Below are 112,250 nucleotides of genomic sequence, written 5' to 3'. Positions count from 1 at the left end.
GTGACCTTCGCCGGCCGCAGCCAGCAATGCGTCTGCAGCGGCGCGGCTGTGCACGTCCTCGGTCTGGATAGTCGGCATGTCCATGGACGCTCCCCCGTGATGACTGTCTTGCCTCGACTCTCGCTCGATCAAATGAACAGCTGCAGTATGACGAAGGGATGTTCTATGCTGAAATTAAATAGAAACATGACTTCCAGTGGAAATCAGAATGCTTGATCCCAACCTGCTGCGCAGCTTCGTGATGGTGGTGGACGCCGGCAACTTCACCCGCGCCGCGGAACTGCTGCACCTGACCCAATCCACGGTGAGCCAGCAGATCCTGCGCCTGGAGCAGAGCCTGGACTGCCGTCTACTGGACCGCAGTCAGCGCCAGGTGCTGCCCACCGAGCAGGGCGAACGGCTGCTGGGTTATGCGCGACGCATCCTCGAACTGGGCTCGGAAGCGCGCGAGGCACTGAGCAGCGAGCACAGCGAGGGCGTGCTGCGCCTGGGGATGCCGGAAGATTTTGCCGGCGAACGAATGATGCCGCTGCTCGCGGCCTTCAGCGCCGAACGTCCGAGGCTGCGCCTGGAGGTATCCAGCGGCCTCAGCCAGGAACTGTTGCGCCAGTACCGCAGCGGCGAGCTGGACCTGGCGCTGGTCAAGCAATGGGGCGCGGACAGCGACTGCCTCGCCCACTGGCCCGAACCGCTGGCTTGGCAGGACAGCGCCACCACCCCCGCCGCCGCCCGCGACCCGCTGCCGCTGGTGGTGTTCCCGCTGGGAGCGCTGTATCGCCAGGAGATGATCCACGCCCTGGAGGCCAGCGGTCGGCGCTGGCGCATCAGCTACAGCAGCGCCAGCCTGGCAAGCCTGTCGGCGGCGGTGGCGGCGGGCATGGGCGTCAGCCTGCTGCCCCTGCGCGGTCGTCACGAAGGCCACCGTGTGCTGACCGTCGAGGACGGTTTTGCCCCCATCGAGGGACTGGAACTGGCGCTCTACGCCCGTCCGGAGCTGGGCAGCGCCGGACGCAGCCTGTGTGAGCAACTGCGCGAGCTGTGCGCGCAGCTGGCCGCGACTACACCGGCACGCTGAGACGTTCGAGGAATTGCTCGGCCGGCACCGGCTTGCCTAACAGGAAGCCTTGCAGCGAATCGCACCCCAGGCGGGTGAGGAAGTTCTGCTGTCCGGAGGTTTCTACCCCCTCGGCAACGATCCGCAGGTCCAGCGCCTGGCCCAGGGCAACGATGGCCGAGACGATGGCGGCGTCGTCGCTGTCCTGCTCCAGGTCGCGGACGAACCCGCGGTCGATCTTCAGCTCGTTGGCCGGCAGGCGCTTGAGGTACAGCAGGCTGGAGTAGCCGGTGCCGAAGTCGTCGATGGACAGGTCCACGCCCATGTCCGACAGTTTGCCGAGGATCTCCAGGCTGGAATCGGCATCGCGCATCGCCGTGGTCTCGGTGATCTCCAGGGTCAGGCAGCGCGCCGGCAACTGGTGGCGCTGCAGCGCGTCGGCCACCGACTGCACCAGGGCGGCATGGCAGAACTGCAGCGCCGAGAGGTTCACCGCTACCCGCCAACTTTCGTGGCCCTGCAGGTACCACTCGCGCATCTGCCGGCAGGCCTCATCCAGCACCCAGTCGCCGATGGGGATGATCAGCCCGGTTCGCTCGGCCAAAGCGATGAAGGTGTCAGGCATCATCAGCCCGCGCTGCGGGTGCTGCCAGCGCAGGAGCGCCTCGGCGCCGATGGGCTCGCCGCTGGCGGCGAACTTGGGCTGGTAATGCAGGGTGAACTCGCGGCGATCCAGCGCCGCGCGCAGGTCGTGCAGCAACTGCAGGTGGTTGCGCGCGTTGGTGTTCATCGACTGCTCGAAGAAGCTGTAGCCGTTCTTGCCGTTGCCCTTGGCGTGGTACATCGCCGCGTCGGCGTTGCGCAGCAGTTCCTGCTGGGTGGAACCGTCGCCCGGATACAGCGTGATGCCGATACTGGCGGCGATGCGCAGCTCCTGCCCGGCCACCTGGAACGGCTGCGCCAGCAGGTTGACCTGCTGGCTGGCGACGGTCACCGCATCCTCGGCTTCGGCCAGTTCGGCGAGTACCACGAACTCGTCGCCGCCGATGCGTGCCACCGTGTCTTCGCTGCGCAGGCTGTCGCGCAGGCGCTGGGCCACGGCCTTGAGCAACAGGTCGCCAACATGGTGGCCGAAAGCGTCGTTGACCGGCTTGAAGCCGTCGAGGTCGAGGAACATCAGCGCGAAATGCCCGCCGCTACGCTGCACCTTGCCGATCATCTGCTCGATGCGATCCTCCAGCAGGACGCGGTTGGGCAGGCGCGTGAGGTTGTCGTGCAGGGCAAGCTGGGTCAGCTCCTGGTTGGCCTGCGCCAGCGACGAGGTGAGCTGCGCCGTGCGCGACTCCAGGCGTGCGTCCAGTACCGAGGTGAGCAGCGCGATGCCGATCACCGCCAGGGTGACGATGATGATCAGTAGCGCCAGCCAGTCACTGTCCAGGCCACTGGGTGACGCGCCGCAGAAGCTGCCCTCGGGGAAACGCGCGGCGGCCATGCCGGTGTAATGCATGCCGACGATGGCCACGCCCATCACCAGCGCTGCGCCGGCCCGGGCCAGGCGCACATAGGGCGTGTTGTGACGCAGCTGGAAGGCAATCCATAACGCGGCGCCGGAAGCCGCCACGGCAATCACCAGGGAAAGCCCGAACAACGTCGGGTCATAGTCGATGCCCGGCTGCATGAGCATCGCGTACATGCCCAGGTAGTGCATGCAGCTGATCCCGGCCCCCATGGCCAGCGCGCCACAGAGCAGATGCCAGAGCGGCAGACGGTCCTGGCTGACCAGCGCCAGGGCGAACCCTGAACTGAGCACGGCGATGGCCAGCGACAACAGGGTCAGGGTGAGGTCATAACCCAGCGGGATCGGCAGGCTGAAGGCGAGCATGCCGATGAAGTGCATCGACCACACGCCGATGCCCATGGCCACCCCGCCGCCGCCGATCCACAGCAGCACCGGCCAGCCGCGGGTGGTCGCGATGCGCCCGGCCAGGTCCAGCGCGGTGTAGGACGCCAGCATGGCGACGCACAGCGAAATCAGGACAAGGGCGGGATCGTAACTACCGGCAAGCATGGGGGCTCTCTGATGCACTCGGGCGCTGATGGGCGCACGCGGTCCCTGCGCGCAAAAGTCCGGGATTCTAGCGAAGATCGATGAAGCGGAACCAGCGCTTCCGGTGGATTTTCTATCGGCGTGCCCGCAGCCGCCTTGAGGCCGTTCAGCGGGACGCGGGCATGATCCACCACAGGTCCATTCCGGCCGAAACGGCTACCCTTTCCCTGACCATCACCATCGGAGCCACCCTTGGCGAAGCAACCCTCGATCCTCAGCCTGCCCTTCCGCCGCCTGGCCAATCCTTATACCCGCTATCGCTACGCCGCCTGGATCCACTGCGTACGAGTCGGCCTCGCCCTCCTCGCCTCGATGCTGATCACCAGCGCGCTCAAGCTGCCCCACGGTCTGTGGGCCTCGGTGACAGTGCTGGTGGTCATGGGTGGCCTGGTCCACCAGGGAACGATTCGCGGCAAATCCTACGAGCGGGTGATCGGCACCCTGGTGGGGGCGGTTCTGGGGCTCTGTGTGATCGCGGTTTACGACGGTACCCGCTCGCTCACGCTGACTTTTCTGGTGATGTCGGTACTGGGCGCGGCCTCGGCGTTCTATGCGATTCGCCGACCCGGCTACGTCGCGCTGCTGGCGGGGATCACCATGTGCATTGTCGCCGGCCCCGGCGAGACGGGGTTCACCGAAGGACTATGGCGCTCGGCCAATGTGCTGATCGGCGTCGCGGTGGCACTGCTGTTCTCGCAGATCTACCCGTTGCGGGCAGTCTATGTCTGGCGCTACCTGCTCTCCGACAACCTGCGCGCCTGCGCACGGATGTATGGGCAGTTGTCGTCCAACCACGACTTCACGCCCGAACACTTCGCCCGCCAGCTGGAGGAACTGGACCATCGCCTCGTGGCTTCGCGAGCCCATCTGGGGCCAGTGTCGCGGGAGACGGGCATGCCGCTGCGTGAGCTGGAAATGCTCCAGCGCATCCACCGCGCCATCATGGGCACCCTGGAATCACTGATTGCCTCACGGCAGTTCGCCGCCGAGGCCGGGGAGATAGAACCGGTGCCGACCAGCCTCGACACGCACCGGCAGATCATCGGCCGCCTGCTGCTGCAATCGGCCCACGCCTTGAAGTTCAGTCGTACCAGCAAGCTGGTGCAGGCCTGCCAGGGCCTGGAGAACCTGCCCGCACGGCCACACAACCTGACCGACTCCTTCGAGAAACAGGGCTTCTACTGGCTCACCCTGCGTCTCTATGAACAAGTGGAGATGCTGTCGGAAAAGCTCGCCAGCACCTCCGAACACTGGAACATCCAGAGCCGCGACCGAGCCTGAACCCGATCGCGCTGCGGTCATCTAGAACCCATCAGGCGCCGAAGCCACCGTCGATGGTCAGGCTGGCGCCGGTGATGTAGCCGGCTTCCGGGCCCGCCAGGTAGGCGACGAAAGCGGCGACTTCTTCCGCACGGCCGTAACGACCGACCGCCATCAGGTCCATCAGGGAAGCCGCGAAGTCGCTGTCGGCCGGGTTCATGTCGGTATCCACCGGGCCGGGCTGCACGTTGTTCACGGTGATCCCGCGCGGGCCGAGGTCGCGGGCCAGGCCCTTGGTCAGGCCGACGATGGCCGACTTGCTCATGGCGTAGACGGCGCCACCGCCAAAGGGCATGCGATCGGCGTTGGTGCTGCCGATGGTGATGATGCGCCCGCCCTGCCCCATGTGCCGCGCAGCGGCCTGGGTGGCGACGAAGACGCTGCGCACGTTCACCGCCAGGGTGCGGTCGAGGTCTTCCAGGCTGAACTCTTCCACCGGGGCGATGGCCAGCACGCCGGCGTTGTTGACCAGGATATCGATGCCGCCGAAGCGTTGTGCGGCGGTATCGATGGCTTGCTGCACCGAGGCTGCGTCGCCGCTATCGGCCTTCAGCGCCAGGGCGCGGCCGCCGGCGGCTTCGATGCTGGCGGCGAGGTCTTCGGCCTTCTGTGCCGAGCTGACGTAGGTGAAGGCCACGGCGGCACCTTCCTGAGCCAGGCGCTGCACGATGGCAGCGCCGATGCCGCGGGAGCCGCCCTGTACGAAAGCGACTTTGCCGGCGAGGGATTGAGTGGTTTGCGTGGTGGTCATTTCGTGTCTCCAGGAATCGAGTGGGGGAGTAAGTTCGACGGGGCCAGTTTCGCGCTTGCACTCCTGACCCGGTAGCTGGTAATCGCTATATTCAGTCGATACCAAACGTCCGGAATAAAACCCATGGAAAGCCTGATCAGTATCGAATGCTTCGTCCGCAGCGCCGAGGCGGGCAGCTTCGCCGCCGCCGCACGCCGCCTGGGCCTGACGCCGGCGGCGGTGAGCAAGAACGTGGCGCGGCTGGAGAACAACCTGGGCGTGCGGCTGTTCCAGCGTAGTACCCGCAGCCTGGCCCTGACCGAATCCGGTGAGCGATTTCTCGATGAAGCCGGCGGCGGCCTCGCCAGCCTGCAGAGCGCCATCGCCAACCTGGCCAGCGCCGATGGCCAGCCCAGCGGCATGTTGAAGGTGAGCATGGGGCTGGTGTTCGGTCGCGACTACATCCTGCCGCTGCTGGGGGACTTCCTCGATCGCTATCCGGCGATCCGTCCGGACTGGCACTTCGACAACCACCAGGTCGACCTCATCGCCGAAGGCTTCGACGCCGCCATCGGCGGCGGCTTCGAGCTGCCGCCCGGCGTGGTGGCGCGCAAGCTGTGCCCGGCGCATCTGGTACTGCTGGCTTCGCCGGCCTACCTCGAAGCACGGCCGGCGCTCCGCTATCCGTCGGACCTGCCCAGCCACGACGGCATCCGCATCCGCTCGCCGCAAACCGGCCGTGTGCGTCCCTGGCCGCTGACCAACCGCCAGCAGGCCCAGGCGCCGATCGCGCTGAAGGAGCGCATGACCTTCAGCGACCCCGAAGCCGCCTGCGTCGCCGCACTGATGGGACTGGGCGTGACCCTGGTGAGCATGCAGCACGCCGTCCCGTACCTAGAGAGCGGCCGCCTGGTGCGTGTGCTGCCGGACTGGTACGTGGACGCTGGCAACACCGCGCTCTACTACGCCGCGCAGAAACTGCTGCCGGCCAAGACGCGGGTATTCATCGAGTACGTCATCGAGCACTTTCGCAGCCAGGGCCTGGAGCGAAAGTTCAGCGCCATCTGACCAGCGACACGGCGGATCGGGGTTTTCCTGACTAGCGTCAGAACTGAAATGAATTCGCGGGACATTCGCTTGTCGGTAGTTAGCAAGCTAACGTAATTTCGAACTTCTTCGATTCGGCATTCGAGATGCAAGGAGAACCTGCATGAAAAAGTACGCCCTGCTCCTGGCCATGGTGTTTTCCGTACCGGCTTTCGCTGACAGCGCGCTGTGCGACGGCAACCTGCAGCAGATCAACGACTTCCTCAAGACCGCCAACCCGAACGCCACCGGCGTGAAGGTCAACGCAGTCCACGAGTACCTCGCCAAGGCCGAGGAAGCGAAGAAGGCCGGCAATTACGAGGAGTGCGTCAACCAGTCGAGCCAGGCGCTGCGTGTGATCAAGAAGCCCGCCAATCGCTGATCCGCACTGGAGATGAAAAAGCCCCGCCTAGGCGGGGCTTTTTCATGGGCGCAGTCGGGCGAAAGACTCAGCCGCAGGAGACCTGCTTCACCACCTGGCTGTCATCGACGTCGATGTTCAGGCGCTGCGAGTTGTACTCCATGGTCACTGGCTGGTGCGGGGTGAGCACGCGGGCAACGCTGGCGCCAGCATCGCGGCGAGCTTCTTCGGTCAGGGTCGGGGTGACGACCTTGCCGATGATCGACTGCACCGCCTTGGCGTTGCAGGTGCCGGTCATGGCCGGCGAACTGTCCGCAGCCGGCTGGGCCGCATCGGACGAGGAATCCTTGGAACTGCAACCGGCAAGGGCGGCGACAGCGAGAAGCGACAAGAGAGTCACTCGGTTGAAGGGCATGGAAGGTCTCCCTGATTCTTCATGGATAAAACGCGAAAGGCGCAACCTTACCAGCCCGAAGGCTGCGGCAGCGCGATGGATGTATTGCAGGCTGATACATGCCAGGCCCGTCGCAGAGCCGTACGGCGCCATTTACACAACCTTTACACCGGCGGCGTTACGATTCTTTCGAGGCCGATGTCTCATAGATACCTGGTTCCTCGCCGGGTTCCTCAGGAGGTGCATCATGCTTCACCGTCTCCCCCAGATCGCCCTGCTCTGCGCCGGCCTTGCCCTCGCCGGCCAGGCCGCGGCCAACAGCAATACCGATGCCGCCGCGATCGGCGCAGTGGTTGGCGCCGTTGTCGGGGGTGCAGTGGTCGCCGGCTCGCAACCCGCGCCGGCGCCCTATTACGCTCCGCCGCCCCCGGTGGCCTATTACCCGCCGCAACCGGTGTACTACCAGCCTGCGCCGGTCTACCAGCCCGTGTATCAACCGGTGTACCGACCGGTCGTGGTGGTGCCAGGCCCGCGTTACTACGGGCCGCCCCGCTACTATGGTCCGCCGCGTTATTACGGCCCAGGCTACTATGGCCCGCCGGGACACTACCGTCACTGGTAGTGGCTGTGACAGACGAAAGACCCCGCTTCCCGGCGGGGTCTTTTCATTCAGGCTGGCAAACGAATGCTCCCGGCCAACTCCTCGAACAGCGTCACTACCGCCCGCAGCGCCCGGCAATCCGGTCGCGTCAGCAGCCAGAGATGGATGCTGCAGCCGGGAAGCTCCGGCTCCAGTATCTGCAGCCCGTCGTCCGGGCGCAGCAGGAACGCTGGCAGCGCAGCCAGCCCCAGCCCCGCGCGGCAAAGGTCGAGCACCGAGAGCATGCTGTTGCAGCGATAGGCCGGGAGCACCGTCGGGAACGCCTGGCGGCGCCAGGCGACGCTGGAGTGATCGGGCAGAAAGTCGTCCGGGGCGATCCAGCTCATATCCTGCCAGGGACGCTCGCCTTGCTCGGCCAGGTAGTCGCGGTGGGCACAGAGGACGTAGTGCACCTCGCCCAGCTTGCGTCCCACCAGATGCTCCGGCGGCGCATTGGTCAGGCGCAGGGCAATGTCGGCGTCGCGGCGGCTGAGGTTGGCGAAGGCGTTGGAGGTGGTCAGTTCCAGATTCAGCGCCGGGTAGCGCTTCATGAAGCGCGCCAGGGCCGGCAGCAAAAGGCCCTGCAGCACGGTGTCGGAACAGGTCAGGCGCACGGTGCCGCTGAGCACGTCGTGGCCCTGCTCCAGGCCCAGTCGCGCCGCTTCCAGCGCCTGCTCGGCCAGTTCTGCCTGGGTCGCCAGTTGCTGCGCGGTGGCCGTGGCGAGGTAGCCGTTGCGGCCCTTCTCGAACAGCGCGGTGCCCAGCGCCTTCTCCAGCCGGCGCACGGCACGAAACACGGTGGAGACGTCTACTTCGAGCAATTCCGAGGCACGCGCAAGGCTGCCCCCTCGCACCAGCGCCAGCACCAGGGCCAGATCGGCGTACTCCAGACGGTATTGCATCGACGCACTCCAAGGTTGCGCAACCGCCCATTTCGATTGCGCCTGCGCAACTATAAATTGCCTCCCATGGGCCCGCCAATGGGCCACGACGCCAGGGGGAAAAAGGATGGGAAAACGTCGTAAAGCACTGCGGATCGGCCTGATCGGAGACCGCGACAGCCGCGTCACCGCCCACTGGGCGATTCCCCTGGCCCTGCAGCAATCGCTGCTGCCGCACTCGGGCACGCTGCGCGTGGACTGGCTGGACACTCCGCGCCTCGCCCAGGGCCTGGACCTGGAGCCGTACTCCGGCTTCTGGTGCATCCCTGGCAGCCCTTACCTCGACACCGAAGGCGCCCTGCGGGCGATCACCTTCGCCCGCGAAAACGACGTACCCTTCCTCGGCACCTGCGGGGGCTTCCAGCATGCCCTGCTGGAGCGCGCGCGCCATGTCCTCGGCTGGAGCGACGCGGCACACGCCGAGACGGACCCGGATGCAATGCGCACGGTGGTCCATGCCCTGCCCTGTTCACTGGTTGAGGTCAGCGAAACCATCCGCCTCACCGCCGGCTCGCACCTGGCCGCCATCTACGGTCTGCCGGAGATTCGCGAGGGCTACCGGTGCAGCTACGGGGTGAATCCGGCGTTCCAGGACGAGCTGTTCGGCGGCTCGCTACGCGCCTGCGCCCACGGAGAGGACGGCAGCATCCGCGCGCTGGAAGCGACCGACCATCCCTTCTTCGTCGCCACCCTGTTCCAGCCGGAGCGCAGGGCGCTGGCCGGTATCGCTGTGCCACTGGCCGAGGCGCTCCTGTCCGCCGCCTTCCGCCATCAATCCAGCCAAGCGCCCATCCAGTCATCCAGCCAAGAAGCCGTCCACGCCGGGAGCGCCGCATGATCGCCAGCACACCGCAACCGCCCTACTACGCCGTGACGTTCACCTCCTACCGCACCGAGCTGGACGAAGGCTACGGCGCCACTGCCGAGCGCATGCTGGAACTGGCCGCACAGCAGGACGGCTTCCTCGGCGTCGAGTCGGCCCGTGGCGCCGACGGTCTGGGCATCACTGTCTCCTACTGGCGTGACGAAGCCGCCATCCGCCAGTGGAAGCAACAGGCCGAACACCGCATGGCCCAGCAGGCAGGCCGCCGCGACTGGTACAGCGCCTTCCGCGTGCGTATCAGCCGGGTCGAGCGCGAATACGGTTTCGAACGCTGAGCGACCCGTTCTGGCCCAGACACGACATGCCGGGTTCGATGCCCGGCGCACATCGTCTAGGCTGGTCCCCATTCAGCAAAGGGGGACCGACGCATGCACCGACAAGCCAGTGAACTGCAGGCCGCCTACCTGGGCGAAGTCCGCGGTGAGAACTTCTTCCTCGGCCTGGCCGAGCAACTGCCGGAGGGGGCGTCCTCGATGCTCCTGCTGGCGCGACTGGAGCGCCAGACCGGCCTGCGCATGGCGCGGCTGCTGCAACGCCATGGCCTACCGCTGGGCGACACCGCCCACGCCGCCGCCCAGGGCCGCCAGCGTGCCGCCGACTGGCTCGGGCTTGACTGGCCGCAGACCCTGGAAAGGCTCGAAGTGCTGGTGGAGCCCTACGTCCAGCGCTACGACAGCCTTGCCAACCAGGGCGACGACGATGACCGCGACATCCTCGACGACCTGGCCGAGCACGAGCATGCCCTGCTGGAGTTCACCCGCCTCGCCCGCGAGGGGCAGATGAACGCGGCCAAGGCCACCATCAGCCGCCTGCTGGCCGCACCAGCCTGAACCTGACAGGGAGCACATCCATGGCGCTATCGCCTTTCCACCTGGCCATTCCCGTCTACGACCTCGCCCTGGCCCGGCACTTCTACGGCGAGGTATTCGGCCTCGCCGAAGGGCGCAGCAGCGCCCAGTGGGTAGACTTCGACTTCTTCGGCCACCAGCTGGTGATCCACGAGCACCCACGCACCGCCAGCCAGGAGGCGGCGCACACCAATGCCGTCGATGGGCATGACGTGCCGGTACCGCACTTCGGCGTGGTGCTGCCGTGGGAGGACTGGGAGCGTCTGGCGCAAAGGCTGAGCGAGCGCGGCACGCGGTTCGTCATCGAACCCCATGTGCGCTTCCAGGGTCAGGTGGGCGAACAGGCAACGTTGTTCCTCTTCGATCCCTGCGGCAATGCCCTGGAGTTCAAGGCCTTCAAGGACATCGGCCAGCTGTTCGCACGCTGAGTGGTGACCGACCATCCTCCGTGGAATCCGCCTTCAAATCTACTAGAGGTTTCCTACATCGATCTTCCCTAGCCGTTTCTAGGATGGCGCCCGTCCCCACCGTTCACCTCGAGGTGACCCGACGTGCGCCCACTCCGCTGGCTGACCCTTTATCTCTTCTGCATCCTGGGCGCGCCGTTCGCCCTCGCCGATGACTACGACACACCCAATTGGCGTCGCTACGACAACGCTGCCATCGAGCGGACCTACCAGAGCGCGGGATTTTCCGCCCGCGCTATCGAACTGCGCGCACAGATCCGAAGCGCGCGACGGAACCTGAAGGTATCGAGCTCCGCCCGGGAACCGCTCCTGGCGCCCTACCCACAGGCGGAGGAGCACAGGTCGCTGAGCCCACGGGTTACCTCACGCATCATCGAGCGTGCCCATGAACTGATCGGTACGCCTTACCGCTGGGGTGGTGAAAGCGAAGCGTCCGGCTTCGATTGCAGTGGCCTGCTCGTCTACCTGTACAGCACCATCGCCAACCGCAAGCTACCGCGCACCACCACCTCGATGATCGCGCAAAAGCGCAATGCCGTGGATCAGGATGAGCTGCAACCGGGCGATGCGGTGTTCTTCAATCATGACGGCACGGGGCGCGCCAGCCACGTGGGCCTGTACATCGGTGGCGGCCGCTTCATCCACGCACCGCGCACCGGCAAGACCATCCGCATCGACTCGCTGGACAACCACTATTGGCAACGCAGCTATACGACCGCCCGACGCTTCAGCGGGGAATCCGGCTAACCGTCGAATGCAAGTCACCACCTGATCTCTTAATCGGAAAATGCCTACAGGGTTTTGCAGTTTCCCCACGTTAACTCAACGCGGGAGATTTCTAAGATAGCGCCCCGTTCCACTACCTAGTCACACGATGTACCCAAGATGCGCTTCCTCACCTTGATGAGCACGATCCTGCTGCTCGCCCTGACCGTTCCCCTCGCCGAAGCCCGCGAAGCAAAGCGCGCAACGCCGCACAAGGCGACGTCGAGCCTGTCCCGTGCCAGCCATGGGAAAGTCGTCAATCGCAACAACGTGCGGCCGCATCGCGACCTGAAGCGCCCACAGCAGTCGGGCGTGCACCCGGCCCAGCCGACCACCAACACACGTGTGGTGGCTCGTGCCCGCCAGCTGATCGGAGTGCCCTACCGCCATGGCGGCACCAGCGTGGCCAACGGCTTCGATTGCAGCGGGCTGTTGGTCTACCTGTTCCGCACCGAGGCCGGCATGAAGCTGCCGCGCACCACCGGTGAGATGATCGAAAGCGGCAGCAAGCGTGTCGGTCGCACCGAACTCAAACCCGGCGACGCCGTGTTCTTCAATCGCAACGGGCGCGGCAACGTCAGCCATGTCGGCCTGTATATCGGCAACAACCAGTTCATCCACGCGCCCAGCACCGGTGGCCGAATTCGCCAGGACTCCCTGGACGACCGCTACTGGGAACGCAGTTTCACCACCGCACGCCGCTTCAACGGCTGACTCCCCTTCCACCACCGGACGCCCCCTGACGATGCCCAGCCTGCTGGTCGAGATTGTGCGTTACACCGATGAGTGCTTCGCGGGCTGGGCCGAGTGCCGCCTGATCGACGCTGGCGGGCGCGATTGGCGCTTCCTCAAGCCGCGCGCACTGCTGCGTACCGCCAGCCTGGACGACCGCCTGCCCGCCATCGGGCACATCGCTTGCGAAGTGCTCGAGCGACTGGACGGCACCGTGCTGGTCAGCACCGAATTGCCGCGAGGCGTCCGCTCGCTGGACGGCGAGAGCCGCTTCCGGATCCCCCTCAGCGCCCTGCGCGAGGACTGACGCGGGCTCAGTCCCGCGTCGCCTGCCCTTCCTCGGCGATCTTCGCCGCATCCCAGCCGCCGCCCAGCGCGGCGATCAGCTGCACGCTGGCAGTCAAACGACTGCCGGTGAGGGTCAGCAATGTGCGCTCGTTGGATAGTGCGGTTGTCTGGGTGGTGACCACGTCGCTGTAGTCGATGGTGCCGGCCTTGTACTGGTTGGTGGTCAGGCGCAGCGCCTCGCGCGCGGAATCCAGCGCTTCCTGCTGCACACCGCTCTCCTCTTCCAGCACCTTGAGCTGGACCATGTAGTCCTCGACCTCGCGGAAGCTGTCCAGCACGGTCTGCCGGTAGCTGGCCACGGTCTGGTCGTAGCTCGCCTCGGCCTGCTCCACCTGGGAGGCGATCAGCCCGCCGTCGAACAGCGTCATGGCGAACTGCGGGCCGATGGACCAGTAGCGGTTGGGCGTCTCGATCCAGTTCTGGAAGCTGCCGCTTCGGTAGCCGCCAGCGGCTGTAAGGGTCAGGTCGGGGAACCAGGCGGCCTTGGCTACACCGATCTTGGCGTTGGCGGAAATCACCTGGCGCTCGGCGGAAGCCACGTCAGGGCGACGTTGCAGCAGTTCGGATGGCAGCAGCGCCGGCACATTCGGCAGGCTCGGCACGCCCTCTACGGCGGCCAGGGAGAACTGCGCCGGCGGCAGGCCGACCAGCACCGCGATGGCGTGCTCAAGCTGCGCACGCTGGTACTTCAGGTCGATGGCCTGGGCCTCGGTGCTTTTCAGCTGGGTCCGTGCCTGGGCGACGTCGGCCTTGGTGACGATGCCCGCGTTGTACTGGTTCTCGGTGAGCTTGAGCGAACGCTGGTACGCCGTGACCGTGTCGTTGAGCAGTTTGATCTGCTGGTCCATCACGCGCAGTTGCAGGTAGTCCTGGGTCAGTTCCGACTGCAGCGACAGGCGCGAGGCGGCGAGGTCCGCAGCGCTGGCGTCCATGCTGGCGGTGTCGGCCTCCAGCTGTCGACGCAGCTTGCCCCACAGGTCCAGCTCCCAGCTCACGCCAAGGCTCGCCGAATAGCTGTTGCTGATCGAACTGCTGCCACCCCCGCTGCTGACGGTGGAGCCGTCAGGCAGGCGCACGCTGCCGCCACTGCCGGTACCTTGCCCGGAGCGGGTCTTGCCGACGTCGGCGCTGATGGTGGGGAAGAACGAGGAGCGCGCGCCCTTGGCCAGCGCCTGGGCCTGGCGATAGGACGCGACCGACTGTGCCAGGGTCTGGTTGGCGGCAACCAGGCGGGTCTGCAGGTCGTTCAGCTTGGTGTCGCCATACAGTTCCCACCAGGCACCGTGGTTGAAGCCGTCCTGCGGCTTCGCCAACTGCCAGCCCTCGCCCTCCTTGAAGCTGGCGGGCACCGTCAGCTCGGGGCGCTGGTAATCCGGGCCGATGGCGCAACCAGCCAGGGCCACGGTCAGCGCCAGGGGAAGAAGTGAACGGGAACGGATCATACGGGTGTCTCCAGGGCGCCGTCGGTGCGCACGCCGCGCTTCTTGTTGACCCAATGGCGCAGGCGGTCGAGGTAGAGGTAGACGACGGGGGTGGTGTACAGGGTCAGCAACTGGCTGCCGATCAGGCCGCCGACAATGGTCATGCCCAGTGGGCGGCGCAGCGCGGCGTCGCCACCGATGCCGAAGATCAGCGGCAAGGCGCCAAGAATGGCGGCCAGGGTGGTCATCATGATCGGCCGGAAACGCTTCATCGCCGCTTCGAGGATCGCGTCGCGCGGCGACAGGCCAAGGGTGCGTTCGGCGTCCAGGGCGAAGTCGATCATCATGATCGCGTTCTTCTTCACGATGCCGATCAGCAGGATCACCCCGATCAGCGCGATCAGCGACAGCTCGGTGCGGAACAGCATCAGCGTAAGCAGCGCGCCGACGCCCGCCGAGGGCAGCGTGGAGAGAATGGTCAGCGGGTGCACGTAGCTCTCGTAGAGGATGCCCAGGACGATGTAGACCGAGATCAGCGCCAGCAGGATCAGCCAGGGCATGTCGTTCTGCGTGTCCTGCACCGCCCCGGCGTTGCCTTCGAAGGTGGCCTGGATTTCCATCGGCAGATGGATGGGTTCCACCGCCGCCAGGATCGCATCGCGGGCCGGACCGATCTGCGCGCCCTGGGCCAGATTGAAGGAGAACGTGGTGGCGGCGAACTGGCCCTGGTGATTGACCTCCAGCGGCGCACGGCTCGGCTCGATGTGGGTAAAGGCCGAGAGCGGAATGCGCTCGCCGTCGCTGTTGATCACGTAGACCTGGCGCAGTTCCTCGGGGGTTTCCTGGTACGGCTGGGCGACTTCCATCACCACGTGGTACTGGTTCAGCGGGTTGAAGATGGTCGAGACCTGCCGCTGGCCGTAGGAGTTGTTCAGCACCGCGTCCACCTCAGCGACGTTCACGCCCAGGCTCGCCGCGCGGTCGCGGTCGATCACCAGGCGGCTCTGCACGCCCTTGTCCTGGGCGTCGCTGTTGACGTCGACGATCTGCGGCACCTTGTTCATCGCCGCCTCGACCTTGGGCGCCCACTCGCGCAGCAGGGTGAGGTCATCGCTGCGCAGGGTGAAGTCGTACTGTGCGTTGCCCTGGCGGCCGCCGATGCGCACGTCCTGGCCGGCCACCAGGAACAGGTTGGCACCGGGGACCTGCGCCAGCTGCTTGCGCAGGCGGTTGACGATGGTCTCGGCGGAGTCGCGCTCGGTGATGTCCTTGAGGGTGACGAAGAAGGAGCCGGTGTTGCTCGACTGCCACTTGCCACCGCCGACGAAGCCCACCACGTTCTCCACGCCGGGGTCTTCGGAGAGGATCTTGCGGAACTGCGCCATCTTCTTGTCCAGCGCCTGGAACGAGATGCTCTGGTCGGCCACCGCGAAGCCGCGCAGGCGCCCGGAGTCCTGCTGCGGCAGGAAGCCCTTGGGCACCACCACGAACAGGTACAGGTTCAGCGCGATGCAGCCGAGCATGATGACCACCATCAGCCGCGAGTGCTCCAGCGCCCAGCTCAGGCTGGCGCGATAGCGCTGCATGAAGGCGACGAAATAGCGGTTGCTCTGGCGCTCCACCGAGGCCTTCTTCGGCCCGCGCTCGACAGGCTTGAGCAGGCGCGCGCAAAGCATCGGCGTCAGCGTCAGGGAGACCACCAGCGACACCAGGATGGCCGCTGCCAGGGTGACCGAGAACTCGCGGAACAACCGCCCGGTGATGCCGCCCATGAGCAGCAGCGGGATGAACACCGCCACCAGCGACAGGGTCATCGACAGAACGGTGAAACTCACCTCTCTGGCCCCGCGAATGGCTGCCTGGATCGGCGGGTCGCCCTCTTCGATGCGCCTCGCGATGTTCTCCACCACGACGATGGCATCGTCCACCACGAAGCCGGTGGCGATGATCAGCGCCATCAACGACAGGTTGTTCAGCGAGAAGCCGCACAGGTACATGACCGCGAAGGTGCCCACCAGCGACACCGGCACCGCCAGGCTGGGGATCAGCGTGGCGCGGCCATTGCGCAGGAACAGGTAGACCACCAGGATCACCAGCACCACGGAGATGATCAGGGTCAGCTCGGCTTCTTCCAGCGAGGAACGGATCGACGGGCTGCGGTCGTCCATCACCGACAGCTTCACCTGCGGACCGAGTACGTCCTGGATGACCGGCAACTGCTCGTGGATGGCGTCGGTGGCTTCGATGATGTTGGCGCCGGGCTGGCGGGTGATGATCAGCAGAACCGCCGGCAGGTCGTCGGAGAAACCGGCGTTGCGCACGTCTTCCACCGAGTCGGTGACCGTGGCGACATCCTTCAGGCGCACTGCCGCGCCGGTCTCGGCGTTGTAGTGGACGATCAGCGACGCGTACTCGCTGGCCTTGCGCAGCTGGTCGTTGGAGTCCACCTGCCAGTGACGCTCACCAAACTCTAGCGCGCCCTTGGGCCCGTCCGCGTTGGTGTTGTTGATCGCGGTGCGCACCGTGTCCAGGGAGATGCCGTAGTGGCTGAGCTGGTCCGGGTTCACGTCGACGCGCACTGCCGGCAGCGACGAGCCACCGATGCTCACCTGCCCCACCCCCTTCACCTGTGCGAGCTTGGGCGAAACGATGGTCGAGGCCAGATCGTACATCTCGCCACGGGTGTAGGTATCCGAGGTCAGGGTGAGGATCATGATCGGCATGTCCGACGGGTTCGCCTTGCGGTACGTCGGGTTGTTCGGCATGCCCGAGGGCAGCAGGCTCATGGCCGCGTTGATCGCCGACTGCACCTCGCGCGCGGCGCCGTCGATGTCCTTGGACAGGTCGAACTGGATGATGATGGTGGTGTTACCCAGGGAACTGCTGGAGGTCATGTCGGTGACCCCGGCGATGCGCCCCAGCGAGCGCTCCAACGGTGTCGCCACCGTGGAGGCCATGGTCTCCGGGCTGGCGCCAGGCAGCGCCGCCTGCACCAGGATGGTCGGGAAGTCGACGTTGGGCAGCGGCGCCACCGGCAGCAGGCTGAACGACAGCGCGCCGGCCAGCATCAGCGCCAGGGTCAGCAGGCAGGTGGCGACCGGGCGCAGGATGAACAGGCGCGACAGGCCGCCCATCAGCCGCGCTCCGCCGGATCGATGCTGTTCACGTCCAGGCCATGGCGCTGCCGCCAGTTGGCCCAGCGCGTGGCGAGGCGATCGAAGTACAGGTAGATCACCGGCGTGGTGAACAGGGTGAGCAACTGGCTGACCAGCAGGCCACCGACCATGGTGACGCCCAGCGGCTGGCGCAGCTCGGCACCGGCACCGCCGGCGAGCATCAGCGGCAAGGCGCCCAGCAGCGCGGCCATGGTGGTCATCAGGATCGGCCGGAAGCGCAGCAGGCAGGCCTGGTAGATCGCCTCATGGGGCGGCTTGCCCTCGTTGCGTTCGGCGTCCAGCGCGAAGTCGATCATCATGATCGCGTTTTTCTTCACGATGCCGATCAGCAGGATGATGCCGATGATCGCCACGATGCCGATGTCCTGCCCCGAGAGCATCAACGCCAGCAGCGCGCCCACGCCTGCCGAAGGCAGCGTGGAAAGGATGGTCACCGGGTGGATGAAGCTCTCGTAGAGGATGCCCAGCACGATGTACATGGTGACGATGGAAGCCAGCACCAGCAGCAGGGTGTTGGACAACGAGGCCTCGAACGCCTGCGCCGCACCCCGGAAGCTGCCCTGCAGGCTGACGGGCATTTCCATCTGTGCCTCGACATCGCGGATCGCCTGCACCGCCTCGCCGAGGGCGACGCCCTTGGCCAGGTTGAAGGAGATGGTCGCGGCCGGGAACTGGGCGATGTGGTTGACCGCCAGCAGCGTGTGGCGCTCCTCCACACGGGCCAGGCTCGACAGGCGCACCTGGGTGCCGTCGCTGGACGGCACGTAGAGGTTCTCCAGCGACTGCGGGCCGATCTGGAATTCCGGCGCCACCTCCAGCACCACGCGGTATTGCGTGGCCTGGGTGAAGATGGTGGAGATCAGCCGCTGGCCGAAGGCGTTGTAGAGCACGCTGTCGATGCTCGACAGGCTCACGCCCAGGCGCGAAGCGGTGTCACGGTCGATGTTGATGTAGGCCTGCAGGCCTTTGTCCTGCCAGTCGGTGGCCACGTCGGCCAGCTCCGGCAACTGCTGCAGGCGGTCCACCAGGCGCGGTACCCAGTCGGCAAGGACATCCGGGTCGGCGTCCTGCAGGGTGAACTGGTACTGCGTGCGGGCAATGCGGTCCTCGATAGTCAGGTCCTGCACCGGCTGCATGTACAACTTGATGCCGGCGATCTGGTCCAGCTCCGGCTGCAGGCGGTGGATCACCTCGCTGGCGGTCACGTCGCGGTCCGCGTGGGGCTTGAGGTTGATCAGCAGGCGGCCGGTGTTGAGCGTGGCGTTGGTGCCATCGACGCCAATGAACGAGGACAGGCTCTCTACCGCCGGGTCCTTCAGCACGATCTTCGCCAGGTCCTGCTGCCGATTGGCCATGGCCTGGAAGGAGATCGACTGCGGCGCCTCGGCGATGCCCTGGATCACCCCGGTGTCCTGCACCGGGAAGAAGCCCTTGGGCATGAAGAGGTAGAGCAGCGCGGTGAGCACCACGGTGCCGATGGCGACCAGCAGGGTCAGCGGCTGATGGCGCAGCACCACGCGCAGGGCGGCGGCGTAGCGCTCGATCATGTTGTCGATGAAGCGCCCGGCGGCCCGGGCGAAGCGCCCTTCCTTCTCCGGCTCGATGTGACGCAACAGCTTGGCGCTGAGCATCGGCGTCAGGGTCAGGGAAACGAAGCCCGATATGAGAATCGCCACCGCCAGGGTGATGGCGAATTCGCGGAACAGCCGCCCGGCCACGTCGCCCATGAACAGCAGCGGGATCAGCACGGCGATCAGCGAGAACGTCAGCGAGATGATGGTGAAGCCGATCTGCTTGGAGCCCTTGAGCGCAGCTTCCAGCGGCGGGTCGCCCTTTTCCAGGTAGCGCGCGATGTTCTCCACCATGACGATGGCGTCGTCGACCACGAAACCGGTGGCGATGGTCAGCGCCATCAGTGTCAGGTTGTTGATCGAAAAGCCGGAAAGGTACATCACGCCGAAGGTGCCGATCAGCGACAGCGGCACGGCGAAGCTGGGGATCAGCGTGGCGGAGATATTGCGCAGGAACAGGAAGGTGACCATCACCACCAGGCAGACGGCGAGGAACAGTTCGAACTGCACATCCGCCACCGAGGCGCGGATGGTCGTGGTGCGGTCGGTGAGCACCGTCACTTCCAGGCTGCCGGGCAGGGTCGCCTGCAACTGCGGGAGCATCTTCTTGATGCTGTCGACCACCTCGATGACGTTGGCGCCCGGCTGGCGCTGGATGTTCAGCACCACCGCCGGCGAGGTGTTGGCCCAGGCGGCCAGGCGTACGTTCTCGGCGTCGTCTTCCACGCTCGCCACGTCACGTACGCGCAGCGGCGAGCCGTTCTTGTAGGCAATGATCAGGTCGCGGTAGGCGTCGGCGGACTTGAGCTGGTCGTTGGCGTCCAGGGTCGAGGAACGGGTCGGGCCGTCAAAACTGCCCTTGGGGCCATTGAGGTTATTGTTGGTGACGGTGGTCTGCAGGTCTTCCAGGCTCAGGCCGGCAGCCGCCAGCGCGCCGGGGTTGGCGCGGATTCGCACGGCCGGGCGCTGGCCGCCGCTGATGCTGACCAGGCCGACGCCGGAGATCTGCGAGATTTTCTGCGCAAGGCGCGTGTCCACCAGGTCCTGGATCTGCGGCAGCGGCATGTCCGGGGACATCACCGCCAGCGTCAGGATCGGCGCATCCGCCGGGTTCACCTTGCTGTACACCGGCTGGTTCGGCAGGTCCTTGGGCAACAGGCTCTGCGCGGTGTTTATCGCCGCCTGGACTTCCTGCTCGGCCACGTCGAGGTTGATCTGCAGGCTGAACTGCAAGGTGATCACCGAAGCGCCGCCGGAGCTGGTGGAGGACATCTCGTTCAGGCCCGGGATCTGTCCCAGCTGGTTCTCCAGCGGCGCGGTCACCGAGGAGGTCATGATGTCCGGGCTGGCGCCGGGGTACAGGGTCACCACCTGGATGGTCGGGTAGTCCACTTCCGGCAGGGCCGAGATCGGCAGGAAGCGGTAGGCGATGATCCCCGACAGCAGGATTGCCACCATCAGGAGCGTGGTGGCGACCGGCCGCAGGATGAACAGGCGGGACGGGTTCATTCGCTCTTACCGCTGTCCTGGACCGCAGTGTCCGAGCCGAACGGCTTGGCGGTGGACTTGTCGCCCTCTTCCGTCGCGGCCGCGCGGGCCTTCTCGTCGGAGCTGGCGATGGTCATGCGAGTGCCGTCGCGCAGGCGATCGGTGCCTTCGACGACGACGCGGTCGCCCTCCTTCAGGCCCTCGGTGACCACCACGCGCTCGCTCTCACTGGTGCCCAGGGTAACCAGCTGGCGCTTGGCCTTGTTCTCCTCGCCGACCAGGTAGACGTAGGTACCGTCGTTGCCGCGCTGCACTGCGTTGGCCGGGATGGTCAGCACGCCCGGCAGGGTCTCGGCGAGCAGGCGCACGTTGACGAACTGGTTGGGGAACAGCTTGTGGTCGGCGTTCTCGAAACCGGCCTTGAGCTTGACGGTGCCGGTGGTGGTGTCGATCTGGTTGTCCAGGGTCTTCAGCACGCCAGTGGCCAGGGTCTGGTTCTGGTTGCGGTCCAGCGCCTCGACCGGCACCGGTTTGTTGCTGTACAGCTCGCGGGCGATGGTGCCCAGTTGCTGCTGTGGCAGGCTGAACACCACGGAGATCGGCTTGACCTGGGTGATGACCACCAGCGGCGTGGTGTCGCCGGAGGTGACCAGGTTGCCCACGTCCACCTGGCGCAGGCCGACGCGGCCGGAGATGGGCGCGCGCACCTGGGTGAACTCGAGGTTGAGCTTGGCGTCGGCGACCTGTCCCTGGTTGGTCTTCAGGGTGCCCTCGTACTGGCGGACCTGGGCCTCCTGGGTGTCCAGGGTCTGCTTGGCGATGGAGTCCTCGGCGTACAGGCCCTTGTAGCGGGCGAGGTCGATCTGCGCGTTCTTCAGTTGCGCCTGGTTCTGCAGCAAGGTGCCCTGGGCCTGGTCCAGCGCCGCCTGGAACGGACGCGAGTCGATCACCGCGAGCACGTCGCCGGCCTTCACTTCCTGGCCCTCCTGGAACGGCACCTTGACCAGTTGGCCGCTGACCCGCGCACGAACGTTGACGGTGTTGTAGGCCGTGACCGTACCCAGTGCGTGGTAATGCACCGGCAGGTCACCCTTGGTCACCGGCGCGACGCTGACGGTCACCGCCGTACCGCCCTGCCCCGCGGCCATCTGTCCCGGCCCCGGACGCCCGCCACGCCCACCCTGGGCTGCCGGCGCTCCCGAAGACGTCGAATGCAGCCACATGATCAGCCCCACCACGGCGGCGAACAGCAGCGCAGTGATGAGCCAGGGGCGCAGGGTGCGAAGTTTCGAGGGCGATCCGTTGCTTGCAGTCATGGGGCTCTGTCTTTTGAAAAGGGGGCTTGGCGCAAAGAAGTGAGAATAGCGAGGCTGAACGATAAGCACAGCCAGGCCACAGGCAAAGTCTCTTTACCCGCTATTTACCTTTGATTAACCGTGGCTTACGAAATTCCGGAGCATTGCGACCCGGATTGGCCGGAAGGGTTCCCGGCCTGACGGACCGACCCTGGCGGGTCGGCCCGGCTTTCTCACGAAAGCAGCAGCGTCATCAGGCCAGGGCGGCGATGGCGGCAGCGTAGTTCGGCTCGTCGGCGATTTCACCGACCAGCTCGCTGTGCAGCACCTTGTTCTGCTCGTCCAGCACCACGACAGCACGAGCGGCCAGGCCGGCCAGCGGGCCGTCGGCGATGGCGACGCCGTAGTTGGCGAGGAACTCGCGGCCACGCAGGGTCGACAGGTTCACCACGTTCTCCAGGCCTTCGGCGCCGCAGAAGCGCGCCTGGGCGAACGGCAGGTCAGCGGAGATGCAGAGCACCACGGTGTTGGCCAGCTTGCTCGCCTCAGCGTTGAACTTGCGCACGGAGGTGGCGCAGGTCGGGGTGTCGACGCTGGGGAAGATGTTCAGCACCTTGCGCTTGCCAGCGTAGGTTTCCAGGGTGACGTCGGACAGGTTGCCGGCGACCAGCGACAGGGCCGGAGCCTGCTCGCCTTTCTGCGGCAGCTTGCCATCGACGGAAACCGGGTTGCCCTTGAGGGTGACTTGAGCCATTGCTTGGGTCCTTCTGTGAGGGATGGCGGCGCTGGCGGGTTGCCAGTGCCGCAGGAGGATTCGGGGCCGGAGCAGATGCTAGCACGACTTGCCCGAGCGGATTGCTCGGACATGCATCCTGCCAACCCTCCCCTCAGGCCCGGCTCAAGCGGCAGCCGCTGCGGGAGCGCCGGCAGCAGCGCCCACGAAGGCCTGGTCCTGGAACCCACGCGGCAGGCGCTGGGTGCCGGGCATGGCGGCCAGGCGTTTCTCCCAGAAGCTGCGCCAGTCGTTGTGCACGGCTTCGGCGCGGGCCTTGCGCTGGGCCCGGCGCGCCGCATTGCGGGCCAGACGCCGAGCTTCCTTGTAGACCTCGGTGTTGCGGCAGCTGCGGCATTTCACCCGGTTCAGCTCGCTGGTGGATTCCAGGTGCTTGCCGGCATGACCGCAGGCCAGGTGGCCTTTGACCTTGTAGTGAGTGACCATCGCGGATTCTCCCTGTCCGGCGAGCGCACCCTCGCCGCTTGGCGGTGTCGCAGTCGGGCCAGCGGTGCGTGCCGATTGACTGCGACGCTCAGGGAGTTGGACGGGCCGCTACGCGGCGAGGTTCGAATTTTCTGGCGGGGACGAGCCTCAGTGCGTCGCCACCATCCGCGCACCGAACAGCAGGTAGCAGCAACCGGCGAAGCGATCCAGCGCCCGGCGGAAGCGCCGGTAGACTCCGGCCATGCGCTCGCTGGCGAAGACCAGGACCACGCAGCAGTACCAGCTGAAAGACAGCGTCACCATCAGCGCGATGGCCATGCCCAGCAATGCAGCCGAGGGCGCAGCCGGCATGGCGGTGGCGAACAGGGTGGCGACGAAGAGAGCGGTCTTGGGGTTGGTCAGGTTGCCCAGCAGGCCGAGGCGGAAGGCGGAAAAGGCGCTGCGCTGCCGCGAGACCTCGGCGAGGCTTTCGCCACCGTCGGCTGGCGCCTTGCGCTTGAGCAGTTTGATGCCGAGGTAGATCAGGTAGGCGCCGCCGGCCAGCTTGAAGCCCAGGTACAGCGCGGGTGCTGCGCTGAACAGAGACTTGATCCCCAAGCCTCCGGCGAGCCCCCAGACCACCGTGCCGCAAGCCACACCCAGTGCAGCGATGAAGCCGTGGCGGCGCGAATGCACGGCAGCAATGCGCGCGGTGGTGAAGAAGTTAGGCCCCGGAGTGACCACCGCCACCGCCCACAGCAGGGCGACGGAAAGCAGCGGTGCGAAGGTGCTGGCGGTCATGGGGAGGCCTCGTCTGAATAAATAGCGAGAGCGCATTCTAGCGCCCTCGCACGCACCTCACTCTTCCAGATGACAGACGCAGCACAGCTTGTTGCCATCCAGGTCGCGCACGTAGGCACCGTAATAGGTCGGCGAGTAGTTCAGGCGCAGGCCGGGCGCGCCCTCGTCCACCCCGCCCAGTTGCACGGCGCGAGCATGGAAACAGTCGACCTGATGCCGCGTGCGCGCCTCGAAGGCGATCAGGCTACCGTTGCCGACGCTGGCCGGCGCACCGTCGATGGGCTCGTAGACGCAGAACACTACGTCGCTGTCCGGGTGGGCGAAGATTGCCCGCTCCGGCTGATGGCGATGCGCCTTGAGGACGATCCCCAGCGCGCCCAGTACCTTGCCGTAGAACTCGATGGCGCATGGCAGGTCGTTGGTGCCGACGGTGATATGGCTGAACATGCCTCGCGCCCTGCTTGCTCAGTTGCCGGCGTGGGCGCGCTCGATGGCGGCCATGTCCAGCTTCTTCATGCCCATTACCGCCTGCAGCGTGCGGCTGGCCTTGGCCTTGTCCGGGTCGGCGACCATATCGCCGACATGGCGCGGGCAGATCTGCCAGGACACTCCGTAGCGATCCTTCAGCCAGCCGCAGATTTGCGCTTCCACCGGCCCGCCAGCGCCAAGCTTGTCCCAGAAGTGGTCGATCTCCTTCTGGCTGTCGCACATCACCTGCAGCGACAGCGCCTCGGTGAAGTTGAAGGCCGGGCCGCCGTTCAGGGCGATGAAGGTCTGGCCATCGAGTTCGAACTCCACCGTCAGCACCGAGCCGGGTACCCCGCCATGGCGATCCTTCTCGGCCTCGGGGTAATAGGCGGTCTGGACGATCCGCGAGTTGGGGAATATCCCGGTATAGAACTCGGCCGCTTCCTCGGCCTTGCCGTCGAACCACAGGCAGGGGGTGACGCGTTGCAGGCTGGACATGGTGAATCTCCTGATTCTCGCGCGGTCGGCTTGACCGGCATGCAGCTTGGTCGCCTGGGCGACGACGGAATCGACAAGTCTAGGCGGACTTTCGCGCCTCACCGGACGACCGGTCGAGCGGCATGCCGAGTCCGTGGCCAAGAATCCCTGCAAACGAAAAAGGCACCCGAAGGTGCCCCTTGCATACAGCCCGTAGGATGGGTGGAGCGAAGCGATACCCATGCTGTTCGCGCATCGGAATCGATGGGTATCGCTTCGCTCCACGCCATCCTACGAACACCGCTCGCCCCTATCCCCGGCAGTGGGCGCTGGAACGAGCGGCATGCGCTGTCGGATCAGCGCGCTACTGCCCTGGCCCGTGCCTGGTGCAGCTTCTTGTAGCTCTCGATCAGGCGCAGGTGCTTGTCGAGGCCTTCCAGCTTGGTGCTGGTGGGCGTCAGGCCGTAGAAGCGCACGCTGCCGTCCAGCGAGCCGAGTACTGCGTCCATGCGCTCGTTGCCGAACATGCGACGGAAATTGGCCTCGAAGTCGGCGATCTCCAGCTCTTCGTCCAGGTGCACTTCCAGCGCCGCATTGAGCGCCTGGTAGAACAGCCCGCGTTCGACGGTGTTGTCGTTGTACTGGAGGAACATCTCCACCAGTTCCTTGGCATTCTCGAAACGCTTCACGGCCAGGTTGATCAGCAGCTTGAGCTCGAGAATGGTCAGCTGGCCCCAGACCGTGTTGTCGTCGAACTCGATGCCGATCAGCGTGGTGATGTCGGTGTAGTCGTCGACCTCACAGCTCTCCAGGCGCTTGAGCAGCGACTTGAGACGAACGATGTTGAGGCTGTGCAGGTTGAGGATGTCCGCGCGGAACGCCAGCGCCTTGTTGGTGTTGTCCCAGATGAGGTCTTCCACCGGGTAGATTTCCGAGTAGCCCGGCACCAGGATGCGGCAGGCGGTGGCGCCCAGGTGCTCATACACGGCCATGTAGACCTCCCTGCCCTGCTCTTCGAGGATGCCGAACAGGGTCTGTGCTTCCTGCACGTTGGAGTCGTCGCCGTGCCCGGAGAAGTCCCACTCGACGAACTCGAAGTCGGCCTTGGCGCTGAAGAAGCGCCACGACACCACGCCGCTGGAGTCGATGAAGTGCTCGACGAAGTTGTTCGGCTCGGTCACCGCCTGGCTTTCGAAGGTCGGCTTGGGCAGATCGTTGAGGCCTTCGAAGCTGCGGCCCTGGAGCAGTTCCGTGAGGCTGCGCTCCAGCGCCACTTCCAGGCTGGGGTGGGCGCCGAAGGAGGCGAACACGCCGCCGGTGCGCGGGTTCATCAGGGTCACGCACATCACCGGGAACTCGCCGCCCAGGGACGCATCCTTGACCAGCACCGGGAAACCCTGCTCCTCCAGGCCCTTGATGCCGGCGACGATGCCCGGGTACTTGGCCAGAACTTCCTGCGGCACGTCCGGCAGCGCCAGTTCGCCCTCGAGGATTTCACGCTTCACCGCGCGTTCGAAGATTTCCGACAGACACTGCACCTGCGCCTCGGCCAGGGTGTTGCCGGCGCTCATGCCGTTGGAGAGGTAGAGGTTCTCGATCAGGTTGGACGGGAAGTAAACCGTCTCGCCGTCAGACTGGCGCACGAACGGCAGCGAGCAGATGCCGCGCTCGGTATTGCCCGAGTTAGTGTCATAGAGGTGCGAGCCACGCAGCTCGCCGTCCGGGTTGTAGATCTCCAGGCAATGCTCGTCGAGGATTTCCTCCGGCAGCGCATCCTTCGCGCCCGGCTTGAACCAGCGCTCGTCGGGGTAATGCACGAACGGCGCGTTGGCGATCTCCTCGCCCCAGAACTGGTCGTTGTAGAAGAAGTTGCAGTTCAGTCGCTCGATGAACTCGCCCAGCGCCGAGGCCAGCGCGCTTTCCTTGGTGGCGCCCTTGCCGTTGGTGAAGCACATCGGCGACTGCGCGTCGCGGATGTGCAGCGACCAGACGTTGGGCACGATGTTGCGCCAGGAGGCGATCTCGATCTTCATCCCCAGGCCGGCGAGGATCTCCGACATGTTGGCGATGGTCTGTTCCAGCGGCAGGTCCTTGCCCTGGATGTAGGTGCTGGCGCCGGCGGCGGTGCTCGGCATCAGCAGCGCCTGGGCGTCGGCGTCGAGGTTCTCCACTTCCTCGATGACGAAGTCAGGGCCGGTCTGCACCACCTTCTTCACCGTGCAGCGGTCGATGGAGCGCAGGATGCCCTGGCGGTCCTTCTCGGAGATGTCCGCCGGCAGCTCTACCTGGATCTTGAAGATCTGCTTGTAGCGGTTTTCCGGGTCGACGATGTTGTTCTGCGACAGGCGGATATTGTCCGTGGGGATGTCACGGGTCTGGCAGTAGAGCTTGACGAAGTAAGCCGCGCACAGCGCCGAGGAAGCCAGGAAATAGTCGAACGGACCGGGAGCCGAGCCATCGCCCTTGTAGCGAATGGGCTGGTCGGCAATCACCGTGAAGTCATCGAACTTGGCTTCGAGTCGGAGGTTGTCGAGAAAATTGACCTTGATTTCCATGCGGGCATTACCGTGAAAAAGTAGAAAGCGAACGGGCCGGCATTATCCGGACAAAAGCGCCCCGGGGATATCCCGATATGCCCGGCGCCGGTCGGGAAGCCTGCTCTCACGGCAGCTGCGCAATCGACGCGCGGTCGAGCACAGGCAGCCTGCGGCCCCATGCTTCGGGTAAGATGCGCCGCCTCAAGCGCCCGCTACCCCGTACAGAAGGAATCCACCGTGCTCACATCCCAGGTCATCATCATCGGCGCCGGCGCCGCGGGACTGATGTGCGCCATGAGCGCCGCCGCGCGCGGTCGCCAGGTCCTGCTGATCGACCACGCCAACAAGGCCGGCAAGAAGATCCTCATGTCCGGTGGCGGGCGCTGCAACTTCACCAATATGTACTGCGAGCCGGTCAACTTCCTGTCGCACAACCCGCACTTCTGCAAGTCCGCGCTGGCGCGCTTCACCCAGTGGGACTTCATCGCCCTGGTGGCCAAGCACGGTGTGCCCTACCACGAGAAGAAGCTCGGCCAGCTGTTCTGCGATAACAAGTCCAGCGACATCCTCGGCCTGCTGCTGGACGAGTGCGAACAGGCCGGCGTCGACCTGCGCCTGGATACCTCGGTAAGCGAGATCGCCCGCCTCGACGAAGGCGGCTACCAGTTGCAGACCAGCCTCGGCCCGGCGCGCTGCGAGTCGCTGGTGATCGCCACTGGCGGCCTGTCCATCCCGACCCTGGGCGCCACCGGCTTCGGCTACCTGATCGCCCGCCAGTTCGGCCACAGCGTGCTGCCGACCCGCGCCGGCCTGGTGCCCTTCACGATCACCGACCCGCAGCTCAAGGCGCTCTGTACCGAACTGTCGGGCACCTCGGTGGAGGACTGCCGGGTCAGCTGCAACGGCCAGAGCTTCGTCGAGAACATCCTGTTCACCCACCGCGGCCTCAGCGGCCCGGCGATCCTGCAGATTTCCTCGTACTGGCAGCCGGGCGACACCATCAGCATCGACCTGCTGCCACGTGTCGACCTGCCCGTCTGGCTCGTCGAGCAGCAGCGCGAGCGCCCAAACAGCGAGCTGAAGACGCTGCTGGGCGAGCTGTTCACCAAGAAGATGGCCGGCCTGCTGGCCGAGCAGTGGTTCGTCTCCAAGCCCATGAAGCAGTACACACCGGGCGAGCTGAAGGCGATCGCCGAGCGCCTGGGCGACTGGCAGCTGGTGCCGGCCGGCACCGAAGGCTACCGCACGGCGGAAGTCACCCTGGGCGGCGTCGATTCCCGCGAGGTGTCGTCCAAGACCCTGGAATCGCTGAAATCCCCTGGCCTCTATTTCGTCGGCGAAGTGCTGGACGTCACCGGCCACCTGGGCGGCTTCAACTTCCAGTGGGCCTGGGCTTCGGGCTACGCGGCGGCGCAGTTCGTCTAGGGCATCGATGCAATCGTCGACCGGGCGAGCGGCAGGCCCGGTCGTTCCACATCAAGTGTGACGGCGGCAGAGCCCTAGACTGGGACACCAGACCCGGCCAGTCCGGCGCGGGTATCGAACCCGGAGCCGCCATGCCAACGCTCGCCAGCCGTACACTCGACAACGGACTCGACACTGGCCTGGAACGCCAGGGTCGTATTGACCTCGCCTGCGCCTTCCGCTGGGCTGCGCGCCTGAACCTGCACGAAGCCATCGCCAACCACTTCAGCCTGGCGCTGTCGGCCGATGGCCGGGACTTCCTCATCAACCCCTACGGCCGGCACTTCTCGCAGATGCGCGCCAGCGACCTGCTGCGCCTGCACACCGACGACCCCGAGGCGCTCAATCGCCCCGACGCACCGGACATCACCGCCTGGGCGCTGCACGGCGCGCTGCACCGCAACAACCCGCAGGCACGCTGCATCCTGCATGTGCACTCGAAGTACGCCACCGTCCTCGCGTGCCTGGCCGACTCACGCCTGCCACCCATCGAGCAGAACAGCATGCGCTTCTTCGAGCGAGTGGCCATCGACGAAGGCTTCGACGGCATGGGCCTGGGCGACGAGGCCGAGCGTGTCAGCCGCCTGCTGGGCGACAAGCCGATCCTGCTGATGGGCAACCACGGCTTGCTGGTCGCGGCACCCAGCGTGGCCCAAGCCTTCGATGACCTCTACTACTTCGAGCGGGCCTGCGAGGTCTACCTCAGCGCCCTGGCCAGCGGCCGCCCACTGCGCATCGCCAGCGACGAGGTGGCGCGCAAGACCATGCAGCAATGGCTGGATTATCCGGGCTTCGCCGAGCGGCATTTCTCGGCACTGCGGGAGATGCTGCTGGAGAGCGAGCCCAACTTCGCGGGTTGACAGGCCTCTGTAGGAGCGAGCTTGCTCGCGAACCACTCGACGGCAGTTCGGTGCATCCGGCGGTTCGCGAGCAAGCTCGCTCCTACAAAAGGGCGACCGCGCAGTGCTGGCTATCGCGCCCTACGAGAGTCGCTAGAACGTAGGGCGCATAACGCCACAGGCGTTATCCGCCGTGAATGGCGGATAACCCGCTCCGGGTTATTCGCCCTACGAGGTGCTGACGCCCCAAGTTGCAGACATGCGTGGGAGCGGACTCCGTCCGCGATCGCCCCCGCTTCGCACCAGACACCATCGCGGACAGAGTCCGCTCCTACGAAAAGCCTTTACGCCGTCAGCTATCGCGCCCCAGCGGCTGGCGCATCACCGGTGCGGTATAGGTCTGGGTGCGGTCCGCGCTGGGCGGGCAGCCGAAATGGGCGCGGTAGGCGCGGGAGAAATGCTCCAGCGAACCGAAGCCGGAGCTGGCCGCCACCTGCGCCACGCTCAGGCGTGTCTGTTGCAGCAGGCTGTGCGCACGCCCCAGGCGCAGGACGATGTAGTACTTGAGCGGCGACAATCCCGTGTGCTGCTTGAACTGTCGTTCCAGCTGACGGCGCGAGAGGCCGACCCGTTCGGCAATGGCATCGCACTCCAACGGTTCCTCCAGCGCCTGCTCCATCAGCGCGATGGCGCGGCGTACCTTGCCACCGTGGGCGTGGGCATCGCTCTGCCGGCCCTGCAACTGGTGCGCGCCAGGCTCGCGGGTTTCGCCCAGCAAGAGATGCATGGCGATCTCCCGCGACAGGTCAGCGTCCACCCGCTGGGCGATCCAGCCCAGCATCAGGTCGAGGATGGCGCTGGCCCCGGCGCAGGTCAGGCGCTGACGGTCGAGGGTGTAGAGCTGCGCGCGGGCCTGGACCTTCGGGTAACTCTCCTGGAAACCCTGCAGGTTGTCCCAGTGCACCGCCGCCGGAAAGCCATCCAGCACCCCGGCGGCGGCCAGCAGTTCGGTGCCGGTCTCGATGCCCGCCAGCGTGGTGCCGAACGCCGCCTGCCGGCGCAGCCAGCTTTTCAGTGGACGATTGCGCGCATGCTTGTGCACGTCGAAGCTGGCGATGACGAAACAGGCATCCCAGCTGCGCTCCGGGTCGATGGCCTCGTGCACCACGCTGGTCAGGCCATTGCTGGCCGTGACCGGTTCACCGTCGAGCGACAGCAGCTGCCACTCGAACAGCGCCTCGCCGCCCAACCAGTTGGCAATGGCCAGCGGCTCCACGACCGCCGCCAACCCCAGGCCGGGAAACGACGGCAACAGCAGCAACCCCACCCGCAAGGGCTCGCGGCGAAACCGGGAAGGCGGTGCAACACTGGCCATCGACTCTCCTTAGCGTTGTTGGTACTGCCACTGCGGGTGCAACCAGACCGGCACACTGGCCGCCGGCAGCGGAGGCATTCCCCGGATCATATCGCTGGCCTTCTCGGCGATCATCACCGTTGGCGCATTGGTGTTACCGCTGACGATACTCGGCATGATCGACGCATCCACCACCCGCAACCCCAGCAGCCCATGTACGCGTAGCTGCGGATCGACCACCGCCTCGGGATCGTTGGCCGGCCCCATCTTGCAGGTACCACTGGCGTGGTAGCCGGTCTCGGTGACCCGGCGCGCCCAGGCGTCCAGTTCGTCATCGCTGTGGGCCAGCGGGCCGGGGGTCAGCTCTTGCCCCGCCAGACCGCGCATGGACGGTTGGCGCATCAATTCGCGCACCAGCCTCACGCCGGCCCGCATGTCGGCGCGGTCCCGTTCGGTCTGCAGGTAATTGAAGAGAATGCGCGGCGCCTGCCGTGCCTCGGCACTGCGCAAGGTCACGCTGCCCAGGCTGGTGGGACGCATCAGGTCGATGTGCACCTGGAAGGCATGGTCCGGCACCGGGGCCACGCTGCCCGGCTGCACCGCCAGTGGCATGAAGGTCAGTTGCAGATCAGGGTGTTCGACGCCAGCGCGCGAACGGATGAAGGCTCCCGCCTCGAAATGGTTGCTCGCCGCCAGCCCATCGTGGTTGACGAACCAGCGGGCGCCAATCCACCACTTGCCCGGCGCGCGGGTCCAGGGATAGATCGACACCGGTGCCTTGCACATGAACTGCACGACGCTATCCGGATGATCGTTCAGCCGCCGGCCCACGCCGGGCAGGTCGTGCTTGACCGCGATGCCCAGCTGGCGCAGCTCATCCGCCGGGCCGATGCCGGACAGCAACAGCAGGTGCGGCGAATTGATCGCCCCGGCGGTCAGCAGCACTTCGCGGCTCGCGCGGGCGGTCAGCGCCTGGCCGTTCTGTTCGTATTCCACACCCACCGCGCGATCACCCTCGAAGACAACACGCAGCGCCAGCGCCCCCGTGGCGACGGTGACATTGCCGCGCCCCAGCGCCTCGCTCAGATACCCACGCGAAGTGCTCCAGCGCCGCCCCTGGCGCGTGGTGCGGTCCACCGGGCCGAAGCCTTCCTGGCGGTGGCCGTTGAGATCGCTACTGCGCCCGTAGCCGGCCTCCTCGCCGGCCGCGACGAAAGCCGCGCACAGCGGCGTATCGATGTTGCCCGGCGTGACATGCAGATGCCCCGCCGCGCCGTGGTAGTCATCGGCGCCGTTGGCGTGGTTCTCAGAGCGAATGAAGTACGGCAGCACGCACTGGTAATTCCAGCCATCGCAGCCCTGTTCGGCCCAGCCGTCATAATCCCGCGCATGGCCTCGGATATAGACCATGCCGTTGATCGACGACGACCCACCAAGGGTGCGCCCACGAGGCGTGGCGATGCGACGGCCATCCAGATACGGCTCCGGCTCGCTGCTGTAGCTCCAGTTGTAGCGCGTGCCGCCGACGACGATGCCCACCGCCGAGGGCATGTCGATGGTCCAGCTTTCATCCGCCGGGCCCGCTTCCAGCAGCAGGATGCGCACGGCCGGATCGGCGCCCAGGCGGTTGGCCAACACGCAGCCGGCCGACCCCGCGCCGACGATGACGTAGTCGTAGTCCATGGCTATTCCTCAGCGCTGCGCGCCGTGAATGCCCTGGAACACCAGGCGATGGAAGTGATGTACCAGGTGCTCGCTCTCGTTGCTGCGCTCGGCGTCGATCATGTAGCGGCCCTGGTCGTAGCCCATGGAGTGCAGGCCTTTCTGCACGCTGATGTTCAGGGCGATGTCTTCGGGCCCCAACTCCTCGTTCATCCAGCGCATGCAGGCCTTGCTCACCTCGGCGGTCTGCTCGTTCGCCGAGTAGTAGCCGAAGCGCAGCAGCGAACGCTCGGCGTCCAGCGGAATCATGATGAAGGTGCCGAGGAACTCGGAGAACGGGAAGGTGTAGAAGGTGTTGTTCGGCCACAGGCCGATATTGAAGAAACACTCGCCGGGGTTGAGGTCGCTGCGCAGTTTCACGCCGTAGGCTTCGCCGGCCTCAAGATTCGCCGGGGCGATGTAGGTCCACCAGTTGTCGCGCTTGGTCAGTCGGTAGCCCTTGAAGTCGATCAGCTTGGCGAGGTCGATGTGACACGGCCCGGAGAGCTTGAAGTGATAGCCCTCGATGGAGTTGTCCATGATCACCTTCCAGTTGGCCGGGACGATGACGTCGGCCTCCTCGATCAGACGCATGTTGGCCAGGCTCGGGAATACCCGGTGCATCTCCTCGTCCGCGCCGGGGAACAGCTCGGCCAGCGACGGCGCGTTGGGGTCGAGGTTGAAGTAGAGGAAGCCGCCCAATTCCTCCAGGCGTACCTGCGGAATGGCGAACGCTTCCTTGTCGAAGTTCTTGATCCGCTCGCAGCGCGGCGCACTGCGCAACGTGCCGTCCATCTCGTAGCACCAGGAGTGGTAGGCGCAACGCACGATGCCCCCGGTGTTGCCGCGGCGCTCCTCCAGCAGGCGGTTGCCGCGGTGCTGGCAGACGTTGTGGAAGGCGCGGATGGTCCCGGCGCGGCTGCGGGCGATGACGATACTCTGGCCGAACAGGTCGCAGACCACGTACTGGCCGATCTCGGCGAATTCGCTCAGGTGCCCGGCGACGTGCCAGGAGCGCAGGAAGATGTTGTCGCGCTCGGCCTTGAACAGCGCCTCGTCGAAGAAATAGCGCGACGGCAGGGTGAAGGCCTGCTCCGGGTCCTGGCGGTCCCAGCCGTCGATGGAAGTACGCAGTTTCAGGCTCTCGATGGACGACATGTTCGACTCTCCTCGGCTTCTTCTGGCGTGGCCGGCTCATGGTCCGGCGGCTCGGTTCGAGGACAAATCTAGGGGCACCCCTGCGGTGACTCTTGATGAAAAACGACAAGATTTACGGGGGTTTGATCAAGCGCCCTGCCTTCGCAGGGAGAGGGTTAGGGAGAGGGCAGCAGGGGCACCGACACGAGACCATGACACCCATTGGCAGCAAACGAACGACGGCTGTCCGGATTCGCTCCCTCGCTCTCGTTGTCCGCGCAAGGCCACGGATTTCCAATGGAACCGACCGCGATGCAACCCGCGCCGCGCCTTGCCAATCCAGCCCTGGAGCCCGCCATGAGCCTCGATCTGAACGGTGTCAAAGTTCCCGACAGCAGCCTCGCCAAGGCCATCACCGAGATGGTCCGTGACAACGCCACCCCGCTGCTCTTCCACCACTCTTCCCGCGTCTATTACTGGGGCGCACTGACTGGCGCGCGCAAGGGGCTGAAGTTCGATGCCGAGCTGCTCTACGCCGGTGCGATGTTCCACGACATGGGCCTGATGCCGCGCTATTGCAGCCAGTGCGAGCGTTTCGAAGTGGACGGTGCCGATTGCGCGGCGCAGTTCCTGCGCAGCCACGGCATCGCCGAGAGCGATATCGACACGGTGTGGACCGCCATCGCCCTGCACACCACGCCCGGCATCCCGCAGCACATGAAGCCGGAGATCGCCCTGGTCACCGCCGGGGTGGAAATGGACGTGCTGGGCATCGCCTACGAACAGTTCCCGGACGCCCAGCGTGACGCCGTGGTCGCCGCCCACCCGCGCGGCGGGCAGTTCAAGCAGGACATCCTGCAGGCGTTCTACGACGGTATCAAAGCCAAGCCGGAAACCACCTTCGGCAACGTCAAGGCCGACGTACTGGAAATGAAGGACCCAAGTTTCGTGCGCGGCAACTTCTGCGAGGTGATCCTGAACTCCGACTGGGCCAGCTAAGGCTCTTCGGCCAGGGGCGTGCCCAGCACGCCGGGCTCGCCCAGCAGCTGCGTCAGCCACTGCATGAAGGCGCGTACCCGCTGCGGCAGGCGGCGATGGGCATAAAGCAGGGAGATTTCCATGGGCGGCAGCGCAATGTGCTCCAGCACCGGCACCAGCCGCCCCGCTTCCAGGTCATCCAGCACGCCATGGACAGGCACCTGGATGATCCCCAGCCCGCCCATGGCCGCGCTTTCGTAGGCTTCGGCGTTGTTCACCGACAGCGCACCGCCCATCGGTACGTAGCGCACCTCGCCATGATGCAGGTACTCAAAGCCCGGCGGCCGCGCGCCCAGCACGGTCACGTAGTGGATCAGCTGGTGTCCGGCAAGATCGTCCAGTGATTGCGGCGTACCTTTTTCGGCGAGATAGGACGGGCTGGCGCAGCTCACCTGCGGGAAATGCCCAAGGGTGCGCGCCACCACAGACGGGTCGTTCACCGCGCCGACCCGCACCACACAATCGAAGCCCTCGCGCACCAGGTCGACGCGTCGGTCAGTGCAGCTCACTTCCAGCTCCAGCGCCGGGTGCCGCGCGAGGAATTCGCCCAGGCGCGGCATCACCAGCTTGCGCGCCATCACCGTTGGCATGTCCACCCGCAGGCGGCCGCCGAGGGCTCCATCGTCCTGGCGGAACAGGCCCTGGAGTTCGTCGAGCTGGGCCAGCATGTCCTTGCTGCGCTCGTACAGCACCAGGCCGTCCTGGGTCGCGGTGACGCGCCGCGTGGTGCGTTGCAGCAACCGCGTGCCGAGCAGTTCCTCGAGTGCCTGGATGTGCTCCGAAACCGTGGAGCGCGGCAGGCCGAGCTGCTCTCCGGCCTGGGTGAAGCTGGCCAGCTCGGTGACACGGATGAAGGTGCGAAGGAGGTCGGGGCGGATCATGGTGTGGTCCTCACTGGGGAGCGCCGACAGGTCTATTGTTCGCTATTACCGACCATTCTTTCCGATTTAAGACGATTTATCACAAGAGAATCGAACAATAAGCTTCTTCTCAATCCCACCCGCTCTCCCTCTCAGGAAAGGAGCTTCGCCATGACCCGCAAGATCGCTCTCATCACCGGCGCCAGCCGCGGCCTTGGCCGCAACGCCGCCCTGCACCTCGCCGCTGCCGGCGTCGACATCATCGGCACCTACCGCAGCCAGGCCGACGAAGCCCACGCCGTCGCCGCCGAGATCGAACAGCACGGCGGCCGCGCCGTGATGCTGCCACTGGACGTGGCCGACAGCGCCGGTTTCGCCGCCTTCGCCGAGCAGATCCGTGCCACCCTCGGCGAGACGTTTGGCCGGCAGCACTTCGACTTCCTGGTGAACAACGCCGGCATCGGCCTCTACGCCAGCTTCGCCGAGACCAGCGAGGAGATGTTCGACCAGCTGATGAACATCCAGCTCAAGGGCCCGTTCTTCCTGACCCAGAAGCTACTGCCGCTGATCGCCGATGGCGGCCGCATCCTCAACGTATCCAGCGGCCTGACGCGTTTCTCGCTGCCTGGCTACGCCGCCTACGCGACCATGAAAGGCGCGATGGAAACGCTGACCAAGTACCAGGCGAGGGAGCTGGGCGCGCGTGGCATCGCGGTGAACATCCTGGCCCCCGGCGCCATCGAGACCGATTTCGGCGGCGGCAGGGTGCGCGACGACGCGCAGCTGAACCAGCAGATCGCGGCGAACACCGCGCTGGGCCGCGTCGGCCTGCCGGACGACATCGGCGCGGTGATCGCGGCCCTGCTCTCCGAAGGAGGCCGCTGGATCAACGGCCAGCGCGTGGAAGCCTCGGGGGGCATGTTCCTCTAACCGCCCTGGCGGGTACCTGCTTTTCGTAGGATCGAGCTTGCTCGCGAACATTCCCCGCAGTGAGCGGTTCGCGAGCAAGCTTTCTCCTACAAGCCCCTCGTCTCTGAAAACCGCTCTAGCTCGCGGATTCTCTCAAATTTCGCAATAAATATTTACCGCGAAAATTCCTGCAACATTCTGTTACGGCCTCTAGTCTAAAAACGCGCGTGGAGAAGACGAATCGCAGATTGCGCCTGGGCGAAGGACCCGTTCAGCCGATCTGCACAGCGCCCCGATAGGGCGACTTCGCACCCACGCTCCACTCATCCGGCACGCGCCGGGAGTGCAGATCACCGTGAACTGACCTGGCAACACGCGTCCCCTGCCCCTCGACAACGAGCGGACGTGTGTTGCCTCAGGAGCCGAAATGACCGAATACCCCAAGGGCTTCACCCGGCGCCAGCTGCTGAAGTCTTCCGCCGCGTCCCTGGCCGTCGGCGCCGCCGCCAGCGCCCAGGCCGCCACCGTGATCGGCACGCCGAAATGGCTGCCCTTCGACCATAACGGCCCGCTGCATTACGACAGCCCCGGCTGGCAGTTCTTCACCCCCGAAGAAGCCACCGAAGTGGAAGCAATAGTCGAACAACTGATTCCCGCCGATGAGCTGAGCGTCAGCGGCAAGGATGCCGGCTGCGCGGTGTTCATCGACCGCCAGTTGGTCAGCGACTACGGCGACTTCGGCCGCCTGTACATGCAAGGCCCCTTCACCCCCGGCACGCCGGCGCAGGCCGACCAATCGCCGCTGACGCCCTGCGAGCGCTACCGCATCGGCCTGGCGGCGCTGGGCAAATATTGCCAGGCCACCTTCCAGAAGCCTTTCAGCGCCCTGCCCCCCGAGCAGCGCGACAAGGTGCTCGGTGAGCTGGAAAAAGGCGCCATCCGCCTCGAGGGCATCGAGGCCAAGCTGTTCTTCCAGCAACTGCTGGACAACACCATGGAAGGCTTCTTCGCCGACCCGATCTACGGCGGCAATCGCGACATGGTGTCGTGGAAGATGCTCGGCTTCCCTGGCGCACGCTACGACTACCGCGACTACATCGGCCTGCACAACCAGAAGCTGAACCTCACGCCGCTCTCCATCATCGGCAGCTCCGCCTGGACCAAGAAGGGTTAAGCGCACCATGGCCAAGAAACTACCTTCCACCGACGTCGTGGTTGTCGGGCTCGGCTGGGCGGGCTCGATCATCGCCCATGAGCTGGCCGACGCCGGCCTCAATGTCATCGGCTTCGAACGCGGCCCCTGGCGCGACACCGCCAGCGACTTCAACCTTGCCTCGGCAGCAGACGAACTGCGCTACAACCGCCGCCAGGAACTGATGCTGCGTACCCGGCAGAACACCTGCACCATGCGCAACAAGGAGTCGGAAACGGCGTTGCCCATGCGCGCCTGGGGCTCGTTCCACCCCGGCAACGGCACCGGCGGTGCTGGCAACCACTGGGCCGGCATTACCTTCCGCTTCCAACCCGAGGAATTTCGCCTGGCCAGCCACCTGAAGGAGCGCTACGGCAAGGAAGTGCCTGCCGAGCTGACCCTGCAGGACTGGGGCACCACCTGGGAAGAGATGGAGCCGCACTATGACGCCTTCGAGCGGCTGGCTGGCGTTTCCGGGAAGGCCGGCAACCTGGCCGGCCAGATCGTCGAAGGCGGCAACCCCTTCGAGGGCGCGCGCTCACGCGAGTACCCCAACCCGCCCACCGCGCAGACCTATGCCCCGACGCTGTTCGCCGAGGCCGCACGCAACCTGGGCTACAAACCCTTCCCGGTGCCTTCGGCGCTGGCCTCCCAGGGCTATACCAACCAGTTGGGCGTGACCATGGGGCCCTGCACCTTCTGCGGCTTCTGCACCAACTACGGCTGCGCCAACTATTCCAAGGCCAGCGCCATCGTCAACGTCATGCCCGCGCTGATCCGCAAGCCCAACTTCAGTGCCCGGACCAACTCCGAAGTGCTCAGGGTGACAATGGACAGCACCGGCAGCCGCGCCACCGGCATCGTCTACGTCGATTCCAGCGGAGAACAATGGGAGCAGCCGGCGGACATCGTGGTGGTGGCCGCGTTCATCTTCGAGAACGTACGGCTGATGCTGCTCTCCGGCGTCGGCGAGCCCTACAACCCGATCGCCAACACCGGCACCACCGGGCGTAACTTCGCCTACCAGACGGCCAACAGCGTCAAGCTGTTCTTCAAGGACAAGAACTTCAACCCGTTCATCGGTGGCGGTGCCATCGGCATGGGCATCGACGAATTCAACAACGATAACTTCGACCACTCCGGGCTCGGCTTCGTCGGCGGCGGCAGCACCCGCGTGACACCGATCGGCGCCGCGCCCATCGACTCGCGCCCCACGCCACCCGGCACACCGGCCTGGGGCTCGGCATGGAAGAAGGCCACGGTGGAGAGCTATCTGAGCAACATGTCCATCGGCTGCGAAGCCAGCAGCTATTCCACGCGCGGCAACTACCTGTCGCTGGACCCCAACTACAACGACCCCCATGGCCGACCGCTGCTGCGCATCACCTTCGATTTCCCGGAGAACGACCTGAGGATGGCGCAATACTGCACCGACAAGGTCGCCGAGATCGCCCGCAGCATGAACCCGCAGCAGATAGTCCCGGCGCCGCGCAAAGGCCCCTGGTCCAATACCTCCTACCAGTCCTCGCACATTGTCGGCGGCTTCATCATGGGCGCCGACCCGAAGAACAGTTCGGTGAACAAGCACCTGCAGGTCTGGGGCGTGCCCAACCTGTTCGTGGTCGGCTCCTCGGCCTTCCCGCAGAACCCCGGCTACAACCCCACCGGCACCGTTGGCGCGCTGGCCTTCAAGGCCGCCGATGCGATCCGCCGGCTGTACCTGAAGCGCCCCGGGGAGATGATCAGCGTATGAAGACCCTTCTCTCTCTGGGCACCCTCGCCCTGCTCGGCCTCAACCTGCAGCCAGCCTTCGCCGGAACCGCCGCGGACTCCTACAACCTGGTTGAAAAGGGCCGCTACCTCGCCGTACTCGGCGACTGCACCGCGTGTCACACCGTCCCCGGCCAGGCGCCCTTCTCCGGCGGCGTGGCCATCGAGACACCGTTCGGCAAACTGGTCGGTGCCAACATCACCCCCGACCCGGAAACCGGGCTGGGACGCTGGAGCTTCGAGGACTTCCTGGCCGTCATGTCCACCGGACACAGCCGTGGCGGCAAGCGTCTGTATGGCGCCATGCCATTCACCGCCTATACCAAGGTGCGCCGTGAGGACAACCTGGCGCTCTGGGCCTACCTGCAGACCCTGCAGCCGGTGCACAACCCGGTGGAAACCAACCAGCTGCCCTTCCCCTTCAGCGTACGCACCAGCCTGATCGGCTGGAACTGGCTGAACTTCACCCAGGGCGAATTCGTGCCCGCGCCGGACAAGTCGGCGCAGTGGAACCGTGGCGCCTACCTGGTGGAAGGCCTGGGCCACTGCGGTACCTGCCACACGCCGAAGAACCTGATTGGCGGTGACGACAACGACCACTTCCTCGCCGGCGCCAACCTGCAGGGCTGGGTTGCCCCGGACATCACCGCGAACTCGCACAGCGGCATCGGCCAGTGGAGCACCGAGGACCTCGTGCAGTACCTGAAAACCGGTGCCAACCGCTTCGACATCGCCTCCGGCCCCATGGCCGAAGCGGTGGAGAACTCCACCCAGCACTGGACCGACGAAGACCTGCTGGCGGTGGCGGTGTACCTCAAGGATGGCGCGGCGGGCAAAGCATCACCGGCGCCAGTGGCAGCCACCGACGCAGCGATGGTCGCGGGCAAGGCGATCTACGCCGACCGCTGCTCGGCCTGTCACGTGAGTAGCGGTGCCGGTGTGAAGAACCTGTTCCCGACACTGGCTGCCGCCCCGCTGGTCAACAACGACGACCCGACCTCGCTGATCCGCGTGGTACTGGCCGGCAGTCGCGCCGGCGGTACCGATGCTGCGCCGACGACGCCGGCCATGCCCTCGTTCGCCTGGAACCTCAGCGACGACAACATTGCCGATGTGCTGACCTATGTACGCAATACCTGGGGCAATGCAGCGGCACCGGTCACCACCAGCCAGGTTGCAGATCTGCGCAAGGAACTGGCCCAGTAAGGCGCAAAGAGCGTTGGAGCGGACTTTATCCGCTCCAACGCATCCTGCTGTCTCGTACTCCGCAGGAGCGGGCCCGCGAACCCCTCCCCGGCTTCGCGCTGCCCGGCGCCCCGCCCCTGCGAACGCCCGGCGCCCGGGCGTGGCAATCACTTCAGATGACGCTCGGCGGCGATCTCCGGCAGGTCGGTGCGACGCAGGTAGGTGAGCAGTGCCTCGTTCAGATTCAGGCGATCATGGATGTTCTGCTCGGCGAGGATCTGCAGGCATTCGCGGCTCAGGGTCATCACCAGGCCGTTCTTCTGCGCCCAGACGAACTCGCAGGACGGGCGGATGCTGTCCTCGGCCACATCCATGCCGAAGGAATCCTCGCTGAAACGCACGATGTACTTGCCGGTCTTGAGGTTGAAGCCGACGAAGCCCGACAACCCGTCGGCGGCAGTGCAGATATCGCTGGAAGTGATGGCCATGGTGGTGCCCCTGGATTTTTCCTGTTATGGATTCGCACGCAGGAGGTCCCCGCTTCTATGAGCGGGTGAACGTCGAATTCTGACAGCGTTGCCGGCGCCTGCTCAGGGGCCGGTTGTCGCACCCCGCGCTGTTGCCTGGGCAACAGTTGGCCAGCAGCGTTGCACCAGAAGGAACAGCAGCCGCTGTCCCGGCCAATCACCAAGTGTCTGATCCGCCAGAAATTTCCTCTCGTGGCACGGCTTTCGCTCTGCTCACCCTGCGGCACCTTCGCCGCTGTGCAGCCCCGAGGAGCCCGAGCCATGAGCCAACAACCGATCCGCTTCGCCTACTGGGTCCCCAACGTCAGCGGCGGCCTGGTGGTCAGCAAGATAGAACAGCGCACCCACTGGGACATCGATTACAACCGCCAGCTGGCGCGCATCGCCGAGGATGCGGGGTTCGACTACGCGCTGACACAGATCCGCTTCACCGCCGGCTACGGCGCCGAGTACCAGCACGAGTCGGTCGCTTTCAGCCACGCGCTGCTGGGCGCCACCGAAAAGCTCAAGGTGATCGCCGCCATCCTCCCCGGCCCCTGGACGCCGGCACTGGCGGCCAAGCAACTGGCGACCATCGACCAGCTCACCGCCGGACGCATCGCCGTGAATATCGTCAGCGGCTGGTTCAAGGGCGAGTTCCAGGCCATCGGCGAGCCCTGGCTGGAGCACGACGAGCGCTATCGCCGCTCGGAGGAATTCATCCGCGCCCTGAAGGGCATCTGGACCCAGGACAACTTCACCTTCAAGGGCGACTTCTATCGCTTCCACGATTACAACCTGAAACCCAGGCCCATCCAGCGCCCGCACCCGGAAATCTTCCAGGGCGGCAGCTCGCGGGCTGCCCGTGACATGGCTTCGCGCGTATCCGACTGGTATTTCACCAACGGCAACAGCGTGGAAGGCATCAAGGCCCAGGTGGACGACATCCGCGAAAAAGCCGTCGCCAACGGGCACTCGGTGAAGATCGGGGTAAACGCCTTCGTCATCGCCCGCGACACCGAGGAAGAAGCCCGCGCGGTGCTCGCCGAGATCATCGACAAGGCCGACCCGGAAGCGGTGAACGCCTTTGGCCACGCGGCGAAACAGGCCGGTGCGGCGTCACCGGAGGGCGAAGGCAACTGGGCCAAGTCCAGCTTCGAGGACCTGGTGCAGTACAACGACGGCTTCAAGACCAACCTGATCGGCACGCCGCAGCAGATCGCCGAGCGAATCGTCGCGCTCAAGGCAGTGGGCGTGGACCTGGTGCTGGCGGGCTTTCTGCACTTCCAGGAAGAGGTGCGCTACTTCGGTGAAAAGGTACTGCCGCTGGTGCGCGAGCTGGAGCAGAAGAAAGCGCGGCAGACCGAAGCGGCCTGATAACCAGGGATTCGGCGCACCCGATCGTCTCCAGGCCGGACCACAGGCGGACTTTGGTTCGCGAGCAAGCTCGCTCCTACGAAGAGCACACCGAAAGTCCCAGTGACTGTAGGAGCGAGCTTGCTCGCGAACGCCCTCAGGCGCCCTGTGTCAGGTGCTTCGCAATCGCCGTGCGCAGCGGCGGCAGGTTCTGCGCCAGGCGCAGGCCGGCATTGCGCAGCAGACGAACTGGCGGGCGCGGGTCGGTGTACATGCCGACGATCAATCGGGTGGCCTGGTAAAGCGGCCAGGTCGCCAGGCGGTGAGCCATGGCGTAGCGGCGCAGCGGCCAGGTACCGCCGATATCGCCGCCCCGGCGATGGGTAGCAAGGATTTCATTGGCCAGCCGACGCTGGCTCTGCAGACCGAAGTTGAAGCCGTGCGCGGTGACCGGGTGCATGCCGACGGCGGCATCACCAATCAGCGCACTGCGCGGACCGACGAAACGATCCGAGTACACCCCGACCAACGGGTAACTGTGACGCGGGCCGAGCAGCTCCATGCCGCCCAGACGGCGGTCGAAGCGACGCTCCATCTCACGGGCGAAGGCCTGCTCGTCCAGTTCCAGCAGCGGCGCCATCTCGCGCTGCGGCAAGGTCAGCACTACGGAGGAGCGGTCGCCATTGATCGGCAGCAGCGCCAGGGTCTGTCCGTAGCCGAACCATTCCCAGGCGACGTTGTGGTGCGGTTTCTCATGGGCCATGCGGCAGACCATCATGGTCTTGCCGAAGTCCTCCATGCTCGCACCGATACCCAGCATGCGGCGAGTCTCGGAAAAGCGACTGTCGGCGGCGACCAGCAGGCGCGCATGGACGCGGCTGTCATCGTCCAGGGTCAGCGCCACGCCATCCTGCCGGACCTGCAGCGAACGCAAGGCGCGTCCGCACACCAGCGAGACATCCGCGCACTCGTGCACTGCGTCGAAGGCAGCGCGGCGGATCATCTGGTTGGAGACGAAATACCCCAGTTGCTCGGCGCCGGCCTGCTCGGCCTCGATGCGCAGGGTGAACAGCGAAGGGCCATTGAGCACCTGGGCATCGCGCAGCGGCGAGACTTCCTCGGGATCGATCCGTGACCACATCCCCAGCCGCTGCAGTTCGGCGCGGGAGGCATGGGTCAGGGCGATCTCCCGGCCGTCCTCGGCAGGCTCGGACACGGCGGCCAGCGGCTGGCGGTCGATCAGCAGGATCGACAGGCCGTTGCCCGACAGCGAGCGGGCCAGGCAAAGCCCGGCGGGGCCGGCGCCGACGATGGCGATGTCCACGTGCATGGGTGACTCCTTTCGCTTGGGATGGGCGGTCCCGGAGTCTAGGCTGGCCACTGGCCCGTTTCGTTGCCGTGGATCAGTGGCCCGCGGCGAATACCTCCAAATAGACAGGCCCAAGCAGCAGGCCCTAGATCGACAGCCGCACGCCCCGCTGCGGGTCGATCACCGTCGCCCCCCGGCGCTTGTTCACCACCAGCTCGCCGATTTCGATCAGCCGCGTGCGCGTGACGTTGCGGCTCAGCCCAAGCAAATTGGCGGTGTGCACCTGGTTGCAGTGGCAGAAGCGATAGGCCGCGCGCAGCAAGGCGTCTTCCACGCGGGCATGCAGGTTGCCGCCCTGCTCTTCGAACAAGCGCTGGAAGGCCTGCTGGAGAATCTGCTCGGCACCCAGGGATTCCAACCGTGGTTCTTCGCTGCGCTCGATGCGCAGGTTCGACAGGTGCAGGTCTTCGGCACGCACCACGCCGTCGCGGCAGATCAGCAGCGTGTGGTGGATGACGTTTTCCAGCTCACGGATGTTCCCCGGCCAGGAATAGCTGCGCAGTTTCTGCGCGGCTTCCGCGCTCAGCTGGCTCTGGCCGTAGCCCAGGCGCCGGCTGTACTCGGCGATGAAGTGGCGGGTCAGGGGGAGGATGTCGCCGGGTCGCTCGCGCAGCGGCGACAACTCCAGGCTGACGACATTGAGCCGGTAGTACAGGTCCTCGCGGAAATGCCCGGCGTTGATCGCCTTCTCCAGCTGCACGTTGGTGGCCGCCAGCACCCGCACGTTGATCGGAATGCTCTTGCGCGAACCCAGGCGCACCACCTCGCGCTCCTGCAGGACACGCAGCAGCTTGACCTGGATCGGCATCGGCAAATCGCCGATCTCGTCGAGGAACAGGGTGCCGCCGTCGGCTTCCTCGAACCAGCCGGCCTTGGCCGCCAGCGCGCCGGTGAAGGCCCCCTTCTCGTGGCCGAACAGCTCGGCCTCGACCAGGGATTCGGAGAAGGCCCCGCAGTTCACTGCCACGAACGGCCCGCTGCGTCGTGAGCTGAGGTTGTGAATGTGTCGCGCCACCAGCTCCTTGCCAGTGCCGGTCTCGCCGATGATCAGCACGCTCGCTTCGCTGGGCGCGACCTGCTGCAGGTGGTCGAGCAGCGCCTGGGATTTCGGGTCCTCGAAAACCTGGGCGGTAGCGCGGATGGAAGTGGCCAGCGCGGGGGATTTGGGCAGGGTCAGCAGACCCTCGGGGGTGGTCGCGTTCATGAGTAGAAAGTCGGTTGCGGCAGTTGCTGGTTCAGCGCCCAGTCACCCAGCTCGCGAACCTTGTAGTCCACCGGGTCGTGCAGGGTCTGGGTGCGCAGGTTGCGCCAGTAGCGGTCGATGCGCAGCGCGGCGTGGGTGGAGCGCGCACCGGTGACCTCGAACAGGCGGTTGCAGATTTCCAGGCCGTTGCGAGTAGCGGCGACCTTGGCGGTGGCGATGGCCACGGCCAGCCGCCCGCGTTCGTCGGCATCCAGTGCAGCGCCCTTGCTCCAGGCTTCGTCGAGCAATTGTGCGGCGCGACGGACCAGTAGGCGCGTGCTTTCCAGGCCGACCCAGAACTCGCCGTAATGCGCGAGCACGTAGGGGTCCTCGCCGACCGTGGCGGCACTGGAGCGGAACCACGGACGGGCCTCCTTGAGCGTGTATTGCCGCGCTTCCTCGAAGGCGCCTTCGGCGATGCCAAGGAAGACGTGGGTGAAGATCAGCTGCGCGATCAGCGGGCGCAGACAGGCGAACGGCGTGCTCAGCGGGCCCGGATCGAGCAGCAGCTCGCTCTCCTCCACCCGCACGCGCTCGAAGGTGGCGCTGCCGCTGTCGGTCTGGCGCTGGCCCATGTTGTCCCAGTCGTGGCCCAGGCTGATGCCGCTGCGCGCGGTGGGGATGGCAGCGATCAGCAGCTTGCCGCCCTCGCCGTCGAGTGCCGAAGCGATGAGCATTTCCGAGTCCAGCGCGCCGGAGCAGAAGCTCTTGCGTCCGGAGAACTCGCGCCAGCCGGCGAAGGTGCGCGAAACGGTGCGGGTATCCAGCGGATTCAGCGCGTTGCCCCAGAACCATCGATTGCGCGCGGTCAGCTCGAACCACGGCTGCCACTGCTCCGGGCGGGAGAACAGGCGCACGGTTGCCAGCATCAGGTGCTGGAAGCCGAACACGTGGGCGATGGAGCTGTCGACCACGGCAAACTGGCGCACGACGTCCAGCGTGGTGCTCCAGTCCGCACCCAGGCCGCCGTACTCGGTGGGGATAATCAGCGACAGCAGTCCGCTCTGGCGCAGCGCATCGCGCTCGGCCTTCGGCGTACCGCCACGGATGTCACGCTCGGCGGCGGTTTCGGCGAAACCGGCGGCCAGGCGCTGGGCGATCTGCCCGGGTGTCTGTGCGTCGAGACGCGTATTGGCGTTCACGCTCGCTTCCTCTTCTATCGATTCGGGATGCGCCGGGCCCCTGCCCGGCACATCAGGGGGATCTCAACCGGCCTTGCGTCCGGGCAGCACGTCGTTGGCGATCATCTCGCCGAAGGGCCCGGTGAGATTGGTCACGCCGCGCCCGGCGAGGCTCGCATAGGGCTCGGGCAGCAGCGGGAAGACCAGCTCGGCGAAGCGGTAGGCCTCTTCCAGGTGCGGGTAGCCGGAGAAGATGAAGCTGTCGATCCCCAGGTCCGCGTATTCCCTGATGCGCTCGGCGACCTGCTGCGGATCACCCACCAGTGCGGTACCGGCGCCGCCGCGTACCAGGCCGACACCGGCCCAGAGATTGGGGTAGATCTCCAGTTGGTCACGGCGGCCGCCGTGCAGCGCGGCCATGCGCCGCTGGCCTTCGGAGTCGAAGCGGGCGAAGGACTTCTGCGCGTTGGCGATGGTCTCGTCGGAGATGTTGGCGATCAGCTTGTCGGCGGCCTGCCAGGCTTCCTCGGCGGTCTCGCGGACGATCACGTGCAGGCGAATGCCGAACTTGACGGTGCGGCCCTGTTTTGCGGCTTTCTCGCGCACATCGGCAATCTTCTGCGCGACCGCTTGCGGCGGCTCGCCCCAGGTCAGGTAGACGTCCACCTGCTCGGCGGCCAGATCGTGAGCCTCAGCGGAGGAGCCACCGAAGTACAGCGGCGGATAAGGCTTCTGGATCGGCGGATAGAGCGCCTTGGCGTTCTCCACCTGCAGGTGCTTGCCATTGAAGTCCACGGATTCGCCCTGCAGCACGCGGCGCCAGATACGCAGGAATTCATCGGTGACTTCATAGCGCTCGGCATGGCTGAGGTGGATGCCGTCGCCGCGGTTTTCATCCGGATCGCCGCCGGTGACCACGTTGATCAGCAGGCGTCCGCCGGACAGCCGATCCAGGGTCGCGGCCATGCGCGCGGACACGGTCGGCGAGATGATCCCCGGACGGATCGCCACCAGGTAACGCAGGCGCTCGGTCAGCGGCGCCAGGGCCGAGGCGACGACCCAGGAATCCTCACAGGAACGGCCGGTGGGAATCAGCACGCCGTAATAGCCGAGGGAATCGGCAGCCTGGGCGATCTGTTTCAGGTACGGCAGCGACACCGGGCGCGCGCCCTCGCTGGTGCCGAGGAAATGACCGTCGCCGTGGGTCGGCAGGAACCAGAACACGTTCATCGCGGGCTCCTCAGGCGGTCTTGCGCAGTTGCGGGCGGACGAACAGCGGCGCGGCGCGTTCGGCGGCCAGCTGGATGCGGGCGCGCAGGGTGTCGCTGGCGATCTGGTAGTTGGCGAAGTCCGCTTCGCTGGCGTACACGCCGATGGGCAGCGTGATCGACTGGAAGAAGCTGAACAGCGGGCGCAGCTGGTGGTCGAGGACCAGCGCGTGGCGCTCGCTGCCGCCGGTGGCGGCGAGCAGTACCGGGGTGTCGATCAGGGCGTTCATGTCCACCAGGTCGAACAGGTGCTTGAGCAGGCCCGGATAGGAGCCGCGGTAGACCGGCGACGCAACCACCAGCAGGTCGGCGGTCTCGATCTCGCGCAGGGTGGCTTCCAGCTCGGCGGAGAGCTCCTGGCGCGACAGTGCGGCGCCCAGCGGGCGGGCGATGTCGGCCAGTTCGATGACTCGGGCGTCTACCGGAAGCTGCTCGCCGAGGGCGTCGAGCACGGCCTGGGTGAGCACCAGGGTGCGCGAGGGGCGATAGGTGCCGCCGGAGACGGCGACCACTTTGATGGGGCTGGTCATGGGTTTTCCCTGTTGACTGTTGCGCTAGGTACAGAGGCCTAGAGCAAGGGGCGTACCAACAGGAAAATGTGCGATTTCAGGGCACTTCAGCCGGTTTTCCCGGTGCTTCGTGTCACTGTGGCAACAGCGCTGCTGATCGACTGTTGCCCTGGCAACACCCAAGGATCAGTGCGCGGCCATTTCGCGCAGGCCGTGGGAGATGTTCAATCCTTCCAGCTCGGCCACGTACTCGCCGGTAGTGAGCAGGCCGATGCATGGTGTGGCGCCACGCTGACGCAACTGCCCCGCCGCCAGCTTGCGCGCCAAAGCCACCGCCGCCATACAGGGAATGTTCGGGCCGTGGTCTTGCTGCGCGAGCATTTCCCAGCACAGCGCCAGCGGCTTGCCGTCGCCATCGACGCCCTGCAACTGGACGAACATGCCACTGCGCCCGTCGCCCAAGGGCTCCATCGCCACAGCGATGCGGTGCAGGCCGGCGCCCAGGCGCGCGGCATCCTTCACCAACCCGGCACGCACCAGCCAGGACAGGCCCCAGGTGCCGAACTGGGTAAGGCCCAGGCCAAGGCCGGCGGAGAAACGCACGTCCTGCACGCCGGGGTAGCGCTGCGGGAACAGGTCGAGGTCCGGTACGTCACAGTGGGCCAGCCAGCGTTGCCCCAAGGGAGCCGGAAAACGGTGGCGATTCAGCCCCTGCCAGCCGTGCACGTCCTGCCAGCGACCCTGGCGCCACTGGCGCAACGGCTTGCCACAGTAGCCCAGCACCGCGGATACCGTGGCCTGGCCGGGAATCTTCGCCGAGGAACTGATGCCGTGGTGGATGCTGTCCAGGCGCTGGAAGCGCGGCAGCAAATCGTCGATCACCGAGGCGGCCAGCGCAGGCACCGAACTGGCGCCGCTACAGACCAGCACCCCGGCGCTGCGCGCGGCACGATCGAGTTCGTGGATGCCGCAGACGAACTGGCGAGCGTCGGCCAGGTCGATGTAGTGCGCGCGGGCGCCGATGGCGGCGCGGGCGACGCGGTAATCCTGCCCCTGGAAAGGGCCGGCGGTGGAGATCACCAGGTCGACTTTCAGGTCGTTGAGGCGGCCGGCCAGCGTCGGCTGGTTCATGTCCAGGCAAACCGCCTCGCCGCCTACCTGCGCGGCCAGCTCATTGGCGCGCCGTTGGTCGCGCCCGCCCACCAGCACGCGGATGCCGTCGATGCCGCTGAGGCGGCGCACGATCAGGCTGCCGAAGTTGCCGTAGCCGCCCAACACCAGCACGCGAAATTTCCGTTCCATTGCCACTGACCCTGTTGCTCCCTGACTGCTGCTGGCGGTGCCAGCTCCTTCATCCCGGCTTTGCGCCCCCGTAGCGGGGCAGATTGTCCTCCAGCGGCCACCAGGTGGCGCGGGAATCGACGTAGTAATGTGCTTCGAGCTTTGTCCGCACGGGCTCGTCCAGGGTTCCCGCACGCACCCGCAAAGTTTCCGGCAACGCATCGCGGGCGCTGTAGATCGGCGATCCGCAGGTGCGGCAGAACACGCGTTTCTTCTCTGGCGTAGCGCGGTACTCGGCCAGCTCGGACTCACCGCTGAGCAGGCGAAACGCCACGCGATCCACGGGAAGGTTGGTGGCGAACGGCCCGCCCTGCGCCTTGCGGCACTGGCCGCAATGGCAGACCTGGATTGGCGCCAGCTCGCCGCTGATCTCGTAGCGCACCGCGCCGCACAGACAACCGCCGGTATGCATGGCCCTGCTCCCCGCCCAGTTTCACGAAGCGATGGAGTCTAGATCAGGCCCGGTGACATGCACCACCGTACTGAGGGGTGGTTCGGCTTTCGCGGCTGCCGCCTCACTACAGATGGCCATGGCAGACGCCAGCACCAGCGGTGCCGACGCGGCGGATAACGCGCTACACGGACGGCTGGTCGTCGCTGCCCCAGCCCAGCGGATAGAGCAGTTCTTCCTTGTAGCCGGCCCACACCCTCACGGCCGCCGGGAAGCTCGCGTCCAGTTCGGTATCCCCGCTGTCCACCAGCAGCGGCCGGCCTTCGAGGGTGCCGAGCTTGCGCTTGGTGGCGATCACCCGCAGGCGCTCGATACCGATGGCGCGCAGCACACGCGGGCTGATCTGCTGGTTGCCGCGTCCGAGGATGTGTCCTTGCCCGCCGATGGCGGTGACCAGCAGGAAGGCTGGATGCCCGCTCACCAGCTCGAACAACTGCGCCTCGGTGACATCACGGGCGATCACTTCGCCGTTCTCGATCACGTCGACGCCCAGCAACGTAGTGTCCAGGTGCAGGTCGGCGGCCAGCCCGTGCAGGGTCGAACCGGGCCCGAAGACGTAACGCACGTCGTCTTCCCAGCTGTCTTCCAGCCAGGCGGCAAGATCGGCCAGCACCAGTTCCTCGGTCTCCATGCCGGCCTGCTTCACATGCTGCATGAAGTGACCTTCCTCGGGCACCGTCAGTTCGGCATACCAGCGCGCAGCGACACGACCCTCGCGCAGCGCCGCTTCGTCAAGGTCGCGCACTTCGCCCTGGGTCAGGCGCACCAGCCCGCCGTCCACCAGCCGCCGCGCCAGTTCTCCGGCGGCGCGCGGGCTGATGGTATAGACCCCGGAATGGATTTTCACGCCGGCCGGAATGCCCAGCACGGGCTGGCCTTCGCGGGCCACCTCGGCCACATCCCGCGCGGTGCCATCGCCGCCAGCAAAGAGAATCAGCGCCACGCCGGCCTCCTGCAACGCCTGCACGGCGTGACGGGTATCTGCCGCGCTGGTCTGCGCCTGCTCCAGTTCGCCCACCAGACGATGGGCAAAGCCCATGTCCGCCAGCAGATCAGCCCCCATGGCGCCGGGGAAGGAGAGGAACTCCAGGCGCTCGCACACCGGCAGCAGGTACTCCAGGGCAACACGCGTGCGCTCTGCCGCCCGAGGTTCGGCGCCGCGCGCCAAAGCCAGCTCCGCGACGCCGTCACTGCCCTTGAGCGCGGTCGGGCCGCCGATACCGGCCAGCGGATTGATGATCAACCCTATGCGAATCCTGTCCATACTCATCCTCGAGGGAAACTTCTTCGAACCACCGGTGCAACGCCGGGTCGGACCAAGGAGCGGCAAATCCCGAACCACTATAACGACAAGCAAACGACCGGGGACTTCGCGATTGGCACGCAATCTGCGAGGGCATTACGGTCGTCTGTCTTCGGTGACGGTTCTTCGGCGCTGCCCTGCGCAGCCTCTGTCACCGGGGTTTCATCTGATCTGCCTAGACTGCAATGCACTGATGTAGAGGAGATTGGCCATGAGCCTGCAAACCCACCGTGAATCCACTCCCCGCCCCGCTCCGCGCAATCCGCAGCAACCAGTCGGCGGCTCGATCATCGATGCTCAGGGCCGTGAAGTCCCGATCACCGAAGACATGATCCAGCGTGCCTGCCAGGAACTGGACAAGACCTGCGAGCCGCCGCGCCGCTGAGCGGACTCAAAGCACGGCGACGCGTGCGCCCTACTCCCCGACCCGGTTGGCGCCCAGCGCGGTCAGCAGGCTTTCCAGGCGCGGAGAGTCGCCCTGGATGTCTACCCACAGCCCGGTGATCTCCCGGCGCGGCGGGTAGTGCTTGCGTAACGCGTCAAAGGCTGCCCGCCGGGTCTGGGTGTCCCCTGCCAGGCTACGGCGGAAATTGGCGTCATCGCTGCGCGGGTCGTACACCGCACGGCAGAGCATCGCCAGCGCCCACTCCGGGTCGCATTCTTCCTTCAGGCTCAATTCGGCCAGCCATTGCGTGGGCAGCAGGTCGTCCAGGTCGACGGCCGGTGCGCTTTGCTGCCAGGCGCAGAAAGCCTCGTAGATCTGCGCCGTGCCGCGCAGCTTGCCGTCCAGGCTGTAGCCGGCGATGTGCGGGGTGGCAATGCGGCAGAGTTCGGCCAGACGTACGTTCACTTCCGGTTCGCCTTCCCAGACATCCAGCGCGACGTCGATGTCGGCGCCGGATTCCAGGTGGATGCGCAGCGCCGTGTTGTCGACCACGCCGCCCCGGCTGGCGTTGATCAGCCAGGTGCCGGGACGCAGCGCCTTGAGACGCTGCGCGTCGATCAGGTGGCGCGTCGGGTTTTCACCGTCGCGGGTCAGCGGCGTATGCAGGCTGATGACGTCGCACTCGCGCAGTACTTCTTCCAGGCTGCGGAAATCACCGCCTTCAGCGGCGGCACGCGGCGGGTCGCACACGCGCACGTCCCACCCCAGGCCGCGCAGCACATCCACCAGGCGGCCGCCCACCTGTCCTGCGCCGACCACGCCATAACGGCGTTCGGACAGCTTGGCGCCGTGCACTTCGGCCAGCGCCAGCAGGCTGCCCAGCACCCAGTCCACCACACCGCGCGCATTGCAGCCGGGCGCACTGGACCAGACGATGCCGGCCTTGGCGAAGTAGTCGAGGTCCAGGTGATCGGTACCGATGGTGCAGGTGCCGACGAATTTCACCTGGCTGCCTGCGAGCAGCTCGCGGCTGACATCGGTCACCGAGCGAACCAGCAGGACTTCGGCGTCGCCCAGGGCGGCGCGATCGATGCTGCGTCCGGGCAGGCGACGGATGTCGCCATGGGCGCCGAAGAAGGCTTCGACCAGGGGGATGTTTTCATCGGCAAGGATACGCATGGGCAGGCTCCAGAAATCGGCTGCGGGTACTTTACCAGCGCTGCTGCGCGCGGTCCCGCACAGCCATGCAGGGCGCATAACCTGGAACAGGTTATGCGCCGCTCCCTTCAAGGCGGATAACGCTGGCGCGTTATGCGCCCTACGTCAGCGCCGATCCTTCAGCCCTGCGCGCGGTCCCGCGCGACACAGGCAAGACTTCCTGACTGACGCGTCAGCCCTTAAACTGGCCGGCTTCCCGCCAATTCTTCTTGCCAAGGAAAGCCGTGACCAGCCTCACCCAGCCCGTCTCTCGCGGACGGCGCACCGCCATCGAACTCAAGGAACTGCTGACCCTCGCAGCACCCATCATGATCGCCCAGCTGGCGACCACCGCCATGGGCTTCGTCGATGCGGTGATGGCTGGCAGCGTGGGGCCGCGCGACCTGGCCGCAGTGGCGCTGGGCAACTCGATCTGGATTCCGGTGTTCCTGCTGATGACCGGCACCCTGCTCGCCACCACCGCCAAGGTGGCCCAGCGCTATGGCGCGGGCGACCAGGCCGGCACCGGCCCACTGGTGCGCCAGGCGCTGTGGCTGGCGCTGCTGGTTGGCCCGCTGGCGGGCGCGACATTGTGGCTGCTGTCCGAGCCGATCCTGCGGGCGATGAAGGTCGAGGAAGCCCTGATCGAACCCAGCTGCTTCTACCTGCGCGGCATCGCCTGCGGCCTGCCGGCGGTGGCGCTGTACCATGTGCTGCGCTGCTTCAGCGACGGCCTGGGGCGCACCCGGCCGAGCATGGTGCTGGGCATCTGCGGGCTGATGCTGAACATCCCGATCAACTACGTGCTGATCTACGGCCACCTCGGCTTCCCGGCCCTGGGCGGCCCCGGCTGCGGCTGGGCCACCGGCTCGGTGATGTGGTTCATGCTGCTGGGCATGCTGGTGTGGGTGAACGGGGCCAAGGTCTACAAGCCGAGCCAGCTGTTCAGCCACTGGGAGCTGCCGCAACCGAAGGTGATCGGCAGTCTGGTCGCCGTCGGCCTGCCCATCGGCATTGCAGTGTTTGCCGAGTCCAGCATCTTCTCGGTGATCGCGCTGCTGATCGGCGAACTTGGCGAGAAAGTGGTGGCGGGCCACCAGGTGGCGCTGAACTTCAGTGCACTGGTGTTCATGATCCCCTACTCGCTGGCCATGGCGGTGACCGTGCGCGTGGGCCAGTCCCTCGGCGCCGGCGCACCGCGCGATGCGCGCTTCGCTGCCGGCGTGGGCATGGGAGCCGCGCTGGCGTACGCCTGCGTTTCCGCCAGCGGCATGCTGCTGATGCGCGAACACATCGCCGGGCTCTATACCCAGGATCCTGAGGTACTGGCGCTGGCCGCCACGCTGCTGGTGTTCTCGGCGCTGTTCCAGTTCTCCGACGCGGTGCAGGTCACCGCCGCCGGCGCGCTGCGCGGCTACCAGGACACCCGCGCGACCATGATCATGACCCTGTTCGCCTACTGGGGCATCGGCCTGCCGGTCGGCTACAGCCTCGGCCTCACCGACTGGCTGCAGGAGCCCACCGGGCCGCGGGGTCTCTGGGAAGGCCTGATCGTCGGCCTGACCTGCGCGGCGGTGATGCTGTGCATTCGCCTGTCGCGCAGCGCCAGACGGCAGATCGTGCTGAAGGAAATGCGCACAGCGGGATAACGAACGTCCCATGACGCAAAAAGCCGCCCGAGGGCGGCTTTTACTTGAGGAAATCCTGCAGGAAAAGCAACGGGTAGGATGGCGTGGAGCGCAGCGATACCCATCAATTTCGTGCACGGACAGCATGGGTATCGCTTCGCTCCACCCATCCTACGAACAGCCCCTTTCGCGCTCAGTCGGTGACCAGCGCCGGCTTCGGCCGGCTGCTCAGCGTAGTGCCCACCGAGGCGACAATGATGGCGCCGATGGCGATCCACTGGTGCGACGTCAGTTGCTCGCCGAGGAACACCAGGCCGGACAGCGCGCCGAACGCCGGCTCGATGCTCATCAGGGTGCCGAAGGTGCGCGCCGGCAGACGGGTCAGGGCGACCATCTCGAGGGTATAGGGCAAGGCACTGGAGAGGATCGCCACGCCCAGCAAAGCCGGGAACAGGCTGACATCGAACAGCGCCATGCCACTGTGCACGAGGCCGATCGGCGCCACGCAGATCGCCGCGATGCTGATGCCCAGCGCCGCACCCTGCGCGCCCAGGTCATTACCGGCACGCTGGCCGAAGATGATGTAGAGCCCCCAGCAGACACCCGCACCCAGCGCCAGGGCGGCGCCCTTGGGATCGATGCCGTTGCCGAAGTCGGCGATGGGCAGCAGCAGGCCGAGGCCGACCACGGCGATGGCGATCCACAGGAAATCGATGGGTTTGCGCGAATAGAACAGCGCCACCGCCAGCGGCCCGGTGAACTCCAGCGCCACGGCGACGCCCAGCGGGATGGTCTGCAGCGCCATGTAGAAGGTCAGGTTCATCAGGCCCAGGGTCACGCCATAGATGAACAGCGGCTTGAGCGGCTTGCCACGCAGCGAAGTGCGCCACGGTCGAAGGATCGCCAGCAGGAGGATAGCCGCGAAGATCAGACGCATGGAGGTCACGCCTTCGGCGCCGAGCACCGGGAACAGGCTCTTGGCGACCGACGCGCCGGTCTGGATCGAGGCCATGGACACGATCAGGATGAGAATGGGGAAGGCAGTGGAAATGAAGCGAGAGCGAGGCATGATGCGGACCTGAACAGGCGTTGCAACGGTTGGGATTTCTTGGTTGACTGTTATGCGCAACATAATGCGCAAAAAGGCCAGAATGAGCAATATACTGCCCACTCCTTCCGAACGTCCCAGCGTCCTGGTGCACGTCGCCGATAACGTGAAGACTCACCGCCGTAGCGCCGGCTTCAGCCAGGACGCGCTGGCCAAGGCCTCGGGCGTCAGCCGGCGGATGCTGGTTGGCATCGAGAGCGGCGACACCAATGTCAGCCTCGCCACCCTTGACCGCATCGCCGCCGCCCTGCGCGTGACCTTCGCCGACCTGGTGCGTCCGCCCTCCACCGGCGGCCTGACCCGTGTCGACGCGGTAGCCTGGGGCGGCCAGCAGGCCGACAGCCGCGGCACCCTCCTCGCCAGCACCCCCGCGACCCGCCAGGCCGAGCTGTGGCATTGGTCCCTGGCACCCGGCGACCGCTACAACGCCGAGCCCGATGCCGAAGGCTGGTACGACATGGCCTACGTGATCGAAGGCCGGCTGACCATCGTCCTCGCCGAAGAGACAGTGGACGTCGAGGCCGGTGGCTTCCATGTGTTCAAGAGCAACCAGCCGTTTTCCTACCAGAACCATGGGGATGTCCTGGTGCGGTTTGTGCGGAACGTGGTGAATTGAATGTCGCGATCAATGTTTAAGCGCCGCATCGGCGCGTGCTGGTAGTTCTGGTTTCGCCTCTCGGCGAGTCCCTTTTGTCAAACGCCACAAAAGGAACCAAAAAGTCTTGCCCCTCCATCCGGTTTTTCGCTTGGGGCGAAAAATGCCCTCGTTGATTCGAAGTTTCAGGGGCACGCCGCGAAGGGCCATCCCTGGCCCATCGCGGCTCTCGCGACATCCATGTCGCTCAACCCCTGAAACTCCGAATCAACGAGGCCTCCTGAAAGGGGCAGTTCGGAGTGTGCGGACATTTCTCTGGAAGACCTCTGGAGCCAAAAGAAAAAAGCCCGCATCGAGCGGGCTTTTTGGGCTGGAGCAAACGGTCAGCTGCCCTGTGGCATCTCACCCCGCGCCAGGCGCGCATTGATATCGGCGATCACCGCCGGCAGTTCGACGATGGTGTCGATCAGGTAGTGCGGCCGCGAGCCCTCGAACATCTGCCCGATGCGCCGACGCTCCTGCTCCAGCTTCTCGGCCGGCAGCGCCTTGTACTGCTCGTAGGTCAGGCCCAGGGCGTTGCCCGAGCAGGTCAGCGCCACGGTCCACATGCCGGCGCTGCGGCCTTCGAGGATGCCCGGCCAGGTATCGTCGACCTTCACGCAGGCTGCCACGTCGTTGATGCCCAGGGCGATCACGTTGGCCAGCGCCTGCGCCGGGTGCGGACGGCCGTTGGGCACTTCATCAGTGGCGACCACGTGGTCGGCGACGTAGCCGTTGGTCTTGGCCAGGGCAACGACCTTCTCCATCACCACCGCCGGGTAACCGGAGCAGGAACCGACCTTCAGCCCGCCTTTGCGTACGGCAGCAATGGCATCCAGTGCGCCGGGAATCAGCGCCGAGTGCTCGGCGATCTTCTCGATCTGCAGCGGCATGAAACGCTCGTAGATGGCAGTGACGTCGTCGTCGCTCGGCACACGGCCGAACTTGGCCTTGTAGCGCTCGGCGATGGCCGGGATATCGCACAGGGTACGGATGTGGTCCCACTTGCCCATGCCCATCGGGCCGCGGGCTTCTTCCAGGCTGACCTGCACGCCGAACTCGGCGAAGGCCTCGACGAAGATCTGGGTCGGCGCGAAGGAGCCGAAGTCGACCACGGTGCCGGCCCAGTCGAGGATGACAGCTTGCAGTTGCTTGGGTTGTTCGTAATTCATGGCGTTCAATCCTGTGAGAATTCGGGCGGGCGTCAGATTTCGAAGACTTCCATTTCCTTCAGCGTTTCGGCGATGGCCGCGACTGCAGCGCGCATGCCGCTGGCGTCGACCTGGCCGATGCAACCGACGCGGAAGGTTTCTACCTGGGTCAGCTTGCCCGGGTAGAGGATGAAGCCCTTCTCGCGCACCCGGTTGTAGAACTCGGTGAAGCTGTAGCGAGCATCACTCGGGGCGTGGAAGGTGACGATGATCGGCGCCTGGATTTCCGCCGGCAGGAAGCTGCGGAACCCGAGCTCTGCCATCTCCGCCAGCAGAGTCTGGCAATTGTTTGCGTAACGCTGATGACGGGCCGCGAGACCGCCCTCTTCCTCGTACTGGCTCAGCGCTTCGTGCAGCGCAGCCACCACGTGGGTAGGCGGAGTGAAGCGCCACTGGCCAGTCTTGGCCATGTAGGCGTGCTGGTCCTGCAGGTCCATGGACAGCGAGTGGCAGTTGCCGGTGCTGGCATTCAGGGCGGAGCTGCGGGCGAAGACGAAGCCCATGCCTGGCACGCCTTCCAGGCATTTGCCAGAAGCGGCGATCAGCGCATCGAAGGGAATGTGGCGAGCGTCGATGTCCAGCGCGCCGAAGGAACTCATGGCATCGATGATCAGGCGCTTGCCGTGGGACTCGATGACCCTGGCGATGTCCTGCAGCGGGTTGAGGATGCCGGTGCTGGTCTCGCAGTGGATCAGGGCGACGTGGGTAACACTGGGGTCTTCAGTGAGCAGGCGATCGACGTCGGCGGCGGTGGTCGGCACGTCCTCTTCGGTTTCGAAGGTGCTGAACTCGCGGCCGATCACCTGGCAGATCTTCGCCAGGCGCTTGCCATAGGCGCCGTTGATCAGCACCAGCACCTTGCCGTCACGCGGCACCAGGGTGCCGATGGCGGCTTCGACGGAAAAGGTACCGCTGCCCTGCAGAGGAACGCAGGTGTGGGTCGCTTCGCCGTGAATGATCGCCAGCAGGCGCTTACAGACGTCGGCGGTCAGGTCGTTGAAATCGCGGTCCCAGGAACCCCAGTCGACCATCATGGCGCGACGGGTGCGGGGGGACGTGGTCAGCGGACCGGGAGTCAGCAGGATGGGGGCTCGCTCGGCAGTGCTCATGCTCGATTCCTCTTTCTTGGGAACGTCGTCAGGGCTGAATTCGGTTGGGCCGGGCGGGTTCGCCGTGGCCTGGGCATAACTTGCCGGCCGGGCAGATATCGTTCAAATTGTTTATCACGATGCACTGCATAAGCCGGACATATACCTCATGAACCTCTTCCAGCTCCGCGCCTTCGACGCCGTCGCCCGCGAACGCAGCTTCACCCGCGCCGCCGATCGCCTGTTCATCAGCCAGCCGGCGGTGACCGGGCATGTGAAGGCGCTGGAGGAGCACTACCAGGTCAACCTGTTCCGCCGCACTGCGCGTGGTGTAGAGCTGACAGAAGATGGCGTACGCCTTTCAGCCATCAGTCGCACGCTGTTCGCCCTGGAAGAGGAAGCAGAGGCCATGCTCGACGCCAGCCGCGAGCTGGTGACCGGGCGTATCGAAGTGGCCGCCGACGGCCCACACCTGGTGATGCCGATGCTAGCCCGGTTGCGTGCACGCTACCCCGGCATCACCGTCAACCTGCGCCTGGGCAACGCGCAGGAAACCCTCGCCGCGCTGATGGACGAACACGTCGATATCGCCGTGCTGACCGAGGTGGAGCCGCGCGCCGGGCTGTTCCTGCGCGAGCTGGTGGAGTCACGCATCTGCGCCCTGGTGCCAGCCAGCCATGCCTGGAGCGGGCACGCTGGCGAGCTGCCGCTGGGCGAGCTGGACCAGCAGATCATGGTGCTGCGCGAGCCCGATTCGATTACCCGCCGGACCTTCGATGCAGCCTGCTCGACGGCCTCGGTGGAGCCCCGCGTGCTGCTGGAACTGGACAGTCGCGAGGCGGTCACCGAAGCGGTGGCGGCGGAGCTGGGAATCGGCATCGTGTCATCACTGGAGGTCAGCCCGGACCCGCGGGTAAAGGCGATTCCGCTGAGCGGCGATGGGCTGCTCAACCGCCACGCCATCGGCTGCCTGGAACGGCGCCGGGGGTTGCGGGTGGTGAGTGCGTTCCTGGAGTTGGCGGAGGGCTGATAGTCATCGCCTGTGAATCGACTTTAGGATCGCCGCGCGCCGATATCCCCTGTAGGGCGCATAACGCCTAGGGCGTTATCCGCCGTCCTGGCGGATAACCCGTTCCGGGTTATTCGCCCTACAGGTGCCGACGGAACCTTCGGATGAATGCGAACAGCCGCCCTACTCCGTCGGTAAATCTTCCTTCACCAGATCGAGAAAGGTCGCCACGATCCGCCGCGTGCTCTGCTCACGCAGGCACACCAATGTCTCGCTCATGCGCCAGTGGCAGTCGAGGATCGGCAGCGCATGCACGCGCGCATCCGCGCCCAGTTCAGCAGCCGAAACCACACCCACACCAATCCCCACTGCCACCGCTTCCAGCGATGCCTCGCGACCTTCCACTTCGATGGCTGGACGGATGCGCAGGCCGGCGCGGGCCATTTCCGCTTCGAGCATCTGCCGGGTCACCGAGCCCTGCTCGCGCAACACCAGCGGCGTGTCGTCGAGATCAGCCAGCTCGATGGATGCGCGCCCGGCCCACGGGTGACTGCGGCCGACGAAGGCAACGATGGGATCGCTGCGCAAGGTGAAGGTCAGCAGGCGCTCGTCCTGCACCTCGCGCCCCAGCAACGCCAGGTCCGCCTGGTAGTCGAACAGGCGCTGCAGGGATTCGTCGGTGTTGCCCGTCTCCAGCTTCACGCGGATGCCCGGATGGCGCTGGCAGAAGCGCGCGATCTGCGGCAACACGTGCACCGGTGCATCCACCGCGAGGGTCAGGCTGCCGGTCTGCAGCGCGCTGGATTCCTGCAGCAGCTCTTGCGCCTCAGCCTCGATCACGAAAAGCCGCTGGGTCACCGCCAGCAAGCGTTCGCCCAGTTCGGTCAGGCGCACCGAACGCTTGTTGCGGTGGAACAACAACACGCCGTAGCGCTCCTCCAGCTTGCGCACCTGGTCGGACACCGCCGGCTGGGTGAGGAACAGGCGCTCGGCGGCGCGGGTGAAACTGCCGTGTACCGCGACGGCATGGAAGGCCTTGAGCTGGGCGTGGGAAACGGACATGGGCGCGCCTCTGCGGGAAGGTTCTGACCCGTCATCCGCCATCGGACAGAACACGACTGAAAGGTCATTCGCGCAGAACACTAGCGTCATGGCGCTCTGTCATACAAGCCCAGCTTATTTTTGAAATCTGATAAATCGATTTCAGTTATTTATTCGAAATTGTTTCCATCGCTCCACCGCCGCTTCTCAACACCTGCGAGGAACGGCGGCACAGAACAGCTGCAGCGATTCTGACCCGCACCGCAAAGACGGCGCGACGTGCTTCCAGAACAACAACAAGAAACAGGCGTTACTCACTGACTGCCGGCACAGCACAACAACAACGAGGTCAGACCATGCTCAACCCTCACGGCACCGCTTCGCCGCGCGCCTCCCTGGCGCGCTGGAAATGGCAGATCTTCGCCATCACCTGGCTGGCCTACGCGGCCTTCTACTTCACCCGCAAAGCCTTCTCGGTGGCCAAGCTCGGCATCGCCGAAGACCCGACCTTCCATCTCGACAAGATCGCGATGGCCAACCTCGACGCCATCTACCTCACGGCCTACGCCGTGGGCCAGTTCACCTGGGGCGTCTTCGCCGACCGCTACGGCCCGCGCGTGGTGGTGTTCGGCGGCCTGCTGATCTCCGCCGCTGCCGCCCTGGTGATGGGCAGCTTCGCCACCCTGCCGATCTTCGCCACCTGCATGGTGGTCCAGGGCCTGGCGCAATCCACCGGCTGGTCGGGGCTGTGCAAGAACATCGGCAGCTTCTTCGCCACCCATGAGCGCGGCCGGGTGCTCGGGCTGTGGAGCACCTGTTACGCCTTCGGCGGGCTGGTCGCCTCGCCCTTCGCCGGCTGGTGGGCCTATGAAGTATTCGGCACCTGGCATGCAGCGTTCTACTCCACCGCCGCTGTGGTCGGCGCCGTCGCCATCCTGTTCCTGCTGCTGCAACGCAACCGCCCGCAGGACGTCGGCCTGCCGCCGGTGGAAGCCGATGTGCAGCAGCCCGAGGCGGTGAACTACGCCGGCTTCAAGCACGAGGGCGAGAACGGCAAGTCCCTGCGCATCCTCGGCAAGGTGTTGCGCAATCGCACCGTGCTGACCCTGGGCCTTGCCTACTTCCTGCTCAAGCCGGCGCGCTACGCGATCCTGCTTTGGGGCCCGGTGATCGTCTATGAACGCATGCCGGGGCTGGGCAAGGTCGGCGCGGCAATCCTGCCGTCGGCCTTCGAAGTCGCCGGGTTGCTCGGTCCGATCCTGATCGGCTACGCCTCGGACCGCATCTTCGGCGCGCGGCGCATGCCGGCCTGCGTGATCAGCCTGCTCGGCCTGACGGTGTGCCTGGCGCTGTTCGTCCCGGCCATGCAGACCGGCAGCAGCCTGTTGGTACTGGCCCTGCTGTTCATGATGGGCCTGACCCTGTACGGACCGGACTCCATGATCAGCGGCGCCGCTGCCGTGGACTTCGGCACCGGCGAAGCAGCCGGCACGGCAGCAGGTTTCGTCAACGGCTGCGGTTCCATCGGAGCGATCCTCGGTGGTCTGCTGCCGGGCTACTTCGACACCTACACCGTGTTCATCGGTTTCACCGTCACCGCGCTGATCGCCGCCGGCATCCTCATTCCGCATTGGAACAGCCGTCCGGAAGCGGCCAACCAGGCACACTCCGGCAACGACGAACCCCGCCTGAACGCACGCCCCGTGCGCTCCTGAGTCCCGCTTGCCCCTCACCAGCCGGCTGAGGGAATGGGCGAGGCGCCCCGCGCGCCTCGCCCTTTTTTCATTTCCCCTTACACCAGCGGAACCACGGATGGGCTTGTGCCATCAGTCGCAGCTGAATAACATTGATTATCATTTGAAAATTATTCCTGCTGGACGCCCTTGTGAGCACTTCCAACCTCGACGCGGTCTTTCTGGCCCAGCGCCTGCCTCTGCTGCGCACGCTCGTTCGGATGGTGAAGAACCCGAGCATCGCCGAAGACCTGGTGCAGGAAACCTACCTGCGCGTCGCCCGCACCCTGCTCGAACGCCGCATCGATCACCTGGAACCTTTCCTCTTCCAGACCGGCCGCAACCTTGCCCTGGACCACCTGCGCCACTTGCGCATGCAGTCGCGGACCATGCTCGAGGACGTGCCTTTCGATGTGGTGCAGGCTGTGCCGGCGCCGGGCTCCAGCGCCGAAGACCAGTTGCACGCGGAGAAACTGCTCGAACGCCTGGGTGCCACCCTCGAAGAACTCAGCGAGCGCCAGCAGCGCATCTTCATCCTCAGCCGCCTGCATGGCTGCGGCTACGCGGAGATCGCCGAGCAGCTCGATGTTTCGGCCAGCACGGTGCAGAAGGAACTGAAACTGATCATGGCGATCTGTGTCGGACTGGTCAGCCGCCTTGAGGAAACGGTATGACGGACTACCGTTCGCCGGCCGATTCGACAACAATGCGCGGCTCACCCTCTCAGCACCGCCCCGAGGATCGCCCCTTGCCCCACGCCGCCCCACCCGACGACCAGCAGATGGCCGAAGCCCTCGACTGGCTGATCCTCGAGGACGACATGGACGCCGCCACCCGCGCGCGCTTCGATGCCTGGCTCGCTGCCAGCGAAGGCAACGCACGGGCGTACCAGCGTGTACGTGATGCGTGGCAATCGCCACTGCTGCCGGTCGCTGCCGCGCGCCTGGAGCGCAAGCGGGGGCAGGCCATGGTTCAGCCACTGCGTCGCCAGCACCGCTTCTGGAAGCCGGTCGCCACGGCCGCGGCGCTGGTGCTCGCCATCGGTATCGTGGTTCAGGGCGACCTGCTGACGCGCCTGCGCGCCGACCATCTGACCGCCGTGGGCGAACGGCAGAAAGTCCAGTTGGCCGATGGATCGAACGTGCTGCTCAATACCAACACCGCGTTCTCCAGCCGGGTCGATGACCAGCAGCGCGTCGCCCGCCTCTACCGCGGCGAAGCCTTCTTCGACGTTGCCCACGACCGCAGCCGCCCGTTCGAGGTGGAAGCCGGGCCGGTGCAGGTCACCGTGCGCGGCACGGCGTTCGCCGTGCGCTACCTGGGCAACGAGGCGGAAGTCAGCGTGCAGCGCGGAGAGGTGGACCTGCGCACGCGCCTGGACGACGCCCGCGTCAGCCTTGGCGCTGGCGACAGCATCCGCGTCGGCCCGCAAGGTTTCGGCGAACGCCAGCACGGCACCGAGGCCGAATCCCAACTGGCCTGGGTGAAGGGCCGCATGGTGTTCGAGAACTGCCCGATGAGCCAGGTGTTGGCCGAGTTGCGCCGTTACTACCCCGGCTGGATCGTGAACACCAACGAGCGCCTGGACAACGTCAGCGTCACCGGCAACTGGCGCCTGGACGACCCGCTGGGCGTGGCCCGCTCGCTGGCCCAGATCACCTCCGCCGAGCTGCACGAATACCCGAAATTGCTGATCCTCAACTGATCGCCTTCCAGCACGGAAAATATTTTTACGCGATTCGAAAGGCTCGTTCGTTTAGTCAGAAGCCAATGCAATAGATTCGCATTTACGAATGCGAACAAAGACTGACTAAGAGAGCCCTTCGATGACCATTGCTTCTTCGCGTGCCCCTCTGCGCCGGCTGTCCGCGCCGGCCAGCATCTCGCTGCTCGCCCTGTCCATCGGCCTCGCCAGCCTCCCGGCCACTTCCGCCCTCGCGGCCGAAGCCAGCCAGACCCAGGCCGGCTACAGCTTCGACATCGCCCGTCAGCCGCTGCCCCAGGCACTGAACCAGTTCAGCGCGGTGACAGGCTGGCAGGTAGGCGTTGCCGGCGACCTGGCCGACGGCGTGGTATCTCCGGGTGTCAGCGGCCGCCTACCGGCGGAGCGCGCGTTGAAGACCCTGCTCGGCGGCACCGGCCTCACCGTGCGCCAGCTCGGGCCGCGCAACGTGGTGCTGGAGCGCAACCTGTCCTCGGTCTCCGAGATGCAGCCGCTCACCGTCACCGCTACCCGCCAGGCGCAGAGCGTCACCTCGGTGCCCTCCACGGTGAACGTCGTCGGCCGCGAAGAGCTGGACCGCAAGAACGTCAACACCATCAAGGAACTGGTGCGCGACATGCCCGGCGTCTCCGTCGGCGGCACCGGCAACCGTGCCGGCATCACCGGCTACAACATCCGCGGCATCGACGGCGACCGCGTGCTGACGCAGGTGGACGGCGTCGAGATTCCCAACAGTTTCTTCAATGGCCCGTACGCGCAGACCGAGCGCAACTACGTCGACCCGGAAATCGTCAAGCGCGTGGAAATTCTCCGTGGTCCGGCTTCGGCCCTGTACGGCAGCAACGCCATCGGTGGCGCGGTGAGCTACTTCACCCTCGACCCGGACGACATCATCAAGGACGGCCAGGATGTCGGCGCGCGCCTGAAGACCGGCTACAGCTCCGCGGATGACAGCTGGCTGACTTCCGCCACCGTCGCCGGCCGCCACGACGACTTCGACGGCCTGCTGCACCTGAGCCAACGCAACGGCCATGAGACCGAGTCCTACGGCAGCGACGGCGGCACCGGCCTGTCGCGCACCGAAGCCAACCCGGAAGACGTGCGCACCACCAACGTGCTGGCCAAGCTGGGTTGGAACTACGCCGATGGCAGCCGCTTCGGCCTGGTCTACGAGAAGTACAAGGACGACGTCGATACCGACCAGAAGAGCGCCTACGGCGGCCCGTACTTCAATGGCGCGCCGACCATCCCCGACTCCGTACTGCCCGGCGGCATGTACCAGTGGCGTACCGGCAACGACACCATCACCCGCGAACGCTACGGCCTGGAACACCAGATGCTGCTGGACAGCGCGGTGGCCGATCACCTGAAGTGGACCTTCAACTACCAGATCGCCAAGACCGACCAAAGCACCGACGAGTTCTACTACCCCATCACCCGGCAGATACTGCGCACCCGCGAGACCCAGTACAAGGAACGCCAGTGGGTGCTCGACCTGCAGATGGACAAGGCCTTCGCCCTGGGCGACACCGACCACCTGCTGACCTACGGCACCACCCTCAAGCGCCAGAAAGTCACCGGCTACCGTGAAGGCGGCGCCACCTGCCTGGCCGTCAGCCGCACCTGCCCCACCATTGGCGGCCCGAGCACCGTGGCCAGCGACCAACTGGCGCGCAGCAGCGACTTTCCCGATCCGACCATCGACACCTATGCCCTCTTCGCCCAGGACGAGATCCGCTGGAACGACTGGACCTTCCTGCCCGGCCTGCGCTATGACCACACCCGCCTGAAGCCGCACGTCACCGAAGAATTCCTCAACACCGTCGACCAGAGCGGCGATGGCGAAGTGAGCAGCGAAAGCAAGACCTGGCACCAGCTCTCGCCCAAGCTCGGCGTGACCTACGCGTTCAACGACAACTACCTGTGGTACGGCCAGTACGCCCAGGGCTTCCGCACCCCGACCGCCAAGGCGCTGTACGGCCGCTTCGACAACCCCACCAGCGGCTACCGCGTGGAGCCCAACCCGGACCTGGACCCGGAACGCAGCCAGAGCTACGAGACCGGCCTGCGCGGCAACTTCGAGGAAGGCTCGTTCGACGTCGCGGTCTTCTATAACAAGTACCGCGACTTCATCAACGAAGATGCCATCACCCCCGGCTACGATGAACCGACCTTCACCAGCAACAACATCAAGCACGCCATCATCAAGGGCGTGGAGCTGAAGGGCCGCCTGGAACTGGGTGCCTTCGGCGCACCACAAGGCCTCTACACCAAGGGCTCGGTGGCCTACGCCTACGGCCGCAACAAGGACACCGGCGAGCCGATCAACAGCGTCAACCCGCTCACCGGCGTGTTCGGCCTGGGCTACGACGAGCAGGCCGGCCGCTACGGCGCCCTGCTCGACTGGACCCTCGTCAAGCGCAAGAACCGCGTGGACGACAGCCAGTTCAACGCCCCGGACGGCACCAGCAGCCAGTTCAAGACCCCGGGCTTCGGCATCCTCGACCTGACCGGCTACTACAAGCTGACCGACGACCTGACCCTCAACGCCGGCCTGTACAACCTCACCGACAAGAAGTACTGGCTGTGGGATGACGTGCGCGGCTACGACGGTGTCGGCGAAGCCTCGGTTCTGGCACCGGCCAACCTCGATCGCCTGACCCAGCCGGGCCGCAACTTCGCGATCAACCTGGTGTGGGATATCTGATGCACTGACTGGCCCGGGATTACTGATGAGCCCCGTGCCAGCTCTGTTCGCGAGCAAGGACTAGGCGTCCCCCTCGGGCCTACGAAGAGCATCAAACCCTGTAGGAGCGAGCTTGCTCGCGAACTCGCTTCGCTCCGGCATCACCCATTGAACATCCGACAATCTTTACGCTTTCCCAACGCTGATTCGTCTCGTCTGTAAAGCCCTGTAATTTCAAGGAATTGGACATGACCACCCTGGAACTCCCCGCCCTGCGCTCGCAGCGCCTGAACGCGCTGACCCACGCCCCCCACGAGCGTCTCGACCACGCTGTGAAGGCCCACGAGCCCTTCTCCAGCCGCGAGCGTTTCGCCCGCTTCGTGGTCGCCCAGTACCTGTTCCAGTCCGAGTTGCAGGCCCTGTACCAGGACGCCGAGCTGGGCAAGATCTTCCCTGACCTGCCCCAACGCTGCCGCGCCGAACAGGCCCGCCTGGACCTGGCCGACCTCGACACCGAAGTGCCCGCCCCGGTTGCCGGCGCCGTCGATAAACCGAGCCTGGCCCATGCCCTGGGCTGGCTGTTCGTTTCCGAAGGCTCCAAGCTCGGCGCTGCCTTCCTGATCAAGCGCGTCGCCGCGATGGGCCTGGACGAGAACACTGGCGCGCGCCACCTGGGCGAGCCCGAAGGCGGCCGTGCCGAGGGTTGGAAACGCTTCACCCGTACCCTCGATGCCCTGGAGCTGAGCGAGGCCGAAGAGCGTGAAGCCGAAGCCGGCGCCATCGCTGCTTTCGAGCGCTTCTCCCACCTGCTGCAACACAGCTACGACAGTGCTCCCGCCGCCGTCTGACGCTCTCGAGCGCGCGCCTGCCAATGCGGCGCGCGCCAATCCCTTCGGCCCCGCGCGTTCGCGGCTGGCCCGACTGGCGTTTGCGTTGCTGGCTTATACCAGCCTCGGAGTAGGCATGGTGGGATTGGTGGTGCCGGGGTTGCCGACCACCGAGTTCGTCCTGCTCGCCGCCTGGGCCGCGTCAAAGAGTTCTCCGCGGCTGTCTGCCTGGCTGGAGAACCACCGGCTGTTCGGACCCATCCTGCACAACTGGCGCAACGGCCGCGCCGTCGCCCGCCGCGCCAAGATCAGCGCCAGCCTGGCGATGCTCGCCGCCCTGGCGATCATGCTGATCACCCTGCCCCACGGCCTCTGGCTGTACGCGGTGATCCTCGGCATGGCGGTTGGCAATCTGTGGATCTGGTCGCGCCCGGACATGCCCCGGCCGTAGCCAGCGCGCGGTAGCGGACTTATGCTGAAGGTCCGATTCCGCACCTCTGCCACGAGCCATGAACCAGCCCACCAGTAAAGTCGATGCCGTCCTCGCCGAAGCCCAGCGCCGCCGCGAAACCAGCTACCGCGAAAAAGCCCTGAAGATGTACCCCTGGATCTGCGGCCGCTGCGCTCGCGAGTTCAGCGGCGTGCGCCTGCGCGAACTGACCGTCCACCACCGTGACCACAACCACGACAACAACCCCGAGGATGGCTCCAACTGGGAACTGCTGTGCCTGTTCTGCCACGACAACGAACACCAGCGGCAGGTCGACCTGCATTACCAGAACAGCAACGATGCAGGCGCAAAAGGGCCGAAGGTCACCCACAAGGGGCTGGCCGGGCTGGCGGACCTGCTGAAGAAGAAGGACGACGAGCAGGCCTGAGGCGCTGCCCTTGCGTAGGATGGCTGGAGCCTGCGATAACCATCAGCCGTTTCCGAACGATTGCGATGGGTATCGCTTCGCTCCACACCATCCTACGAAGAACGTCTATCCACGCAGGCCGGCAACGATCTCCAGCGAGCGTAGGCGCAGCTCATGGTCGTAGATGTCGCTGGTGAAGATGATCTCGTCCACGCCGGTCTGCTCCAGCAGGATTTCCAGACGGCTGCGCACCTTTTCCGGACCGCCGATCACCGCCAGGCCGAAGAAATTGCCCACGGCATCCTGCTCATGGGGCAGCCACAGGCCAGCCATGCTCTTCACGGGCGGCTTTTGCTTGAGGCTGTCGCCACGGATCAGCGCCAGCACACGCTGGAAGGCGGTGGTCGCCAGGTATTCGGCTTCCTCGTCGGTCGGCGCGGCTACCAGCGGCACGCCAATCATGGCATAGGGCTTGTCGAGCACCGCCGAGGGCTGGAAGTTCTCGCGGTAGATGCGTAGCGCGTCGTGCAGGTAGCGCGGCGCGAAGTGCGAGGCGAAGGCGTAGGGCAGGCCCTTCTGCGCCGCCAGATGCGCACTGAACAGGCTGGAGCCCAGAAGCCAGATCGGCACGTTGGTGCCCTCCCCCGGAATCGCCAGCAGCGACTGCTGGGAACGGCGCGGGCCGAGGAGCATTTCCAGCTCGTCAACCTGCTCGGGGAAGTCTGCGCCATCGCCCAGTCGATCACGACGCAGCGCGCGCATGGTCGCCTGGTCAGCGCCGGGCGCGCGGCCCAGGCCCAGATCGATGCGGCCAGGATAAAGTGTTTCCAGGGTACCGAAGTTCTCCGCCACCACCAGCGGTGGGTGGTTGGGCAGCATCACCCCACCGGAGCCGACGCGGATGCGCTCGGTCTTGCCGGCGATGTGGCCGATCAGTACGGCGGTGGCCGAACTGGCGATGCCGTCCATGTTGTGGTGCTCCGCCAGCCAGTAGCGGGTAAAGCCCAGGCGCTCGACGTGCCGGGCAACTGCAACGGCATTGTTCAACGCCTCGGCGGCAGTGCCCTGGTCGCGCACGGGCACCAGGTCGAGCATGGAGAAGGCAATATCTGACAGGGACTTCATAGGCACTCCGATTCGGGTCACGCAGGCGCCAGCATGCAACGCCGCGGACATGACTTTGAGCGTGACTCTAGCGAGGCACTCCCCGCCTGACCACTTGTCGGGATCGATAGTGCTCATGCCGCCGAGTGATAAAGGGTTGCCTACCCATTGCCATCACCTGTTCACGAGGCGGTCACCGCTCTGTCATGCGGGGCGGCCAGAATGCCCTTGCGCTGAAGGACCAGCGCCCCATCTCTACAGGAATCCGCCGCCAATCCTCCCCAGGCAACGGCGAATCCTGTGGCCTACAAAGCAAAAAGCCCGCCTCCATGCGGGCTTTTTGCTTTGTCATCGCCGGAAACCTCAGTCGCGGTTCTTCACCATTTCGAAGAGTTTCAGGCGGTCGCTGATTTCCTGCAGGGTGTGGCGGAACGGGTCGTGCTGCTCGCTGTGGGCCGGGTCGACGAAGTTCCACACGATCACCTCGCTGGAAGTCGGCAGCTCGTCGCCCTCGTCGGTGGACTTGTCGCACAGGTCGATCAGGTAATCGAAATGCTGGCCGCGGAATTCGTCGATGGACTTGCTGCGCAGGCCTTCGACGGATATCCCGGCGTGCTCCAGTACGTTGCGCGCGCGGGGGTCGATGGCGGTCGGACGGATACCCGCGCTGAAGGCTTCGAAGTGCTCGCCATCGGTGTGCCGCAGCAGCGCCTCGGCCATCGGCGAGCGGGCGTCATTGGCGACGCAGACGAACAGGACTCGGCGTTTCTCGGTCATCTTTACCTCGGCACGGGGTCGGCAATGCGCCCCTTATACGTCAGGCTTTATGACAGGGCCGTGTCAGTACCATGAAGGCTCACAACACGATGTAGTCGCTGCGCTGCACGATGCCGCGGCTCTCGCCCTCCACCAGGTGCACGTAGCGCCCGCCGACCTGGTCGATGGCGATGCAGTCGTCGACGTCGATCACCGCGTCGGTGTGCGCCTTGTCCCAGCTGCGCGGCATGCGGCGCTTGGCGCGTACCTTCGCGTCGGCGGCGTCGCGCGCGGCCACCAGCACATATTGGTGCGCCTCGCCGAAACTGCCCAGCTCGTAGCCGCCCAGGTTGACGAAGAACAGCCGCTGCTCGCCCGGAGCCGGCATCGCCTCGCTGAACTCGACACGATAGGCCTCGACGCCATCCACCTCCAGCCAGGAGTCGATGTGCAGGCCGTCCGGGCTGCCGAACCAGGCCTCGCGCAGTTGCGCATAAGTGGACTTCAGGTTGTCGCCGATGACGAAGGCCACATCGTGGACTTCGATCCGGGCACGCGGATGGCGTCCGCCCAGCATGACTACGAACAGCATTTCAGGCCCTTCCCAGGTTTCAGACTGGCTCTGACAGATTCGTCATATGGCAGGTTCAATCTACTGGCGGATAAATGGCCATCCGCCAGTGCGTCCAGTGGGTGGGCAATCGCTATATAGAAAGTTATATTCTGATCCTTCGTTTCACTGCCCCGATGTTTTCCCATGCCCCAGACCGCGCCTACCCCGACGCGCCGCCGAAAGCGTCCTGCCCTCAGCATCCGTGACCGCAACCGCCAGCGCATCCTGCTGGCCGCTGGCGAAGAGTTCGCCGAGAAAGGCTTCACCGCCGCCAAGACCCAGGACATCGCCAGCCGCGCCGAGCTGCCCAAGTCCAACGTCTACTACTACTTCCAGAGTAAGGAGAACCTTTACCTGCGCCTGCTGGAGAACGTAGTGGATGCAGTACTGGAGGCCTCAGCCCTGCTGCGCGAGTGCGACGATCCTGCCTGGGCGCTGCCTGCGCACATCCGCGCGCGCCTGCACATCGCCCGCCAATGGCCGCACGCCTACAAGGTATTCGCCAGCGAGATGCTCCACGGGGCGCCGCATCTGCCGTCGGAATGGCTGCAGCGCCTGCGCGCGGAATCGCGCCGCAACGTCGAGTGCATCGCCGCCTGGATCGACCGCGGCCTGCTCGCCCCGGTGGACCCGCAGCACCTGCTGCTGAGTATCTGGGCCGCCACCCGCACCTACGTCGATTTCGATTGGCAGATCGCGATGATCACCGGCAAGGCGCAGCCCGCCGCCGATGACTTCGAAGCAGCGGCGATGACCATCACCCGCCTCGTCCTGCGCGGCACCGAACCGGAGCCGGCCGCACGCCTGCGCCCTCTCCCGCTGTAGCGTACGGCGGCGTCTGCACTAAGCTGTGGGAGTCCGCGCGGCCTTGCACCGCGCTCGTACCCGTCCGGGAGACGCCATGAAACCGCTACTGATCGCTTCGTTGTTGCTGATCGCCGTGCAGCCCGCTGTTGCCGCCATCCCCATGCTCAACTACGACTGCCCGAACGATGTCCAGGTCCACACCGACGAGGGCGGGCCCATCTACATCAATGGCAAGGAAGCCAAGATCAAACAGAAGAACGACAAGTACATCGAGGCCAAGGGCGAAGGCGTAACCGTCTCCATCAGCCTCAATGACGACGGCAGCGCCACCGTTTCCTATACCGGGCCCAAAGGCGCAAACGGCATCTGTCAGCCCGCCGAGGGCGACTGATTCAGTTCTTCGGCGCGCGCCCCAGGCAACGTTGGTAACGCTCGTCCACGCGCTGGGCGAACCAGGCAGTGGTGAGCTGGCGGGTGATCTTCGGGCTGTGCAGCGTGATGCCCGGCAGCATCGCCCGCGGCATCGACTTGCCCGCGGAACGTTCGGCCAGCGCGAAGACCTTGGTGTAGAGCTCCGACTTGGTGAACTCCGGTTTGTCACCCAGTTCCAGGTCACGACGGATTTCCCGCTCGCTCATGCCCAGCTTCGGCCCCAGGGTGCGCACCGCCTTCTCGGTGCTGCCGGCGTCGTAACTGCCGTAAAGGATCACGTCCCCGTCCAGTGCCAGGGTGATGCCGGTGAGATCCGCCACCACACGCTGGAACGCCGCGTTGCGGCTGGCGTACCAGCCGGCGTTGAAGTCGGCGAAGCGGTAGAGCTGGCGCGGGTAGTTCACCGGGTAGCCCAGCAGGTGGGCGATGCCGAAGTACATGCCGCCACGGCGGCTGAACACTTCGCGGCGAATACTGCCGTCCACCGGATACGGATAGCCTTCGGCATGTGCCTGGGCGAACTCGATGCTGACCTGCATCGGCCCACCGGTGTGCACCGGGTTGAAGCGGCCGAACAGCTGCTGCCCCAGCGGTACGCCGCCGATGAAGTCATCGAAGATCGCGCTAAGCTCCCGCTCGGTTTTCGCACTCGCCAGGCGTTGGCTGTAGGTGCGGCCGTTCGGCGATTTCAGTGCCAGCGCGGTATCGATGAGGAAACCCGGCACATGCACCTTGCTTGCACGCCGATCGATCTCGGCGCGGGCGATCTTGCCCAGCCCTGGCACAGACGGATCAGCCTTGAAGTTGGACTCCTGCTCGGTGATCGCCACCACCGAGCAGAGGTTCTCGGTGGTTGCCGGAATGCGCTGGGTGGTGAAGGCGACCTGGATGTCCTTCGCCCAGCCCTGGCGGTCGGACGCGCCAGCGGGAATCAGCTTGGCCAACGTGCCGCGCACCTCGTCCGGCGTCGGCTCCGGCACGCTGGGTGCACGGGTTCCGCAGCCGGCCAGCGCCAGTAGCGCAGCCGCACCCAGCAGCTGAATGAATCGTGATGATGGCCTTTTCAGGCTGAATGAATCCGCCGTCAGGGCAGCCGCAGTCATAGTCCGTTCCTTGCTTGAAGTCCGCCTACAGGACCGGTGCGCAGCGGCACAGGTTCCCCGGCATTGTCAGGCAAGCACGGATTTCAGCGCCAGGCCAGGCGTCGCAGGTTCAGGCTCCAGCCACGCTGCATGCCGGCGGCGGCCAACAGGATGGCGACCACACCCAACCATTGCAACGGGGTCAGGCGGTGGCCGAAGGCGAACCAGTCGACGAAGATCGCGGCGATCGGGTAGATGAACGACAGTGCGCCGGTCAGCGCCGTCGGCAGCTTCTGGATCGCGCCATAGAGCAGCACATACATGATGCCGGTGTGCACGATCCCCAGGGTCGCCAGGCTGGCCCACGCGCTGGTGGCCTGCGGCAACGGCGACAGGTTCGCCCAGGGCGCCAGCAGCAGGACACCGGTCACCGCCTGGATCAGCGCGATCAGGTGCGGCGGCACGCCGGTCAGACGCTTGATGATCAGCGCCGCCAGTGCATACAGGGCAGCCGCACCCAGAGCGAGGGCGATGCCGCCCAGATAGTCGCTACCCACCTGCCCTGCCTCGCCGTGCGCGCTGACGATCGCCAGCATCCCGACGAAGGAAACGCCCAACCAGACGAGTTTCTGCGCCGTCACTTTCTCGCCGAGGAACAGCGCGCCCAGCAACACCAGCAGGAACGGCTGCACGTTGTAGACCGCCGTACCGATGGCAATGGATGCTCGCGAATAGGAGCCGAACAGCAGCACCCAGTTGCCGACGATAGCTGCGCCACTGAGCAGCGCCAGGCCGAACGTGGCGGGGGTGAGAATACCGGGGCGCAGTAAGCCCATGGCCGCGCAGATCGCCAGGAGCGTCGCGGCGCCGAACACACAGCGCCAGAACACCACGTCCAGCACCGGTTGACCCGAGACCACCACCAACCAGCCGATGGTGCCGCAGATCAGCATGGCGCTGATCATCTCCAGGGTGCCGCGTTTGATCTGCTCGTTCATGGCTCACCTCCACTCGTTGGCGACCAGTATGAACAGGCGGATTCGTGCACTCCATCGCCTGGCGCAGGCAAATCTCGGCCATCACCTTTACTATCAAGGCAATTACCCGACTTCACCTTTCGAGGCCAAGATGACCGATGAAATCGACCAGTTGCTGATTGCCGCGCTGATGGATGACTCGCGCCTGTCCCTCAAGGCACTGGCGCAAGTCAGCGGCCTGAGCTCGCCCAGCGTTGCCGAGCGGCTGCGCAAGCTGGAAGAGCGCCAGGTGATTACCGGCTACACGGTAAATGTCGATCCACGCGCCTTTGGCTACCAGTTGCAGGCCATCGTCCGGGTTCGCCCGCTGCCGGGAAAACTGCAGGAAGTAGAGAAACAGATCCTGGCGATCCCCGAGTTCACCGAGTGCGACAAGGTCACCGGTGAGGACTGCTTCTACGCGCGGATGTGCGTGCGCTCCATGGAGCAGTTGGACGAGATACTCGACCACCTCAATGGCTTCGCCGAAACCAACACCGCCATCGTCAAGAAGAGCCCGGTGAAGCGGCGGTTGCCGCCGATGGCGTGAAACGGTTTCTGGGGGCAGGCGGCGGTTCGCGAGCAAGGACTAGGCGTCCCCCTCGCGCCTACAGGTATGCCACTGCGTTTTTCGTAGGAGCGAGCTTGCTCGCGAACCCGGGACAGAAAAAGAAAAGGCCCCTTGCGGGGCCTTTGTCCTATCAGGGCGAACTCAGCGCGATGCCTTGCGGCGCAGCGCCGACGGGCTGAAGTTTGAATCGTCCGGCGCCGGCTGGCTGAAGTCGGCGGTGCCGGGCTCCTCGTTGTCCAGCCACTGGATGCTATAGCGGTGTGCCTGGAGGTCATGGAAGGTGTCCAGCGCGGTCCACACCATCGGCTGCTCGTAGAAGCTCTTCAGGTACGCCAGCGACACACGCCACAGCTCACCACGGCCGTCGTACTGGTCCACCACGGCGGCACCCCAGCTGTCCTCGTCGAGGTACAGGGTACGGCGCGAGTAGATGTGCCGTGCTCCGGGTTTCAGCTTGCCATCCACGACCCACACACGGTGCAGCTCGTAACGGGTGTACTTGGGATTGACGTGGCCGGGCGTGAGCAGGTCCTTGTACTTAACCTCCGGGCTGGTGATCTGGTAGTTGTTGTAAGGAATGTAGATTTCCTTCTTGCCCACCAGGGTCCAGTCGTAGCGGTCCGGCGCACCGTTGTACATGTCGGTGTCGTCGGCGGTGCGCAGGCCATCGGAGTCTTCGATCGGGGTGTCGTACGCCAGCGTAGGGGCGCGGCGCACGCGGCGCTGGCCGGGGTTGTAGCCCCAGGCCTGGCGCGGTTCCTTGACCTGGTCGAGGGTCTCCTGCACCAGTGCTCCGTTACCGGCCAGACGGGCTGGGGCGGTGGTGAAGGTCATGTAGTAGAACATGGTGTTGCCGAGCTTCTCGAAGCTGCCCTTGGGGTCGTAGAAGCGGAACAGCGCCTCGTCCTGGGAGGTCACCAGCGAGTACGCGCCATTGCGCTGCACACCGGCCTGGGACGAGCGGCGCACGATGTAGGTGCCACGGTAGCGGGCGATGTGGTTCCACACCGCCTCCACGCCGCTCTGCGGAATCGGGAACGGTACGCCGCCATAGGCATCGGAGAAGCCGTTGCCGCCCTCCACCAGCTTGGCGCTGGTGGCGTTCTTGTAGATGTTGTCGTAGATCCACTGCGGCGCCGAACCGCTGCGGTGGGTCTCATAGACCGGCATCTGGTAGGTATCGGGGTAAGCGTTGAACAGCGCGATCTGCCCCGGTGTCAGGTTGCCCTTGTACTGGTCAAGGTTGGCCTTGGTGATGACGAACTTGGGCTTCTCGCCGGCATAAGGATCGACGTGGTGCGCGCCCGGTCCCTTGTAGCCGGCAGGCGCCGACGTCAGGCCACCACTCCAGGCAGGAATGCTGCCGGCGGCATTGCCGGCCTTTTCCGCGCCCATGGGGGTGAGGCTGCTCTTCAACTGGGCGGCCTGGTCGGCCGAAACCGCTGCACGCGCATCGGTGACGGCCAGGGCCGCCAGCGTGGCAAGGGCGATCAGGGAACTCTTCTTGTACATGGTTCTCTCCGGATCAGAACGAGTATTTCGCGGTGATCGAGACGTTGTCACGGTCACGCATGGAGTTGCTGGAGCCGGCGCCGTAGTAGTTGGTGTACTGGGTGCCGACCTCGAAGGTGTTCAGGTAGCTGGCGTCGATACCGAGGGTGTAGGCCTTGCGGCCTTCGATGAAGTTGCCGGTGCGGTCGGAGTTGCCGCTGAAGTCCTCCTGGTAGACGGCGTAGGGCGAAAGCTTCACCCCAGCGTAGACGTCGTTCCAGCTACCGGTGAGCAGCAGGGTGTAGCCGTAGCTGTCGCGGCTGATCTGCACATCGTCGTCGTTGCCGCCGACGTAGGCCTTGTCCTGGGCGCCGACGAACTTGCGCTCTGTGCCGTCCCAGGCGGTGTACTTCAGGCTGCTGCCGCGGATGTGCTCGGAGGCCAGTTCCGCCACGCCGGTCATGGAGTCGAAGGTGAGGTGCGGGCCGAAGTTGTAGATGGTCGACAACGAGATGTTGTAGGTCTCGGCGCGCTCATAGTTCTCGAACAGGCTGCCACGGCACAGCTGCTTGCCGGCCACTTCGGCGCAGGCCTGGCCAGCGGCGACATTGCCGTCGTAGAGGTTGGTCTGGCCCAGCACGCCCTGGGTCAGCAGGTCGCCGAGCAGGTCGTCGGTCGCCGAGATGCTGATGGGCATGTTCGGCCGGTAGGCGATCTCGCCGGACACCGAGGCATCGCCCAGGGTGGTGTTGAAGCTGAAGCCGTACATGCGGATGTCTTCGACATAGTCACGACGGGCTTCGGCGTTGCTGGCCATGTCCAGCGTGGCCAGGCCTGGCACCGCTTCGCCCAGGCCCAGCGGACCGAGCAGGTTGTTCAGTGCGTCGACGTCCACGCCCTGGTAGTTGCGCAGATCGACAGCGACCTGGGGCTCCTTGGCGTGGTAGTTGACGAAGTAGAAGCCGAACTCGGTGGAGTTGAGTTCCTCGGCGATGTAGCGGAAGGCGACGCCGAATTGGCCGTCGTCGCGAGCCTCGATGTCCTTGCCGACGTTGGCCACCTTGAAGGTGCCGGTGTTCGGATCGAGGAAGGCATTGGGACCATGGGGACCATTGCCGAGCAGACCGAGGGAAGCGACGGTCGGGTAGCCGGCCAGCAGCTCCTTGATCAGCGGGTCGGTTTCGGTGGTGTAGGCCGTTTCACCGCCGTCGCTGAACAGGTCGGTGTCGGAGAAGTAGGTACCCACCGAGTCCAGGCGGGTTTCCTTCCACTTCCATTGGTAGAAGGCCTCCATGGACAGGTCGTCGGTGAGGCCAAGGTTGAAGCTCAGCGCCTCCACCGGCACCAGCACTTCCTTGAGTTCCGAGCCCGGCAGGTGGAAGCGCGCGGCGTCGACCGGGTTGATGGTGTTGACCCCGCCCCGGTAGAACACGCCCTCGCCCCAGTTCAGCACCTGGCGACCGACGCGGCCGGTCAGCGGATGCTCGTCGACGTCCCAGCTACCGGACAGGTAGGCATCCAGCAGCTCGGCCTTGCGCCCGGCAATGTGGCGGGTGTCGTCGGTGAAATGATCGTCCTGCGGGTACGACTGACTGGGACGCTCCACGCCGTTGGTGGTGCTGTAGTAGTCGTTGCGCTTGTCCATGATCTGCGTGTCGTAATAGGCAGTGCCACGCATGAACAGGCCATAGTTCTGGTACTTGGCCGACAGGTCGGAGGTGAGCTTGAAGACCTGGGAAACCAGGCCGGTATCGAAGTTGCGGTTGCCGTCGTCGGCGTTGATGTCGCTGATGTTGTTCTTGTCGCGGCCCTGTACCCGCCACATGGCGCCGTAGGACAGCGTGCTGTCCAGCGAGCCGGTGATCTCGTTCTCGGCCAGCTTGAACTCCAGGGCCTGGGCCGACCCCGCCACCAACAGCGGCAAGAGTCCCATCAACGCCCCCGCCCGCCGCGGCGCCCAGAAAATGGACGAACGCGCACCCAATCGACTGTTCATAGACAGCATTACCTCCATGGCCAAGATTTATCGCTCCGGTCGTTGCGGCCGGTGCTGTTCTTATTCGTTTCTCGGCTGCCGGTGGCCTCGGACAAGCCGGGCTACCGTGCAGTAACACTCCTGCCAGAGCGCTTGCGGGCGCTTTGGCCCCCTCTCCTCTTCTGCTTGCATGCCGGGAGTTGGGACTATCGTGCAGGCAAAGTAACAAACTGTTTCTCCCCTGCCAATGGAAAGGATGTAATCCGTGCCTTTCAACAGGCAAAGAAAAGCCCGGCACATGGCCGGGCTCTTTCGTATAGCGAGTTCGTACGGGGATTTCTGACCGCGAGACTTACTCGACGGTGAAGGTCTTCTCCGCCAGCAGGCGGTCGCCCTGGAACACCATGAAGCGCCACTGGCCCTGCACCACCTCGTGATTCTCGGTGAACTGATAGGCCATCACGTCGGTGGGCGCGCCCACCACCAGCTTCTGTACGACCTCGAACTTGTCGTGACGCTGGCCGTCCGGGGTTACCACGCCGGGAGTGAAGTACAGCAAGGTCAGCGGGGCGTCGCCTTCCTGCTTGCCGCTGAGCTGGTAGCGCATGCCGAACTTGGTGCCCAGCTTGGCCGGCACACGGGTCGTGGCTTCGATCTCCTGCTCGCTGCGCGTGAGCACGCGCTCGCCCGGCTGATAGTCCTTGTAGTTGCTGACGAAGACGCCGTACTCGACCGGGCCGTTGACGCGCACTTCGGCAAAGGCCGAGGAAGCGAAGGCGGAAGCCAGGGAGAGAGCCAGGACTGCTGGCAGGCGGGAAATGGACATGTCGCGCTCCTTGTTGGGGTCCGCGCGAGGCTATGACATCGCCGTGACAGCCTGATGACAGCTTGACGCCGTGCGGGTCGGCCGGGCGCCAAGCGTCTATCATGCGTGGATCGGACCACTGGACACCATCATGAGCGACAGCCTGCTGACCATCCGCCCACGCGCCGAAGACGTCGAGGGCGTGCCCATCCTGCGCCCCCTGCCCTCGGCACAGCGCCGCAGCGTCGGGCCCTTCGTGTTCTTCGACCATATGCTCGAAAGCCGCTTCGCGCCGGAGCATGGCATGGACATCCGCCAGCATCCGCACATCGGCCTGTCCACCCTCACCTACCTGTTCGAAGGCCAGGTTCAGCACAAGGACAGCCTCGGCTCGGACCAACTCGTGCTGCCCGGCGACGTCAGCTGGATGACCGCCGGGCGTGGCGTCGCCCACGTCGAGCGGACCCCGGCCGATCTGCTGCACAGCGGCTCGCGCCTGCACGGCCTGCAAGTATGGCTGGCGCTGCCGCGCGAGCTGGAAGGCTGCGAGCCCAGCTACAGCCACCACGCCAGCGCCAGCCTGCCGGAAAGCGAAAGCCTGGGCGTGCGTATCCGCATGATCGCCGGCGCCGGCTTCTGCCTGGAGTCGCCGGTGCCGGTTCGCTCGAAGACGCTTTACGCCGACCTGCAACTCAGTGCCGGTGCGACCCTGGCAATCCCGGACGAGCACCCCGAACGCGCGCTATACCTGATCGAAGGCGAAGCGCTGCTGGACGACGAGCCGCTGCCGCTGCACCAACTGGTGGTACTGCCTGAAGGCGAAAACTTCACCCTCTCCGCCTGCGGCGACTGCCATGCAGTGATCATTGGTGGCGACCCGCTCGACGGGCCCCGGCGGATGAACTGGAACTTCGTCGCCAGCGACCCGGGCCTGATCGACAGCGCCCGCGAACGCTGGGCCGCCCGCGACTGGCCAACGGTGCCGGGCGAACTGGAACGTATCGAATTGCCGCGCTAGCCGTACAAAGAAGTCGATCAGAAATCGCCGCCCCGCTGTCGAAACCGGCGAATGCTTGAGGCCCCGTGCAGCGGCTTGCCGCAGCATCGCGTGCCCCGAACCCTTGCCGACGGCAAGCCCGCTACTTCTGGCCCAAGGAGTCCGTGATGGACCAGTCGACCACCAACCGCCACACCAGCGCCCTCACCGTACTGACCCTGCTGTTCTTCATGTGGGGCCTGATCACCTCGCTGAACGACATCCTCGTGCCGCACCTCAAGGCAGTGTTCACGCTGTCCTATGTCCAGGCCTCTCTGGTGCAGTTCTGCTTCTTCGGCGCCTACTTCATCATGTCCTTCCCCGCCGGACGGCTGGTGGAGAAGGTCGGCTACAAGAGCGGCATCATCGTCGGCCTGGCCACCGCGGGTATCGGCTGCCTGTTGTTCTACCCGGCGGCCGGCGCGCAGTCCTACCCGTTCTTCCTCGCCGCGCTGTTCATCCTCGCCTCGGGCATCACCCTCCTGCAGGTCGCAGCCAACCCCTACGTGAACATACTCGGCCCGGCGGCCACCGCCGCCAGCCGGCTGAACCTGACCCAGGCGTTCAACGCCCTGGGCACCACCGTCGGCCCGCTGGTGGGCTCGGTGACCATACTCGCCATTGGCGCCGGTGCCGCCTCGCAGATCGGCAGCTCCGCCGCCAGCGAAGCGGACTCGGTGAAGGCACCCTACCTGGTCCTGGCTGGCCTGCTGTTCGCCATCGCGGTGCTGATCGCCCTGTTCCGCCTGCCAAAGATCCACCACGGCGAACCCACCGACGGTGTGGCCGGACGCCAGTCGATCTTCGCCCACCGCCACCTGATCTTCGGGGTCATCGCGATCTTCTGCTACGTCGGCGCCGAAGTGTCCATCGGCAGCTACCTGGTCAGCCTGATGGGCCAGCCGGACATCGCCGGGCTGCCGGCGGACCAGGCCGGCAAGTACCTGTCGTTCTACTGGGGCGGCGCCATGGTCGGCCGCTTCATCGGCAGCGCCCTGATGCGCGCCATCGCGCCGAACCGCCTGCTGGCCTTCAACGCCGTGGTCATCGCCGTGCTGATCGGCATCGCGCTGAGCGTCGGCGGGCATGTGGCGATGTGGGCGCTGATCCTGATCGGCCTGTTCAACTCGATCATGTTCCCGACCATCTTCTCCCTCGCCCTGGAAGGCCTGGGCAACCTCACCAGCAAGGGCTCCGGCCTGCTCTGCATGGCCATCGTCGGCGGCGCCCTGATGCCGCTGGTGCAGGCCTTCTTCGCCGACCGCATCGGCCTGCTGCCCTCCTTCGCCGTGCCGCTGGTGTGCTACCTGTACATCATCTGGTTCGGCGCACGCGGCTACCGCGCCGACCAACCCGCCACGGCCCCTGCTGGCAGTGTCTGACGCTGAACCCTGACGGGGCGCAGTACCTGCGTCCCTATCACCTGATTCCTACCGCCCTTTCGGCCTGCTCGCCCTAGCTGGCGTCACGCTGCTCCCGAAGACTTCCTTCCTTTTCCCTACACCCGGCCATAGTCAGGGTGTCGGGCATGACACTCTCTGGAAGGAGTCCCCCATGGCTGATCCCCTCTCGCTGGTCGTCAACGGCCAGTCCTGGCCGCTTGCCGTGGCAACCGATACGCCCCTGCTGTACGTCCTGCGCAATGACCTGCAGCTCAACGGCCCCAAGTTCGGCTGCGGCCTGGGAGAGTGCGGCGCCTGCACCGTCCACCTCGATGGCGTCGCTACCCGATCCTGCATCACGCCGGTCTCCGCAGCCCTGGGGCGCCAGGTCACCACCCTGGAGGGCCTCGGCACGCTGGATGCCCCGCACCCGGTCCAGCAGGCCTTCATCGACGAGCAGGCCGCGCAGTGCGGCTACTGCACCAACGGCATGGTCATGACCAGCGCCGCCCTGCTCGCCCGCACCCCCAACCCGAGCGACGACGAGATTCGCCAGGAACTGGCCTACAACCTCTGCCGCTGCGGTACGCATATCGAAATCCTCAACGCCGTGCGCAGGGCTGCCGGCAGAAGCAGTGATGACGCAGAGGGGAATCCGGCATGACTCCACTCAGCCGTCGCAACTTCCTCAAGGCCGGCGGGGTGCTGCTGGTCAGTGTCCAGTTGCCGCGTCCGTTGCTCGCACAGGGCACCGACGCCACGCTGCCGCTCGATCAGGTCGACAGCTTCATCGCCATCGCCGGCAACGGCACCATCACCGCGGCCTGCGGCCATGTCGACCTCGGAACCGGCATCCGCACCGCCCTGAGCCAGATCGTCGCGGAAGAGCTGAATGTCGACATCCGGCAGGTGACCCTGCTGCTCGGCGATACCCGCTACACCCCCAACCAGGGGCCAACCATCGCCAGCTCCAGCATCCAGGTCAGCGCCATTCCCCTGCGCCGTGCTGCGGCCGAAGCGCGGGAGTTCCTGATGCAGCGTGCGGCGCAGGCCCTGAAGATCGACATCCGCCAACTCGACTGCGCCGACGGTGCCATCTTCGTCAAACGCAAACCGGCCCGCCGCATCGGCTATGGCGAGTTGCTGCAAGGGCAACGCTTCGAGCTGAAGATCGATGCCAGCGCGCCGCTCAAACCCCACAGCACATACCAGGTGGTCGGCCATTCGGTGCCGCGCCTGGACATCCCTGCCAAGGTCACCGGAGGGCTGACCTACGTGCACGACATGCGTCTGCCGGGCATGCTCCACGGCCGCGTGGTGCGCCCGCCCTACACCGGCGCCGACGTCAACGCTCCCGTGGGCCGAAGCCTGCTGGAAGTCGACGAACAATCCGTGGCCCATTTGCCCGGCTTCGTCCGCCTGCTGGTGATCGGTGATTTCATCGGCGTGGTGGCCGAGCGCGAGGAGCAGGCGATTCGCATCGCTCGGGCGCTGAAGGTGCGCTGGAAAGGCTGGAGCGACCTGCCGCCCCTGGGCCTCGACGACCTGGCGGCGACCCTGCGCGCCCACCCCAAGCAGCCGCGCATGCTGCAGGACGACACGCAGATGGACGCCGTTCTCAAGCAGCTCGACCGTCCGCTGCAACGCACCTACGTCTGGCCCTACCAGCAGCACGCCTCCATCGGTCCGTCCTGCGCACTCGCGCACCTCGAAGATGGCGTGATGAAGGTCTGGTCCGGCAGCCAGAACCCCCACGACCTGCGCGCCGACCTGATAACACTGTTGGGCATGCCGCCAGAACAGGTCGAAGTCATACGGATGGAAGCCTCCGGTTGCTATGGCCGCAATTGTGCCGACGACGTGGCCGCCGATGCTGCCCTGCTGGCCGTGGCTGTGGGCCAGCCGGTACGAGTGCAGCTGATGCGCGAACAGGAGCATGGCTGGGAACCCAAGGGCTCGGCGCAACTGATCGATGTCCGTGGCGGACTGGACAAGGACGGCAACGTGGCCGCCTACGACTTCGCCACCTGCTACCCCTCCAACAACGGCATCAACCTGGCGTTGCTGCTCACCTCGCGGGTAGATGCGAAGCCCCAGGTGACGCGGATGGGTGATCGCACCGCCGTGCCGCAATACGCCTACCCACACCTGCGCGTGGTATGCAACGACGCAGCTCCCATCGTCCGGGCGTCCTGGATGCGCGGCGTGTCGGCCTTGCCCAACGTCTTCGCCCACGAATCCTATATCGACGAACTGGCGCAGATGGCCGGCGCCGACCCCATCGAGTTCCGCCTGCGCTACCTGCACGATGAGCGCGCCATTGCGCTGATCAAGGCGCTGGCTGCTTCCGCCCACTGGCAGCCGCGCATCTCCCCCAACCCGCAGGCGCGCCAGGGCAACCTGCTGGTCGGCCGCGGCTTCGCCTACGCACGCTATTTCCACAGCGATTTCCCGGGGTTCGGTTCGGCCTGGGCCGCCTGGATAGTGGACGTCGAGGTCGAGCCGCACACCGGCGCGGTCCGCGTGACCGACGTCCACGTAGCGCAAGACTGCGGGCAGATGGTCAACCCCGACGGCGTGCGCCACCAGGTCCACGGCAACGTGATCCAGGCCACCAGCCGGGCTCTGCTGGAGTACGCGACCTTTGATCGCAGCGGCGTCACCAGCCTCGAATGGGGCGGCTACCCGATCCTCGGATTCCCGCAGGTACCGAAGATCACCGCGCTCCTGCTCGACCGTCCCGGCACCCCGCCGCTGGGAGCCGGCGAATCCACCTCGGTGCCCAGCGCCGCCGCCATCGCCAATGCGCTGCACGACGCCACCGGTGTGCGTTTCACTCGCCCGCCGTTCACACCAGAGCGAGTTCGTGCCGCACTGCAGGAGAACCATTCCGCATGAAGAACCTCTCTCTGGCCGTCATCGGTGGGCTGGCCGCTCTCGTTGCAGTGGGCCTTGCCGTCTCCTGGCAACCGCGCATTGCGCCGATCGACCCACCTGACCCCGACAGTTTCAGTGTCGAATCCATCGCCCGCGGGCGACAACTGGCGGCCCTGGGTGATTGTGCGGTCTGCCACACCCGCGAGGGTGGCACGCCGCTGACGGGCGGCCGCGCCATGGTGACGCCGTTCGGCACGCTCTACACCTCCAACCTCACCCCGGATCGCGAGACCGGTCTTGGCGTCTGGTCCTTCGAGGCCTTCAAGCGCGCCATGCGGGAAGGCGTCTCACGCGAGGGCGACTACCTCTACCCCGCCTTCCCCTACACCGCCTTCACCCGAGTCGACGACGAGGACCTGCGCGACCTCTATGCCTACCTGATGAGCCGCCCGGCCGTCGAGGCAGATACCCCGGACGACCGCCTGCCCTTCCCCTACGACCAGCGCCAGATCATGGCGGGATGGAACTTCCTGTTCTTCGACAAGGGCCCTTTCCAGCCCCAGCCGCAGCGTGATGCGGCCTGGAATCGCGGCGCCTATCTGGTGGAAGGGCTGGGCCATTGCAGTGCCTGCCACTCACCTCGCAACGCCTTGGGTGCCGAACGTACCGGCAAGCATCGCTTCGCCGGCGCGACCGTGGACGGCTGGCAGGTCCCGCCGCTCAATGGTGACAGCAAGCCCGCCGTCCCATGGACCCAGGCAACCCTGTACGACTACCTGCGCAACGGTTACTCGCGCTACCACGGCGCCGCCGCCGGCCCGATGGCGCCGGTGGCCACCGGGCTCACCCAGCAACCGGACGCGGACCTGCAGGCCATGGCGCGCTACCTCGCGACCTTCCTTCCGGAACAGGTCGGCGACTTCTCACCAGAGAAACGCGCCGTCGAACTGGAGCAGCGCACCTACGGCACGCTACAACCCGTCAGTGGCAGCGGTGGGCGGATATTCAATGGCGCCTGCATGGTCTGCCACCATGACGGCGACAGCCCGAAGCTCAATGGGGTGCGACCGTCGCTGGCGGTGAGCAACAACCTGTATGCGGCTGCGCCGGACAATCTGCTGCGGGTGATCCTGGACGGCATCGGCCATCCGGCGCGGCCGGAGCTGGGCTACATGCCGGCTTTCCGCAATAGTCTGAACAACGAGCAGATCATCGCGCTGGCACGCTATCTGCGGGAGGACTTTGCCGGCCTGCCAGCCTGGCCGGACCTGGAGTTCAAGGTGGCCAAGCTGCGTTGAGTCCGGCACGGGGGAGCGGCGCGATACCCTCCCCCCCGACCCGCTCAGGCGTCGAAGCGCTCGTCCAGCAGATCGAACATCGCAGCGAAGGCGCGGCGCGCCACCTTGGCGTCGTACTGCATCTTGCCTGGGATCTGCGCATGCGGATCGGTGAAGGAATGCGCGGCGCCGCCGTAGCTGGTCAGGGCCCAGTCAACCTTGGCGTCGATCATTTCCCTGGCGAACTCGGTCAGTTGCTCTCGCGGCACGAAGGGGTCGATGGCGCCGTCGAGGACCAGCACCGAGCCCTTGATGTTCTGCGCATCGGCCGGATTCGGCGTATCCAGGGTGCCATGGAAAGACACGGCGGCGGCCAATGGAGCACCGTCACGGGCCAGCTCCAGGGCACAGCAGCCGCCGAAGCAGAAGCCGAAGGTGGCGAGTTTCGCGGTATCGATCGGCGCCTTGTCGGCCTGGTCAAGCAGGGTCTTGAGCGAAAGCTGCATACGCTTGCGCAGCAACGCACGGTCGTTCTTCAGCGGCATCATGGCGGCGCCGGCCTGCTCCGGGCCATTGGGCCGGACGTCCTTGCCATAGAGATCGGCGACCAGCACCACATAGCCGCGCTCGGCGACCTTGCGGGCGATGTCCACTGCGCCCTGGCTGACGCCCATCCAGTTGGGCGCCATCAGCAGGCCGGGCCGCGAAGCGGTGCTGGCAGCATCGAACACCAGTTGGCCTTCGAAAGCCACGCCATCGAGGCTGTAGGCCACAGGTTGCACGCTGATCTGACTCATTCGGGTATTCCTCTAGTAAATGCCGGAGAAGCCTGTCGAACCGAGAGTAACCTTAACCAACGATCTCGGGATTCGACAGAAAATCCAATCAGGGCCAGCGGAAGACAAGCAACCGCCCCTGCCCCCTTTCAGTAGATGCTGACGAGCACATATCGCTGTGAATTGCCGAGCATCATCGCTGCTCGAACTCCTCCAGCACATCGCGGGCATGTTCGCGGATGAAGGCCCACTTCGACGTCAAACCCTGTTGCGCGGCCTCCACTTCGTCGGCCTCGAGCGTGCAGAAGCCACAGCCGGGCGCCAAGGCCTCGGCGACAGCTGGCGCCATATCCGGGTACTGCGCCAGCACTGCTTCGAGTGGGCGGTAGTCAAGGGGGCGGTGCTTGCCACGATCGCGGAAGGAGCGATAGGGAGCGCTGAGCCCACGCGCAGCCACCTCGCTGGGCAGCTCGCTCAGATGCGCGGCAATCAGGTCCATGCGCTCGAGTCGTGCCAGAGCTGATGCGGCCCAGGCCCGCTCGCTCTCGCTGGCCGCCGCGTTGCACAGGGTAGCCTCAAGCGTGCTGATGACGTCGGGACTCGAGTGGTTGATCTCGGCAAGCAGCATGCTTGCCTGCCATGCTTCGCCAGCGCTGCGCCCGGCAACCACATCGAGCAGGGCCGGTACGGCTGCTTCGCCCAGAACGCGGGCGAGTGCGTCGTACTCGCCAAGCAGCGGTCCAGGCGGAGCGGCCCGCACGGCTTGCGACACCACCTCTGCGATCCGCTCCGTCAGCGGCAATGCAGCGATGCGGGCACGCTCGCGTTCAGCCTCGTCGTACATCGGGAAGTGGCGCAGCAGCTGTGCGCGAGTCAGGCTGAGCGGCACCAGCTCACCGGCTTCATCCGTGGCGACGACGATGAAGTGCTTGTCGACCAGACCTTCCTTGAGCAACTGAGCACGAGCCCGCTTGGCCGCCCGGGGGAAACAGTGCAGGAAGCGTTCATAGACCGCCTCCCAGGCGCTGAAGCTGCCCTTGGCGGTGGCTTGCGCGAACTCGGCGCACTGCGTCGCCCACTGGTCCTGCTCGTCGCCCGGCTCGAAGCCATGGTCATCGGCGTACTGGCCCAGATCCGGGCCGGACCAGCGCAAGTCCTCGCTCTCATCGCCGTAGTCTGTGGCCACCCGGGCCAGGACCTCCTCGGTACCGACCGTCACCATCGGCCAATAGAGCACCGAACCATCGCCGTAGAACTCGTGAAACATCGCGCCGTAGACGGTCTCGTCCGGACAGGTTTGGCGAATCTTCCGCACCGCGTTCACGACCTGGCCCACGGCGACGTCTTCAAGGGCTTTCCAGTCGAACTTCTTCTCTGAGGGCATCCTTACTCTCCGCAGTTGCCGACACGCAGAACATACCGGGTGGCTGTCATGACGGCTCGTCGATCGCCAGCAAGCTACGAACCAGTCGGGCGGCGTAGTGCGCATCGAAGCGGTAACCACCACCGGCGTGAACGATGCTGCCGGCGGCGAGCCGCGCGTCCCACCAGTCACTCAGAAAACCGGGGGCATAGCCGCCCGTGCAGAATCCGTAAGGATCGGTCACATAGCGGGTGGTCAGCATCAGCGTGTAGCACGGGCGCCGGTAGTCGCTCTGCTCCCGGGAGCAGTCATGGAAGTCCTCGTACGACTCGGCGAGCTTGAGATGGGAGAACAGCCAGAACATGGCGTCGTACATCAGATGCGAATCCGCGTCGGCATGCAGGGCGAAGAAGCCCTTGGCGCGCACGATTCGCTCGGCCAGGCGCCGGATGCTCCGCTCGCCATCGGGCAGTTCGGCCGCCGCTGCATCCAGTGCGCGACGCAGGATGGGCGACAGCGTGCCGCGCTGCACCGTGGCGAGGTCGGCTTCAAGGGTTTCCTCGTCGTCGTTGAACTCGTCTTCACTGACCAGCCCGCGAATGAAGGTCGCGAAGTCCGGCGCGACCTCGGTAATCGCGTAGTCGGCTTCCTGGTCGACATGGACGACCCGCGGCTCACCCTGCGGCCCGCAATCGCGGTAGTCGAGCATGACCAGTTCGTGCCCGGCACTGGGGGTATTGGCAATGGCGATGCCGATGTCGGGATAGCCCCACTCGGCACGCATGAACGCGGAGCCGAGATCACCGCACAGCGAATAGGTGGCAGTGCGCCCGATGGCGTAGAGGCCGCTGATCGCGATGTGGTCCTCGGCCCAGCCCGTTGGCTCGGTCATCGGGTAGCAGCAGCGCTCGACGCCCCCACCATTGCGCAGGCGCGCCAGCTCCACGTAGGCATCCGGTAGTCGATAGCCGCACTCCGCCTCGATCTGCGCAATCAGTTCGTCGCTGGGCGCAGGCTCGGTGTAGTGGCTGGTCGAATAGTCGCCATCGTCCCAGAAGCCTTCAAGATCGAAGCCCTCGAAGGCTCCCGTGGTTCTACCGGCAGGTTGCGTCATTCCACTCTCCCTTGGGGCGCAGAAGCTCGTGTCCGCGCCGAGTCAGCTTGCCAAGCAATCCATCGGTTGCATCGGCCTATCCTTGCATGGGGTCTTTGACATGCCTGTGCAATGAAAAACGCCACGACTTCAGCACTGAAATCGTGGCGTTTGTTCAAGCCTTCACAGGACTCAGGCGGAAAGCTCCACCAGCAGCTTGTTCAGGCGGCGCACATAGGCGGCCGGGTCCTTCAGGCTGTCCCCCGCGGCCAGGGCGGCCTGGTCGAAGAGGATGTGGGTCAGCTCGCCGAAGCGGTCTTCGTCGGCTTCCGCGTCGAGCTTCTCGATCAGCGGGTGGGCCGGGTTGAATTCGAAGATCGGCTTGGCTTCCGGCACCTTCTGCCCGCTGGCCTCGAGGATCTGCCGCATCTGCAGGCCCAGGTCCTGTTCGCCGATGGCGAGGATCGCCGGCGAATCGGTCAGGCGATGGGACACGCGCACCTCGGCGACTTCATCGCCCAGCGCGGCCTTCAGGCGCTCGGCCAGGCCCTCTTTGGCCTTGGCGATCTCTTCCTGGGCCTTCTTGTCCTCTTCGGAGTCCAGGCTGCCCAGGTCCAGGTCACCACGGGCGACGTCGACCAGCTGCTTGCCGTCGAACTCCGGCAGGTAGCTCATCAGCCACTCGTCGATGCGGTCGGTGAGCAGCAGCACTTCGATGCCTTTCTTGCGGAAGACTTCCAGGTGCGGGCTGTTCTTCACCTGGGCGAAGCTTTCGCCGGTGAGGTAGTAGATCTTGTCCTGGCCTTCCTTCAGGCGACCGATGTAGTCGGCCAGGGAAACGCTCTGCTCGCCGCTCTCGTCGCTGGTGGAAGAGAAACGCAGCAGGCCGGCGATCTTGTCCTTGTTGGCGAAGTCCTCGGCCGGGCCTTCCTTCAGCACCTGGCCGAAGTTCTTCCAGAAGCCCTTGTAGGCCTCGGCGTCGTTGCTCGCCAGCTTCTCCAGCATGTCCAGGGAGCGCTTGGTCAGCGCGGACTTCATCGAATCGACGATGGGGCCGGACTGCAGGATCTCGCGGGAGACGTTCAGCGACAGGTCGTTGGAGTCCACCACGCCCTTGATGAAGCGCAGGTACAGCGGCAGGAACTGGTCGGCCTGGTCCATGATGAACACGCGCTGCACGTACAGTTTCAGGCCGCGTGGGGCCTCGCGGTGGTACAGGTCGAACGGCGCGCGGGCCGGTACGTAGAGCAGCGAGGTGTACTCGAGCTTGCCCTCGACCTTGTTGTGGCTCCAGGTCAGCGGGTTCTCGAAGTCATGGGCGATGTGCTTGTAGAACTCCTGGTACTCCTCGTCCTTCACCTCGGTGCGCGGACGGGTCCAAAGGGCGCTGGCACGGTTGACCACTTCCCACTCGGTCTCGGCCGGGGCCTCTTCGCCAACCGACTCTTTCGGCAACTCGATGGGCAGCGCGATGTGGTCGGAGTACTTCTTGACGATGTTGCGCAGGCGCCAGCCGTCGGCGAACTCGTCCTCGCCGTCCTTCAGGTGCAGGACGATACGGGTGCCGCGCTCGGCCTTGTCGATGCTCGATACATCGAACTCGCCCTCGCCTTTCGACGACCAGTGCACGCCCTCGCTGGCCGGAGCACCGGCGCGGCGGGTGAACACGTCGACCTTGTCGGCAACGATGAAGGCACTGTAGAAGCCCACGCCGAACTGGCCGATCAGGTGGGAATCCTTCTTCTGGTCACCCGAGAGATTCTTCAGGAAGTCGGCGGTGCCGGACTTGGCGATGGTGCCCAGGTGCGCGATGACTTCCTCGCGGCTCATGCCGATGCCGTTGTCTTCGAGGGTGACGGTCTTGGCGTCCTTGTCGAAGCTCACACGGATTTTCAGCTCGGCGCCGCCTTCGAGCAGCTCCGGCTTGGCCAGGGCTTCGAAACGCAGCTTGTCGGCGGCGTCGGAAGCGTTGGAAATCAGTTCGCGAAGGAAGATTTCCTTGTTCGAATACAGGGAATGAATCATCAGGTGAAGCAGCTGCTTCACTTCGGTCTGGAAGCCCAGTGTTTCTTTTTGAGTCTCCGCGCTCATTGTTTCTCGCTCCGAGGATGACAAATGCCGCGTCATGCGGCCGATGTCAGCGAGATGGGGGCTTCCCGAACCAATTCAAGGGGTTGGAGAAAAATAGCCGGAGCCCAGGCGCCGGAGCACCGGCCAAAGGTCAGTGTGTCGGCAACTCGATCTCGGTGATTTCGCTGGGGCGCAGCGTGTAGCTGGCCTCGCCCGGCCCCTCGATAACCCGACGAATGACAACACGGCCGTCGGCATTCAGCCCGACGAAGACGCCCTCGGCGGTACGCCCGCGCTCGGTGGTCACGCGCATGCTGCGGTTGACGTAGCGCTGGGGGGCGGCCAACAGGCGCTCAAGGGACAGGTGGCCGCTTTCTTTCGCCAGCGGCGCCGAGGTGCTGACCGTGGCAGGAGAAGGAGTCTGAGACGGCACCGCGGAGGCGCTTGCCGCCTTCAATCGCGGATAGTGGTCGCCGTACACACCCCAGCCGCGCGTCGGGCTCTTCTCCAGCTTCACCTGCAGGTCCTGAGCCTGGCCGTCCATCTCGACGGTCAACGGGACCTCCTGGGAGGCTCGCTGGGTATCCAGGGTGGGCAGGCGGGTGATGGCGACGTCGCGCCGGGCGAAGCGGCGCTGCAGGTAGTCCTGCAATACGTAGCGCAGGGTATCACGGGAGTCGAAGCGGGGATCCACCTCGCCGTCACGGTAGCGCAGGCGGTCGGTGAAGACTTCGATGCTGCCCGACAACGTAGTCTGCATCTGGGCCGGCAGGACCAGGTGGAAGGCGCCCTCCATGCGGTTGGGCGCCTTGGGCGTCAGGTCCAGGTGCAGGCTGTAGCCGCGCTGCAGGCGCACGGCCTCGGGCAGATCCTGGCCCGGCGCGAGCCAGCTGACTTCGATTTCCGGCAGGCGGCCCTTGTCGTCGGGCAGCACGTCCAGCCGGACCGGGCCGCTGACCGGCGCGGCCAGGCGTACCTGGACTTCGCGGTGGGCGTAGAAGTCCTGCCCTTCGCGCAGGCTGAGCACACCATCGATGAACTCGGCCTGCTCGGGCACGAAGGGCTTGCCGTTGAGCTCACCGCGCAAGTCGATGGCCAGCTCCGGCTTCACCACCGGCTCCGGCTTGAGCCATTCCAGGCGGAAGATCGCTTCCAGGCGAGCACTGTCCTGGCTGGCCAGCATTGTCAGGCCGACCACCAGCGGAATGCAGCCCAGTCCACCGAGAGCGACGGCACTGCGGGCCTGGCGCCAGTGAATCAGGACGAACAGCAGCGCCAGCGGCGGCAGCAGGCTGGCAATTCCCCAGAACAGGCTGCGCTCGAAGGCGCGGGCGATCAGCCAGACGTACCCGGCGAGGATCAGCAGCAGGCCGAGCAGGATCAGCAGCGTATCCATTCAGGCGCCGTCGACCTTGAAGTGCGCGCGGGCGGTGGCAATGGGCTCTGTACGGGTGGTCTGCCAGGCGGTGATGGCGACGTTGGCCACGCGCCGGCCCTGGCGCCAGACCTGGCACTGCGCGTAGGTATCGCGGAAATGCCCGGCGCGCAGGTAATCGATGGAGAAATCGATGATCTTGGGCATGTGCGGGATGCCCATGAACATCAGCAGGTGCAGCAGCGCCGATTGCTCCATGAAGCCGGCGATCACGCCACCATGCAGGGCCGGCAGTGTTGGGTTGCCGATGTTGTCCGGGTTGGCCGGCAGGTGGAAGATGGCGTCGTCGCCCAGGCGCAGGCAGCGGATGCCCAGTAGCCGGGCGTAGGGAATCATCTCCAGCAGCGGATCGTAGTTCTTGCTCTCGTGCGCTGCACGCACCATCGCCTCGATGCTCACCGCGCTCATCCCTGGCCTCCATCGACGTCACGCTTCACAGTGCCGGCGGAAACCGCCTTGCCCATGCGCATGAAGGTGCCAACCACGTGGGCGATGGGCTCCGCGGGGTCGTCCTGGTAGGCGTAGCCGCGGGTAAAGATGATGTTCGGGGTGACCCGGTAGCACTCGGCGAACCCGTAGACGTCCTTGTGCGGCTGCGCCGGGTGCATGTAGTCGATGCGCAGGTCCAGGGTCGGGCAGATCTCGAATTGCGGCAGCACGCAGACCGTGGAGATGCCGCAAGTGGTATCCATCAGCGTGGTGATGGCGCCGCCGTGGATCACGCCGGTCTCCGGGTTGCCGACGATGGCTTCGCTGTAGGGAAGCCGCAGGGTCAGGCCGGAGGCGTCCGCCGCGTGTGCGCTGATGCCCAGCAACTGGCAGTGGCGCAGCGCCGACAGGAAGCGTTGGGCGCGCTCCAGGAGTGGGTTTTCGGACATGGGAGGGGTCGACCGATTGACTGCACGGGGCCGCATCATACCCCGTGCGTCGTCACTCCTGCAGTGATGGATTACAGGGCCTGCGGAATATTCGTTGAACTAATTCACACAACCCTGGCTCAAAGGGCTAACACCAGGAAAGCCGCACATGGAGGCTCCGCATGAAAAAAACCCTTCCCTTCGCTCTGCTGATCGTTGCCGGTCTCGGCCTTGCCGCCTGCGACAAGAAAGAAGAGCCGAAAGCGCCGGCCGCACCCGCCGCGACCGAGCAGCCGGCAACTCCGGCGCCGACCACCCCGCCGGCACCTGAAGCCTCCCCGGCTACTCCGGCTGCCCCGGCCACCGCGCCGCAGGAGCCCGCCGGCGACGAGCAGAAGCAGCAGTAACAGCGCTTTTGCCGCACAGAACAAGGCCCGCTGATTGCGGGCCTTGTCGTTTCTGTCGTTTGCCGGTCAGCCGCTGGGGGGAATGTCGTTGTCCCGTGGCGCGTCGCCCTGCAGCGTCGGCGTGTAAACCATCACGTGGAGCACGCTGGAGTGGAATTCACGCTGGTACAGCACGCCTACCACCCCCGCCGTCACCAGCATGAAGATCCACGGGTTGATGAACCAGGCCAGCATGGCCAGGGCGAAATAGTACGTCCGCAGGCCCTGGTTGAACTGGTGTGCCGCCAGCGACACCACGCGTGCTGCCCGTTCGGCGAAGGACTTGCGCTCCAGCTCACCGACGTTGCGCTCCCCTACCATGGGTGCGGAGCCGATCAGTACCGCTGCGAAGTTGTATTGGCGCATGCACCAGCTGAAGGTGAAGAAGGCATAGACGAACACCACCGCCAGGCAGAGCAGCTTCAGCTCCGAGAGGCCGCGGGTCGGTGGCGTGACGAAGGGCAGGTCGGCCAGCACGGAGATCGTGCGCTCCGCGGAGCCCAGCAGGGTAAGGATGCCCGCCAGGATGATCAGGGTGCTGGAAGCGAAGAACGAGGCGTTGCGCTCCAGGTTGCCGATCACGCTGGCGTCCGCTACGCGGTTGTCACGCAGCAGCACGCGACGCATCCAGTCCTGGCGATAGAGGTGCAGCACGCTGGCCAGGCACGCCGTGTCGCGGGCCTTGGTCTTGGCGTAGCGGGTGTAGCCGATCCAGCAGAAGACGAACCAGAGGATGGCGAGCAGATTCCAGAAATACTGGATGTCGAACAGGTCGACGACGTCGGTCATGGATTTCCTTGCGATTCGAGACGGAATGAAGTCAGTACGCAGCCGATAGACGCCAGATCCTACCCTCAAGACACGAATTACGCCGTCGAGAGCAGTGCATTCTCCAGCCTTACCCACCGCCCATATTGCCCAACCGGGGCCCGATCAGGCCAGATTGTCTCTGACTAAAAAACCAATATTGACGATAACGTCATTTTTGTTAGATTCCGCCTACCCGGATCAGCAGCATCCGGGCCCACTTTCTGGCTGCGGATCTCCCCCATGCATAACAACAATGAGCTCCTCCCCGAATCGGTCGATGTCCTGGTGATCGGCAATGGCCCGGTCGGCGCGACGCTGGCTTCCCTGCTGGGACGCTATGGCGTGGACGCCCTGGTGATCGACAAGGCCCACGACATCCTGCCCATGCCGCGCGCCATTGCCCTGGACAATGAAGCGCTGCGCATCCTCCAGCTCGCCGGTCTGGAGGAAGACGCGTTCGAAACCGTGGTCATCCCCCAGGTGAAGATGCACTGCCCCATCGTCGGCCAGTTCGGTCAGGCCAACACCAGTGGCCGCATCGATGGCCACCACAAACTGGTGACCTTCTATCAACCGGATCTCGAACAGGCGATGCGCCGGCAGGCCCGGCACTATGCAAACCTGCGCTGCCTGGGAGGCCTGGAGCTGAAGGACTTCACCCAGGACGGCGGCGGCGTCACCGCCACCCTGGTCGATGAAGCCGGCGTACAGCACCCGATACGCTGTCGCTATCTGGTCGGCGCGGACGGCGCGAGTTCGCGGGTGCGCGGGTTGATCGGCCAGGAGTTCAACGGCCAGAGCTACTCGGAGGACTGGCTGATCGTCGATGCCGGATCCCGCCAGGGGAAGGCCATCGACCACGTCGAATTCCTCTGCGACCACCGCCGACCGACGCCGCACATGCCCGCCCCCGGTGGCCGCGAGCGCTGGGAGTTCATGCTCCGCCCCGGCGAAACCCGCGACGAGATGGAAGACCAGGACCGCATCCGCGCCCTGCTCGCACCCTGGATCGAGCCGCAGCAGCTGACGATCGAGCGCCGGGCGGTCTATCGCTTCCACGCCCGCTGCTGCGAGCGCTTCCAGCAGGGACGGGTATTCCTCGTCGGCGACGCCGCGCACATTACCCCGCCCTTCGTCGGCCAGGGGTTGGTGGCCGGTTTGCGCGACGTCGCGAACCTGGCCTGGAAGCTCTCCTGGGTCCTGCAGGGCCGCGCCAAACCGCAGATACTCGACAGCTACGATCAGGAGCGCCGGCCCCACGCACGGGAGATGATCGACCTGGCCAAGCTCATGGGTCGCCTGGTCATGCCCGGCAATGCGCTGGCGGCAACACTGATCCACGGCCTGATGAAAACGCTGCGACTGATCCCGGCAGCACGACGGCACTTCGAGGAGCTGGACATCAAGCCCAAGCACCGCTTCCGCTGCGGCCTGTTCGTGCGCAGCGCGCGGCGTGCGCGGCTGGCCAGCGGCGGGCTGTTCCCCCAGGCCTGGGTACGCAATGCCGGGCGCATCTGCCTGAGCGACCAGTTGCTCGGCGACCGCCTGCAACTGGTCGGCCTGGGCACCGACCCGCGCCGCTGGCTCGACGCTGCGCAACAGCAGCAATGGCTGGAACTGGGCGGCAGCTTCCTGCAGATCGGCCATGCCCGCGACGACAGCCGCGCCGATCTCGCCGAAACCCTCGACGGCTCGTTGCTGGCGCCCTGGCCTGCCCCGACGCTGGCCGTGGTGCGCCCTGACCGCATCATCATGCACCAGGGCAGGCCCGAACAGGCCGCCGACCTGCTGCGCCATTGTCAGGCGCTGCTGCGGGCATGAGCGGGTACCGGTCGGCCATGGGCTTCCCGTATCATCGCCGCAGCTCCGCAGACGAATGACCGCCATGACCGACCGCCAGCCCCGCGAAGACGACAGCGAACCGCTCACCCGCGGCCACAAGAAGCGCGCACGCACCCGCCAGGGGCTGCTCGATGCGGCGCTGCGGGTGTTTGCCCGGCAGGACATCGCGGCCACGGTGTTCCAGGACCTGGCCGCCGAGGCGCAGGTCTCCACCGGCACTATCTACAACTACTTCAAGACGCGGGAGGAGCTGGCCGAGGCCGTGGGCATCTCACTGGCCAGCGACTTCTCCGAGACCATCAGCCAGCTCAGCTCCGGTATTTCCAGCGGTTCCCGGCGACTGGCCATCGGGGTACGCATGTTCGTCCTGCAAGCGCAGTCCGACCCGCAGTGGGCCAGTGCGCTGTTGCGGGTGATCCACTACGACCAGGCCATGCACTCGACGCTGGCCAACCACGTTCGCGAGGACCTGCGCGGCGGGCTGGCCGAGGGCGTGTTCAGCTATGCCAATGAAGACATTGCCCTGGACCTGGTGATCGCCTGCGCCACCGGTGCCATCCGCGCCAGCCTCGAGGGCCGGGCGCCGGAGGGCCAGGACATCCTGCTCGGCGAGATGATCCTTCGCGCCCTCGGCGCCACGCCCGCCAAGGCCGCGAAGATAGCCGCCCTGCCCTTGCCGCAGGGCGACTGAACGCCCATCAGGCCTGCGCGACCCAGCGCCGGTAGCGACGCGACAGCCTGCGCAGCTTCAGCTGATTGCCGATCAGCGCCAGCAGCGGCGACGTGCGAGGATTGGTCGGGCGTCCCTCGCTGAGCAGCGTCAGTTGCTTCTTCACCACCGACTGGGTCGCCACCGCGGCGAAGGCTTTGTTCTTCCAGGCCACGACTATCGGCTCGACCTGCGCACCCTCGCCCGCCTGCCAGCGCCGTGGCAGCGTCGGATCGACCGCCAGCGCCGTGGCCATGCCGATCATCGCCACCGGCCCCTGCAACGCGCGCTCGGCGACCTCACGCCGGCGAATGCCGCCAGTGACCATCAGCGGCATGCGCGCGGTCGCGGCGATGCGTTCGGCAAATTCGAGGAAGTAGGCCTCCCGCGCCAGCGTGCTGCCGTCGCGGGTCTGGCCCTGCATCGCCGGGCTTTCATAGCTGCCACCGGACAGCTCGACCAGGTCCACGCCCCGCTCGTTGAGCAGGCGCACCACGGCTTCGGCATCCTCCGCCGCGAAACCGCCACGCTGGAAGTCGGCGGAATTGAGCTTCACCGCCACGCAGAAGTCCGGCGCCACGCGCTCGCGGATCACCTCCACCGTACGCAACAGGATGCGTGCGCGATTCTCCAGGCTGCCGCCCCAGTCATCGTCGCGCCGGTTGCTCAGCGGCGAGAGGAACTGACTGAACAGATAGCCGTGCGCAGCGTGCACCTGTACGCCGGTGAAACCGGCACGCTCAGCCAGCACGGCGGCGTTCAGGTAGCGCTGGATCAGCCCGTCGATTTCCGCGCCGGACAACGCTCGCGGCTGGGCGAAGACGTTCTTCAGACCGGGAATATCCACGGCGATGGCCGAAGGCCCCAGGGCAGGTTGGCCGAGATCGGCCATCAGTTGGCGACCGGGGTGATTGATCTGCATCCAGGCCTGCGCGCCCTGGCTGCGACAGACCTCGGCCCAACGACGGAAACGCGGCAGCCGGCCGTCGTCCTCCAGCACCACCCCGGCCGGGCCGGTCAGAGCGCGGCGATCGACCATCACGTTACCGGTGATGATCAGCCCGGCGCCGCCTTCAGCCCAACGCTGGTAGAGGCGCAGCAAGGTATCGCCAGGGGCGTGGTCGGCATCGGCAAGGTTCTCTTCCATCGCCGCCTTGGCGATGCGGTTGCGGATCACCTGCCCGTTGGGCAGGCGCAATGGTTCGAACAGAGTGCTCATGAATTCGCTTCTCCGGTAGTGGGCCCTGGCTCAACGGCTGCGCACGCGCTCGACATAGGCGCCGAGAGGGCGGGTGAGGCTGCGTTTGATCCGGCTGGCGAACGACTCGCCGCTGTGGATCGGCGCGGGCACCACCTGCTCGCGGGCGTCCCGGTACTGCGGGAACAGGCTCAGCGCGTGGCCACGGTTGATCCCGTAGCGCTGCGTGTCCGACCACAGGGTGTTCTGCTCCAGCGTCTGGCAGGACAAGGTCGTGACCGGCGCCGGGGCGAAGGGGAAGTCGCTGCCGAAGAGAATCTGCGAGGGCTCCACCAGTTCCTTGAGCGCCGCCATGGAGTAACGCGACGGCGACAGCGCCGTGTCGAAGTAGAAGCGCCTGAGGTAGGTCATCACCCCTTGCGGGGCCTTGTCCTGGAACTGCGGCAGGGCGTTGGCCAAGGACACGCGCCAGGCCACGTAGGGCAGGAAACCGCCACCGTGGGCGAGGATCCAGCGGATGCGCGGGTACTTCTCCAGCGTGCCGGTGAGGATCAGGTTCACCGCCGCGCGGGTGGTGTCGCAGAGAAACTCGACCAGGAATCCCGGCGCGGCGATGCCGAGTTTCTCGCTGCTTTCGTGCATGTTCGGGTGGACGAAGACGATGGCCGCGCGGCGGTCCAGTTCGGCCATCAGTTCGTCGAAACACTCATCACCCAGGAACACGCCATCGGTACTGCCCAGCAGTACCACGCCTTCGGCCTTGAGTTCATCCAGGGCACGGATGGCCTCGCGGCAGGCAGCTTCGGTGAAGGGGGTGGGCAGCACGGCGAAGTTGCCGAAGCGCCCCGGATGATCACTACGCATCTGCGCGGCGAAGTCGTTGCAGCGCATCGCCAGCTCGCGGGCCTGCTCCACTCCCCCGCCGAAGTGCACGCCCGGCGCCGACAGCGAGGTAATGGCCGTCTGGATGCCGTTGAGGTCCATCACCTCGATGGACTTCTGAGGCGACCATTTCGGCAGCGGCGCACCGGCGACCCTATCCAGGCCCTTGTTCGCCATAACCTCGACGAAGGCCGGCGGGATGATGTGGTGGTGCACGTCGATTCGACCTTGTTGGATCGTCATGCTTGTTGTCCTTGTGTGATCCGTGAGGGGCTAGGCCGCCCGGGCGATCTTCATGGCTTCGTTGAACCACAGGGCCACCGCGAAGCGCCCCTGCAGCTGGCACTGCCCGCTTTCGACGGCGCGCAGCATGTCGGTTTCGTCGCGACTGAGCATCACCCGCAGCGCATCCGCACTGCGTTGCCAGTGCTGGATGAAGTCCGGCCGGCGGTGTTCGCCACGATGCAGGCTGAGCACTCCGCCACGCAGCTGGTAATAACCGCCGACCCCATCGGTGGTGCGAATCTGCAGCACGAACGAGTCCTCGTGGAGCAGTTCGCGCAGGCGCGCCGAGCGTCGTTCCGCCCGGCGCAGCAGCGGGATGGAGGCCAGCAGGAGCAGGCGCAGTTTCAGCGAATCGATGAACAGGCTCATGGTCAGCGGGCTCCGCGCAGACGGTTGAACAGCGAATAGCAATCGACCGGCAGGCTGTCGCCGCGCCAGCACACATGTTGGTCAGGCCGAACCAGCACGAAGCGCCGCTCGTAGAGGGTCGCCAGGTACTTCTCGTGGATCGGCAGCACGTTCAGCGGTACGCCGCACTCCTGCGCCGCCTCCTGCAGTGGTGCGCAGGCCTCGGCATCGGTGTCGAATGCCAGCAGGGTGTAGCCACCCAGTACAAGCTGATCGAAGAGCGCCGTGCCATCCTCGCGGAAAGCGCTGGGCAGGCGCGCGCCGGACCAGGTGGTGGGCGTGTAGCGAATTTCCTCATACGCCGGCTCGCTGGCGGTGTCCGCCTCGATCGCCGGCGAGCCGTGGTAGCGGTAGCCGATTTCCACACCCAGCGACTCGTAGAGCCGCGAAACCTTGCGCTCGAACTCGCGCCCGGCGGCCTCGCGCGCCGCCTCACCGGCTGCTCCCTGGGCGAGCAGCCCATCGTCGCGACGCATCTGCGCCTCGAAGGTCGCCGCCGCGCATTTCTTCACGTGGTCGCGGTTGCGCCGGGCCACGGGCAGGCGCTCCGCTTCGTAGCTTTCCAGCAGCCGCGGTCCGCCCCAGCCGGCCAGGCAGGCGGCGAGCTTCCAGGCCAGGTTGTGCGCCTCGGCGACCCCGGTGTTCATCCCCAGCCCGCCGGTAGGCATGAACTGGTGGGTGGCATCGCCGGCGATGAACACCCGCTGCCGGCCGAACGAGCGGGCCACCAGGAACTGCGGGCGCCAGGGGCCAGACTGGACGATCTCGTAGCTAAGCCGGGTACCGAGGGCGGCGTCCACCACGCTTTCCAGCGACTCGCCGGGACGCGGCGCAAAGGGCCGGTGCAGCACGTAGTCGTTGCGGCTGGCATCGGGCGACACCAGCAGGCCGGCGAAACCCGGCCGGGTCAGCCAGGTGTGCCAGTAGGGCTGGTTGTCCGGGAACAGCCTGGCGATCTCGTCGGAGCGCAGGTGGATGATGAACAGCTCGCCAACCAGGTCGCGGGTGCCGTCGTAATCGATATTGAGGAAGTTGCGCACGCGGCTGTTGGGCCCGTCGCAGCCTATCAGGTACTGGGCGAAGAACTGCTGCGCTTCGCCGCTATCCACTTCATGGGCCATCGCCACCACGCCGGTGGAACTCTGCTCGAAGCCATACAGGCGCCAGCCCATGCGCAATTCGATGTTCGGGTCGGCTTCCACCTCGGCCATCAGCACCGGCTCCAGGTGCATCTGCGCGATGCGCTGCATCGACTCCAATGGCAGGCTGCCGTCGCGGCAGGCGCGGATGGCCTGCTCGGCCTGGCTGACCGGCTGGTAGATCAGGTGACGATCGGACATCACGCTGTAGAACGGCCCGCTGGCCGAAGCCGCCATCGCCGAATACTGGTTGGCATCGACCGGGTTGCCCGCCGCGCGGATACGCTCGGCGAGGCCCAGCTGGCGGAAGATTTCCATCGAGCGGCAGTTCACCACGTCCAGCTTTGGGTGCGTGGTGGTCTGCCGACGATCGTTGAGCAGCACAGAGCGAATCCCCAGGCGACTGAGGTTCAGCGCCAGGGTCAGGCCGACCGGGCCGGCGCCGCTGATGAGAACGGGGGTGTCGATCATGCCGCCACTCCTTGGGGTTGATTGCTGTGGCGAACCAGCGAGAGGCCGGCGAGAAAGCGCTCGGCGACGCGACCCAGCTGGTCGGCGCGGCCGGCATCGAAGACATAGCGGTCGGGGCGGATCAGCACGAAGTCCATGTCGGCTTCGTCGAACCAGTCCTGCAACGCACCGGTAGGGTCGCCCAGTACCGGGCCGTCCGGGTCTTCGGCGAACTCCAGCACGCGCAGGCCCACCTGCTGCGCCAGGTGCTCCAGCTGGGCGCGCTGGGTGTCAAGGCAACCGCGTCGGGCGAGCAAGGCGAAGCCGTGGCCCAGCGCCTCGTCGAGCAGCACTCGCTCGCCCTCCTCGTCCCGCAACACTTTCGGCTGCAGGGCCAGGTGACCGGACAACCGGTGCCCCCAGCCACAGAAGCCGGCGGCCAGCGGCTTCTTGCGGTTGGCCTTGTCGGCGAACGCCTTGTTGGCGAATGGCAGCATGCCGGCGATGCGGAACAGCAGCCAGTCGCGCAGGAAGGCCACGCCGCGGTGGCGGGTCTGGATGACGTTGCCCAGGAACATCGCGCCATTGATGATTTCGCGCACGTGGGCCGAGCGCTCGGCCTCGTAGTCGTCGAACAGTTTTTCCCGCGCCGCGCCGCGCAGCACCATGTCCAGGCGCCAGCACAGGCTACTGGCATCGCGCACGCCCGAACACATGCCTTGACCGAGGAATGGCGGCATCTGGTGCGCCGAGTCGCCAGCCAGAATGATCCGGCCATTGCGCCAATCGTTGGCCCACAGGCCGTGGAACTTGTAGTAGGCGATACGGGTGATCTCGATCTTGTCGAGATCGACGAAGTCGCGCAGTTGCTGGCGCACCAGATAGGGGTCGGTGGCCTCGCGTTCGGACTTGCCGCCGGTGACCATGAACTGCCATTCGTAGTACGGGCCGGCCATCGGCACGTAGGTCACCGGCTGTGCCGGGTTGCACACCTGCGAGTGGTTCGCCGGCAGCAACGCATCCTTCTCACCGGAACGGGTTTTCGTGTCGACCACTACCCAGGCCTCGTCGAAATCGGCCGACTCCAGGCGCAGCCCGGCCTCGCGGCGGACGAAGCTCTTGCCGCCATCGCAGCCGATCAGGTAGCGCCCCTGGAACACGCGTGTGCTGCCGTCACGCTGCACGGCGGTGGCACGCACACCTTCGGCGTCCTGCTCGACGCCAGTGACACGGCAGCCATACACCGGGGTGACGTTGGGGTAACGCTTGAGGCCGTCGTGGAAATGTCGCTCCAGGGTCGGCTGGTGGAACCACCAGGCGCCGGGATGGCCGTAGCGGCGGTCCTGGCTGCCGATGCGCGAGCGGGTGACCGGCTTGCGCCCGGGACGCAGGATGATCTCCATGTCGGTGAACGATTCGCTGGTGCGGCCGATGTCGTCGGCCAGGCCGGCGAACTGGAAGATACGCATGATCTCATCGTCGAAGTGCACGGCACGCGGGGCGTAGTACAGGTCCTCGTCGCGCTCCAGGCCGACCACCGACCAGCCGTAGCGGCCCAGCAGATTGGCCAGCACCGCCCCGGTAGGGCCAAGGCCGACAATGATCACGTCACAGGTTGTCGTTGTTGTTGTGGACTCTTGCATTGCTTGCTCCAGGGGAAGACATCGCCGAATTATTTTGAACACCAGTGTTCAATTCAGTCAACTGGAGATCAATCTTGATCGGGTTTCACCCCAGAAACTCCCTGTCCAGAGCCTTTCCAAAGAGCCACCCAAGTACCCAAAAGGCGCGAGGGACGGGAGAAACCGAGGGAAAAGCAGCAGAAATGACGAGCAATAGACCCTGTTGACTTATTTTGAACGCACGTGTTCAATCACTCCACGCTTGACGTTGGAGCCGTCTTTTCATGGAAACCCTCAACCCCGTACAACGCCGCATCCACCAGGCCGCCCTGCGCCTGTTCGCCGAGAAAGGCGCCAGCCAGGTGAACATCAGCGACCTCGCCCAGGAAGCCGGTGTGGCACGGGGCACCATCTACAACAACCTGCAATCCATCGACGACCTCTTCCAGCACGTGGCCAGCCACCTGGCGGCAGAAATGCACCAGCGCGTGGTGAAGAGCTTCGGCGAGACCTCGGACCCGGCCCTGCGCCTGGCCAACGGCATCCGTTTCTTCATCCGCCGGGCCCACGAGGAGCCGCACTGGGGCGCCTTCATCAGCCGCTTCTCGATGAGCGACGAATCACTGCGCGGGATGTGGTTCGGCCCACCCACCGCCGATCTGCTCAGCGGGCTCGCCAACGGCCGCTACAGCTTCCGCCAGGAGCAGCTGCCGTCGGCGATCTCGATGATCGCCGGCGCCGTGCTCAGCTCCATGTTCCTGGTCCTGGAGGGCCACCGGGCCTGGCGTCAGGCCGGCAGCGACGCAGCGGAACTGACCCTGCGCGCGCTCGGCGTGGCGCCGGAGGAAGCACGCAGCCTGTCCACCGGTGAGCTGCCGATGCTGCCACCCGCAGACTGATCCACCCGAACCTGCCAACGCCCCTTTTCAGGGGCGATGGCGAAGCCTTGCCTGACGAAAGCCACGGAGAACAACAAGCATGAGCCGTCAGCCCCCTTCCACAAGTCAGCCCGTCGCCCTGGCCACGCCGCAGCCGGCGCGCCATCCGCAGCCGACGGTCAGGGCTCGGGCGCTCGCCCACCTGATCTTCGAGCGCCCGGACCTGGAGCAGGCCGAACGCTTTCTCGGCGACTTCGGCCTGACCCTGGCGCGCCGCGATGCCGACTGCCTGTACCTGCGCGGCACCGGCCCGGTGCCCTACTGCTATCGGGTGGAACGGGCGGCGCAGGCACGCTTTGTCGGCTTCGGCCTGGCCGTGGCATCACGTGAGGACCTGCAACGGCTGGCACACCTGCCGGGTGCATCAGCGATCCAGAAGCTGGGCACACCCGGCGGCGGCGAAAGCGTGAGCCTGCGTGACCCATCCGGCTTCATCGTCGAGGCGATCCACGGCCAACAGCCAGCCAGCGAATTGGCGCACCGCCCGCCGCTGCCACTGAACCAGGTCGACGAGGCGCCGCGAATCAACGCCACCCAGCGCCCGCCGGTGGCGCCGCCGGACATCATCAAGCTCGGCCACGTGGTACTCGAAGTGGCCGACTACCAGGCCACCTGCGCCTGGTACACCGAGCATTTCGGCTTCATCCCCAGCGACGTGCAGGTGCTGCCCGATGGCTCCCCGGCGGTGGCCTTCCTGCGCCTGGACCTGGGTGATACGCCCGCCGACCACCACACCCTGGCGCTGGCCCAGGGCTTCATGGCCGCCTACAGCCACAGCGCCTACGAAGTGGTGGATGCCGACGCCGTCGGCATGGGCCAGCGGGTACTGCGCGAGCGCGGCTGGAAGCATGCCTGGGGCATGGGCCGGCACATCCTCGGCAGCCAGATCTTCGACTACTGGCAGGACCCATGGGGCGACAAGCACGAGCACTACTGTGACGGCGACCTGTTCACCGCCGAGCGCCCCACCGGGCTGCACGGCGTCAGCCCCGAGGCCATGTCGCAGTGGGGCCAGCGCATGCCCAAGAGCTTCACCAAGCCGGCGATGAACCTGCAGAAGCTGCGCATCCTGCTGCACAACCTGCGGCACAGCCCGGACCTGACGCTGCGCAAGCTCATCACGCTGGCGCGGATGTTCGGCTAGGTCCGCAGTACAACAAAAAGCACAACAACAATCGCCGCCCCGACGCGGCCCACCGCAGTCCCAGGAGTCGCTCCCATGCCCGTGCACGTAGTCCGCTTCGAACACCAGAACGAAACCCGCTGGGGCGTGCTGCGCCAGGGGCGCATCAGCCCCCTGCCCGGCCGCTACGCCAGCACCGGGGAGCTGATCCGCCAGGTTGAGGTCGAGGAACTCACGAACGTGCACGGGGATGAATTGGCGTTGGACTCGGTGAAGCTGCTCTCGCCGATCACCCGCGACCAGCAGTTTGTCTGCCAGGGCGCTAACTACCGCCAGCACATGATCGAGTCGGGCATGGACCCGGACGCCAAGCACTTCAACATGATCTTCACCAAGGCACAGAGCTGCATCGTCGCCGCCGACAGCGACCTGATCAAACCGCGCCAGGTACGCTTCCTCGACTACGAGATCGAACTGGGCCTGGTGCTGCGCCGCGACATCACCGGCAAGGTGGCGGTGACCGACGCCAACCTGCATGAGTTCATCGCCGGCGTGGTGATCGTCAACGACTATTCGGCGCGCGACATCCAGATCCCGCAGATGCAGTTCTACAAGGGCAAGAGCTTCCGCACCTTCGGCCCGGTCGGCCCCTACCTGTGTCTGTTGCAGAAGAACGACATGCGCTACCTGAAGGAGCTGCAGCTGCGTCTGACGGTCAACGGTGAAGTACGCCAGAGCGACAGCACCGCCAACCTGGTGCACGGCCCGGCGGAGACCCTGAGCGAGCTGTCCGGCGTGCAGGATTTCGTCGCCGGCGACCTGATCGCCACCGGCACGCCGGCAGGCTGTGCGCTGTCGGTCCCCTCACCGGCCAAGCAGCGCATCGCCGCACTGCTGCCCGAGCACATCAAGTGGAAAGCCTTCCTCAAGACGCAGGCGGGGCGCAGCCAGTACCTCAAGGCCGGCGACCTGGTCGAGGCGAGCATCCGCAGCGCCGACGGCGTGATCGACCTGGGCGTGCAGCGCAACCGCGTGGTGGAGCAAGCCTGATGGCCGTGCAGACCCTCGCCGACATCCAGGCGCTGGAAAGCGTCCCGCTGGCCCGCCGCGAACTGCCCGCCAGCACCTACGAGGCCCTGCGTCGCTGCGCCGTGCAGCACGGCCAGGCGACGGCGCTGAGCTTCTTCCTCGAAGCCAGCAACTTCCGCCGTACCCACGACTGGACCTACGCCGAGCTGTTCGCCGACATCACCCGTGCCGCCAACGCCTTCCACCGGCTCGGTATCGGCCCGAAGGACGTGGTCGCCTTCCTCCTGCCGAACCTGCCGGAAACCCATTTCGTCATCTGGGGCGGTGAAGCCGCGGGCATCGTCCTGGCGATCAACCCGCTGCTGGAAGCCGCGCAGATCGGCGACCTGCTGCGCGCCGCCAATGCCCGGCTGGTGGTGACCCTGGCGCCGACACCCGGCAGCGACCTGTGGCCCAAGCTGGTCAGCCAGCTCGACAGCCTGCCCAGCGTGCGCGACGTGCTCTGGGTGAGCATGGCGCCTTACATCGGTACTGTGGCATCCCTGGCGGTGCGCTGGATGGCCCGACGAGAACGCGGGCGCCACCCGCGTCTGCGCATCCACGACCTGCGCCACCTGATGCGCCGCGAGAATGGCAAGCAGCTCAGCAGCGGCCGCGTGATCCGCGCGGAGGAGGCCTCTTCCTACTTCTGCACCGGCGGCACCACCGGTCTGCCGAAGATCGCCAAGCGCAGCCACGGCTCGGAAGTCTTCAACGCCTGGGCCATGGCCGCCAACCTGCAGCCGCGCCAGAGCGGCCAGGTGATCTTCTGCGGGCTGCCGCTGTTCCACGTCAACGGCCAGCTGGTGACCGGGCTGATGCCCTGGACCCATGGTGACCGGGTAATCATCGGCACGCCCCAGGGCTATCGCGGCGAAGGGGTCATCCCGGCCTTCTGGGCAATGGTCCAGCACTTCGGCATCAACTTCTTCTCCGGCGTGCCGACCGTCTATTCGGCGCTCCTGCAGCAACCTGTCGCCCACCATGACCTGTCCAGCCTGCAGTACGCATTGTGTGGCGCCGCGCCGATGCCGGTGGAGCTGTTCCGCGAGTTCGAACGCGTGGTCGGTGTGCGCATCCTCGAAGGCTACGGACTGACCGAAGGCGCCTGCGTCTCGTCGAGCAACCCGCCCGACGGCGAGCGCCCGATTGGCTCCATCGGCCTGCGCCTGGCCTACCAGGGTATGCGCGCGGTGATTCTCGACGACCACGGCGACTACCTGCGCGACGCCGAAGCCGACGAAGTCGGGGTGATCGCCATCCACGGCCCGAACGTCTTCCTCGGCTACCTCGAGGCCAGCCACAACAGGGGCCTCTGGATCGACATCGGCGGGCAGCGCTGGCTGAACACCGGCGACCTCGGGCGGCAGGACGCCCAGGGCTACTTCTGGCTCACCGGGCGCAAGAAGGAGCTGATCATCCGCGGTGGCCACAACATCGATCCGAAGCAGATCGAGGAGGCGCTGCAGGCCCACCCGGCAGTAGCGCTTGTGGCAGCGGTAGGCAGCCCCGATCCGCATGCCGGCGAGATTCCCGTGGCCTATGTGCAGCTCGCCGCCGGTCAGCGTGCCAACACTGCCGCGCTGCTGGACTTCGCCAACCAGCGGATCAGCGAACGCGCCGCGGTGCCCAAGCGCATCGAGATTCTCGACGCCCTGCCGGTGACGCCGGTGGGCAAGATCTTCAAGCCCGCGCTGCAGCAACGCGAGATCGCCCGGGTGATCCACCAGGAAGCGGACAACCAGGGCCTCGCCGGCATCACCGTGGAGGTGGTGCAGGACGCCCGTCGCGGGCTGGTGGCGCAGGTTCGCGCCGGCTCCGGGCGCGATGAACTGGCCCGCGCGCTGGGCCGCTACAGCTTCGCGGTGGACTGGCACGGCTGAGCCTGACCGCACCGCTCGCATCCAGAACAAGAACAAGATGAAGGAAGTGCCATGCGACCCCGACTGCCCCGAGCCCTTGCCCTGCTGCTCGTCCTCGCACTCCCCGGCTGCGAACGCATCCAGCACGCGGCCCTGGACGCGATGGTCAAGGACCACACCGACCAGTCCCTGATCCAGGGCGGCAACGCCATTCGCGTCATCCTCTGCGGTACCGGTACGCCGCAGGTCAACGCGACCCGCGGCCAGGCCTGCACTCTGGTGGCGGCCGGCGGCCGGCTGTTTCTCTTCGATGCCGGCGAAAACGCCATGCGCAACCTGGAGACCAGCCACGTCCCGATGCAGGCGCTGAACCAGGTGTTCATCACCCACTGGCACTCCGACCATTTCAACGGCCTGGGCGCGCTGATCAACCATAGCTGGATCTACGGCCGGCAGACGCCCTTCCTGGTCTATGGCCCACCCGGTGTCGAACAGGTCGTCGAGGGACTGGCCATGGTCTACGCCCAGGACGCCGGCTACCGCAGCGCCCATGCCCTGCCTCCGACCGACAAGCAGCTGGCGTTCGCCAAACCTCGCCGGGTTGAAATCGCCCAGGGACAGGAATCGGTGCGCGTCTATGACCAGGGCGGCGTGACCATCGATGCCTACCGCGTCGACCACCACCCGGTGGAGCCGGCCTACGGCTACGTGCTGCGCTACCAGGGCAGGAAGCTGTTCATCAGCGGCGACACCCGCGTCAGCGAGCGTTATCTCGAAGCCATGCGCGATGCCGACCTGGTGGTGCATGAGGCGATCAACGCCCACCTGGTCCGCGAGGGCGCCGCCGCGCTCGAACGCACCGGGCAGAAGGATCGCGGCGCGCAGGCCGTGCGCGTGCTCGACTACCACGCCGACACCCTGGAGCTGGCACGCCTGGCCCAGCGCGCCGGCGTGCGCCACCTGGTGCTCACCCACCTGATTCCCGCTCCGGACAACCTCCTCGCCCGGCGGATGTTCGTCAGCGGCATGGCCGATGAGTATTCGGGCGAGATCACGCTCGGGGAGGACGCCCTCGACCTGAGCCTCTAGCACCTCCACCCCACCACCTTCATCAACTGGCTCGCGCCTCGCGGGCCAGCGGGGAACCGCTGCGCCCGAAAAAGGGCCGGCAGACGACAGAACAACAACAAGAGGTCGTTTCAGATGAACCGCAGATCACCCGCCTTGCACCTGCTCGCACTTCCCGCCGCCATCGGACTGGCCCTTTACGGCGACGGCGCGCAGGCCTTCACCTTCTCCCTCGGCGAGATCGAGGGGCAGTTCGACTCCAGCCTGTCGGTCGGCGCCAGCTGGGCCATGCGCAACGCCGACGCCGGCCTGCTGCACAGCCACAGCTCCGACGACGGCAAGCGCAACTTCCGCGAGGGCGACACCTTCTCCAAGGTGTTCAAGGGCATCCACGACCTGGAGCTCAAGTACGGCGACTCCGGTGCCTTCGTCCGTGGCAAGTACTGGTACGACTTCAAGCTCAAGGACGAGCACCTGCACTTCAAGGACATCGACGACCACGGCCGCGAGGAAGGCGCCAAGGCCTCCGGCGCGGAGTTCCTCGATGCCTTCCTGTACCACAACTACAGCATCGGCGACCTGCCCGGCACCGTGCGCCTGGGCAAGCAGGTGGTGAGCTGGGGCGAGAGCACCTTCATCCAGGGCGGCATCAACGCCATCAACCCGATCGACGTCGCGGCGTTCCGCCGGCCCGGCTCGGAGATCAAGGAAGGGCTGATCCCGGTCAACATGTTCTACGTGTCGCAGAACTTCAGCGAGCACCTGTCCGCCGAGGCCTTCTACCAGCTGGAATGGCAGAAGACGGTGATCGATAACTGCGGCACCTTCTTCTCCACCACCGACGTGATGGCCGACGGCTGCAACGGCCTGGCGGCCGGCCCGGTGATCGACCAGAACCCGCTGGCGGTCCAGGCCCTGGCACCGGCCGGGATCAACCTGACCGACGAGGGCATCGTCATCCCCCGTGGCAAGGACCGCGAAGCGCGCGACGACGGCCAGTGGGGTGCCGCATTGCGCTGGTTCGCCCCGGAGCTGGACAGCGAGTTCGCCGGCTACTTCATCAACTACCACAGCCGCCAGCCCTACCTCAGCGTGCGCAGCGGCCCGCATGCCGCCGACCTGGGTTTCGCGCCGCAGCTGTGCGGCAACCTCGGCATACCCGACGCCCTCTGCGGCGCGGTGATCGGCAGCAGTGCCGGCCAACAGCTGACCCAGGCCTACCGGCTGGGCAGCGCCCAGTACTTTGCCGACTACCCCGAGGACATCCAGCTCTACGGCCTGAGCTTCAGCACCAGCCTGCCCACCGGCACTACCCTGGCCGGCGAGATCAGCTACCGGCCGAACATGCCGGTACAGATCAACCCGGTCGATCTGGTCACCGCGACCCTGGGCATCCCTGCGCTCACACCGGTCTACGGCGATGCTCCGGCACCGGCCAACGACGCGACGCTCAAGGGCTATCGGCGCAAGGAAGTGACCCAGGCACAGATCACCGCCACGCACTTCTTCGACCAGGTGATGGGCGCCGACCGCCTGACCCTGATCGGCGAGATCGGCGTCACCCATGTCGGCGGCCTGGGCGGCGACGACGAGCTGCGCTACGGCCGCAGCCCGGTGTTCGGCCAGGGCGCGCTTTACCCCGACAACAGCCTGTGCACCGGCAACAGCGTCACGCCGCAGTACTGCAACGACTCGGGCTTCGTCACCAGCACCGCCTGGGGCTACCAGACGCGGGCGATCTGGGAGTACGCCGACCTCATCGACGGCGCCACGGTACGGCCCAACCTGGCCTGGTCCCACGACGTCCACGGCTACGCCCCGGAGCCGGGCTTCAACCAGGGCGCGCGAGCGATCAGCGTCGGCGTCGATACCACCTACCTCAACACCTACAACCTGAGCCTTTCCTACACCAACTTCTTCGGCGGTAAGTACAACGTGAATACCGACCGGGACTTCCTTGCCCTGAGCCTTGGCGTGTCGTTCTAAGCGGAGAAACCCCATGAACAAGAAACTTGCGTGCGCTTCACTGCTGTTCCTGGCCCTGCCTTTCAACCTCCAGGCCGCCGTTCCCGAAGCGGAAGCGGCGAAACTGGGCAACGTCCTTACGCCCCTGGGCGCGGAGCGCGCCGGCAACGCCGACGGCAGCATTCCTGCCTGGGACGGCGGCCTGCCAGCCAATGCGGGCAGCCGCGGCGCCGACGGCCGCCTGAGCGATCCTTTCGCTGCCGACAAGCCGCTGTTCACCATCACCGCGCAGAACATGGCGCAGTACGCGGCGAACCTCACGCCCGGCCAGCAGGCGATGCTGCAGCGCTACCCCGACTACCACCTCAACGTGTACCCCGCGCACCGCTCGGCGACCTACCCGGCCGCCGTATTGCAGGCCGTGGCCGCCAATGCGCGGCATGCCAGCCTGGTCGAAGGCGGCAACGGCCTGAAGGACTTCCAGACAGCGATTCCCTTCCCCATTCCGCAGAGCGGCGTCGAGGCGCTGTGGAACCACATCACCCGCTATCGCGGTGGCAGCGCCCAGCGCCTGCACGTGCAGGCGACACCCACCGCCAACGGCACCTACACGCCGACCTACTTCCAACAGCAGTTCAGCTACCGCGACCAGCTCACCGACTACAGCCCGGACAAGGACAACAACGTCCTTTTCTACTACAAGCAACTGGTCACCGCACCGGCGCGCCTGGCAGGCGACGTCGTGCTGGTCCACGAGACCCTAGACCAGGTCCGCGAGCCGCGCATGGCCTGGGTCTACAACGCCGGCCAACGTCGCGTACGCCGTGCCCCGCAGATCGCCTACGACGGCCCCTACCCGGCCTCCGACGGCCTGCGCGTGGCGGACAACCTGGACATGTTCAACGGCGCGCCGGACCGCTACGACTGGAAGCTGCTGGGCAAGAAGGAAATCTATGTGCCGTACAACAGCTTCACCCTCGACTCCACCGCCCACCGCTATGACGACCTGGTCAAACCCGGCCATCTCAACCAGGAGCTGGTGCGCTACGAGAAACACCGCGTCTGGGAAGTCGAGGGCACCCTGCGCGCTGGCGAGCGGCACATCTATGCCCGCCGCGTGCTGTTCCTCGACGAGGATACCTGGCAGGCCGTGCTCGCCGACCACTACGACGGCCGCGGCACCCTCTGGCGCGTGGGCGAAAGCTTCATGACGCCGCTGTACGACAAGCAGATTCCCTGGCTGGGCGTGGAAGCGATCTACGACCTGATCAATGGCCGTTACCTCGTATCCGGCCTGACCAATCAGGAGAAGTCCCAGGTGGAGTTCGGCTTCAGGGCCAGCAGCGTCGACTACACCCCGACGGCGCTGAGGAACCAGGGCATACGCTGATTTTCAGCCAACCGGGTAAACCGACCTGCATGAAAAAGGCCGCCTTGTGGGCGGCCTTTTTCATACATAACAAATT

103 protein-coding genes (1 of these 103 running past the window's edge) are annotated in these 112,250 nt (G+C 65.9%); 49 read left to right on the top strand and 54 right to left on the bottom strand.

Annotated elements, in window-relative coordinates:
* Positions 1-84: the 5' portion of an ankyrin repeat domain-containing protein gene (locus FAS41_RS13390; protein WP_138522961.1), read on the bottom strand. Its footprint begins 552 nt before the window's first position; the window shows 84 of its 636 coding nt (coding positions 1-84); the start codon lies at positions 82-84; its stop codon lies beyond the left edge, outside the window.
* 124 nt (positions 85-208) lie between these two features.
* Here FAS41_RS13390 and FAS41_RS13385 point away from each other — a divergent pair, with 124 nt between their 5' ends.
* Positions 209-1,075 (top strand): LysR family transcriptional regulator, encoded by an 867-nt coding sequence (locus FAS41_RS13385; protein ID WP_138522959.1) that lies wholly within the window; start codon positions 209-211, stop codon positions 1,073-1,075.
* Here the strand turns inward: FAS41_RS13385 and FAS41_RS13380 are convergent.
* Positions 1,059-3,122 (bottom strand): putative bifunctional diguanylate cyclase/phosphodiesterase, encoded by a 2,064-nt coding sequence (locus tag FAS41_RS13380; RefSeq protein WP_138522957.1) that lies wholly within the window; start codon positions 3,120-3,122, stop codon positions 1,059-1,061. The genes FAS41_RS13385 and FAS41_RS13380 overlap by 17 nt on opposite strands.
* Positions 3,123-3,353: 231 nt before the next feature.
* Between FAS41_RS13380 and FAS41_RS13375 the strand changes: the two genes are divergently transcribed.
* Positions 3,354-4,442, top strand: a complete 1,089-nt coding sequence (locus tag FAS41_RS13375) for an FUSC family protein (RefSeq protein WP_138522955.1) — start codon at positions 3,354-3,356, stop codon at positions 4,440-4,442.
* 31 nt (positions 4,443-4,473) lie between these two features.
* On the opposite strand, the gene FAS41_RS13370 is transcribed toward FAS41_RS13375, so the two are convergent.
* Positions 4,474-5,232: a 3-oxoacyl-ACP reductase family protein gene (locus tag FAS41_RS13370; RefSeq protein WP_138522953.1), complete on the bottom strand. Its 759-nt coding sequence runs from the start codon at positions 5,230-5,232 to the stop codon at positions 4,474-4,476.
* Positions 5,233-5,355: 123 nt separating this feature from the next.
* Between FAS41_RS13370 and FAS41_RS13365 the strand changes: the two genes are divergently transcribed.
* Positions 5,356-6,279 carry a LysR family transcriptional regulator gene (locus tag FAS41_RS13365; RefSeq protein ID WP_138522952.1) on the top strand — a complete coding sequence of 308 codons (924 nt, stop codon included), beginning with the start codon at positions 5,356-5,358 and terminating at the stop codon, positions 6,277-6,279.
* 142 nt (positions 6,280-6,421) lie between these two features.
* Entirely contained in the window at positions 6,422-6,679 is a 258-nt protein-coding gene (locus FAS41_RS13360) for a hypothetical protein (protein ID WP_138522950.1), read from the top strand.
* Between the two features lie 67 nt (positions 6,680-6,746).
* Here the strand turns inward: FAS41_RS13360 and FAS41_RS13355 are convergent, their stop codons facing one another.
* Positions 6,747-7,073 carry an I78 family peptidase inhibitor gene (locus tag FAS41_RS13355; protein WP_138522948.1) on the bottom strand — a complete coding sequence of 109 codons (327 nt, stop codon included), beginning with the start codon at positions 7,071-7,073 and terminating at the stop codon, positions 6,747-6,749.
* A 226-nt stretch (positions 7,074-7,299) separates the two neighbouring features.
* Here FAS41_RS13355 and FAS41_RS13350 point away from each other — a divergent pair, with 226 nt between their 5' ends.
* Positions 7,300-7,674, top strand: a complete 375-nt coding sequence (locus FAS41_RS13350; protein ID WP_024762291.1) for a hypothetical protein — start codon at positions 7,300-7,302, stop codon at positions 7,672-7,674.
* Between the two features lie 47 nt (positions 7,675-7,721).
* Here the strand turns inward: FAS41_RS13350 and FAS41_RS13345 are convergent, their stop codons facing one another.
* On the bottom strand, positions 7,722-8,594 hold the full coding sequence (locus FAS41_RS13345) for a LysR family transcriptional regulator (protein WP_138522946.1): 873 nt from the start codon (positions 8,592-8,594) through the stop codon (positions 7,722-7,724).
* A 106-nt stretch (positions 8,595-8,700) separates the two neighbouring features.
* Between FAS41_RS13345 and FAS41_RS13340 the strand changes: the two genes are divergently transcribed.
* The 7 genes from FAS41_RS13340 to FAS41_RS13310 all read left to right on the top strand — a co-directional run bounded on the left by FAS41_RS13340 (position 8,701) and on the right by FAS41_RS13310 (position 12,635).
* Positions 8,701-9,471: a CTP synthase C-terminal region-related (seleno)protein gene (locus tag FAS41_RS13340; RefSeq protein WP_138522943.1), complete on the top strand. Its 771-nt coding sequence runs from the start codon at positions 8,701-8,703 to the stop codon at positions 9,469-9,471.
* A complete protein-coding gene (locus FAS41_RS13335) occupies positions 9,468-9,791 on the top strand; it encodes an antibiotic biosynthesis monooxygenase family protein (RefSeq protein WP_138522940.1) in 324 nt (107 codons plus the stop codon). The genes FAS41_RS13340 and FAS41_RS13335 overlap by 4 nt, the downstream gene beginning before the upstream one ends.
* A gap of 93 nt (positions 9,792-9,884) precedes the next feature.
* Positions 9,885-10,346 (top strand): hypothetical protein, encoded by a 462-nt coding sequence (locus tag FAS41_RS13330; protein WP_138522937.1) that lies wholly within the window; start codon positions 9,885-9,887, stop codon positions 10,344-10,346.
* 20 nt (positions 10,347-10,366) lie between these two features.
* On the top strand, positions 10,367-10,792 hold the full coding sequence (locus tag FAS41_RS13325) for a VOC family protein (RefSeq protein WP_138522934.1): 426 nt from the start codon (positions 10,367-10,369) through the stop codon (positions 10,790-10,792).
* Between the two features lie 348 nt (positions 10,793-11,140).
* Positions 11,141-11,578, top strand: a complete 438-nt coding sequence (locus FAS41_RS13320; RefSeq protein WP_425049024.1) for a C40 family peptidase — start codon at positions 11,141-11,143, stop codon at positions 11,576-11,578.
* Positions 11,579-11,716: 138 nt separating this feature from the next.
* Entirely contained in the window at positions 11,717-12,310 is a 594-nt protein-coding gene (locus tag FAS41_RS13315) for a C40 family peptidase (RefSeq protein WP_138522931.1), read from the top strand.
* A 31-nt stretch (positions 12,311-12,341) separates the two neighbouring features.
* Positions 12,342-12,635 carry a hypothetical protein gene (locus tag FAS41_RS13310; protein ID WP_138522926.1) on the top strand — a complete coding sequence of 98 codons (294 nt, stop codon included), beginning with the start codon at positions 12,342-12,344 and terminating at the stop codon, positions 12,633-12,635.
* A gap of 7 nt (positions 12,636-12,642) precedes the next feature.
* Here the strand turns inward: FAS41_RS13310 and FAS41_RS13305 are convergent, their stop codons facing one another.
* The 10 genes from FAS41_RS13305 to FAS41_RS13260 all read right to left on the bottom strand — a co-directional run bounded on the left by FAS41_RS13305 (position 12,643) and on the right by FAS41_RS13260 (position 27,126).
* Positions 12,643-14,118: an efflux transporter outer membrane subunit gene (locus tag FAS41_RS13305; RefSeq protein WP_138522924.1), complete on the bottom strand. Its 1,476-nt coding sequence runs from the start codon at positions 14,116-14,118 to the stop codon at positions 12,643-12,645.
* A complete protein-coding gene (locus FAS41_RS13300) occupies positions 14,115-17,231 on the bottom strand; it encodes a multidrug efflux RND transporter permease subunit (protein WP_138522922.1) in 3,117 nt (1,038 codons plus the stop codon). The genes FAS41_RS13305 and FAS41_RS13300 overlap by 4 nt, the downstream gene beginning before the upstream one ends.
* Entirely contained in the window at positions 17,231-20,353 is a 3,123-nt protein-coding gene (locus FAS41_RS13295) for an MdtB/MuxB family multidrug efflux RND transporter permease subunit (RefSeq protein ID WP_138522920.1), read from the bottom strand. Before FAS41_RS13295 ends, FAS41_RS13300 begins: the two co-directional genes overlap by 1 nt.
* A complete protein-coding gene (locus tag FAS41_RS13290) occupies positions 20,350-21,648 on the bottom strand; it encodes an MdtA/MuxA family multidrug efflux RND transporter periplasmic adaptor subunit (protein WP_138522918.1) in 1,299 nt (432 codons plus the stop codon). Before FAS41_RS13290 ends, FAS41_RS13295 begins: the two co-directional genes overlap by 4 nt.
* 232 nt (positions 21,649-21,880) lie before the next feature.
* Positions 21,881-22,381 (bottom strand): thiol peroxidase, encoded by a 501-nt coding sequence (gene tpx, locus FAS41_RS13285; RefSeq protein WP_024762304.1) that lies wholly within the window; start codon positions 22,379-22,381, stop codon positions 21,881-21,883.
* 144 nt (positions 22,382-22,525) lie between these two features.
* Positions 22,526-22,846, bottom strand: coding sequence for a hypothetical protein (locus tag FAS41_RS13280; protein WP_138522916.1), 321 nt, complete (start codon positions 22,844-22,846; stop codon positions 22,526-22,528).
* 147 nt (positions 22,847-22,993) lie between these two features.
* A complete protein-coding gene (locus tag FAS41_RS13275; RefSeq protein ID WP_138522914.1) occupies positions 22,994-23,626 on the bottom strand; it encodes a LysE family transporter in 633 nt (210 codons plus the stop codon).
* A gap of 57 nt (positions 23,627-23,683) precedes the next feature.
* Positions 23,684-24,073, bottom strand: coding sequence for a VOC family protein (locus FAS41_RS13270; protein ID WP_138522912.1), 390 nt, complete (start codon positions 24,071-24,073; stop codon positions 23,684-23,686).
* Positions 24,074-24,091: 18 nt separating this feature from the next.
* Positions 24,092-24,592: a VOC family protein gene (locus FAS41_RS13265; protein WP_088417222.1), complete on the bottom strand. Its 501-nt coding sequence runs from the start codon at positions 24,590-24,592 to the stop codon at positions 24,092-24,094.
* 335 nt (positions 24,593-24,927) lie between these two features.
* The gene (locus FAS41_RS13260; RefSeq protein ID WP_138522910.1) at positions 24,928-27,126 is read right to left on the bottom strand and encodes an OsmC domain/YcaO domain-containing protein; all 2,199 of its coding nucleotides are present in this window, start codon (positions 27,124-27,126) and stop codon (positions 24,928-24,930) included.
* Between the two features lie 219 nt (positions 27,127-27,345).
* Here FAS41_RS13260 and FAS41_RS13255 point away from each other — a divergent pair, with 219 nt between their 5' ends.
* Complete coding sequence (locus FAS41_RS13255; protein WP_171049483.1) at positions 27,346-28,533, top strand: BaiN/RdsA family NAD(P)/FAD-dependent oxidoreductase; 1,188 nt, start codon at positions 27,346-27,348, stop codon at positions 28,531-28,533.
* A 131-nt stretch (positions 28,534-28,664) separates the two neighbouring features.
* On the top strand, positions 28,665-29,432 hold the full coding sequence (locus tag FAS41_RS13250) for a class II aldolase and adducin N-terminal domain-containing protein (RefSeq protein ID WP_138522906.1): 768 nt from the start codon (positions 28,665-28,667) through the stop codon (positions 29,430-29,432).
* A gap of 331 nt (positions 29,433-29,763) precedes the next feature.
* On the opposite strand, the gene FAS41_RS13245 is transcribed toward FAS41_RS13250, so the two are convergent.
* From FAS41_RS13245 to FAS41_RS13235, 3 genes are read right to left on the bottom strand one after another with little or no spacing between them, the layout of a single operon-like run.
* Entirely contained in the window at positions 29,764-30,786 is a 1,023-nt protein-coding gene (locus tag FAS41_RS13245; protein WP_138522904.1) for a GlxA family transcriptional regulator, read from the bottom strand.
* 9 nt (positions 30,787-30,795) lie between these two features.
* Positions 30,796-32,448 carry a choline dehydrogenase gene (locus tag FAS41_RS13240; RefSeq protein WP_138522902.1) on the bottom strand — a complete coding sequence of 551 codons (1,653 nt, stop codon included), beginning with the start codon at positions 32,446-32,448 and terminating at the stop codon, positions 30,796-30,798.
* A gap of 9 nt (positions 32,449-32,457) precedes the next feature.
* Positions 32,458-33,624, bottom strand: a complete 1,167-nt coding sequence (locus FAS41_RS13235; protein ID WP_138522900.1) for an aromatic ring-hydroxylating oxygenase subunit alpha — start codon at positions 33,622-33,624, stop codon at positions 32,458-32,460.
* 336 nt (positions 33,625-33,960) lie between these two features.
* Between FAS41_RS13235 and FAS41_RS13230 the strand changes: the two genes are divergently transcribed.
* The gene (locus tag FAS41_RS13230; RefSeq protein ID WP_138522898.1) at positions 33,961-34,602 is read left to right on the top strand and encodes an HD domain-containing protein; all 642 of its coding nucleotides are present in this window, start codon (positions 33,961-33,963) and stop codon (positions 34,600-34,602) included.
* On the opposite strand, the gene FAS41_RS13225 is transcribed toward FAS41_RS13230, so the two are convergent.
* Positions 34,599-35,522 carry a LysR family transcriptional regulator gene (locus FAS41_RS13225; RefSeq protein WP_138522896.1) on the bottom strand — a complete coding sequence of 308 codons (924 nt, stop codon included), beginning with the start codon at positions 35,520-35,522 and terminating at the stop codon, positions 34,599-34,601. The genes FAS41_RS13230 and FAS41_RS13225 overlap by 4 nt on opposite strands.
* Before the next feature lie 150 nt (positions 35,523-35,672).
* Between FAS41_RS13225 and FAS41_RS13220 the strand changes: the two genes are divergently transcribed.
* The 4 genes from FAS41_RS13220 (at position 35,673) to FAS41_RS13205 (ending at position 40,578) form a co-directional block, all read left to right on the top strand.
* On the top strand, positions 35,673-36,431 hold the full coding sequence (locus tag FAS41_RS13220) for an SDR family NAD(P)-dependent oxidoreductase (protein WP_138522894.1): 759 nt from the start codon (positions 35,673-35,675) through the stop codon (positions 36,429-36,431).
* A gap of 406 nt (positions 36,432-36,837) precedes the next feature.
* Positions 36,838-37,584: a gluconate 2-dehydrogenase subunit 3 family protein gene (locus FAS41_RS13215; RefSeq protein ID WP_138522892.1), complete on the top strand. Its 747-nt coding sequence runs from the start codon at positions 36,838-36,840 to the stop codon at positions 37,582-37,584.
* 7 nt (positions 37,585-37,591) lie between these two features.
* Positions 37,592-39,355 (top strand): GMC family oxidoreductase, encoded by a 1,764-nt coding sequence (locus FAS41_RS13210; RefSeq protein ID WP_138522890.1) that lies wholly within the window; start codon positions 37,592-37,594, stop codon positions 39,353-39,355.
* Positions 39,352-40,578 carry a c-type cytochrome gene (locus FAS41_RS13205; protein ID WP_138522888.1) on the top strand — a complete coding sequence of 409 codons (1,227 nt, stop codon included), beginning with the start codon at positions 39,352-39,354 and terminating at the stop codon, positions 40,576-40,578. Before FAS41_RS13210 ends, FAS41_RS13205 begins: the two co-directional genes overlap by 4 nt.
* A gap of 146 nt (positions 40,579-40,724) precedes the next feature.
* Here FAS41_RS13205 and FAS41_RS13200 read toward each other — a convergent pair whose 3' ends face one another.
* Complete coding sequence (locus tag FAS41_RS13200) at positions 40,725-41,045, bottom strand: DUF2025 family protein (protein ID WP_138522886.1); 321 nt, start codon at positions 41,043-41,045, stop codon at positions 40,725-40,727.
* A gap of 300 nt (positions 41,046-41,345) precedes the next feature.
* Between FAS41_RS13200 and sfnG the strand changes: the two genes are divergently transcribed.
* The gene (gene sfnG / locus FAS41_RS13195; RefSeq protein ID WP_138522883.1) at positions 41,346-42,440 is read left to right on the top strand and encodes a dimethylsulfone monooxygenase SfnG; all 1,095 of its coding nucleotides are present in this window, start codon (positions 41,346-41,348) and stop codon (positions 42,438-42,440) included.
* A gap of 136 nt (positions 42,441-42,576) precedes the next feature.
* Here sfnG and ubiM read toward each other — a convergent pair whose 3' ends face one another.
* The 8 genes from ubiM to FAS41_RS13155 all read right to left on the bottom strand — a co-directional run bounded on the left by ubiM (position 42,577) and on the right by FAS41_RS13155 (position 50,985).
* Positions 42,577-43,749, bottom strand: coding sequence for a 5-demethoxyubiquinol-8 5-hydroxylase UbiM (gene ubiM, locus FAS41_RS13190; RefSeq protein ID WP_138522881.1), 1,173 nt, complete (start codon positions 43,747-43,749; stop codon positions 42,577-42,579).
* Between the two features lie 124 nt (positions 43,750-43,873).
* Positions 43,874-44,992 carry a sigma-54 interaction domain-containing protein gene (locus tag FAS41_RS13185; RefSeq protein WP_138522879.1) on the bottom strand — a complete coding sequence of 373 codons (1,119 nt, stop codon included), beginning with the start codon at positions 44,990-44,992 and terminating at the stop codon, positions 43,874-43,876.
* Positions 44,989-46,173 carry an acyl-CoA dehydrogenase family protein gene (locus FAS41_RS13180; RefSeq protein WP_138522877.1) on the bottom strand — a complete coding sequence of 395 codons (1,185 nt, stop codon included), beginning with the start codon at positions 46,171-46,173 and terminating at the stop codon, positions 44,989-44,991. The genes FAS41_RS13185 and FAS41_RS13180 overlap by 4 nt, the downstream gene beginning before the upstream one ends.
* Positions 46,174-46,236: 63 nt before the next feature.
* Entirely contained in the window at positions 46,237-47,382 is a 1,146-nt protein-coding gene (ssuD, locus tag FAS41_RS13175) for an FMNH2-dependent alkanesulfonate monooxygenase (RefSeq protein WP_138522875.1), read from the bottom strand.
* A gap of 10 nt (positions 47,383-47,392) precedes the next feature.
* Positions 47,393-47,950 (bottom strand): FMN reductase, encoded by a 558-nt coding sequence (gene msuE, locus FAS41_RS13170; RefSeq protein WP_138522873.1) that lies wholly within the window; start codon positions 47,948-47,950, stop codon positions 47,393-47,395.
* 165 nt (positions 47,951-48,115) lie between these two features.
* Positions 48,116-49,231, bottom strand: a complete 1,116-nt coding sequence (locus FAS41_RS13165; RefSeq protein WP_171049482.1) for a saccharopine dehydrogenase family protein — start codon at positions 49,229-49,231, stop codon at positions 48,116-48,118.
* Between the two features lie 49 nt (positions 49,232-49,280).
* Positions 49,281-49,682 (bottom strand): GFA family protein, encoded by a 402-nt coding sequence (locus FAS41_RS13160; RefSeq protein WP_138522871.1) that lies wholly within the window; start codon positions 49,680-49,682, stop codon positions 49,281-49,283.
* Between the two features lie 163 nt (positions 49,683-49,845).
* Entirely contained in the window at positions 49,846-50,985 is a 1,140-nt protein-coding gene (locus FAS41_RS13155; RefSeq protein WP_138522869.1) for an ATP-NAD kinase family protein, read from the bottom strand.
* A 250-nt stretch (positions 50,986-51,235) separates the two neighbouring features.
* On the opposite strand from FAS41_RS13155, the gene FAS41_RS30825 reads away from it, so the two are divergent.
* Positions 51,236-51,409, top strand: coding sequence for a PA1571 family protein (locus FAS41_RS30825; protein WP_171049481.1), 174 nt, complete (start codon positions 51,236-51,238; stop codon positions 51,407-51,409).
* A 30-nt stretch (positions 51,410-51,439) separates the two neighbouring features.
* On the opposite strand, the gene pdxB is transcribed toward FAS41_RS30825, so the two are convergent.
* Entirely contained in the window at positions 51,440-52,588 is a 1,149-nt protein-coding gene (pdxB, locus tag FAS41_RS13150) for a 4-phosphoerythronate dehydrogenase PdxB (RefSeq protein WP_138522867.1), read from the bottom strand.
* 263 nt (positions 52,589-52,851) lie between these two features.
* On the opposite strand from pdxB, the gene FAS41_RS13145 reads away from it, so the two are divergent.
* Positions 52,852-54,255, top strand: a complete 1,404-nt coding sequence (locus FAS41_RS13145; RefSeq protein ID WP_138522865.1) for an MATE family efflux transporter — start codon at positions 52,852-52,854, stop codon at positions 54,253-54,255.
* Positions 54,256-54,427: 172 nt separating this feature from the next.
* On the opposite strand, the gene rhtA is transcribed toward FAS41_RS13145, so the two are convergent.
* Positions 54,428-55,303: a threonine/homoserine exporter RhtA gene (gene rhtA, locus FAS41_RS13140; RefSeq protein ID WP_138522863.1), complete on the bottom strand. Its 876-nt coding sequence runs from the start codon at positions 55,301-55,303 to the stop codon at positions 54,428-54,430.
* Positions 55,304-55,355: 52 nt separating this feature from the next.
* Between rhtA and FAS41_RS13135 the strand changes: the two genes are divergently transcribed.
* Positions 55,356-55,958 carry a helix-turn-helix domain-containing protein gene (locus FAS41_RS13135; protein ID WP_138522861.1) on the top strand — a complete coding sequence of 201 codons (603 nt, stop codon included), beginning with the start codon at positions 55,356-55,358 and terminating at the stop codon, positions 55,956-55,958.
* A 362-nt stretch (positions 55,959-56,320) separates the two neighbouring features.
* On the opposite strand, the gene phnX is transcribed toward FAS41_RS13135, so the two are convergent.
* Together phnX and FAS41_RS13125 are read right to left on the bottom strand one after the other, a co-directional pair.
* A complete protein-coding gene (gene phnX, locus FAS41_RS13130) occupies positions 56,321-57,148 on the bottom strand; it encodes a phosphonoacetaldehyde hydrolase (RefSeq protein ID WP_138522859.1) in 828 nt (275 codons plus the stop codon).
* 32 nt (positions 57,149-57,180) lie between these two features.
* Positions 57,181-58,296, bottom strand: coding sequence for a 2-aminoethylphosphonate--pyruvate transaminase (locus FAS41_RS13125; RefSeq protein WP_138522857.1), 1,116 nt, complete (start codon positions 58,294-58,296; stop codon positions 57,181-57,183).
* 148 nt (positions 58,297-58,444) lie between these two features.
* Between FAS41_RS13125 and FAS41_RS13120 the strand changes: the two genes are divergently transcribed.
* Positions 58,445-59,305: a LysR substrate-binding domain-containing protein gene (locus FAS41_RS13120; protein ID WP_138522855.1), complete on the top strand. Its 861-nt coding sequence runs from the start codon at positions 58,445-58,447 to the stop codon at positions 59,303-59,305.
* Between the two features lie 162 nt (positions 59,306-59,467).
* Here the strand turns inward: FAS41_RS13120 and FAS41_RS13115 are convergent, their stop codons facing one another.
* On the bottom strand, positions 59,468-60,346 hold the full coding sequence (locus FAS41_RS13115; protein ID WP_138522853.1) for a LysR substrate-binding domain-containing protein: 879 nt from the start codon (positions 60,344-60,346) through the stop codon (positions 59,468-59,470).
* Positions 60,347-60,681: 335 nt separating this feature from the next.
* On the opposite strand from FAS41_RS13115, the gene FAS41_RS13110 reads away from it, so the two are divergent.
* From FAS41_RS13110 to FAS41_RS13080, 7 genes are all read left to right on the top strand, one after another.
* Positions 60,682-62,040 carry an MFS transporter gene (locus tag FAS41_RS13110; protein ID WP_138522851.1) on the top strand — a complete coding sequence of 453 codons (1,359 nt, stop codon included), beginning with the start codon at positions 60,682-60,684 and terminating at the stop codon, positions 62,038-62,040.
* 170 nt (positions 62,041-62,210) lie between these two features.
* Entirely contained in the window at positions 62,211-62,732 is a 522-nt protein-coding gene (locus FAS41_RS13105; RefSeq protein ID WP_138522849.1) for an RNA polymerase sigma factor, read from the top strand.
* A gap of 107 nt (positions 62,733-62,839) precedes the next feature.
* A complete protein-coding gene (locus FAS41_RS13100) occupies positions 62,840-63,763 on the top strand; it encodes a FecR family protein (RefSeq protein WP_138523141.1) in 924 nt (307 codons plus the stop codon).
* Positions 63,764-63,884: 121 nt separating this feature from the next.
* Positions 63,885-66,488: a TonB-dependent receptor gene (locus tag FAS41_RS13095; protein ID WP_138522847.1), complete on the top strand. Its 2,604-nt coding sequence runs from the start codon at positions 63,885-63,887 to the stop codon at positions 66,486-66,488.
* 227 nt (positions 66,489-66,715) lie between these two features.
* Positions 66,716-67,315: a biliverdin-producing heme oxygenase gene (locus FAS41_RS13090; protein ID WP_138522845.1), complete on the top strand. Its 600-nt coding sequence runs from the start codon at positions 66,716-66,718 to the stop codon at positions 67,313-67,315.
* Positions 67,316-67,379: 64 nt separating this feature from the next.
* Entirely contained in the window at positions 67,380-67,745 is a 366-nt protein-coding gene (locus FAS41_RS13085; RefSeq protein ID WP_280055861.1) for a YbaN family protein, read from the top strand.
* 58 nt (positions 67,746-67,803) lie between these two features.
* Complete coding sequence (locus FAS41_RS13080; RefSeq protein WP_138522841.1) at positions 67,804-68,172, top strand: YajD family HNH nuclease; 369 nt, start codon at positions 67,804-67,806, stop codon at positions 68,170-68,172.
* 105 nt (positions 68,173-68,277) lie between these two features.
* Here FAS41_RS13080 and FAS41_RS13075 read toward each other — a convergent pair whose 3' ends face one another.
* The 3 genes from FAS41_RS13075 to FAS41_RS13065 form a co-directional block, all read right to left on the bottom strand.
* Complete coding sequence (locus FAS41_RS13075) at positions 68,278-69,276, bottom strand: LLM class flavin-dependent oxidoreductase (RefSeq protein WP_138522839.1); 999 nt, start codon at positions 69,274-69,276, stop codon at positions 68,278-68,280.
* Positions 69,277-69,618: 342 nt separating this feature from the next.
* Positions 69,619-70,032: an arsenate reductase ArsC gene (locus FAS41_RS13070; protein WP_138522837.1), complete on the bottom strand. Its 414-nt coding sequence runs from the start codon at positions 70,030-70,032 to the stop codon at positions 69,619-69,621.
* 79 nt (positions 70,033-70,111) lie between these two features.
* Positions 70,112-70,603 carry a DUF1543 domain-containing protein gene (locus FAS41_RS13065; RefSeq protein ID WP_138522835.1) on the bottom strand — a complete coding sequence of 164 codons (492 nt, stop codon included), beginning with the start codon at positions 70,601-70,603 and terminating at the stop codon, positions 70,112-70,114.
* 165 nt (positions 70,604-70,768) lie between these two features.
* Between FAS41_RS13065 and FAS41_RS13060 the strand changes: the two genes are divergently transcribed.
* Together FAS41_RS13060 and FAS41_RS13055 are read left to right on the top strand one after the other, a co-directional pair.
* A complete protein-coding gene (locus FAS41_RS13060; protein ID WP_138522833.1) occupies positions 70,769-71,449 on the top strand; it encodes a TetR/AcrR family transcriptional regulator in 681 nt (226 codons plus the stop codon).
* A gap of 76 nt (positions 71,450-71,525) precedes the next feature.
* A complete protein-coding gene (locus FAS41_RS13055; RefSeq protein ID WP_138522831.1) occupies positions 71,526-71,822 on the top strand; it encodes a hypothetical protein in 297 nt (98 codons plus the stop codon).
* Position 71,823: 1 nt separating this feature from the next.
* Here FAS41_RS13055 and FAS41_RS13050 read toward each other — a convergent pair whose 3' ends face one another.
* Both FAS41_RS13050 and FAS41_RS13045 read right to left on the bottom strand, forming a co-directional pair.
* Positions 71,824-72,897 carry a DUF1615 domain-containing protein gene (locus FAS41_RS13050; RefSeq protein WP_246084872.1) on the bottom strand — a complete coding sequence of 358 codons (1,074 nt, stop codon included), beginning with the start codon at positions 72,895-72,897 and terminating at the stop codon, positions 71,824-71,826.
* A gap of 152 nt (positions 72,898-73,049) precedes the next feature.
* Positions 73,050-73,943 carry a DMT family transporter gene (locus tag FAS41_RS13045; protein ID WP_138522829.1) on the bottom strand — a complete coding sequence of 298 codons (894 nt, stop codon included), beginning with the start codon at positions 73,941-73,943 and terminating at the stop codon, positions 73,050-73,052.
* A gap of 130 nt (positions 73,944-74,073) precedes the next feature.
* On the opposite strand from FAS41_RS13045, the gene FAS41_RS13040 reads away from it, so the two are divergent.
* The gene (locus FAS41_RS13040) at positions 74,074-74,511 is read left to right on the top strand and encodes an Lrp/AsnC family transcriptional regulator (RefSeq protein WP_138522827.1); all 438 of its coding nucleotides are present in this window, start codon (positions 74,074-74,076) and stop codon (positions 74,509-74,511) included.
* 162 nt (positions 74,512-74,673) lie between these two features.
* Here FAS41_RS13040 and FAS41_RS13035 read toward each other — a convergent pair whose 3' ends face one another.
* From FAS41_RS13035 to FAS41_RS13025, 3 genes are all read right to left on the bottom strand, one after another.
* A complete protein-coding gene (locus tag FAS41_RS13035; protein ID WP_138522825.1) occupies positions 74,674-76,044 on the bottom strand; it encodes a DUF1329 domain-containing protein in 1,371 nt (456 codons plus the stop codon).
* 13 nt (positions 76,045-76,057) lie between these two features.
* On the bottom strand, positions 76,058-78,019 hold the full coding sequence (locus tag FAS41_RS13030; protein WP_138522823.1) for a DUF1302 domain-containing protein: 1,962 nt from the start codon (positions 78,017-78,019) through the stop codon (positions 76,058-76,060).
* Positions 78,020-78,350: 331 nt separating this feature from the next.
* Positions 78,351-78,824 carry a DUF3859 domain-containing protein gene (locus tag FAS41_RS13025; RefSeq protein WP_138522821.1) on the bottom strand — a complete coding sequence of 158 codons (474 nt, stop codon included), beginning with the start codon at positions 78,822-78,824 and terminating at the stop codon, positions 78,351-78,353.
* Positions 78,825-78,954: 130 nt separating this feature from the next.
* On the opposite strand from FAS41_RS13025, the gene FAS41_RS13020 reads away from it, so the two are divergent.
* From FAS41_RS13020 to FAS41_RS13000, 5 genes are all read left to right on the top strand, one after another.
* On the top strand, positions 78,955-79,821 hold the full coding sequence (locus FAS41_RS13020) for a pirin family protein (protein WP_138522819.1): 867 nt from the start codon (positions 78,955-78,957) through the stop codon (positions 79,819-79,821).
* 146 nt (positions 79,822-79,967) lie between these two features.
* Positions 79,968-81,221, top strand: a complete 1,254-nt coding sequence (locus FAS41_RS13015; RefSeq protein ID WP_138522817.1) for a sugar MFS transporter — start codon at positions 79,968-79,970, stop codon at positions 81,219-81,221.
* 172 nt (positions 81,222-81,393) lie between these two features.
* Positions 81,394-81,885: a (2Fe-2S)-binding protein gene (locus FAS41_RS13010; RefSeq protein ID WP_138522815.1), complete on the top strand. Its 492-nt coding sequence runs from the start codon at positions 81,394-81,396 to the stop codon at positions 81,883-81,885.
* Positions 81,882-84,119 (top strand): xanthine dehydrogenase family protein molybdopterin-binding subunit, encoded by a 2,238-nt coding sequence (locus tag FAS41_RS13005; RefSeq protein WP_138522813.1) that lies wholly within the window; start codon positions 81,882-81,884, stop codon positions 84,117-84,119. The genes FAS41_RS13010 and FAS41_RS13005 overlap by 4 nt, the downstream gene beginning before the upstream one ends.
* Positions 84,116-85,396: a cytochrome c gene (locus FAS41_RS13000; RefSeq protein ID WP_138522811.1), complete on the top strand. Its 1,281-nt coding sequence runs from the start codon at positions 84,116-84,118 to the stop codon at positions 85,394-85,396. The genes FAS41_RS13005 and FAS41_RS13000 overlap by 4 nt, the downstream gene beginning before the upstream one ends.
* A 44-nt stretch (positions 85,397-85,440) precedes the next feature.
* Here the strand turns inward: FAS41_RS13000 and FAS41_RS12995 are convergent, their stop codons facing one another.
* The 7 genes from FAS41_RS12995 to FAS41_RS12965 form a co-directional block, all read right to left on the bottom strand.
* Positions 85,441-86,172: a dienelactone hydrolase family protein gene (locus FAS41_RS12995; protein WP_138522809.1), complete on the bottom strand. Its 732-nt coding sequence runs from the start codon at positions 86,170-86,172 to the stop codon at positions 85,441-85,443.
* A gap of 172 nt (positions 86,173-86,344) precedes the next feature.
* Positions 86,345-87,535: a DUF4303 domain-containing protein gene (locus FAS41_RS12990; protein ID WP_138522807.1), complete on the bottom strand. Its 1,191-nt coding sequence runs from the start codon at positions 87,533-87,535 to the stop codon at positions 86,345-86,347.
* 46 nt (positions 87,536-87,581) lie between these two features.
* Positions 87,582-88,628, bottom strand: a complete 1,047-nt coding sequence (locus FAS41_RS12985; protein WP_138522805.1) for an SMI1/KNR4 family protein — start codon at positions 88,626-88,628, stop codon at positions 87,582-87,584.
* 171 nt (positions 88,629-88,799) lie between these two features.
* Complete coding sequence (gene htpG / locus FAS41_RS12980) at positions 88,800-90,698, bottom strand: molecular chaperone HtpG (RefSeq protein ID WP_138522803.1); 1,899 nt, start codon at positions 90,696-90,698, stop codon at positions 88,800-88,802.
* A 130-nt stretch (positions 90,699-90,828) separates the two neighbouring features.
* On the bottom strand, positions 90,829-92,073 hold the full coding sequence (locus tag FAS41_RS12975; RefSeq protein WP_138522801.1) for an MFS transporter: 1,245 nt from the start codon (positions 92,071-92,073) through the stop codon (positions 90,829-90,831).
* Positions 92,074-92,520 (bottom strand): PaaI family thioesterase, encoded by a 447-nt coding sequence (locus tag FAS41_RS12970; RefSeq protein WP_138522799.1) that lies wholly within the window; start codon positions 92,518-92,520, stop codon positions 92,074-92,076.
* On the bottom strand, positions 92,517-92,990 hold the full coding sequence (locus FAS41_RS12965) for a PaaI family thioesterase (RefSeq protein ID WP_138522797.1): 474 nt from the start codon (positions 92,988-92,990) through the stop codon (positions 92,517-92,519). The genes FAS41_RS12970 and FAS41_RS12965 overlap by 4 nt, the downstream gene beginning before the upstream one ends.
* A gap of 161 nt (positions 92,991-93,151) precedes the next feature.
* On the opposite strand from FAS41_RS12965, the gene FAS41_RS12960 reads away from it, so the two are divergent.
* Entirely contained in the window at positions 93,152-93,376 is a 225-nt protein-coding gene (locus tag FAS41_RS12960; RefSeq protein ID WP_138522795.1) for a hypothetical protein, read from the top strand.
* 66 nt (positions 93,377-93,442) lie between these two features.
* Here FAS41_RS12960 and FAS41_RS12955 read toward each other — a convergent pair whose 3' ends face one another.
* Positions 93,443-94,204: a DUF599 domain-containing protein gene (locus FAS41_RS12955; protein ID WP_138522793.1), complete on the bottom strand. Its 762-nt coding sequence runs from the start codon at positions 94,202-94,204 to the stop codon at positions 93,443-93,445.
* 261 nt (positions 94,205-94,465) lie between these two features.
* On the opposite strand from FAS41_RS12955, the gene FAS41_RS12950 reads away from it, so the two are divergent.
* Together FAS41_RS12950 and FAS41_RS12945 are read left to right on the top strand one after the other, a co-directional pair.
* Positions 94,466-96,046, top strand: a complete 1,581-nt coding sequence (locus FAS41_RS12950; RefSeq protein WP_138522791.1) for a bifunctional 3-(3-hydroxy-phenyl)propionate/3-hydroxycinnamic acid hydroxylase — start codon at positions 94,466-94,468, stop codon at positions 96,044-96,046.
* Between the two features lie 64 nt (positions 96,047-96,110).
* A complete protein-coding gene (locus FAS41_RS12945) occupies positions 96,111-96,758 on the top strand; it encodes a TetR/AcrR family transcriptional regulator (protein ID WP_138522789.1) in 648 nt (215 codons plus the stop codon).
* Positions 96,759-96,765: 7 nt separating this feature from the next.
* Here FAS41_RS12945 and FAS41_RS12940 read toward each other — a convergent pair whose 3' ends face one another.
* From FAS41_RS12940 to FAS41_RS12920, 5 genes are read right to left on the bottom strand one after another with little or no spacing between them, the layout of a single operon-like run.
* Entirely contained in the window at positions 96,766-97,995 is a 1,230-nt protein-coding gene (locus FAS41_RS12940) for an NADH:flavin oxidoreductase/NADH oxidase family protein (RefSeq protein WP_138522787.1), read from the bottom strand.
* Positions 97,996-98,025: 30 nt separating this feature from the next.
* Positions 98,026-99,099, bottom strand: coding sequence for an amidohydrolase family protein (locus tag FAS41_RS12935; RefSeq protein ID WP_138522785.1), 1,074 nt, complete (start codon positions 99,097-99,099; stop codon positions 98,026-98,028).
* A 30-nt stretch (positions 99,100-99,129) separates the two neighbouring features.
* Complete coding sequence (locus FAS41_RS12930) at positions 99,130-99,510, bottom strand: hypothetical protein (RefSeq protein ID WP_138522783.1); 381 nt, start codon at positions 99,508-99,510, stop codon at positions 99,130-99,132.
* A gap of 2 nt (positions 99,511-99,512) precedes the next feature.
* A complete protein-coding gene (locus FAS41_RS12925; protein ID WP_138522781.1) occupies positions 99,513-101,159 on the bottom strand; it encodes an FAD-dependent monooxygenase in 1,647 nt (548 codons plus the stop codon).
* A complete protein-coding gene (locus tag FAS41_RS12920) occupies positions 101,156-102,781 on the bottom strand; it encodes a bifunctional 3-(3-hydroxy-phenyl)propionate/3-hydroxycinnamic acid hydroxylase (RefSeq protein ID WP_138522779.1) in 1,626 nt (541 codons plus the stop codon). The genes FAS41_RS12925 and FAS41_RS12920 overlap by 4 nt, the downstream gene beginning before the upstream one ends.
* Positions 102,782-103,044: 263 nt before the next feature.
* Between FAS41_RS12920 and FAS41_RS12915 the strand changes: the two genes are divergently transcribed.
* From FAS41_RS12915 to FAS41_RS12885, 7 genes are all read left to right on the top strand, one after another.
* Complete coding sequence (locus FAS41_RS12915; protein WP_138522777.1) at positions 103,045-103,659, top strand: TetR/AcrR family transcriptional regulator; 615 nt, start codon at positions 103,045-103,047, stop codon at positions 103,657-103,659.
* 79 nt (positions 103,660-103,738) lie between these two features.
* On the top strand, positions 103,739-104,842 hold the full coding sequence (locus tag FAS41_RS12910; RefSeq protein WP_138522775.1) for a VOC family protein: 1,104 nt from the start codon (positions 103,739-103,741) through the stop codon (positions 104,840-104,842).
* Between the two features lie 75 nt (positions 104,843-104,917).
* Positions 104,918-105,871 carry a fumarylacetoacetate hydrolase family protein gene (locus FAS41_RS12905; protein ID WP_138522773.1) on the top strand — a complete coding sequence of 318 codons (954 nt, stop codon included), beginning with the start codon at positions 104,918-104,920 and terminating at the stop codon, positions 105,869-105,871.
* Positions 105,871-107,772, top strand: coding sequence for an acyl-CoA synthetase (locus tag FAS41_RS12900; protein ID WP_138522771.1), 1,902 nt, complete (start codon positions 105,871-105,873; stop codon positions 107,770-107,772). Before FAS41_RS12905 ends, FAS41_RS12900 begins: the two co-directional genes overlap by 1 nt.
* Before the next feature lie 51 nt (positions 107,773-107,823).
* Entirely contained in the window at positions 107,824-108,840 is a 1,017-nt protein-coding gene (locus FAS41_RS12895; protein WP_138522769.1) for an MBL fold metallo-hydrolase, read from the top strand.
* Positions 108,841-108,954: 114 nt separating this feature from the next.
* A complete protein-coding gene (locus tag FAS41_RS12890) occupies positions 108,955-110,805 on the top strand; it encodes a DUF1302 domain-containing protein (protein WP_138522767.1) in 1,851 nt (616 codons plus the stop codon).
* Between the two features lie 13 nt (positions 110,806-110,818).
* On the top strand, positions 110,819-112,174 hold the full coding sequence (locus tag FAS41_RS12885) for a DUF1329 domain-containing protein (RefSeq protein WP_138522765.1): 1,356 nt from the start codon (positions 110,819-110,821) through the stop codon (positions 112,172-112,174).
* Positions 112,175-112,250 lie beyond the last annotated feature (76 nt).

It is taken from the genome of Pseudomonas nicosulfuronedens (assembly GCF_005877905.1).
GTDB classification, from domain to species: domain Bacteria; phylum Pseudomonadota; class Gammaproteobacteria; order Pseudomonadales; family Pseudomonadaceae; genus Pseudomonas; species Pseudomonas nicosulfuronedens.
Note: the sequence above shows the minus strand (reverse complement) of the source record. Positions and strands in the feature narration are given on the sequence as shown.

Coding starts and splice junctions, on each gene's coding strand:
- FAS41_RS13385 (WP_138522959.1), top strand. CDS start 209: ATGCTTGATCCCAACCTGCTGCGCAGCTTCGTGATGGTGGTGGACGCC.
- FAS41_RS13380 (WP_138522957.1), bottom strand. CDS start 3,122: ATGCTTGCCGGTAGTTACGATCCCGCCCTTGTCCTGATTTCGCTGTGC.
- FAS41_RS13370 (WP_138522953.1), bottom strand. CDS start 5,232: ATGACCACCACGCAAACCACTCAATCCCTCGCCGGCAAAGTCGCTTTC.
- FAS41_RS13365 (WP_138522952.1), top strand. CDS start 5,356: ATGGAAAGCCTGATCAGTATCGAATGCTTCGTCCGCAGCGCCGAGGCG.
- FAS41_RS13360 (WP_138522950.1), top strand. CDS start 6,422: ATGAAAAAGTACGCCCTGCTCCTGGCCATGGTGTTTTCCGTACCGGCT.
- FAS41_RS13355 (WP_138522948.1), bottom strand. CDS start 7,073: ATGCCCTTCAACCGAGTGACTCTCTTGTCGCTTCTCGCTGTCGCCGCC.
- FAS41_RS13350 (WP_024762291.1), top strand. CDS start 7,300: ATGCTTCACCGTCTCCCCCAGATCGCCCTGCTCTGCGCCGGCCTTGCC.
- FAS41_RS13345 (WP_138522946.1), bottom strand. CDS start 8,594: ATGCAATACCGTCTGGAGTACGCCGATCTGGCCCTGGTGCTGGCGCTG.
- FAS41_RS13340 (WP_138522943.1), top strand. CDS start 8,701: ATGGGAAAACGTCGTAAAGCACTGCGGATCGGCCTGATCGGAGACCGC.
- FAS41_RS13335 (WP_138522940.1), top strand. CDS start 9,468: ATGATCGCCAGCACACCGCAACCGCCCTACTACGCCGTGACGTTCACC.
- FAS41_RS13330 (WP_138522937.1), top strand. CDS start 9,885: ATGCACCGACAAGCCAGTGAACTGCAGGCCGCCTACCTGGGCGAAGTC.
- FAS41_RS13325 (WP_138522934.1), top strand. CDS start 10,367: ATGGCGCTATCGCCTTTCCACCTGGCCATTCCCGTCTACGACCTCGCC.
- FAS41_RS13315 (WP_138522931.1), top strand. CDS start 11,717: ATGCGCTTCCTCACCTTGATGAGCACGATCCTGCTGCTCGCCCTGACC.
- FAS41_RS13310 (WP_138522926.1), top strand. CDS start 12,342: ATGCCCAGCCTGCTGGTCGAGATTGTGCGTTACACCGATGAGTGCTTC.
- FAS41_RS13305 (WP_138522924.1), bottom strand. CDS start 14,118: ATGATCCGTTCCCGTTCACTTCTTCCCCTGGCGCTGACCGTGGCCCTG.
- FAS41_RS13300 (WP_138522922.1), bottom strand. CDS start 17,231: ATGGGCGGCCTGTCGCGCCTGTTCATCCTGCGCCCGGTCGCCACCTGC.
- FAS41_RS13295 (WP_138522920.1), bottom strand. CDS start 20,353: ATGAACCCGTCCCGCCTGTTCATCCTGCGGCCGGTCGCCACCACGCTC.
- FAS41_RS13290 (WP_138522918.1), bottom strand. CDS start 21,648: ATGACTGCAAGCAACGGATCGCCCTCGAAACTTCGCACCCTGCGCCCC.
- tpx (WP_024762304.1), bottom strand. CDS start 22,381: ATGGCTCAAGTCACCCTCAAGGGCAACCCGGTTTCCGTCGATGGCAAG.
- FAS41_RS13280 (WP_138522916.1), bottom strand. CDS start 22,846: ATGGTCACTCACTACAAGGTCAAAGGCCACCTGGCCTGCGGTCATGCC.
- FAS41_RS13275 (WP_138522914.1), bottom strand. CDS start 23,626: ATGACCGCCAGCACCTTCGCACCGCTGCTTTCCGTCGCCCTGCTGTGG.
- FAS41_RS13270 (WP_138522912.1), bottom strand. CDS start 24,073: ATGTTCAGCCATATCACCGTCGGCACCAACGACCTGCCATGCGCCATC.
- FAS41_RS13265 (WP_088417222.1), bottom strand. CDS start 24,592: ATGTCCAGCCTGCAACGCGTCACCCCCTGCCTGTGGTTCGACGGCAAG.
- FAS41_RS13260 (WP_138522910.1), bottom strand. CDS start 27,126: ATGGAAATCAAGGTCAATTTTCTCGACAACCTCCGACTCGAAGCCAAG.
- FAS41_RS13250 (WP_138522906.1), top strand. CDS start 28,665: ATGCCAACGCTCGCCAGCCGTACACTCGACAACGGACTCGACACTGGC.
- FAS41_RS13245 (WP_138522904.1), bottom strand. CDS start 30,786: ATGGCCAGTGTTGCACCGCCTTCCCGGTTTCGCCGCGAGCCCTTGCGG.
- FAS41_RS13240 (WP_138522902.1), bottom strand. CDS start 32,448: ATGGACTACGACTACGTCATCGTCGGCGCGGGGTCGGCCGGCTGCGTG.
- FAS41_RS13235 (WP_138522900.1), bottom strand. CDS start 33,624: ATGTCGTCCATCGAGAGCCTGAAACTGCGTACTTCCATCGACGGCTGG.
- FAS41_RS13230 (WP_138522898.1), top strand. CDS start 33,961: ATGAGCCTCGATCTGAACGGTGTCAAAGTTCCCGACAGCAGCCTCGCC.
- FAS41_RS13225 (WP_138522896.1), bottom strand. CDS start 35,522: ATGATCCGCCCCGACCTCCTTCGCACCTTCATCCGTGTCACCGAGCTG.
- FAS41_RS13220 (WP_138522894.1), top strand. CDS start 35,673: ATGACCCGCAAGATCGCTCTCATCACCGGCGCCAGCCGCGGCCTTGGC.
- FAS41_RS13215 (WP_138522892.1), top strand. CDS start 36,838: ATGACCGAATACCCCAAGGGCTTCACCCGGCGCCAGCTGCTGAAGTCT.
- FAS41_RS13210 (WP_138522890.1), top strand. CDS start 37,592: ATGGCCAAGAAACTACCTTCCACCGACGTCGTGGTTGTCGGGCTCGGC.
- FAS41_RS13205 (WP_138522888.1), top strand. CDS start 39,352: ATGAAGACCCTTCTCTCTCTGGGCACCCTCGCCCTGCTCGGCCTCAAC.
- FAS41_RS13200 (WP_138522886.1), bottom strand. CDS start 41,045: ATGGCCATCACTTCCAGCGATATCTGCACTGCCGCCGACGGGTTGTCG.
- sfnG (WP_138522883.1), top strand. CDS start 41,346: ATGAGCCAACAACCGATCCGCTTCGCCTACTGGGTCCCCAACGTCAGC.
- ubiM (WP_138522881.1), bottom strand. CDS start 43,749: ATGCACGTGGACATCGCCATCGTCGGCGCCGGCCCCGCCGGGCTTTGC.
- FAS41_RS13185 (WP_138522879.1), bottom strand. CDS start 44,992: ATGAACGCGACCACCCCCGAGGGTCTGCTGACCCTGCCCAAATCCCCC.
- ssuD (WP_138522875.1), bottom strand. CDS start 47,382: ATGAACGTGTTCTGGTTCCTGCCGACCCACGGCGACGGTCATTTCCTC.
- msuE (WP_138522873.1), bottom strand. CDS start 47,950: ATGACCAGCCCCATCAAAGTGGTCGCCGTCTCCGGCGGCACCTATCGC.
- FAS41_RS13165 (WP_171049482.1), bottom strand. CDS start 49,231: ATGGAACGGAAATTTCGCGTGCTGGTGTTGGGCGGCTACGGCAACTTC.
- FAS41_RS13160 (WP_138522871.1), bottom strand. CDS start 49,682: ATGCATACCGGCGGTTGTCTGTGCGGCGCGGTGCGCTACGAGATCAGC.
- FAS41_RS13155 (WP_138522869.1), bottom strand. CDS start 50,985: ATGGACAGGATTCGCATAGGGTTGATCATCAATCCGCTGGCCGGTATC.
- FAS41_RS30825 (WP_171049481.1), top strand. CDS start 51,236: ATGAGCCTGCAAACCCACCGTGAATCCACTCCCCGCCCCGCTCCGCGC.
- pdxB (WP_138522867.1), bottom strand. CDS start 52,588: ATGCGTATCCTTGCCGATGAAAACATCCCCCTGGTCGAAGCCTTCTTC.
- rhtA (WP_138522863.1), bottom strand. CDS start 55,303: ATGCCTCGCTCTCGCTTCATTTCCACTGCCTTCCCCATTCTCATCCTG.
- FAS41_RS13135 (WP_138522861.1), top strand. CDS start 55,356: ATGCGCAACATAATGCGCAAAAAGGCCAGAATGAGCAATATACTGCCC.
- phnX (WP_138522859.1), bottom strand. CDS start 57,148: ATGAATTACGAACAACCCAAGCAACTGCAAGCTGTCATCCTCGACTGG.
- FAS41_RS13125 (WP_138522857.1), bottom strand. CDS start 58,296: ATGAGCACTGCCGAGCGAGCCCCCATCCTGCTGACTCCCGGTCCGCTG.
- FAS41_RS13120 (WP_138522855.1), top strand. CDS start 58,445: ATGAACCTCTTCCAGCTCCGCGCCTTCGACGCCGTCGCCCGCGAACGC.
- FAS41_RS13115 (WP_138522853.1), bottom strand. CDS start 60,346: ATGTCCGTTTCCCACGCCCAGCTCAAGGCCTTCCATGCCGTCGCGGTA.
- FAS41_RS13110 (WP_138522851.1), top strand. CDS start 60,682: ATGCTCAACCCTCACGGCACCGCTTCGCCGCGCGCCTCCCTGGCGCGC.
- FAS41_RS13100 (WP_138523141.1), top strand. CDS start 62,840: ATGGCCGAAGCCCTCGACTGGCTGATCCTCGAGGACGACATGGACGCC.
- FAS41_RS13095 (WP_138522847.1), top strand. CDS start 63,885: ATGACCATTGCTTCTTCGCGTGCCCCTCTGCGCCGGCTGTCCGCGCCG.
- FAS41_RS13090 (WP_138522845.1), top strand. CDS start 66,716: ATGACCACCCTGGAACTCCCCGCCCTGCGCTCGCAGCGCCTGAACGCG.
- FAS41_RS13080 (WP_138522841.1), top strand. CDS start 67,804: ATGAACCAGCCCACCAGTAAAGTCGATGCCGTCCTCGCCGAAGCCCAG.
- FAS41_RS13075 (WP_138522839.1), bottom strand. CDS start 69,276: ATGAAGTCCCTGTCAGATATTGCCTTCTCCATGCTCGACCTGGTGCCC.
- FAS41_RS13070 (WP_138522837.1), bottom strand. CDS start 70,032: ATGACCGAGAAACGCCGAGTCCTGTTCGTCTGCGTCGCCAATGACGCC.
- FAS41_RS13065 (WP_138522835.1), bottom strand. CDS start 70,603: ATGCTGTTCGTAGTCATGCTGGGCGGACGCCATCCGCGTGCCCGGATC.
- FAS41_RS13060 (WP_138522833.1), top strand. CDS start 70,769: ATGCCCCAGACCGCGCCTACCCCGACGCGCCGCCGAAAGCGTCCTGCC.
- FAS41_RS13055 (WP_138522831.1), top strand. CDS start 71,526: ATGAAACCGCTACTGATCGCTTCGTTGTTGCTGATCGCCGTGCAGCCC.
- FAS41_RS13045 (WP_138522829.1), bottom strand. CDS start 73,943: ATGAACGAGCAGATCAAACGCGGCACCCTGGAGATGATCAGCGCCATG.
- FAS41_RS13040 (WP_138522827.1), top strand. CDS start 74,074: ATGACCGATGAAATCGACCAGTTGCTGATTGCCGCGCTGATGGATGAC.
- FAS41_RS13035 (WP_138522825.1), bottom strand. CDS start 76,044: ATGTACAAGAAGAGTTCCCTGATCGCCCTTGCCACGCTGGCGGCCCTG.
- FAS41_RS13030 (WP_138522823.1), bottom strand. CDS start 78,019: ATGAACAGTCGATTGGGTGCGCGTTCGTCCATTTTCTGGGCGCCGCGG.
- FAS41_RS13025 (WP_138522821.1), bottom strand. CDS start 78,824: ATGTCCATTTCCCGCCTGCCAGCAGTCCTGGCTCTCTCCCTGGCTTCC.
- FAS41_RS13020 (WP_138522819.1), top strand. CDS start 78,955: ATGAGCGACAGCCTGCTGACCATCCGCCCACGCGCCGAAGACGTCGAG.
- FAS41_RS13015 (WP_138522817.1), top strand. CDS start 79,968: ATGGACCAGTCGACCACCAACCGCCACACCAGCGCCCTCACCGTACTG.
- FAS41_RS13010 (WP_138522815.1), top strand. CDS start 81,394: ATGGCTGATCCCCTCTCGCTGGTCGTCAACGGCCAGTCCTGGCCGCTT.
- FAS41_RS13005 (WP_138522813.1), top strand. CDS start 81,882: ATGACTCCACTCAGCCGTCGCAACTTCCTCAAGGCCGGCGGGGTGCTG.
- FAS41_RS13000 (WP_138522811.1), top strand. CDS start 84,116: ATGAAGAACCTCTCTCTGGCCGTCATCGGTGGGCTGGCCGCTCTCGTT.
- FAS41_RS12995 (WP_138522809.1), bottom strand. CDS start 86,172: ATGAGTCAGATCAGCGTGCAACCTGTGGCCTACAGCCTCGATGGCGTG.
- FAS41_RS12990 (WP_138522807.1), bottom strand. CDS start 87,535: ATGCCCTCAGAGAAGAAGTTCGACTGGAAAGCCCTTGAAGACGTCGCC.
- FAS41_RS12985 (WP_138522805.1), bottom strand. CDS start 88,628: ATGACGCAACCTGCCGGTAGAACCACGGGAGCCTTCGAGGGCTTCGAT.
- htpG (WP_138522803.1), bottom strand. CDS start 90,698: ATGAGCGCGGAGACTCAAAAAGAAACACTGGGCTTCCAGACCGAAGTG.
- FAS41_RS12975 (WP_138522801.1), bottom strand. CDS start 92,073: ATGGATACGCTGCTGATCCTGCTCGGCCTGCTGCTGATCCTCGCCGGG.
- FAS41_RS12970 (WP_138522799.1), bottom strand. CDS start 92,520: ATGAGCGCGGTGAGCATCGAGGCGATGGTGCGTGCAGCGCACGAGAGC.
- FAS41_RS12965 (WP_138522797.1), bottom strand. CDS start 92,990: ATGTCCGAAAACCCACTCCTGGAGCGCGCCCAACGCTTCCTGTCGGCG.
- FAS41_RS12960 (WP_138522795.1), top strand. CDS start 93,152: ATGAAAAAAACCCTTCCCTTCGCTCTGCTGATCGTTGCCGGTCTCGGC.
- FAS41_RS12955 (WP_138522793.1), bottom strand. CDS start 94,204: ATGACCGACGTCGTCGACCTGTTCGACATCCAGTATTTCTGGAATCTG.
- FAS41_RS12950 (WP_138522791.1), top strand. CDS start 94,466: ATGCATAACAACAATGAGCTCCTCCCCGAATCGGTCGATGTCCTGGTG.
- FAS41_RS12945 (WP_138522789.1), top strand. CDS start 96,111: ATGACCGACCGCCAGCCCCGCGAAGACGACAGCGAACCGCTCACCCGC.
- FAS41_RS12940 (WP_138522787.1), bottom strand. CDS start 97,995: ATGAGCACTCTGTTCGAACCATTGCGCCTGCCCAACGGGCAGGTGATC.
- FAS41_RS12935 (WP_138522785.1), bottom strand. CDS start 99,099: ATGACGATCCAACAAGGTCGAATCGACGTGCACCACCACATCATCCCG.
- FAS41_RS12930 (WP_138522783.1), bottom strand. CDS start 99,510: ATGAGCCTGTTCATCGATTCGCTGAAACTGCGCCTGCTCCTGCTGGCC.
- FAS41_RS12925 (WP_138522781.1), bottom strand. CDS start 101,159: ATGATCGACACCCCCGTTCTCATCAGCGGCGCCGGCCCGGTCGGCCTG.
- FAS41_RS12920 (WP_138522779.1), bottom strand. CDS start 102,781: ATGCAAGAGTCCACAACAACAACGACAACCTGTGACGTGATCATTGTC.
- FAS41_RS12915 (WP_138522777.1), top strand. CDS start 103,045: ATGGAAACCCTCAACCCCGTACAACGCCGCATCCACCAGGCCGCCCTG.
- FAS41_RS12910 (WP_138522775.1), top strand. CDS start 103,739: ATGAGCCGTCAGCCCCCTTCCACAAGTCAGCCCGTCGCCCTGGCCACG.
- FAS41_RS12905 (WP_138522773.1), top strand. CDS start 104,918: ATGCCCGTGCACGTAGTCCGCTTCGAACACCAGAACGAAACCCGCTGG.
- FAS41_RS12900 (WP_138522771.1), top strand. CDS start 105,871: ATGGCCGTGCAGACCCTCGCCGACATCCAGGCGCTGGAAAGCGTCCCG.
- FAS41_RS12895 (WP_138522769.1), top strand. CDS start 107,824: ATGCGACCCCGACTGCCCCGAGCCCTTGCCCTGCTGCTCGTCCTCGCA.
- FAS41_RS12890 (WP_138522767.1), top strand. CDS start 108,955: ATGAACCGCAGATCACCCGCCTTGCACCTGCTCGCACTTCCCGCCGCC.
- FAS41_RS12885 (WP_138522765.1), top strand. CDS start 110,819: ATGAACAAGAAACTTGCGTGCGCTTCACTGCTGTTCCTGGCCCTGCCT.